General features: G+C 53.9%; 99 protein-coding genes, 1 pseudogene and 1 riboswitch (2 of these 101 only partly in view). Of the genes and pseudogenes, 51 read left to right on the top strand and 49 right to left on the bottom strand.

Annotation, left to right across the window (positions count from 1 at the left end):
* The 5 genes from fhuD to hrpB form a co-directional block, all read right to left on the bottom strand.
* On the bottom strand, positions 1–733 hold the 5' portion of the coding sequence (gene fhuD / locus LCD46_04005) for a Fe(3+)-hydroxamate ABC transporter substrate-binding protein FhuD (protein ID UOY71507.1). Its footprint begins 158 nt before the window's first position; only the first 733 of its 891 coding nucleotides appear in the window; its start codon is at positions 731–733; its stop codon lies off the left edge, out of view.
* Entirely contained in the window at positions 733–1,530 is a 798-nt protein-coding gene (fhuC, locus tag LCD46_04000; protein UOY71506.1) for a Fe3+-hydroxamate ABC transporter ATP-binding protein FhuC, read from the bottom strand. The genes fhuD and fhuC overlap by 1 nt, the downstream gene beginning before the upstream one ends.
* 50 nt (positions 1,531–1,580) lie before the next feature.
* Positions 1,581–3,830: a ferrichrome porin FhuA gene (gene fhuA / locus LCD46_03995; protein ID UOY71505.1), complete on the bottom strand. Its 2,250-nt coding sequence runs from the start codon at positions 3,828–3,830 to the stop codon at positions 1,581–1,583.
* A 235-nt stretch (positions 3,831–4,065) separates the two neighbouring features.
* Complete coding sequence (mrcB, locus tag LCD46_03990; protein ID UOY71504.1) at positions 4,066–6,591, bottom strand: bifunctional glycosyl transferase/transpeptidase; 2,526 nt, start codon at positions 6,589–6,591, stop codon at positions 4,066–4,068.
* Positions 6,592–6,670: 79 nt separating this feature from the next.
* Positions 6,671–9,100: an ATP-dependent helicase HrpB gene (gene hrpB / locus LCD46_03985; GenBank protein UOY71503.1), complete on the bottom strand. Its 2,430-nt coding sequence runs from the start codon at positions 9,098–9,100 to the stop codon at positions 6,671–6,673.
* Between the two features lie 73 nt (positions 9,101–9,173).
* Here hrpB and thpR point away from each other — a divergent pair, with 73 nt between their 5' ends.
* The 12 genes from thpR (at position 9,174) to LCD46_03925 (ending at position 18,583) form a co-directional block, all read left to right on the top strand.
* Complete coding sequence (gene thpR / locus LCD46_03980) at positions 9,174–9,719, top strand: RNA 2',3'-cyclic phosphodiesterase (GenBank protein UOY71502.1); 546 nt, start codon at positions 9,174–9,176, stop codon at positions 9,717–9,719.
* A complete protein-coding gene (gene sfsA / locus LCD46_03975) occupies positions 9,719–10,423 on the top strand; it encodes a DNA/RNA nuclease SfsA (protein UOY71501.1) in 705 nt (234 codons plus the stop codon). The genes thpR and sfsA overlap by 1 nt, the downstream gene beginning before the upstream one ends.
* Before the next feature lie 176 nt (positions 10,424–10,599).
* Positions 10,600–11,055, top strand: coding sequence for an RNA polymerase-binding protein DksA (gene dksA / locus LCD46_03970; protein ID UOY71500.1), 456 nt, complete (start codon positions 10,600–10,602; stop codon positions 11,053–11,055).
* 59 nt (positions 11,056–11,114) lie between these two features.
* Positions 11,115–12,005, top strand: a complete 891-nt coding sequence (gene gluQRS, locus LCD46_03965; protein UOY71499.1) for a tRNA glutamyl-Q(34) synthetase GluQRS — start codon at positions 11,115–11,117, stop codon at positions 12,003–12,005.
* Between the two features lie 42 nt (positions 12,006–12,047).
* Positions 12,048–13,445, top strand: coding sequence for a polynucleotide adenylyltransferase PcnB (gene pcnB, locus LCD46_03960; protein ID UOY72890.1), 1,398 nt, complete (start codon positions 12,048–12,050; stop codon positions 13,443–13,445).
* Positions 13,442–13,921, top strand: a complete 480-nt coding sequence (gene folK, locus LCD46_03955) for a 2-amino-4-hydroxy-6-hydroxymethyldihydropteridine diphosphokinase (protein ID UOY71498.1) — start codon at positions 13,442–13,444, stop codon at positions 13,919–13,921. Before pcnB ends, folK begins: the two co-directional genes overlap by 4 nt.
* 122 nt (positions 13,922–14,043) lie before the next feature.
* On the top strand, positions 14,044–14,835 hold the full coding sequence (panB, locus tag LCD46_03950) for a 3-methyl-2-oxobutanoate hydroxymethyltransferase (protein ID UOY71497.1): 792 nt from the start codon (positions 14,044–14,046) through the stop codon (positions 14,833–14,835).
* An 11-nt stretch (positions 14,836–14,846) separates the two neighbouring features.
* The gene (gene panC / locus LCD46_03945) at positions 14,847–15,698 is read left to right on the top strand and encodes a pantoate--beta-alanine ligase (protein ID UOY71496.1); all 852 of its coding nucleotides are present in this window, start codon (positions 14,847–14,849) and stop codon (positions 15,696–15,698) included.
* A gap of 33 nt (positions 15,699–15,731) precedes the next feature.
* The gene (gene panD / locus LCD46_03940) at positions 15,732–16,112 is read left to right on the top strand and encodes an aspartate 1-decarboxylase (protein ID UOY71495.1); all 381 of its coding nucleotides are present in this window, start codon (positions 15,732–15,734) and stop codon (positions 16,110–16,112) included.
* Between the two features lie 289 nt (positions 16,113–16,401).
* Entirely contained in the window at positions 16,402–16,992 is a 591-nt protein-coding gene (locus tag LCD46_03935) for a fimbrial protein (GenBank protein UOY71494.1), read from the top strand.
* Positions 16,993–17,087: 95 nt separating this feature from the next.
* The gene (locus LCD46_03930) at positions 17,088–17,810 is read left to right on the top strand and encodes a fimbrial chaperone (protein ID UOY72889.1); all 723 of its coding nucleotides are present in this window, start codon (positions 17,088–17,090) and stop codon (positions 17,808–17,810) included.
* Positions 17,811–17,872: 62 nt separating this feature from the next.
* Positions 17,873–18,583 (top strand): hypothetical protein, encoded by a 711-nt coding sequence (locus tag LCD46_03925; protein UOY71493.1) that lies wholly within the window; start codon positions 17,873–17,875, stop codon positions 18,581–18,583.
* A 10-nt stretch (positions 18,584–18,593) separates the two neighbouring features.
* On the opposite strand, the gene LCD46_03920 is transcribed toward LCD46_03925, so the two are convergent.
* Positions 18,594–19,291, bottom strand: a protein-coding gene (locus tag LCD46_03920) for an IS1 family transposase (protein ID UOY71492.1) whose coding sequence is annotated in 2 segments (ribosomal slippage) — positions 18,594–19,042 and positions 19,042–19,291 — 699 coding nt in all. Because the reading frame shifts where the segments join, the coding sequence is not laid out codon by codon here.
* A 56-nt stretch (positions 19,292–19,347) separates the two neighbouring features.
* On the opposite strand from LCD46_03920, the pseudogene LCD46_03915 reads away from it, so the two are divergent.
* The 5 genes and pseudogenes from LCD46_03915 to LCD46_03895 all read left to right on the top strand — a co-directional run bounded on the left by LCD46_03915 (position 19,348) and on the right by LCD46_03895 (position 24,210).
* Positions 19,348–21,237, top strand: a pseudogene (locus tag LCD46_03915) (outer membrane usher protein).
* A 27-nt stretch (positions 21,238–21,264) separates the two neighbouring features.
* Positions 21,265–21,846, top strand: coding sequence for a fimbrial protein (locus LCD46_03910; GenBank protein UOY71491.1), 582 nt, complete (start codon positions 21,265–21,267; stop codon positions 21,844–21,846).
* A gap of 25 nt (positions 21,847–21,871) precedes the next feature.
* Positions 21,872–22,423 carry a fimbrial protein gene (locus tag LCD46_03905; GenBank protein ID UOY71490.1) on the top strand — a complete coding sequence of 184 codons (552 nt, stop codon included), beginning with the start codon at positions 21,872–21,874 and terminating at the stop codon, positions 22,421–22,423.
* 28 nt (positions 22,424–22,451) lie between these two features.
* Complete coding sequence (locus LCD46_03900; GenBank protein ID UOY71489.1) at positions 22,452–23,069, top strand: fimbrial protein; 618 nt, start codon at positions 22,452–22,454, stop codon at positions 23,067–23,069.
* A 73-nt stretch (positions 23,070–23,142) separates the two neighbouring features.
* Positions 23,143–24,210: a fimbrial protein gene (locus LCD46_03895; protein UOY71488.1), complete on the top strand. Its 1,068-nt coding sequence runs from the start codon at positions 23,143–23,145 to the stop codon at positions 24,208–24,210.
* On the opposite strand, the gene LCD46_03890 is transcribed toward LCD46_03895, so the two are convergent.
* The 4 genes from LCD46_03890 to LCD46_03875 form a co-directional block, all read right to left on the bottom strand.
* A complete protein-coding gene (locus LCD46_03890) occupies positions 24,211–25,458 on the bottom strand; it encodes a polysaccharide deacetylase family protein (protein ID UOY71487.1) in 1,248 nt (415 codons plus the stop codon). It lies immediately after the preceding gene.
* A gap of 64 nt (positions 25,459–25,522) precedes the next feature.
* Positions 25,523–25,963, bottom strand: coding sequence for a PTS sugar transporter subunit IIA (locus LCD46_03885; GenBank protein ID UOY71486.1), 441 nt, complete (start codon positions 25,961–25,963; stop codon positions 25,523–25,525).
* Between the two features lie 104 nt (positions 25,964–26,067).
* The gene (locus LCD46_03880) at positions 26,068–26,838 is read right to left on the bottom strand and encodes an ABC transporter permease (protein UOY71485.1); all 771 of its coding nucleotides are present in this window, start codon (positions 26,836–26,838) and stop codon (positions 26,068–26,070) included.
* Positions 26,835–27,761, bottom strand: coding sequence for an ABC transporter ATP-binding protein (locus LCD46_03875; protein ID UOY71484.1), 927 nt, complete (start codon positions 27,759–27,761; stop codon positions 26,835–26,837). The genes LCD46_03880 and LCD46_03875 overlap by 4 nt, the downstream gene beginning before the upstream one ends.
* Before the next feature lie 107 nt (positions 27,762–27,868).
* Here LCD46_03875 and can point away from each other — a divergent pair, with 107 nt between their 5' ends.
* The gene (gene can / locus LCD46_03870; GenBank protein UOY71483.1) at positions 27,869–28,531 is read left to right on the top strand and encodes a carbonate dehydratase; all 663 of its coding nucleotides are present in this window, start codon (positions 27,869–27,871) and stop codon (positions 28,529–28,531) included.
* Between the two features lie 61 nt (positions 28,532–28,592).
* Here can and hpt read toward each other — a convergent pair whose 3' ends face one another.
* Positions 28,593–29,129 carry a hypoxanthine phosphoribosyltransferase gene (gene hpt / locus LCD46_03865; protein ID UOY71482.1) on the bottom strand — a complete coding sequence of 179 codons (537 nt, stop codon included), beginning with the start codon at positions 29,127–29,129 and terminating at the stop codon, positions 28,593–28,595.
* A 206-nt stretch (positions 29,130–29,335) separates the two neighbouring features.
* Between hpt and LCD46_03860 the strand changes: the two genes are divergently transcribed.
* Positions 29,336–31,726, top strand: coding sequence for a glucose/quinate/shikimate family membrane-bound PQQ-dependent dehydrogenase (locus tag LCD46_03860; protein ID UOY71481.1), 2,391 nt, complete (start codon positions 29,336–29,338; stop codon positions 31,724–31,726).
* An 84-nt stretch (positions 31,727–31,810) separates the two neighbouring features.
* Here LCD46_03860 and cueO read toward each other — a convergent pair whose 3' ends face one another.
* Positions 31,811–33,379: a multicopper oxidase CueO gene (gene cueO / locus LCD46_03855; protein UOY71480.1), complete on the bottom strand. Its 1,569-nt coding sequence runs from the start codon at positions 33,377–33,379 to the stop codon at positions 31,811–31,813.
* A gap of 145 nt (positions 33,380–33,524) precedes the next feature.
* On the opposite strand from cueO, the gene LCD46_03850 reads away from it, so the two are divergent.
* The 3 genes from LCD46_03850 to speD all read left to right on the top strand — a co-directional run bounded on the left by LCD46_03850 (position 33,525) and on the right by speD (position 35,651).
* On the top strand, positions 33,525–33,872 hold the full coding sequence (locus LCD46_03850) for a YacC family pilotin-like protein (GenBank protein ID UOY72888.1): 348 nt from the start codon (positions 33,525–33,527) through the stop codon (positions 33,870–33,872).
* Between the two features lie 114 nt (positions 33,873–33,986).
* On the top strand, positions 33,987–34,856 hold the full coding sequence (speE, locus tag LCD46_03845) for a polyamine aminopropyltransferase (protein ID UOY71479.1): 870 nt from the start codon (positions 33,987–33,989) through the stop codon (positions 34,854–34,856).
* The gene (gene speD, locus LCD46_03840; protein ID UOY71478.1) at positions 34,857–35,651 is read left to right on the top strand and encodes an adenosylmethionine decarboxylase; all 795 of its coding nucleotides are present in this window, start codon (positions 34,857–34,859) and stop codon (positions 35,649–35,651) included.
* A 31-nt stretch (positions 35,652–35,682) separates the two neighbouring features.
* On the opposite strand, the gene yacL is transcribed toward speD, so the two are convergent.
* Both yacL and acnB read right to left on the bottom strand, forming a co-directional pair.
* Complete coding sequence (yacL, locus tag LCD46_03835; GenBank protein UOY71477.1) at positions 35,683–36,045, bottom strand: protein YacL; 363 nt, start codon at positions 36,043–36,045, stop codon at positions 35,683–35,685.
* A 190-nt stretch (positions 36,046–36,235) separates the two neighbouring features.
* Positions 36,236–38,833, bottom strand: a complete 2,598-nt coding sequence (acnB, locus tag LCD46_03830) for a bifunctional aconitate hydratase 2/2-methylisocitrate dehydratase (GenBank protein UOY71476.1) — start codon at positions 38,831–38,833, stop codon at positions 36,236–36,238.
* 400 nt (positions 38,834–39,233) lie between these two features.
* On the opposite strand from acnB, the gene LCD46_03825 reads away from it, so the two are divergent.
* Together LCD46_03825 and LCD46_03820 are read left to right on the top strand one after the other, a co-directional pair.
* Positions 39,234–40,787: a DUF3300 domain-containing protein gene (locus tag LCD46_03825; GenBank protein ID UOY71475.1), complete on the top strand. Its 1,554-nt coding sequence runs from the start codon at positions 39,234–39,236 to the stop codon at positions 40,785–40,787.
* A gap of 10 nt (positions 40,788–40,797) precedes the next feature.
* The gene (locus LCD46_03820; GenBank protein UOY71474.1) at positions 40,798–41,589 is read left to right on the top strand and encodes a DUF2950 domain-containing protein; all 792 of its coding nucleotides are present in this window, start codon (positions 40,798–40,800) and stop codon (positions 41,587–41,589) included.
* Positions 41,590–41,659: 70 nt separating this feature from the next.
* Here the strand turns inward: LCD46_03820 and traT are convergent, their stop codons facing one another.
* From traT to pdhR, 5 genes are all read right to left on the bottom strand, one after another.
* On the bottom strand, positions 41,660–42,391 hold the full coding sequence (gene traT / locus LCD46_03815) for a complement resistance protein TraT (GenBank protein UOY71473.1): 732 nt from the start codon (positions 42,389–42,391) through the stop codon (positions 41,660–41,662).
* A 195-nt stretch (positions 42,392–42,586) separates the two neighbouring features.
* A complete protein-coding gene (lpdA, locus tag LCD46_03810; protein UOY72887.1) occupies positions 42,587–44,011 on the bottom strand; it encodes a dihydrolipoyl dehydrogenase in 1,425 nt (474 codons plus the stop codon).
* A 175-nt stretch (positions 44,012–44,186) separates the two neighbouring features.
* Positions 44,187–46,082 carry a pyruvate dehydrogenase complex dihydrolipoyllysine-residue acetyltransferase gene (aceF, locus tag LCD46_03805; GenBank protein ID UOY71472.1) on the bottom strand — a complete coding sequence of 632 codons (1,896 nt, stop codon included), beginning with the start codon at positions 46,080–46,082 and terminating at the stop codon, positions 44,187–44,189.
* A 14-nt stretch (positions 46,083–46,096) separates the two neighbouring features.
* The gene (gene aceE / locus LCD46_03800) at positions 46,097–48,760 is read right to left on the bottom strand and encodes a pyruvate dehydrogenase (acetyl-transferring), homodimeric type (protein ID UOY71471.1); all 2,664 of its coding nucleotides are present in this window, start codon (positions 48,758–48,760) and stop codon (positions 46,097–46,099) included.
* A 123-nt stretch (positions 48,761–48,883) separates the two neighbouring features.
* Positions 48,884–49,648, bottom strand: coding sequence for a pyruvate dehydrogenase complex transcriptional repressor PdhR (pdhR, locus tag LCD46_03795; GenBank protein UOY71470.1), 765 nt, complete (start codon positions 49,646–49,648; stop codon positions 48,884–48,886).
* 537 nt (positions 49,649–50,185) lie between these two features.
* Between pdhR and aroP the strand changes: the two genes are divergently transcribed.
* The 3 genes from aroP (at position 50,186) to LCD46_03780 (ending at position 54,082) form a co-directional block, all read left to right on the top strand.
* Positions 50,186–51,556 (top strand): aromatic amino acid transporter AroP, encoded by a 1,371-nt coding sequence (gene aroP, locus LCD46_03790; GenBank protein ID UOY71469.1) that lies wholly within the window; start codon positions 50,186–50,188, stop codon positions 51,554–51,556.
* Between the two features lie 167 nt (positions 51,557–51,723).
* Positions 51,724–53,121, top strand: coding sequence for an MFS transporter (locus LCD46_03785; protein ID UOY71468.1), 1,398 nt, complete (start codon positions 51,724–51,726; stop codon positions 53,119–53,121).
* A 10-nt stretch (positions 53,122–53,131) separates the two neighbouring features.
* Positions 53,132–54,082, top strand: coding sequence for a family 43 glycosylhydrolase (locus LCD46_03780; protein ID UOY71467.1), 951 nt, complete (start codon positions 53,132–53,134; stop codon positions 54,080–54,082).
* Between the two features lie 18 nt (positions 54,083–54,100).
* On the opposite strand, the gene ampE is transcribed toward LCD46_03780, so the two are convergent.
* Positions 54,101–54,955, bottom strand: coding sequence for a beta-lactamase regulator AmpE (ampE, locus tag LCD46_03775; protein UOY71466.1), 855 nt, complete (start codon positions 54,953–54,955; stop codon positions 54,101–54,103).
* A 9-nt stretch (positions 54,956–54,964) separates the two neighbouring features.
* Positions 54,965–55,516 carry a 1,6-anhydro-N-acetylmuramyl-L-alanine amidase AmpD gene (gene ampD / locus LCD46_03770; protein ID UOY71465.1) on the bottom strand — a complete coding sequence of 184 codons (552 nt, stop codon included), beginning with the start codon at positions 55,514–55,516 and terminating at the stop codon, positions 54,965–54,967.
* A gap of 87 nt (positions 55,517–55,603) precedes the next feature.
* On the opposite strand from ampD, the gene nadC reads away from it, so the two are divergent.
* The 4 genes from nadC to hofC all read left to right on the top strand — a co-directional run bounded on the left by nadC (position 55,604) and on the right by hofC (position 59,676).
* Positions 55,604–56,497: a carboxylating nicotinate-nucleotide diphosphorylase gene (nadC, locus tag LCD46_03765; GenBank protein UOY71464.1), complete on the top strand. Its 894-nt coding sequence runs from the start codon at positions 55,604–55,606 to the stop codon at positions 56,495–56,497.
* A 174-nt stretch (positions 56,498–56,671) separates the two neighbouring features.
* Positions 56,672–57,109, top strand: a complete 438-nt coding sequence (gene ppdD / locus LCD46_03760; GenBank protein UOY71463.1) for a prepilin peptidase-dependent pilin — start codon at positions 56,672–56,674, stop codon at positions 57,107–57,109.
* 10 nt (positions 57,110–57,119) lie between these two features.
* Positions 57,120–58,502, top strand: a complete 1,383-nt coding sequence (gene gspE, locus LCD46_03755) for a type II secretion system protein GspE (GenBank protein UOY71462.1) — start codon at positions 57,120–57,122, stop codon at positions 58,500–58,502.
* Entirely contained in the window at positions 58,492–59,676 is a 1,185-nt protein-coding gene (gene hofC, locus LCD46_03750; GenBank protein ID UOY71461.1) for a protein transport protein HofC, read from the top strand. The genes gspE and hofC overlap by 11 nt, the downstream gene beginning before the upstream one ends.
* A gap of 33 nt (positions 59,677–59,709) precedes the next feature.
* Here hofC and LCD46_03745 read toward each other — a convergent pair whose 3' ends face one another.
* Entirely contained in the window at positions 59,710–60,753 is a 1,044-nt protein-coding gene (locus LCD46_03745; protein UOY71460.1) for a GMP reductase, read from the bottom strand.
* Positions 60,754–60,981: 228 nt separating this feature from the next.
* Here LCD46_03745 and coaE point away from each other — a divergent pair, with 228 nt between their 5' ends.
* The 3 genes from coaE to yacG are packed head-to-tail and all read left to right on the top strand — an operon-like array spanning position 60,982 to position 62,549.
* Positions 60,982–61,602 carry a dephospho-CoA kinase gene (gene coaE, locus LCD46_03740; GenBank protein ID UOY71459.1) on the top strand — a complete coding sequence of 207 codons (621 nt, stop codon included), beginning with the start codon at positions 60,982–60,984 and terminating at the stop codon, positions 61,600–61,602.
* Complete coding sequence (gene zapD, locus LCD46_03735; GenBank protein UOY71458.1) at positions 61,602–62,345, top strand: cell division protein ZapD; 744 nt, start codon at positions 61,602–61,604, stop codon at positions 62,343–62,345. Before coaE ends, zapD begins: the two co-directional genes overlap by 1 nt.
* A gap of 9 nt (positions 62,346–62,354) precedes the next feature.
* Positions 62,355–62,549 (top strand): DNA gyrase inhibitor YacG, encoded by a 195-nt coding sequence (gene yacG / locus LCD46_03730; GenBank protein UOY71457.1) that lies wholly within the window; start codon positions 62,355–62,357, stop codon positions 62,547–62,549.
* Positions 62,550–62,583: 34 nt separating this feature from the next.
* Here the strand turns inward: yacG and mutT are convergent, their stop codons facing one another.
* The 23 genes from mutT to leuO all read right to left on the bottom strand — a co-directional run bounded on the left by mutT (position 62,584) and on the right by leuO (position 89,760).
* Positions 62,584–62,976, bottom strand: a complete 393-nt coding sequence (gene mutT, locus LCD46_03725) for an 8-oxo-dGTP diphosphatase MutT (GenBank protein ID UOY71456.1) — start codon at positions 62,974–62,976, stop codon at positions 62,584–62,586.
* 57 nt (positions 62,977–63,033) lie between these two features.
* Positions 63,034–65,739 (bottom strand): preprotein translocase subunit SecA, encoded by a 2,706-nt coding sequence (secA, locus tag LCD46_03720; GenBank protein ID UOY71455.1) that lies wholly within the window; start codon positions 65,737–65,739, stop codon positions 63,034–63,036.
* Between the two features lie 58 nt (positions 65,740–65,797).
* Positions 65,798–66,301 carry a secA translation cis-regulator SecM gene (gene secM / locus LCD46_03715; GenBank protein ID UOY71454.1) on the bottom strand — a complete coding sequence of 168 codons (504 nt, stop codon included), beginning with the start codon at positions 66,299–66,301 and terminating at the stop codon, positions 65,798–65,800.
* Positions 66,302–66,580: 279 nt separating this feature from the next.
* Complete coding sequence (lpxC, locus tag LCD46_03710; GenBank protein ID UOY71453.1) at positions 66,581–67,498, bottom strand: UDP-3-O-acyl-N-acetylglucosamine deacetylase; 918 nt, start codon at positions 67,496–67,498, stop codon at positions 66,581–66,583.
* Between the two features lie 101 nt (positions 67,499–67,599).
* A complete protein-coding gene (gene ftsZ / locus LCD46_03705) occupies positions 67,600–68,751 on the bottom strand; it encodes a cell division protein FtsZ (protein UOY71452.1) in 1,152 nt (383 codons plus the stop codon).
* A gap of 63 nt (positions 68,752–68,814) precedes the next feature.
* Positions 68,815–70,071, bottom strand: a complete 1,257-nt coding sequence (gene ftsA, locus LCD46_03700) for a cell division protein FtsA (GenBank protein UOY71451.1) — start codon at positions 70,069–70,071, stop codon at positions 68,815–68,817.
* Positions 70,068–70,910 (bottom strand): cell division protein FtsQ, encoded by an 843-nt coding sequence (gene ftsQ, locus LCD46_03695; protein ID UOY71450.1) that lies wholly within the window; start codon positions 70,908–70,910, stop codon positions 70,068–70,070. The genes ftsA and ftsQ overlap by 4 nt, the downstream gene beginning before the upstream one ends.
* Position 70,911: 1 nt before the next feature.
* Positions 70,912–71,832, bottom strand: a complete 921-nt coding sequence (locus tag LCD46_03690; protein ID UOY71449.1) for a D-alanine--D-alanine ligase — start codon at positions 71,830–71,832, stop codon at positions 70,912–70,914.
* Positions 71,825–73,300 carry a UDP-N-acetylmuramate--L-alanine ligase gene (gene murC, locus LCD46_03685; GenBank protein ID UOY71448.1) on the bottom strand — a complete coding sequence of 492 codons (1,476 nt, stop codon included), beginning with the start codon at positions 73,298–73,300 and terminating at the stop codon, positions 71,825–71,827. The genes LCD46_03690 and murC overlap by 8 nt, the downstream gene beginning before the upstream one ends.
* 56 nt (positions 73,301–73,356) lie before the next feature.
* Positions 73,357–74,421, bottom strand: a complete 1,065-nt coding sequence (gene murG / locus LCD46_03680; protein ID UOY71447.1) for an undecaprenyldiphospho-muramoylpentapeptide beta-N-acetylglucosaminyltransferase — start codon at positions 74,419–74,421, stop codon at positions 73,357–73,359.
* Positions 74,418–75,662: a cell division protein FtsW gene (gene ftsW / locus LCD46_03675; GenBank protein ID UOY71446.1), complete on the bottom strand. Its 1,245-nt coding sequence runs from the start codon at positions 75,660–75,662 to the stop codon at positions 74,418–74,420. The genes murG and ftsW overlap by 4 nt, the downstream gene beginning before the upstream one ends.
* Positions 75,662–76,978: a UDP-N-acetylmuramoyl-L-alanine--D-glutamate ligase gene (gene murD, locus LCD46_03670; GenBank protein UOY71445.1), complete on the bottom strand. Its 1,317-nt coding sequence runs from the start codon at positions 76,976–76,978 to the stop codon at positions 75,662–75,664. Before murD ends, ftsW begins: the two co-directional genes overlap by 1 nt.
* Positions 76,979–76,980: 2 nt before the next feature.
* Positions 76,981–78,063, bottom strand: a complete 1,083-nt coding sequence (gene mraY / locus LCD46_03665) for a phospho-N-acetylmuramoyl-pentapeptide-transferase (protein UOY71444.1) — start codon at positions 78,061–78,063, stop codon at positions 76,981–76,983.
* On the bottom strand, positions 78,057–79,415 hold the full coding sequence (gene murF / locus LCD46_03660) for a UDP-N-acetylmuramoyl-tripeptide--D-alanyl-D-alanine ligase (protein ID UOY71443.1): 1,359 nt from the start codon (positions 79,413–79,415) through the stop codon (positions 78,057–78,059). The genes mraY and murF overlap by 7 nt, the downstream gene beginning before the upstream one ends.
* Positions 79,412–80,899 carry a UDP-N-acetylmuramoyl-L-alanyl-D-glutamate--2,6-diaminopimelate ligase gene (gene murE, locus LCD46_03655; protein UOY71442.1) on the bottom strand — a complete coding sequence of 496 codons (1,488 nt, stop codon included), beginning with the start codon at positions 80,897–80,899 and terminating at the stop codon, positions 79,412–79,414. Before murE ends, murF begins: the two co-directional genes overlap by 4 nt.
* Positions 80,886–82,652, bottom strand: coding sequence for a peptidoglycan glycosyltransferase FtsI (locus LCD46_03650; protein UOY71441.1), 1,767 nt, complete (start codon positions 82,650–82,652; stop codon positions 80,886–80,888). The genes murE and LCD46_03650 overlap by 14 nt, the downstream gene beginning before the upstream one ends.
* A gap of 15 nt (positions 82,653–82,667) precedes the next feature.
* Positions 82,668–83,033 carry a cell division protein FtsL gene (ftsL, locus tag LCD46_03645; protein UOY71440.1) on the bottom strand — a complete coding sequence of 122 codons (366 nt, stop codon included), beginning with the start codon at positions 83,031–83,033 and terminating at the stop codon, positions 82,668–82,670.
* A complete protein-coding gene (gene rsmH / locus LCD46_03640; protein UOY71439.1) occupies positions 83,030–83,971 on the bottom strand; it encodes a 16S rRNA (cytosine(1402)-N(4))-methyltransferase RsmH in 942 nt (313 codons plus the stop codon). Before rsmH ends, ftsL begins: the two co-directional genes overlap by 4 nt.
* Before the next feature lie 2 nt (positions 83,972–83,973).
* Positions 83,974–84,432, bottom strand: coding sequence for a division/cell wall cluster transcriptional repressor MraZ (gene mraZ / locus LCD46_03635; protein UOY71438.1), 459 nt, complete (start codon positions 84,430–84,432; stop codon positions 83,974–83,976).
* Between the two features lie 599 nt (positions 84,433–85,031).
* Positions 85,032–86,039, bottom strand: coding sequence for a catabolite repressor/activator (gene cra, locus LCD46_03630; GenBank protein UOY71437.1), 1,008 nt, complete (start codon positions 86,037–86,039; stop codon positions 85,032–85,034).
* A gap of 179 nt (positions 86,040–86,218) precedes the next feature.
* Positions 86,219–86,710: an acetolactate synthase small subunit gene (ilvN, locus tag LCD46_03625; protein ID UOY71436.1), complete on the bottom strand. Its 492-nt coding sequence runs from the start codon at positions 86,708–86,710 to the stop codon at positions 86,219–86,221.
* A gap of 1 nt (position 86,711) precedes the next feature.
* A complete protein-coding gene (gene ilvI, locus LCD46_03620; GenBank protein ID UOY71435.1) occupies positions 86,712–88,436 on the bottom strand; it encodes an acetolactate synthase 3 large subunit in 1,725 nt (574 codons plus the stop codon).
* A gap of 379 nt (positions 88,437–88,815) precedes the next feature.
* Positions 88,816–89,760 carry a transcriptional regulator LeuO gene (gene leuO, locus LCD46_03615; GenBank protein ID UOY72886.1) on the bottom strand — a complete coding sequence of 315 codons (945 nt, stop codon included), beginning with the start codon at positions 89,758–89,760 and terminating at the stop codon, positions 88,816–88,818.
* Positions 89,761–90,372: 612 nt separating this feature from the next.
* Here leuO and leuL point away from each other — a divergent pair.
* The 7 genes from leuL (at position 90,373) to LCD46_03580 (ending at position 96,980) form a co-directional block, all read left to right on the top strand.
* On the top strand, positions 90,373–90,459 hold the full coding sequence (leuL, locus tag LCD46_03610; protein UOY72885.1) for a leu operon leader peptide: 87 nt from the start codon (positions 90,373–90,375) through the stop codon (positions 90,457–90,459).
* Between the two features lie 91 nt (positions 90,460–90,550).
* Positions 90,551–92,122, top strand: a complete 1,572-nt coding sequence (gene leuA, locus LCD46_03605; protein ID UOY71434.1) for a 2-isopropylmalate synthase — start codon at positions 90,551–90,553, stop codon at positions 92,120–92,122.
* Positions 92,122–93,213, top strand: a complete 1,092-nt coding sequence (leuB, locus tag LCD46_03600; protein UOY71433.1) for a 3-isopropylmalate dehydrogenase — start codon at positions 92,122–92,124, stop codon at positions 93,211–93,213. The genes leuA and leuB overlap by 1 nt, the downstream gene beginning before the upstream one ends.
* 2 nt (positions 93,214–93,215) lie before the next feature.
* Entirely contained in the window at positions 93,216–94,616 is a 1,401-nt protein-coding gene (gene leuC, locus LCD46_03595) for a 3-isopropylmalate dehydratase large subunit (GenBank protein ID UOY71432.1), read from the top strand.
* Between the two features lie 10 nt (positions 94,617–94,626).
* The gene (gene leuD, locus LCD46_03590; GenBank protein ID UOY71431.1) at positions 94,627–95,232 is read left to right on the top strand and encodes a 3-isopropylmalate dehydratase small subunit; all 606 of its coding nucleotides are present in this window, start codon (positions 94,627–94,629) and stop codon (positions 95,230–95,232) included.
* 164 nt (positions 95,233–95,396) lie between these two features.
* Complete coding sequence (locus tag LCD46_03585; GenBank protein UOY71430.1) at positions 95,397–96,287, top strand: cation diffusion facilitator family transporter; 891 nt, start codon at positions 95,397–95,399, stop codon at positions 96,285–96,287.
* A gap of 111 nt (positions 96,288–96,398) precedes the next feature.
* Positions 96,399–96,980 carry a cytochrome b/b6 domain-containing protein gene (locus LCD46_03580; protein ID UOY71429.1) on the top strand — a complete coding sequence of 194 codons (582 nt, stop codon included), beginning with the start codon at positions 96,399–96,401 and terminating at the stop codon, positions 96,978–96,980.
* 46 nt (positions 96,981–97,026) lie between these two features.
* Here LCD46_03580 and LCD46_03575 read toward each other — a convergent pair whose 3' ends face one another.
* A complete protein-coding gene (locus tag LCD46_03575; protein ID UOY71428.1) occupies positions 97,027–98,205 on the bottom strand; it encodes a sugar efflux transporter in 1,179 nt (392 codons plus the stop codon).
* 120 nt (positions 98,206–98,325) lie between these two features.
* Positions 98,326–98,478 carry a glucose uptake inhibitor SgrT gene (locus LCD46_03570; GenBank protein ID UOY71427.1) on the bottom strand — a complete coding sequence of 51 codons (153 nt, stop codon included), beginning with the start codon at positions 98,476–98,478 and terminating at the stop codon, positions 98,326–98,328.
* A gap of 88 nt (positions 98,479–98,566) precedes the next feature.
* On the opposite strand from LCD46_03570, the gene sgrR reads away from it, so the two are divergent.
* From sgrR to thiQ, 4 genes are all read left to right on the top strand, one after another.
* A complete protein-coding gene (sgrR, locus tag LCD46_03565; GenBank protein ID UOY71426.1) occupies positions 98,567–100,222 on the top strand; it encodes an HTH-type transcriptional regulator SgrR in 1,656 nt (551 codons plus the stop codon).
* A 36-nt stretch (positions 100,223–100,258) separates the two neighbouring features.
* Positions 100,259–100,359, top strand: a riboswitch (TPP riboswitch).
* A gap of 31 nt (positions 100,360–100,390) precedes the next feature.
* Positions 100,391–101,374 carry a thiamine ABC transporter substrate binding subunit gene (gene thiB, locus LCD46_03560; GenBank protein ID UOY71425.1) on the top strand — a complete coding sequence of 328 codons (984 nt, stop codon included), beginning with the start codon at positions 100,391–100,393 and terminating at the stop codon, positions 101,372–101,374.
* On the top strand, positions 101,350–102,960 hold the full coding sequence (gene thiP, locus LCD46_03555) for a thiamine/thiamine pyrophosphate ABC transporter permease ThiP (protein UOY71424.1): 1,611 nt from the start codon (positions 101,350–101,352) through the stop codon (positions 102,958–102,960). The genes thiB and thiP overlap by 25 nt, the downstream gene beginning before the upstream one ends.
* Positions 102,944–103,639, top strand: coding sequence for a thiamine ABC transporter ATP-binding protein ThiQ (thiQ, locus tag LCD46_03550; GenBank protein UOY71423.1), 696 nt, complete (start codon positions 102,944–102,946; stop codon positions 103,637–103,639). Before thiP ends, thiQ begins: the two co-directional genes overlap by 17 nt.
* Here thiQ and LCD46_03545 read toward each other — a convergent pair.
* Together LCD46_03545 and araC are read right to left on the bottom strand one after the other, a co-directional pair.
* Positions 103,636–104,403, bottom strand: coding sequence for a DedA family protein (locus LCD46_03545; GenBank protein ID UOY71422.1), 768 nt, complete (start codon positions 104,401–104,403; stop codon positions 103,636–103,638). The two genes, thiQ and LCD46_03545, sit on opposite strands and share 4 nt — an antisense overlap.
* Before the next feature lie 128 nt (positions 104,404–104,531).
* On the bottom strand, positions 104,532–105,377 hold the full coding sequence (araC, locus tag LCD46_03540) for an arabinose operon transcriptional regulator AraC (GenBank protein ID UOY71421.1): 846 nt from the start codon (positions 105,375–105,377) through the stop codon (positions 104,532–104,534).
* 337 nt (positions 105,378–105,714) lie between these two features.
* On the opposite strand from araC, the gene araB reads away from it, so the two are divergent.
* From araB to rluA, 6 genes are all read left to right on the top strand, one after another.
* On the top strand, positions 105,715–107,424 hold the full coding sequence (gene araB, locus LCD46_03535) for a ribulokinase (GenBank protein UOY71420.1): 1,710 nt from the start codon (positions 105,715–105,717) through the stop codon (positions 107,422–107,424).
* Between the two features lie 10 nt (positions 107,425–107,434).
* Complete coding sequence (araA, locus tag LCD46_03530; GenBank protein UOY71419.1) at positions 107,435–108,937, top strand: L-arabinose isomerase; 1,503 nt, start codon at positions 107,435–107,437, stop codon at positions 108,935–108,937.
* A gap of 52 nt (positions 108,938–108,989) precedes the next feature.
* A complete protein-coding gene (gene araD / locus LCD46_03525; GenBank protein UOY71418.1) occupies positions 108,990–109,685 on the top strand; it encodes an L-ribulose-5-phosphate 4-epimerase in 696 nt (231 codons plus the stop codon).
* Positions 109,686–109,729: 44 nt separating this feature from the next.
* Positions 109,730–112,117 carry a DNA polymerase II gene (polB, locus tag LCD46_03520; GenBank protein ID UOY71417.1) on the top strand — a complete coding sequence of 796 codons (2,388 nt, stop codon included), beginning with the start codon at positions 109,730–109,732 and terminating at the stop codon, positions 112,115–112,117.
* A gap of 127 nt (positions 112,118–112,244) precedes the next feature.
* Entirely contained in the window at positions 112,245–115,151 is a 2,907-nt protein-coding gene (gene rapA / locus LCD46_03515; GenBank protein UOY71416.1) for an RNA polymerase-associated protein RapA, read from the top strand.
* A gap of 12 nt (positions 115,152–115,163) precedes the next feature.
* Positions 115,164–115,343 carry the beginning of a bifunctional tRNA pseudouridine(32) synthase/23S rRNA pseudouridine(746) synthase RluA gene (rluA, locus tag LCD46_03510; protein UOY71415.1) on the top strand. It continues 480 nt past the right edge of the window, so 180 of the gene's 660 nt are visible here — the first part of the coding sequence; the start codon lies at positions 115,164–115,166; its stop codon lies off the right edge, out of view.

The raw sequence follows: 115,343 nt of genomic DNA, 5'->3' as shown, positions 1-115,343 counted from the left end.
CACGTTCGTTGCCGTGGTCGAAACACAGCACGTCGACATCACGAAATGCCGCCAGGCGGTCAATACCTACGGTCGTACTGCCCCAGAAGTTCATCTCACCTTCCCAGGCATTGCGAATACCAACACTGTCGAGCACGTCCTGGAACAGACAGTTTTTGCCAAAGACCAGCATATGGCGGGCATCCAGTAACGTCATCATCAACAGCGGGCGATCGCCCCGATGGGCAAAGCGCGGCTTCAGGGAATCAATCAGGGCGTCGAATTCGTCGAGATGCTTTTTAGCCTCCGCCTCACGGTTGAGGATATGCGCCATCTCGTTAATAGAGTGTTTCGCCATGGTCAACGGTTTTTTACCGTCACTGAAGGAGAAACCTCGACCGGGCGCAATACGCGCCATTGTCTCTTCTGACGGACCGTACCCCGCAGACCAGAACAGGAATGACGGCTTCATCTGAGTGAGCAGTTCAAGGTTTGGCTCAGTACGCAGGCCGACGTCGATCACCGAGTCCGGCAGCTTCGGCTCGTTCACCCAGAGGTTATAGTTGGGAATGTCCGCCACGCCATAAGGCGTGACGCCGAGCGCCATCATCAGCTCGACTGGCAGCCACTCAAGAGCCACGATACGGTGCGGATCGACGGCAGCGGCATGCGCCGTATTCATTTTTAATAACAACGGTGATAGCGCCATTGCCGTCAGCAGGCGACGGCGGCTCATTTGCATTGAATCCAGCATCAGTATACAAAGCTCACCGGTGCTGCCCCGGCCGGGTGAGGCAGAATACCCATTGGAATTCCGTAAATGTGTTCCAGCGTTTCGCTGCGCATCAGTTCGGATGGTGTGCCCTGCGCAATCATTTCCCCGCCACGCAGCGCGACGAGGTAGTCACAATAACGCGCGGCCATGTTGATATCGTGCAGGACCGCAATCACCGTCAACCCACGCTGCTGGCTTAAGCGATGTACCAGCGCCAGAACGTCAACCTGATGGGCAATATCCAGCGCAGAGGTGGGTTCATCCAGCAGCAGGCAACGGCTGTCCTGAGCCACCAGCATCGCAATCCACGCGCGCTGACGTTCGCCCCCGGACAGGCTATCCACCAGACGGTGTGCCAGCGGTTTTAATCCCACCAGCGAAATCGCCTCTTCCACTTTTTCTCTGTCGGCGACACCGAAACGCCCAAGCGCCCCGTGCCACGGATAACGCCCAATCGCTACCAGTTCACGCACCGTCATCCCCTCCGCCTGCGGCAGCTGCTGCGGCAAATACGCGACTTTGCGGGCAAAGGCTTTACTGCTCCAGCTCTCCAGCGGTTGGTCATCAAGCAGAATATCGCCTTCCGAAGGCGGCTGATGGCGGCCCAGCATCTTAAGCAAAGTCGATTTACCGGAACCGTTGTGACCAATCAGGCCAGTGACTTTACCAGCAGGGAATGCCAAAGAGAGCGGATGCAGCAAGGTGCGCCCGGGTACGCGAAAGGAGAGATTGTTGAGCGTAAAAGTGGTGTCGGATTGCGTTTTATTATCCTGCATGTCAGCCAACTTAAATAAAAAGGGCACGGCGAACCGTGCCCAAAGAGAGATTAGAAGCGGAAGGTCGCAGTGGCTACAACCTGACGTTCAGCACCCCAGAAGCAACCGTAGGTGTTGAAGCAGCTGGCAACATATTCACGATCGAACAGGTTGTTCACGTGAAGCGCGACGTTTGAGCCGGCCATCCCTACACGCGCCAGATCGTATCTGACAAGTGCATCAACCACGGTATAGCTGCCCACTTTGAAGGAGTTCGCCGGATCGCCGAAGCTGGAACCGGTATAACGAACGCCAGTACCCAACGTCAGGCCAGACAGCGGGCCATCAAACATGGTGTAATCCCCCCATACGGAGGCCATGTGTTTCGGCACCTGCGCTGGCGTGTTGCCTTTGTAGTTAGTGTCGGTAGTGTACTCGGCATTGGTATAGGTGTAAGAACCGACAACGTTAACGCTCGCAGACAATGCCGCTTTCGCTTCCAGCTCTACGCCACGGGAACGGATCTCACCGCCTTCAACGGAGAAGAATGAGCCCGCTGGATCAGCCATCAGGTTGTTGGTTTTCGTCAGCTGGTATACCGCACCGGTAATCACGATCGGACGATCGTTCGGCACGTATTTCACACCCGCTTCGTATTGCTTCCCTTTAGACGGAGCAAAAATGTTGCCACTCGCACCAGTCTGGGAAGCAGGTTCAAAGGATTCGCTATAGCTGAAGTAAGGCGTTACGCCATTGTCGAACAGATAGTTAACGCCACCGCGCCAGGTGAACTGCGTGTCATCGCGTTTAGCTGTCGTGTTCGTTACGCGGTTATAAGACTCTTGATCGGCCCAGTCATAACGGCCACCAAGGGTTACCAGCACTTTATCCCACTGCGCCTGATCCTGAACGTACAGACCTGTCTGTTTCTGGCGGTTGAGAATTTGATAAGGGCCTGAAGTTGCAGGATCTTTTGAGCCGAAATCAAAATCGCTGTTCACCGGATGGTAGAGATCCAGCAGCGGTACAGAATCGTCATAACCAAACCAGGAGTTGATGTCATTACGCATACGCATAAAGTCAACGCCGGTCAGCAGAATGTGGTCCACCTCACCGGTAGAGAATTTGCTCTGCAGTTGAGTATCAACGGTGAAGTTCTGCAGTTTTTCATGATCGACAACGTATTTACGCGCCAGGTAATGGCCTTTGTCTGCCGGGGCTAACGCTGCACACTGTTTGTTGCCGCTATTCGCAGGATCGGTACAGACGCCATAGCCGTAAACGCTGTTTTGCGAAGTTTTATTCTCGGCAAAACGCAGGTTCTGACGCACGGTAAAGGTATCGTTGAATGCGTGATCGAAGCTATACCCCACCATTTTCTGGTTACGGGAATAGGTGTTGTTCTTCGCGCCTTCGTTGAAGTCAGTCGGCAGACGATCGCCGTTTGGCAGCGGATCAACCGTTCCCTCTTTTGGCAGCCAGCCGTAGTAGCCCGTTTCAGGCTCGTTCTGGAAATAGGAGAGGAACGTGAAGGTGGTTTTATCATCCGGACGCCAGGAGAACGATGGCGCGATAGCATAACGCTGTTCTTCCGCACGCTCCTGCTGGGCATTGTTAGAACGCGCCACGCCGGTTAAACGGTAGGAGTAAACGCCGTCGTCGTCGATCGCATCGCTAAAGTCAAAGCCAGTCTGGAACAGGCTGTCAGTACCCACTTTGAACTGGATCTCTTTCAGCGGCTCAGTGGTTGGGCGCTTACTCACCATATTCAGCAAGCCACCAGGGCTGCTTTTTCCGTACAGAACAGAAACCGGACCACGCATGATTTCAGCGCGTTCCAGCATATAAGGGTCAATCACCGCGTCGTTATAGAAGTTGCCCTGCATCTTCATACCGTCGAGGTAGTTATTCTGGCTCTGACCATCGGCCGCGAAACCGCGAATGAGCAGGTAGTCATAGGTATTGGACGCACCACGCGTGCCGACCGCAACGCCTGGGGTATAACTCAGCGCTTCTTTAACAGAGCGTGGCTGATGCAATGCCATCTCTTCAGCAGTCACGACCGAAATGGACTGTGGGACCTTTTGAATCGGGGTGTCCGTTTTCGTTCCGGTCGCGGATTGCCTTGCAGCGATAGTCGCAGCGGGTCCCCAGGCACTTTCCTGTGCCGCAGGCGCTGCGGTTACCGTAATGTTTTCTTCTTTTTTAGGGGTTTCGGCAGCATGTGCATAAGTCGACATGCCGGCAACCGCTGTGGCGACGACGACCGCGAGTTTACGCAGCGACGTGTTCATTGGCTGAGCAGTATTGGAAAGCGCCATGTTGAATCTCTGATGTGAAAGTGAATGATAACGTAAACGAGAATTATTATTATGTGCGCCAGAATAATATGCGAAACGCTGGTTGCATAGCAAGCAGTAAGCGGCCCTATGAGAATTAAGGGTTTAAGAAATCATCAAGAGAAAACGAAGGGTTAATCAGAGTTAAAGCGAGGGTTAACGAAATGAGGTCTACGGGTAAAAAAAGCCCCCTTCCAGGGAAGAGGGCTTTAAAAGGCTAGTTACCGCCGAACATATCTTTAATCCAGCCGGCGACACCGTCGCTGTCTTTCTTCTCATTCTGCTGCTGCGGCTGTTGCTGCTGCGGCTGCTGTGGCTGAGAAGACGAATCAAACGGATTGCCCGATGGTTGTTCTGGCTGACTTTGCTGACACAGCGCGTCCGGGTTGGTCGTCCAGACCGGCAAGGTACGCATCCCGCCGCCGCAGACAAAGTTACCGGAACCATCCACGCCCATATCAACAATGTCTTCCGGAGCGACCAGATTCAGCGGCACCGGGGACTGATTCGCCAGATAACGCTGGTAAATCGACATTGCCCCGCTTGCGCCGTACAGTTTGGTCGGCTGGTTGTTGTCGCGACCGACCCAGGTGATCACCACTTCACGGCCATCAATACCGGCAAACCAGGTATCGACGTTGTTGTTGGTGGTCCCGGTTTTACCCGCCAGATGCAGACCCGGATACTTCGCTCCCAGTTGACGCCCGGTACCACGCTGCACAACCTGTTGCATCGTCCACAGCGTCATATAGGCGGCCTGAGCGGGCACCGCACGTTCAGCCTGCGGGAAGCTCTGATACAGCACGGAACCATCTTCAGCTATTACTGAACGCAGCGCAGACAGCTGTGCGCGGTTCCCCCCGCTGGCAATGGTCTGGAACGCCTGTGCGACTTCGATTGGCGTCAGGTTAAGCGCACCCAGAATCATCGCCGGTACCGGATTTAGCTGATCTTTCGAAATACCCAGTTTCTGCCAGGTATCAACAATCGCTGGCAGGCCCAGTGACATGCCCAGATTAACCGTTGGTACGTTCATGGAGCGGGTTAACGCATCCACCAGCATCACCTGGCCGCTGAACTGTTTATCATCGTTCTGCGGTGACCATACCTGGCCGTTAGGCTGACGCAGGGAAATTGGCGCATCCGCAATCCAGGTATTCAGGCGGTACTGGTTTGGCTGACTCAGCGCAGTGAGATAGGTTGCTGGTTTTGCCAGAGAGCCGATCGAACGACGCGCCTGCATGGCGCGGTTGTAACCTGCAAACTGTGGCTCAGCCCCGCCCACCATCGCGCGAACTTCACCGGTGTTACGGTCAACCACCACCATCGCGGTTTCAAGATCGGAGAGCTTGCGCTGTTTCTTCAGCGCCGGAATGCCTTCCACCGCCGCTTTTTCCGCGGCATCCTGCGCTACGGAGTCAAAGGTAGTGAAGATCTTCACGCCGGAGAGATCTTTAACCTTATCACCGAGCTTACTTTGCAGCTCCTGACGCACCAGCTGCATAAACGCAGGTTGAGGCGAGATCACGCCACCGCGCGGCTGCACGCCGAGTGGACGAGCGCTCAGCATCTCGTACAACTCCTGATCGATCACCTGCTGTTGCTGCAGCAAACGCAGCACCAGGTTACGACGCTCAAGCGCCAGTTTTGGGTTACGCCACGGGTTATAAATTGACGCCCCTTTCACCATGCCGACCAGCAGCGCCTGCTGGTCAAGGCTCAGCTCTTCAACCGGACGGCCAAAGTAGTACAGACTCGCCAGCGGGAAACCTCGGATTTCGTTATCACCGCTTTGGCCGAGGTACACTTCGTTCATGTACAGCTCAAGGATACGATCCTTGCTGTAACGCGCGTCCATCAGCACGGCCATGTACGCTTCGTTGGCCTTACGCCAGTAAGAGCGTTCGCTGGAGAGGAACAGGTTCTTCACCAGCTGCTGGGTGAGTGTACTCGCCCCCTGCACCGTGCGCCCTGCTGTCAGGTTCGCCAGCACCGCACGCCCTATGGAGTAAAGGCTGATGCCATCGTGCTCGTAGAAGTGACGGTCTTCGGTTGCCAGCAGCGTATCCACCAGCAGATCCGGGAAACCGTTACGGGCCACAAACAGACGCTGTTCACCGTTTGCTGACGAAAGCATGGTGATCAGGCGAGGATCAAGACGGAAGAAACCGAACTGGCGGTTGTTATCCATGTTCTCTATGGTATCCAGACGATCGCCGTCAAAGGTCAGACGCGCCCGCACCTGTCCCTCTTTGCTGTCCGGGAAATCAAACGGACGGCGGATCATCTCGATGCTCTTCGCCTGCACGGTGAATTCACCCGGGCGCGTCATCTTAGACACCTGACGATACTGGGTCGCTTCCAGCAGTTTCACCATCTCGTTCTTACTGATGGACATATCTGGCTCAAGGTTCACCATGCGGCCATAGACTGCCGCAGGCAACTGCCAGACTTTACCGTCGATGCGGCTGCGGATCTTCTGATCCAGATAGACGCCGTAAATCGCCATCAGCACAACAAAAATAATGAACAGCTTCAGCAGCAGCCAGAACCAGCCGCGTTTACCCCGAGGCTTACGCCCTTTGCCTTTCCCTTTACGCGGCATCGGTTCTTCATCCTCATAATCGTCTTCATAGTCATCGTCATAGTCCTCATCTCTGAGGCGACGACGGCTTACCTTTTCTTTCGCCGGACGCGTTGGTTTTCCCTTACGTCCTATTGGCTCGCGGTCATTCCCCGCCATGCTTTTTCTCCGCAACTTTCAGGCGCAAAGGCCCGATTCTCTTTTCTTCCACATCACCGTGAAAGAAGAAATCTCTCAATTAAGAATATTTCTTCGTACGCCGTGTCGGCGCGGTATTCGCCGGATCGTCCGGCCAAACGTGTTTGGGATATCGCCCTTTCATCTCTTTTTGCACTTCCCGGTAGCTTCCCGCCCAGAACGCCCCCAGATCGCGGGTGATCTGTAGAGGACGATGAGCAGGCGACAACAGTTCAAGCACCACCGGCACACGCCCTTCCGCGATAGACGGCGTGGTCGCCTCACCAAACATTTCCTGCATCCGAACCGCCAGCGCTGGCGGATTATCCTCGTGATAACGAATGGCAATTCGGCTTCCGGTCGGCACAGTGTAATGCCCTGGCAGTTCACTATCCAGACGTTGACGTAATGACCAGTCCAGTAAATTCTGTAACGCGACCTTAACATCAAGGGCTTTTAGTGCCCGCAGCGAGTGTACACCGCGCATTTGCGGCAGCAGCCAGCTCTCCAGAGAGGCAAGCAGCGTCTCATCATCCACCGCGGGCCAGGCATATTCTGGCAGCCAGCGCGCGGCACAGTGCAGACGAATACGGTATTGCTCCGCCTCTGGCGTCCAGTTCAGTACGTTCAACCCTTTTTCCCGAATGCCGTTTAGCATCGCCTGATGCATCTCTTCTTCTGACGGCTTCGTCAGTGGCTTCGTGCCGAGGGTCAGTTTGCCAATCTGGCTACGCCGAAACGCTTTCAGGGTGCCCTGGGTGTCATCCCATTCGACAATATCAGATTGCTGAAGCAGTTGCGGACATGCACGCGTCAGGGCCTCAATATCGACAGCTATCGCCAGTAATATCCGCGCATCCGGCGACTGGCTGCCCTGAAGCAGAAGCGGCGCAATCAGCCACTCATGGCGCGTCATAGCATCGTCGCTGTCCAGCATCGCGCCCATGCCATTTGCCAGCTGATATCGACCGTCCAGCCCGCGTCGGCGCGCAATTCGGTCCGGAAATGCTTGTGCCAGCAACTGTGCGATAATATCGCTGTCTGGCAAGCCGCCACGGCTGTTTAGCCGTTTGCTGAGCTGCTGCGCCCGTTGCTGCCAGTTCCCCTGATTACGTGAAAATGCCTGCGCCAGATCGCTGCTGCCACCGCGCGGCGGCTCCTCAAGAATAGCTGCCAGTTTCGCCGCCGTGGCAATTTCATCTTCCCCTTGCGCGGCCACCAGCATTGCGGCCAGACGCGGATCGTTGCCCAGCGCGGCCATTTTTTGACCGCGCGCCGTCAGACGCTCCCCTTCCAGCGCGCCAAGCTGGGCCAGCAGTGTACGCGCTGCGGTGAGGTTTACGACAGGAGGCGGATTAAGCCAGGTCAGTTTTCCCGGATCCGGACAGCCCCATTGCAGCAGATCCATCACCAGACCTGATAAATCACTTTGTAAAATTTCCGGGGGACTTTGTTGTGCCGCGCGTTCAGCCTGCTCTGCGCTGGTCAAATGCAGGCAGATACCCGGCTCAAGACGCCCGGCACGGCCTGCGCGCTGTACCATCGACGCCTGGCTTATACGTTGCGTCAGGAGTTTCGTCAGCCCGGTACGCGGGTCAAAGCTTGCCACTCTCTCCTGCGCGCTATCCACAACCAGGCGAATACCTTCGATGGTCAAACTGGTTTCCGCAATATTGGTTGCCAGTACCACTTTGCGCTGCCCCGCAGGCGCCGGGAGAATCGCTTTACGCTGGTCGGCCAGCGACAGCGCGCCGTAGAGCGGACACAACAGTACATCGCTGCTGACACGGGAGGCCAGGTGCTCCTGCACGCGCTGGATTTCGCCCACGCCGGGTAAAAACAGCAGCAGCGAACCGGGTTCCTGACGCAGCAGTTCTGCGGTTGCGATGGCGACCGCTTCATCAAAACGCTGATGGGCAGGCAGCGGTTGATAACGGCGCTCTACGGGAAACGCTCGCCCTTGCGAGGCTATCACTGGTGCATCAGGCAGCGTCTGCTGCAGCCGTTCGTTATCCAGCGTCGCCGACATGATGAGCAGCCGAAGGTCGTCACGCAGCCCCTGTTGAACATCCAGTAACAGTGCCAGAGCCAGATCCGCCTGCAGGCTGCGTTCGTGGAATTCATCCAGAATCACCAGCCCGACGCCGGTCAGTTCAGGATCGTTTTGCAGCATGCGGGTGAGTATTCCCTCGGTCACCACTTCAAGCCGCGTGGTTGGGCCGATACAGGTTTCAGCGCGCATACGGTAGCCCACCGTCTCGCCCGGTTTTTCGTTAAGCAATTCCGCCAGGCGTTGTGCTACGTTGCGCGCGGCCAGCCTGCGCGGCTCCAGCAGGATAATTTTCCCGCTGATATTCCCGTCTTTCAGGATCTGCAGCGGCAGCCAGGTGGATTTACCGGCCCCTGTCGGGGCATTCAGCAAAACCTGCGGGGCATGTTGTAAGGCAGCGAGAAGCTCGGGAAGGACGACGGCGACCGGCAATGAGGACACTAACAGCTCCAGAGGGTTAACATTAGTCGGCGTACATTGTAGCATCGGCGCATATCATTACCGAGTCCCCCGTATGTCTGAGTCGAAACGGCTGTTTTTTGCCATTGAATTACCCGCCCCGATACAGCGGCAAATCGTTCGCTGGCGCGCTGAGCACTTCCCGCCGGAAGCGGGTCGCCCTGTTGCCGCGGCTAACCTGCACCTGACGCTGGCCTTTTTGGGTGATGTGAGCGCCGATAAGCAGCGAGCCCTGGCATCAATGGCCGGACGGATCTCTCAACCGGGGTTTACGCTACACCTTGATGATGCCGGGCAGTGGTTGCGCTCGCGGGTGGTCTGGCTGGGTACGCGCCAGCCGCCTCGTGGGATATTACAGCTTGCAAATATGCTGCGCGCCCAGGCGGCACGCAGCGGCTGTTACCAGAGCCCGCAGCCGTTTCATCCGCATATCACGTTGCTGCGCGATGCAGGTCAGGCCGTTGCCATCCCACCACCAGGTTTTCACTGGGCCTTTCCGGTTAATGAATTCGCACTTTATGAATCCGTCTTTGCACAAGGACGCACCCGCTACACGCCGCTACAGCGCTGGACGCTGGGCAACACCGTTAAGGACGCCTGATGAAGTTTAGCCCTCCCCTGCAGCACGCCACGCTGATTCAACGCTACAAACGCTTCCTCGCAGACGTAGTCACGCCTGAAGGAACACAGCTCACCCTGCACTGCCCCAATACCGGTGCTATGACGGGGTGTGCGACACCGGGTGACCGGGTCTGGTATTCCACATCAGAGAATATGAAACGCAAATATGCCCATACCTGGGAAATGACCGAAACACAAAGCGGGGCATTTATTTGTGTTAACACCCTGCGTGCCAATCAGCTGGTTAAAGAAGCGCTAATGAATAATGCCCTTCCCGAACTGGTGGGTTATGACACGCATAAAAGCGAAGTGAAATATGGCGATGAAGGCAGCAGAATCGACTTCATGTTACAGGCGCAAGACAGGCCTGAGTGCTATATTGAAGTAAAATCAGTGACGTTAGCGGAACAGGAAAATGGCTACTTCCCGGATGCGGTAACGCTACGCGGGCAGAAGCATCTGCGAGAGCTAATGAGTGTTGCGGCGGCGGGCAAACGCGCCGTGTTGCTGTTTGCGGTTTTGCATTCAGCCATTGAACGATTCTCTCCTGCCCGCCATATTGATCCTAAATACGCGCAATTGTTGAATGAGGCACAAAAGCAGGGGGTAGAGGTTTTGGCTTATAAAGCGGAACTTTCTGCCGATAATATGACTCTGAGATCCTCTCTTCCCATTGTCTTATAAGGGATTAGACGATTGATGATTAAGTGTTCTGGCCGCGTGCGCAAATACGCTTTTCCTCACAGGCTTGTCAAGTGTTACGTTTAGATAATTGCCATCCGGAAAAGCATCTGCTATTTATAGCGACCTGATTTTTCCCCCGACACGGGGATCGATAGTGCGTGTTAAGGAGAAGCAACATGCAAGAAGGGCAAAACCGTAAAACATCGTCCCTGAGTATTCTCGCCATCGCTGGGGTGGAGCCGTATCAAGAGAAACCGGGCGAAGAGTATATGAACGAAGCCCAGCTGTCGCACTTCAAGCGTATTCTTGAAGCATGGCGTAATCAACTCAGGGATGAAGTCGATCGCACCGTTACTCATATGCAGGATGAAGCTGCTAACTTCCCGGATCCGGTCGACCGCGCCGCTCAGGAAGAAGAGTTCAGCCTCGAACTGCGTAACCGTGACCGCGAACGCAAACTGATCAAAAAGATCGAGAAAACGCTGAAAAAAGTCGAAGACGAAGATTTTGGCTACTGCGAATCCTGTGGTGTTGAAATCGGTATTCGTCGCCTGGAAGCGCGTCCAACCGCCGACCTGTGCATCGACTGTAAAACACTGGCTGAAATCCGCGAAAAACAGATGGCCGGTTAATACCAGCGCTGTTTACACACTCCAAAGGCGGGAGTCACTCCCGCCTTGTTACTGTTGATATGTCTGAATCACACTATATTGGGCGCTTCGCGCCATCTCCTTCCGGTGAATTACACTTCGGCTCATTAATTGCCGCGCTCGGCAGCTACCTGCAGGCTCGTGCCAGCCAGGGTAAATGGCTTGTTCGCATTGAAGATATTGACCCTCCGCGTGAAGTTCCCGGTGCAGCAGACACCATTCTGCGTCAGCTGGAACATTACGGTCTTCACTGGGATGACGACGTTCTCTGGCAATCAAAACGTCACGATGCGTATCGGGAACGGCTGGCCTGGCTTCGCGCTCAGGGGCTTTCCTATAACTGCACCTGTACCCGCGCACGCATCCAGAGCGTGGGAGGGGTTTATGACGGTCATTGTCGTACGCTTAATCTTCCCCCGGAAAATGCCGCCGTGCGCATCAAGCAGCGCTCCCCGGTGACGCACTTTAACGATTTACTCTCCGGCAAGATCCACGCCGATGAACGTCTGGCATGTGAAGATTTTATTATCCACCGCCGTGACGGTCTGTTCGCCTACAACCTGGCCGTTGTCGTGGATGACCATTTCCAGGGCGTCACGGAAATCGTTCGTGGCGCAGATCTTGTTGAACCTACCGTGCGGCAAATATCGCTCTATCACCAGTTTGGCTGGAAAGCGCCGGATTACATTCATCTGCCGCTGGCAGTCAATGAACATGGCTGTAAGCTGTCGAAGCAAAACCATGCGCCAGCCCTGCCACACGGCGATCCACGCCCGGTTTTGATCGACGCGCTGCGATTTCTCAACCAGAATGTAACCAACGAATGGCAGGATCTGCGTATTGACGAACTGCTGAAAATGGCGATCGCCCACTGGACGCTCACGGCGGTGCAAAAAATCCAGCATTCTCAAATGCGTTGCGCTGAGCTATGATTAGCCGCTTTTTTCATAACAAAACACACTACGAGGTGTACCATTTTTACCCGAGTCGCTAATTTTTGCCGTAAAGTGCTAAGCCGCGAAGAGAGCATGGCGAATGATGCTATTGCACAGCCACACATGTCGGTTATTCCGCGTGAGCAGCACAATATTTCCCGCAAAGATATCAGTGAAAATGCCCTCAAGGTGCTCTATCGTCTGAATAAAGCGGGCTACGAGGCCTATCTCGTGGGCGGTGGAGTGCGTGATTTACTGCTGGGCAAAAAGCCAAAAGATTTCGACGTGACGACCAGCGCCACGCCTGAGCAGGTGCGTAAATTATTCCGTAACTGCCGTCTTGTTGGCCGCCGTTTCCGTCTGGCTCACGTGATGTTTGGACCGGAGATCATCGAAGTGGCGACCTTCCGCGGCCACCACGAAGCGGGCGCATCGGATCGCACCACGTCGCAGCGCGGCCAGAACGGTATGCTGCTGCGCGATAATATCTTCGGTTCTATCGAAGAAGATGCCCAGCGTCGTGACTTCACGATCAATAGCCTTTACTACAGCGTGGCGGATTTCACCGTGCGTGATTACGTCGGCGGCATGCAGGATCTGAAAGAAGGCCTGATTCGTCTGATCGGCACGCCGGAAACGCGCTACCGTGAAGATCCCGTGCGTATGCTGCGCGCCGTGCGTTTCGCCGCCAAGCTGAATATGCGCATTAGCCCGGAAACAGCCGAGCCTATTCCCCGTCTGGCGACGCTGATCAACGACGTGCCCCCTGCCCGTCTGTTTGAGGAAGCCCTGAAACTGCTGCAGGCCGGCCACGGCTTTGAAACTTATAATCTGCTGCGCGAATACAACCTGTTCCAGCCGCTGTTCCCGACCATTACCCGCTACTTCACCGAAAGCGGTGACAGCCCGATGGAGCGCATGATTGCGCAGGTGCTGAAAAATACCGATACCCGTATTCGCAACGATATGCGCGTGAATCCGGCGTTTCTGTTTGCGGCGATGTTCTGGTATCCACTGCTGGAAACGGCTCAGCGAATCACTCAGGAGAGCGGTCTCGCCTATTACGATGCCTTCGCACTGGCCGCGAACGACGTGCTGGACGAAGGGTGCCGTACGCTGGCGATCCCGAAACGTATTACCACGCTGGTGCGTGATATCTGGCAGCTTCAGTTGCGTATGTCCCGTCGTCAGGGCAAACGTGCCTGGAAGTTGATGGAGCATCCTAAGTTCCGCGCGGCATTCGATCTGCTGTCACTGCGGGCTGAAATTGAAAGGAATCAGGAGCTGCAGCGTCTGGCGCAATGGTGGGCCGAGTTCCAGGTTTCCGCCCCGCCTGAACAGAAAGATATGCTCACCGGGCTGGATGAAGAGCCGGAACCACGTCGCCGTCATCGTCGTCCGCGCAAACGTGCGCCTCGTCGTGAAGGTGCTTCATGACCCTCGCGTATATCGCCATCGGCAGCAATTTAGCCTCTCCGCTGGAGCAGGTTAACGCTGCCGTACAGGCGCTGGGCGAAATTCCGCAAAGCCGGATCGTGGCCGTCTCTTCGTTTTACCGTACCCCACCGTTGGGCCCGCAGGATCAGCCTGATTATCTCAATGCCGCCGTCGTGCTGGAGACCACTCTGGATGCCGAAACGCTGCTGGATAATACTCAGCGCATCGAACTGCAACAGGGTCGCGTACGCAAAGCCGAACGCTGGGGGCCACGCACTCTCGATCTCGATATTATGTTGTATGGTCATGAGGTCATAAACACCGATCGCCTCACTGTTCCGCACTACGACATGAAAAACCGGGGTTTTATGCTCTGGCCGCTGTTCGAAGTTGCACCCGACCTCACCTTTCCGGATGGTATCTCGCTGAAAGCCATTCTGGACACTCTCAAGGCGGAAAGACCCGCTCGCTGGTAATCCTGCATCTTACCGATTAACCCTGAAATATTTGCCGTTAATCGGTTAGCTAAAATCATTGTTCCCCCGAATGTTACTGTTAAAATGCGCAAAGATTCGCTTTTGGGCTATCAGGAAACAGTATGAAACCAACCACCATCTCCTTACTGCAGAAATGCAAACAGGAAAAAAAACGCTTCGCCACCATCACCGCGTATGACTACAGCTTCGCCAAACTCTTTGCCGAAGAGGGTATCAACGTCATGTTGGTCGGAGATTCGTTAGGGATGACGGTACAAGGACATGATTCCACCCTGCCGGTTACGGTTGAGGATATTGCTTACCATACCCGTGCCGTGCGCCGTGGTGCGCCAGCCTGCCTGCTGCTTTCCGACCTGCCGTTTATGGCATACGCCACGCCAGAGCAAGCCTTTGAAAATGCAGCAGTCGTGATGCGTGCCGGGGCCAACATGGTCAAAATCGAAGGTGGCGCCTGGCTCGTTGATACGGTGAAAATGCTCACCGAGCGCGCCGTGCCGGTGTGCGGTCATTTGGGCCTGACGCCGCAATCCGTGAACATCTTTGGCGGTTATAAAGTGCAGGGCCGTGGCGATGCCGCACAAACGCTGTTCGATGATGCCCTCGCCCTTGAAGCCGCAGGCGCACAACTGCTGGTGCTGGAGTGCGTTCCGGTTGAGCTGGCAAAACGCATCACTGACGCGCTGTCGATTCCGGTGATAGGTATTGGCGCAGGTAACGTGACTGATGGCCAGATCCTGGTGATGCACGACGCTTTTGGCATTACTGGCGGACATATCCCGAAATTTGCCAAAAATTTCCTCACGGAAGCGGGCGACATGCGCGCTGCGGTCAGGCAGTATATTGCCGAGGTTGAGTCCGGCGTTTACCCGGGCGAAGAACACAGTTTCCATTAAGGAGTCTCGTTGTGCTAATCATTGAAACCCTGCCGCTGCTGCGCCAGCACATCCGTCGTGCACGTCAGGAAGGTAAACGCATCGCACTGGTCCCGACCATGGGCAACCTGCATGACGGCCATATGAAGCTGGTCGATGAGGCGAGAGCCCGGGCAGACATCGTGGTGGTCAGTATCTTCGTTAACCCAATGCAGTTTGACCGCGCCGACGACCTGGCACGCTACCCGCGCACCCTGCAGGAAGATTGCGAGAAGATCAAAAAACGCCATGCGGATATTGTTTTCTCCCCAGCTTCCGCCGATGTCTACCCTCAGGGTACCGATGAGGCGACCTACGTTGACGTTCCGGGCATTTCCACCATGCTGGAAGGCGCGAGCCGTCCGGGTCATTTCCGCGGTGTGTCCACCATCGTCAGCAAACTGTTCAATCTGGTGCAGCCAGACGTTGCCTGCTTCGGCGAGAAAGATTTCCAGCAGCTGGCATTGATCCGCAAGATGGTTGCCGATATGGGTTACGATATCGAGATCGTCGGCGTGCCGATTGTGCGTGCCAAAGACGGTCTGGCGCTCAGCTCCCGTAACGGCTATCTGACGGCCGATCAGCGCAAAATCGCGCCGGGCTTAAGCAAGGTCATGAATACCATGGCTGAGCAACTTCTGGCTAAAGAGCTGAGTGCAGAAGAGATTATCGCCCTGGCCGAACAAGCGCTGAACGAAAAAGGTTTCCGCGCTGACGACGTTCAAATTCGCGATGCCGATACGCTGCTGGAGCTTGCAGAGACCAGCAAACGTGCGGTGATCCTGGTGGCGGCATGGCTCGGTCAGGCCCGCCTTATTGACAATAAAGTGGTTGAGCTGGCGTAGTTTTTTCTACCCGGACGATTAAAGGTAAACGTAATGATTCGCAAAATGCTGCAAGGTAAGCTTCACCGTGTGAAAGTCACCCAGGCCGACCTGCACTATGAAGGCTCCTGCGCAATCGACCAGGATTTTCTGGACGCGGCTGGCATCCTTGAAAATGAAGCGATTGATATCTGGAACGTGAACAACGGCAAACGCTTTTCTACCTACGCGATTGCCGCCGAGCGCGGCTCAAAAATTATCTCCGTCAACGGCGCGGCAGCACACTGCGCTGACGTGGGTGACATCGTAATCATCGCCAGCTTCGTCATGATGTCCGACGAAGAAGCGCGCCGCTGGCAGCCGAAAGTGGCCTACTTCGAAGGCGACAACGACATGAAACGCACCGCAAAGGCAATTCCTGTTCAGGTTGCCTGATAAAAAGGCCCGAATTATATCGCCAGATAAATAATTCGGGCCGGCAGATATAATCATCACCAAGAAATATTATTCTTCAAAAAGAAATATTCCGCCAGTCCTTTCCATTTTTTTAAGATTTTATTTAATCTTTTTACAATACCACTATTAACCAACTGGTTTATTTGAAAAAACAGAATAGCTAAAGCCCATTTTAAGTAAATTTAAAATTACTTTTTTTAGTGTGCACTCTATTATCCGTCCGCCAAAAACAATGTTTGGCTTTTTAATCTTTTACATGGATATTGTTATGTCACTGAAAAAAATTAGCATGGCAGCTGCTACCGTAGTTCTGGCACTGGGTTCCTCTTCATCTTTCGCTGCTACCGATCTTGGCCTGATCACATTTGACGGTGCAGTTACCGATACCACCTGTACTATTACCACCAACAATGGTGAAGGTACTAACAACATCACTATCGCATTGCCGGTCGTAAAAAAATCTGATGTTGAAGCCACTACGCTGGACAAAGGTGTTGGTGCGAAAAACTTTGAACTGCTGCTGACAAACTGCCCTGATACTGTGTCTAAAGCTTCCGCAAACTTTATGTCCAAAAACATGGGTTCCGTGGCTAACGGTACCGTGGATCCAGACTCTAACGTTGCAGGTTCAGCAACCAACGTTAGCCTGGCGATGTATAACAACTCCAGCAGCAATACCGATCGTATTATGGTTGGCCAGCCTGCCAATAATACGCAGGTTGCGACTGTCACCAGTGGTTCCGGCAAACTGTATTACCGCGTGGCGTATGTTCCGGGTTCTGCCTGGGTGAAAGACACCAACCCAGTCACTGCGGGTAAAGTCTCTGCTAATGCCTACTTCACTATGAGCTACGAATAATCGTCGATTATTTATTTAATAATGCGCCCGCTTAGCCGTGGGCGCTTGTTTATCTCAATTATCCTGGAGTGGATATGCGACAGCTTAATGCAAAAATGATCAAAGGAATGAAAGCACTCTCTTTTGTGCTGACCAGCATAATGGCATGTCATGCCCACGCTGATATTGTTATCTCCGGAACCCGTATTATTTATCCTGAAAAAGCAAAAGATGTTGTGGTGAATCTGGAAAACAGAGGCTCACACCCTTTACTCGTTCAGTCATGGCTGGATGATGGCCGTGACACGACCGACCCTCAGGAGCTTAAGTTACCGTTCGTCATTACGCCGCCGGTCACTCGCGTAGACGCGCAAAAAGGCCAGTCTATCCGCATTACCTCACTCGGCCAGTCATTACCCAAAGACCGTGAATCACTGTTCTGGTTTAATGTGCTGGAAGTACCACCCAAAGCCAAAAACAATGGCGATCAGAATATGCTGCAACTGGCTTTCCGCACGCGTATCAAACTCTTTTTCCGCCCAACAGGACTCAAAGGTTCACCCGATGAATCTGCAAAGCACCTGATCTGGTCGCAGAAAAAGGTTGCTAACGATGTTGTGCTGGTTGCGAAGAATGATTCTGCATACAACGTATCAATTGCCTCCGCTTCTCTGACCGTTAATGGCAAAAAATATGAAGTGGAGAGTAGTTCTGTGAAACCGTTCTCCAGCGAAACAATGAAAGTGAAAGGGCTGACTGGCATTAGCAACGGCAAAGTTAACTATGCATCCATTAATGACTTTGGTGGCATGCAAGAGCACGAAGCAACACTCAACTAATAATAATCATAGTACATGGCTATGCCGAGCACGTTATCGGCAACTCACGGATCGGGATAATAATGTTTTTTCGACGTTCATTTCTGTGCCTTTCTATTAGTGCGGCAATACCTCTGAATGCCATAGCGGATGATATTCAATCCACTGTCAGTTCTGCAGCGGATGATATCGAGTTTAACGACCAGTTTTTATTTAATACGGGCAATAAAATTGACGTAGGTCGTTTTTCACAAGGCAACCCTATTTTACCAGGGAAATATCAGACAAAAATAACGGTTAATGGTAAAGAAAAAATAACAGCCGAAGTCGAGTTTAAAGATAACGGCACGCCGCGTGCAACGCCGTGCATGACATTAACAATACTGAAGCAGGTCGGTATTAATACTGAATCGCTCGAAAAAAATGATTCGGGTGATGCGGCAGCGTGTATTGATATTGCGAAAGCCTTCCCTGGTGCGACGGCGAATTTTAACACATCAACACAAGAGCTGGATCTGACCGTTCCCCAGCTGTACGTGCTTAAACTTCCTCAGGGTTATGTCGATCCTTCACTCTGGGAAGAAGGTATTCCTGTCGCGATGGCATCTTACGACCTCAACGCCTGGCATAGTGAAGGTACGGGCAGCAACAGTGACAGTGCCTATGCGGGCTTACGTTACGGTGCCAATTTAGGCCCGTGGCGTTTCCGCTCACGCGGGAGTCTGAACTGGAATGAAAAAGACGGCAGTGATTACTCAAACCAGGATATTTATCTGCAGCGAGATATCAGGTAATGACTCCAACTTACTGATAGTGTTTTATGTTCAGATAATGCCCGATGACTTTGTCATGCAGCTCCACCGATTTTGAGAACGACAGTGACTTCCTGCCCAGCCTTGCCAGATGCTGCCTCAGATTCAGGTTATGCCGCTCAATGCGCTGCGTATATCGCTTGCTGATAACGTGCAGTTCTCCCTTCAGGCGTGATTCATACAGCGGCCAGCCATCCGTCATCCATACCACGACCTCAAAGGCCGACAGCAGGCCCAGAAGACGCTCCAGCGTGGCCAACGTGCGTTCACCGAATACGTGCGCCACAACCGTCCTCCGTATCCTGTCATACGCGTAAAACAACCAGCGCTGGCGTGATTTAGCGCCGACGTAACCCCACTGTTCGTCCATTTCCGCGCAAACAATGACGTCACTGCCCGGTTGTATGCGTGAGTTTACCGACTGCGGCCTGAGTTTTTTAAGTGTCGTAAAATCGTGTTGAGGCCAACGCCCATAATGCGTGCACTGGCGCGACATCCGACGCCATTCATGGCCATATCAATGATTTTCTGATGCGTACCGGGTTGAGAAGCGGTGTAAGTGAACTGTAGCTGCCATGTTTTACGGCAGTGAGAGCAGAGATAGCGCTGATGTCCGGCAGTACTTTTACCGTTACGCACCACGCCTTCAGTAGCTGAACAGGAGGGACAGCTGATAGAAACAGAAGCCACTGGAGCACCTCAAAAACACCATCATACACTAAATCAGTAAGTTGGCACCATTACCAGATATCACGCCGCTTAAAGCCCAAATGCTGATTGGCGACTCTTATACTCGCGGTGACGCATTCGACTCGATCGGCCTGCGCGGTTTACGTCTTTATAACGATGATCGCATGCTGCCGAACGGGCTATCTAACTATGCGCCTGTCATCCGTGGTGTAGCAAACAGCAACGCCCGTGTCTCTGTGACGCAAAGCGGGAACAAGATTTATGAAACCACCGTGCCACCGGGTGCATTTGAGATTTCCGATCTCAGCACCACAGGCTACGGCAACGACCTGCTGGTGACTATCGAGGAAGCCGATGGCAGCAAGCGATCTTTCTCGGTCCCGTATTCATCCGTGACTCAAATGTTACGTCCGGGCTTCGCACGTTGGGATGTTGGTGCCGGCGAATTGCATGACGATTCATTGCATGACTCACCAAAAGTGGCTTATGCCACCCTCTATTACGGGCTGAACAATACCTTCACCGGGTATACCGGCCTGCAATATATGGACACCGGTTTTTACGCGGGCCTCGCAGGTCTTGCCATGAACACTGAGATCGGTGCATTTGCACTGGATGTTACCCACTCCAGCGCAGATATCGACGGGCTTCGTACGCTGACAGGCCAGAGTTATCGACTCTCCTTCAGTAAGATGCTCTCGGCAACGGATACGTCATTAAACGTGGCAGCCTACCGCTTCTCCACGGAAGACTACCTCAGCTTGCACGATGCGGCCTCACTGGCCGATCGCGTGAAGTATCGCGATCAGCAACTGAAACCCGGCAGTAATAGCGAGGATGTGTATAGCACCTTCCAGCGTATGAAAAACCAAATTCAGGTCAACATCAGCCAGCCGCTACGCACTGGCAAAGTGGATTATGGTTCGATGTACATCAACGGTAGCTGGCAGGATTACTGGGATGGCAGCCGTTCAAGCTCTAACTATACCGTGGGTTATAGCAACGCCTTTACCTATGGCAGTTACAGCGTCTCCTTGCAGCGTACTTATGATGAATTTGGTGAACAGGAAGACAGCGTTTACCTCAACGTCAGCCTGCCGTTCGATGCGCTGTTTGGTACGGGTAAACGCCCTGCCGGTTTCAACAGCGTTAACGTGGGTCTGAACTCTGATTTCAAAGGCAGTACGAGTCTCAATACCACCGCAAACGGCAATACCGAGGACAACCGCTTCAACTACAGCGTGACGAGCAGCAATAGCCGCACGGATGAGAGTACGCTCAATCAGATCAGCGGCTACGGCAGTTATAACAGCCCTTATGGTCCGCTAAGCCTTTCTGCCTCAGCGAGCGATGACAACCAGCAACAATATTCTGCCAGCTACAGCGGCGGCATGTTGTTGCATTCCGGTGGGATCACTCTGGCGCCAGGCAGTATCAGTGATACCGATTCGCTGGCACTGATTAAAGCCAGTGGCGCAAAAGGAGCACGTCTGAGCAACGGCGACGGTGAGATCGGTAATTCAGGTTACGCCATCATGCCTTATCTTTCCGCCTACCGTGAAAACCGTATCGGTCTCGATACCAGCACCATGAGTGCCGACGTTGAAGTGAAAAATACCAGTACGGTTGCCGTACCGCGTAGCGGTGCCGTGGTGCTGGTGAATTTCGAAACCGACGAAGGTCGTTCGGCAGTACTTGAACTCCAGCGTTCTGATAACGGCTTCATCCCTCTCGGCGCCGACGTGCTGAGCGAGAAAGGAGAGATTGTCGGCAGCGTGGGCCAGGCAGGACAAGCCTATGTTCGCGGTATCGAAGACAAAGGCACGCTCAGGGTTGTCTGGGGAAACGGGCAGCAAAGTGCCTGTAATGTGCATTATCAGATTCAACCCAATGCACAGAAAGCGGGTCTGACCACGCTTTTAACTCATCAACTTTGCCGGATGTAATTCATCTATAACAGGGAGTTTTCACTCATGACGTTCACTTTGAATCATTTCGTTCGCTGCATTTATGCAGCAACGCTCTTGTCTGTTACCTGTGGCTATGCCCAGGCTGCGGATAATCTCGACGTAACCTTCACGGCCAATATCCGGGAAACGACCTGTGATATGGCCATCAGTGGCGGAACCGGTAACGGCAAAAACAACACGATTACGCTCGGAACCAGCGGAAAAACCCGTATTGATACGATTGCGGCAGGTACAGCAACAACTGATTTCAAACTGGTGCTGACGGAGTGTCCATCCAGCCTCACTTCACTGAAAACAACTGTAAGCGGCTCAGTGTCAAATCTAATGAAAACGGCCATTGCCAACGGCATTACCGCGACATCTGGCGGAGCCAGTTATGTTGGGGTATCGATTGCACGCAGTTCGGCACCGACCACGCCTTTTGAGATCAACTCGACAGATGACAGCAAACGTATTGTCTGGACCCCGGGTGAAATCACCGCAAAAGAAGTGCCTTTAACCGCCAAACTGGTAGAAACCCAGGCAGATAGTGCAACGACAGGTCAGTTCAGCGCCGTCGCCACTTTTAACTTCTATTACGAATAACCAGACAGAAAACGGAGAACCTATAATGGAATTTAAACCTACGATCTTTGCCCTCTCTGTTCTGGGATTCGTATCCACAGCCGCGTCTGCAACCATTACCGGGACGAGCAGTGTTTCAGCCACCTTTAACACCACCATTGAAGCGGGAACCTGTAGCGCTCAGGTGCAGGATGCCTCTGGCTCGCCAACATCGCAGATTAGTTTTGGTGACGTCTTCAAATCCGACCTGGCCAATAAAACCCGCGAAGAGGCGTTCAAAATCGCCTTCACCGGTTGTGCAGGTGTGAGAACGGCAGCAATCAGAGCAACCACTGGCGCAGGTGGCAGTTGTTCTTCCGCGTCTAGCCTGAACTTTGGCGCAAATAACAATACGGCATTTGAACTGTGGAATGGGGATTCAGCGACGGGTACCCAGTTGAGCTGTAAATCACCGCAAACCGAAACCGTGACTATTTCGTCTGGCACCGCGACCTATAATTTGAGTTCGCGCATTGTGGTCGCTGACGGTAAGACCGTTGCCGATGTCACTACAGGGTCGGTTACTTCGCCTGTCACGTTTCTGGTCACCTATCAATAAGTCATAAAGAACAGGCGGTAGCTTGACGATGCGAAATACACCGTTATTTATAAAAAAATACAGGCTGCTGCTGGCCGTTATTTCAGGTTTGCTGATCCCTGCCTCATCCCATGCGGATGGGGCATGGATGGACGTTAATATCAGAGCCAATATTGTCGCCAATACCTGCAAAATTAACGTGTCTGACGGCGGCCAGGTTCAGTTGCCGGTGGTTCCCCGCAGCTGGTTTTTCAATACCGATGGCAGTAATAAATACAATGCAACCCAGGATGCGGGTGGAACGCGCTTCACTGTGCAAGTGACAGATTGTGATGATATTGCCAGTGGTGCAGCAAGCAAATTGCATTTCAATTTTTCACCGCAATCAGGTTCTCTGGCTCAGGGGAATAAACAGGTATTTGCTAATGATAAAGAGCAAGAGAGTGATGGCGCGAAAAATGTCGGTATTGTCATCTTTTCAGACGCATTCCATCAGAATGTTTTAAGTCAGGATGGCAGTTCTGATGTCATCTTTGACGTTACCTCAAAGCAAAATAGTTTCGCGTACTTAACCGATTACGCCTTTTATGCTCGTTACCAGAATATTGGTCAGGTGACGTCAGGACGCGTCACCAGCAATGTACTGGTGAGTGTGATTTACGAATAATCCCCGGACCAGCGTTAAACCGCAGAGTTCTGGTATTGCCCATCACAGGAAGAGAATATTCAGGTTTATGACCATGACAGGATGTTTAAATAAAAAATCAATAATCACGATGTCGCTTTTCGGCGTGCTGTTTTCTGCCACCTCAGCCTGGGGAGCGACCGAATGCCGTTTTGGAAATGGCTATGGTGGGACAACAACATTAGTAAATGGCCCTACCAGTGGCCCAGCTCGCGCGGCCCCACGCCCAAGCACGGGAGGGACATTTTTAATGCAATTTACTACAGATATTTCGCCAGGTATCCAGATTGGCTGTAGTTTAGGTAACGACGGCACCAGTGAATGGGGGATGACCGATCCTTCCGTCTATGCTGGTTCTCTGTATCAGGACGGAACGTTTCAAACCAATATCCCGGGCATTGTCTACACGGTGAATATCGAAACAGTGGATGGCATTGGCCACGTTTTTGGCACCAATACAACGGCCTATAAAGAGCTCTATGTGAATAACGTCCCCAGCAACTGGGATGGCAAATGGGTTAATGCCAAAATTCAACTGTGGCAAACATCTGCTTACAACGGCAACCCGAATAAAGTTAGCGTCATCAAACCCGTTGCCGGAACATTAGGGCTAATGGGGCTCGGGGATCCAAACGACTCTAATAACCGCCCATGGTATTTTAAAGTTACCGAAGATACTTTTCAGATCCCGCTCGTTCTGCCAACTTGTGATGTTGTCACCTTGGCAGATGGGGGAAATACCGTAGAACTGGGTGACTATTTTGTTTCCGATATTCAAAAGAACCAGACACGCGATGTCCCGTTTGCCGTGCAGGTCAGTAACTGCACCAGCGTGGCGAAATTCACGACGAAACTGTCGACATCAAAGATCACTGGCGGTGCAAAAAAGCTGCTTGCCAATACATTGTCCAGTAACGCTGCGGCAGGGGCTGGAGTGAAAATTATCGACGCGAATAACCAACAGCTTATTCCTAACGATTCGAATTCAGCTTTTGTACAGACAGACGCTAACTTACCTGCGGTAAGGAATTTTAATTTTATCGCCAGACTAGAAGCAGACGGAAATACCATTAAATCCGGTGCGTTCAGTGCTGTGGGCACGTTCACCCTGACGTACGAATAATCACCCCTGCGGCTGATTACTGATCAGCCGCGACATCGTCTCCAGCGAATCGGTTCTTAAGATGTACAGGCGTTTCAGTAAGAACGGATTATCTCCCGGTTTCACCTTTCCCCTTACCGTCGTCACTGCCAGGTGGAACCCTGCATCGTTCGCCGCTTTTATCGCCTTCTCGTCGTAGCCACCAAACGGATATGAGAGGTAAAGCACGTGCGGGTTAAACTGCGCCAGGTCGCGTCGTGAGCGCTTAAAATCAAACAAAATATTGTGGTAGCTGCGGCTCAGTAAAATGGGCTGATGGTTGACGTCAACGCGGTGCAGAAAATGCGTGTGAGACTGATAGTCGAACACGTCATGCATCTGATCCAGCTCCGACACGCTCATAAACTGCAGGAATTTTGGCGCCCATTTCTGCGGCTGGCGCTTAATGCGTGACGAAATGATAAATGCAGTCGCCTTAAATCCATACTCTTTCAGGATCGGGTAAGCATAGCGGTTCACGGACTTCAGCCCGTCATCGAAGGTGATCACCACGGCCTTTGCGGGTAGGTTCATTTTATTTCGTACGTACCCTTCCAGCTGGTACATGGTCAGGGTGGTGTAGCCCTGGTCGCGAAGCCAGGTCATCTGGTTGTTAAAGGCACGCACGCTGGTGGTTGTGGAGGTATGACGAAAACGGGTGTTCTCTTCATCACGCAAAATATGGTGGTAAGTAATAACCGGAATACCGTTGTCTTCCTGTGCATCCAGGCTGCTGACCCATGCCAGACGGTTGCCGATGCGGATCTGGAACCAGGTCTGGTTCAGACGGTCCTTAAGCTTGTTCAGTATAGGGTAGCGAAGATTGGCGCTTAACGTCCCGAACGGCGCGCTACCACTGGAGGGCGCGTTATAGATCGGCGTGTCTTTCCAGGTAATGAGGTTCTGATTGCTCAGCGGTTTATTCAGATCGCCAAGGCTGTCCTCAACGCGCTGTTTCCCCTGAACCGGCTCAAGGTGCCCCTTGTCGATAAAACCCGTGCCAAAACCGAAGCGAAATTCGTAGTAATCCGCCGCCGCAGGTACGACGGCCAGGATTTGCCCCGCGCGCACATTGCCAACATTAATGACGCTGTTCCCCACCTGCGCCCAGATCGCCGCATCTTCGGTGGTTTGCATATATTGAGCAGGCAGGCTTTGCTGACTGAGTAAACTGGCAGAAGAAATGCCAGACACGAACATCAATAACAGGAAAACAATACGCGTGAACATGAGGGTCTTATTCGAAGCGGAAATACTTATGCCATTGTAGCAAAAGCGACATCAATACCAACGTTTAATTCTTATACAGGTCATGAAGCAGGACGAAAGGAGGATTTTTTTGCTGCTGATGCCACAAGCTGCTGACTTCCGGTGCGCCCTGCACAACAATAGCGTCACGGAATCCGGCACTGGTTAACGTTTCACGCTGCGGATACATCATTTTCAGTAATGGAAGGCTGATGCCCGAGATCACCTCACAGCAATCATGCTTATGGCTCAGCAATGCGGCTGCGCGGTAAGGCGCCGCGCCCGATTTATCGGTCAAAAAAATCACGCCATCACCGGTGTCGGTTTCATGCAGGGCATCGCACATCATGCGGCTGAGCATGTTGGTGCTCAATCCACGCCAGTAATTTACCGCCCGGCATTGCGCCAGCGGGCCAAATTTGGCTTCAAGCTTATCCAGCATGTCCTGCGCCCGTTCATCGTGGCAGGTAATCACCCATCCCAACATAACTCTCTCCTTAGCAGGCAAGTAGTTTAGCGGAGTGAAGGTTCGCTTTGGGTGATAACTGTCAAAGAAAGTGCCCGGCAAACAGAATGTCGCCGGGCAGACGGTTAGCTGCGAAGACCGCGCCCGCGCTGGATCAAATACCAGCACAGCAGATAGAAGAAGAGGATAAACACCACCAGCACCGCCACCGTGGTAAACAGCGGCACATCGGTAATGCCAAGGAAGCCAAAGCGGAAGCCGCTGATCATGTACACAATCGGGTTCAGGTGCGACAGTGCCTGCCAGAACGGAGGCAGCAGCGTGAGGGAGTAGAATACCCCACCCAGATAAGTCAGTGGCGTCAGCACGAACGTCGGGATCAGGCTAATATCGTCAAACGTTTTGGCGAACACGGCGTTCAGCAGACCAGCCAGCGAGAACAGGATCGCCGTCAGGAGCAGCGTCAGCGCGACAAACAGCCACGAGTGGACCTGGAACGGCACAAAGAACAGCGAGATCGCCGTGACCAGAATCCCCACGCAGAGGCCACGCGCCACGCCGCCACCGACATAACCGGCGATAATGACGTGCGTTGGCACAGGCGCGACCAGCAGCTCTTCAATATTACGCTGGAACTTGGCGCTAAAGAATGACGACGCCACGTTGGCATAGGCGTTAGTGATCACCGCCATCATGATCAGACCCGGCACGATAAACTGCATATAGGTAAAACCGTGCATCTCACCAATACGGGAGCCAATCAGGTTGCCGAAGATGATGAAATAGAGCGTCATGGTGATCACCGGCGGCACCAGGGTTTGCACCCAGATGCGCATAAAGCGGTTAATCTCTTTCGCCCAGATACTTTTCAGCGCGACCCAGTAAAGATGCGTCATGCCTTGTCTCCTTGTTTATCCTGCACCAGAGAGACAAACAGCTCTTCCAGTCGGTTCGCTTTGTTACGCATACTTAAGACCTGAACACCCTGTGCGCTTAGCTGAGAGAACACGCTGTTAATCCCCTGCTCACGCAACACTTCCACTTCCAGCGTCGAGGTATCCACCAGACGATACTGATACCCTTCCAGTTTTGGCAGCGGGCTTTTCGCCGCCAGGTCGAGGATAAAGGTTTCTGATTTCAGCTTGGAGAGCAGGTCTTTCATCGAGGTGTTTTCCACCAGCTCGCCATTCTGAATGATACCGATGTTGCGGCAGAGCATTTCGGCTTCTTCGAGGTAATGGGTTGTCAGAATAATGGTGGTGCCTTTGTCGTTAAGATCTTTCAGGAAGCCCCACATGGAACGACGAAGTTCGATGTCCACACCAGCGGTGGGCTCATCGAGGATCAACAGTTTTGGTTCATGCATCAGCGCACGCGCAATCATCAAACGGCGCTTCATCCCACCGGATAACATCCGCGCACGTTCGTTACGCTTTTCCCACAAATCGAGCTGTTTTAGATACTTTTCGCTGCGCTCAAGCGCCTCTTTGCGCTCAACGCCGTAGTAACCTGCCTGGTTCACTACAATCTGTTGTACGGTTTCAAAGGGGTTAAAGTTGAACTCCTGCGGAACCAGCCCCAGTTGGCGCTTGGCGTTCACCACGTCTTTTTGCAGGTCATAACCAAAGACGCTGACCCGACCGGACGTTTTATTAACCAGCGAGCTGATAATACCGATCGTGGTGGATTTCCCCGCGCCGTTCGGTCCCAGAAGCGCGTAAAAATCACCGGCCTCTACTTTTAGATCTATCCCGCGTAGCGCCTGAACGCCACCTGGATAGGTTTTTTTAAGCTGCTCAAGCTCCAGTGCAATAGCCATGAATTTAACTTACCTTCAGTTCTTACACACGTTGTGTGGTTTCATTAAAAGTCGGGTTACCCTATAGTAGCGCAACGCAATAACTCGGTTACAGGTCGCTAACCTCCATGAACAACATAGATACACTCATCAGCAACAATGCACTATGGTCAAAAATGCTGGTGGAGGAAGACCCAGGATTTTTTGGAAAACTGGCGCAAGCCCAGAATCCACGCTTTCTGTGGATTGGGTGTTCCGACAGCCGCGTCCCGGCCGAACGCCTGACCGGCCTCGAGCCCGGCGAACTGTTTGTTCACCGTAATGTCGCCAACCTGGTGATCCATACCGACCTCAACTGTCTTTCTGTGGTTCAGTATGCCGTTGACGTTCTGGAAGTCGAGCACATCATTATTTGCGGCCACTATGGCTGCGGCGGCGTACAGGCGGCGGTCGAGAACCCGGAGCTGGGGCTCATTGATAACTGGCTGCTGCACATCCGCGATATCTGGTTCAAACATAGCTCACTGCTCGGCGAAATGCCGCAGGAGCGTCGCATGGATACCCTTTGCGAACTGAACGTGATGGAGCAGGTCTATAACCTGGGCCACTCAACGATTATGCAATCGGCGTGGAAACGCGGGCAGAAGGTCTCTATCCACGGCTGGGCGTATGGTATCCATGACGGCCTGCTGCGCAATCTGGAAGTGACTGCAACAAACCGCGAAACGCTGGAACAGCGTTACCGTTCGGGAATTGCCAACCTCAAGCTTAAGCATGTGAACCATAAATAAAGCCGGGGATTGTCTCCCTCTCCCCATGGGAGAGGGCCGGGGTGAGGGCATCAGCCCGCAGTTACTCGTCCAGCAATACCACCTTCCCCACATACGGCAGATGACGGTAACGCTGCGCGTAGTCAATGCCGTAACCGACGACGAATTCGTCAGGAATCGAGAAACCCACGAACTCTACCGGCACCTGCACTTCACGGCGGTCAGGTTTATCCAGTAGCGTACAAATCGCCAGAGATTTTGGTTCACGCAGGCTCAGGATCTCGCGCACTTTAGACAGCGTGTTGCCGGAGTCGATGATGTCCTCAACGATCAACACATCTTTGCCACGAATATCTTCATCCAGGTCTTTCAGGATTTTCACATCACGGGTTGTGGACATGCCGCTGCCGTAGCTGGAGGCGGTCATAAAATCGACCTCATGTGGCACATGCACTTCACGGCACAGGTCTGCCATGAACATGAAAGAGCCACGCAACAGACCGACCAGCACCATTTCGCTGCCGCTGTCCTTGTAATGTTCGGTGATTTGACGACCCAGTTCGGCGATACGCGCTTTGATCTCGGCTTCCGGGATCATCACTTCAACAGTATGTTTCATATTACTAACCATATGATTTTAATGAAAATCTCTCAATGCGGATGAATTAATCTCCGGCATCGATACGCAAGCCAGCCATTATATCAGCAAATGGATAACCCTGGCGTATGAGTTGTAAAAAGCAAATATTGTGATTCCGATCACATTTGTTAATGCCTATAATTAATTGCTAGCAAATAATTAACAAAACTGACGAGTACTTTTCTATGGCTGAAACAAAATCTCAACAGCCGCGTCTACTGGTGACATTAACAGCGGCCTTCGCAGCTTTCTGCGCGCTGTATTTGTTAATCGGTGGCGTCTGGCTGGTCGCGCTTGGCGGCTCCTGGTACTACCCAATTGCAGGTTTGGTTATGGTTGGTGTAACCATCCTGCTATTGCGTAGAAAACAATCCGCGCTGTGGCTGTATGCTGCATTACTCCTCGCCACCATGATCTGGGGCGTCTGGGAAGTCGGGTTCGACTTCTGGGCACTGACGCCACGTAGCGACATCCTCGTGTTCTTTGGTATCTGGCTGATCCTGCCCTTCGTGTGGCGTCGCCTGATTGTGCCTTCCAGTGGTGCCGTTGCAGCGCTGGTGGTAGCCCTGTTAATCAGCGGTGGCATCCTGACCTGGGCCGGTTTTAACGACCCGCAGGAGATCAACGGTACGCTAAACGCGGAATCCACGCCTGCTGCGGCTATCTCGCAGGTGGCGGACGGTGACTGGCCTGCGTATGGTCGTAATCAGGAAGGTCAACGCTACTCCCCGCTGAAGCAGATCAACGCGGATAACGTTAAAAACCTGAAAGAAGCCTGGGTATTCCGTACTGGCGATCTGAAGATGCCAAACGATCCGGGCGAACTGACCAACGAAGTGACGCCAATTAAAGTGGGCGATATGCTTTATCTGTGTACGGCGCACCAGCGTCTGTTCGCGCTTGATGCGGCCACGGGTAAAGAGAAATGGCACTTCGACCCACAGCTCAATTCCAACCCGTCGTTCCAGCATGTCACCTGCCGTGGCGTCTCTTACCACGAAGCGCGTGCCGATAATGCCAGCCCGGAAGTCATTGCCGACTGTCCTCGCCGCATTATGCTACCGGTGAACGATGGCCGCCTGTTCGCCATCAACGCCGAAACGGGCAAGCTGTGCGAAACCTTTGCCAACAAAGGTATCCTTAATCTGCAGACCAATATGCCGGATACCACGCCGGGTCTGTATGAGCCAACCTCTCCGCCGATCATCACCGATAAAACCATCGTGATTGCTGGTTCGGTAACGGATAACTTCTCCACGCGTGAAACCTCCGGCGTCATCCGTGGTTTCGACGTGAACACCGGTAAACTGCTGTGGGCCTTCGACCCGGGCGCGAAAGATCCCAATGCGATCCCGTCAGATGAACACACCTTTACCTTTAACTCGCCAAACTCCTGGGCGCCAGCGGCGTATGACGCGAAGCTGGACCTGGTCTACCTGCCAATGGGTGTAACCACACCCGATATCTGGGGTGGTAACCGCACGCCGGAGCAGGAACGCTACGCGAGCGCTATCGTGGCGCTGAATGCGACCACCGGCAAGCTGGCCTGGAGCTACCAGACCGTTCACCACGATCTGTGGGATATGGACATGCCATCCCAGCCGACACTGGCGGACATTACCGTTAACGGCAAAACCGTTCCGGTGATTTACGCTCCGGCGAAAACCGGCAACATCTTCGTACTGGATCGCAGCAACGGTAAACTGGTTGTGCCTGCGCCAGAAAAACCAGTGCCGCAGGGTGCGGCAAAAGGCGATTACGTCAGCAAGACGCAGCCATTCTCTGACCTGAGCTTCCGTCCGAAGAAAGATCTGAGCGGTGCAGACATGTGGGGTGCCACCATGTTTGACCAGCTGGTGTGCCGCGTGATGTTCCACCAGTTGCGCTACGAAGGTATCTTCACCCCACCTTCTGAGCAGGGCACGCTGGTCTTCCCGGGTAACCTGGGAATGTTCGAATGGGGCGGGATCTCCGTTGACCCGAACCGTCAGGTGGCCATTGCCAACCCGATGGCGCTGCCGTTCGTTTCCCGTCTGATCCCACGTGGCCCAGGTAACCCAATGGAGCCACCGAAAGACGCGAAAGGCACAGGAACCGAATCCGGCATTCAGCCGCAGTATGGCGTGCCGTTTGGCGTGACGCTGAACCCGTTCCTGTCTCCGTTTGGTCTGCCGTGTAAACAGCCTGCCTGGGGTTATATCTCCGGTCTGGACCTGAAAACTAACCAGATTGTGTGGAAAAAACGTATTGGTACGCCACAGGACAGCATGCCGTTCCCAATGCCGGTTCCGGTGCCGTTCAATATGGGTATGCCAATGCTGGGTGGCCCAATCTCCACCGCCGGTAACGTGCTGTTCATCGCGGCAACCGCAGATAACTACCTGCGCGCGTACAACATGACCAACGGTGAGAAACTGTGGCAAGGCCGTCTGCCAGCCGGTGGACAGGCAACGCCGATGACCTATGAAGTGAATGGCAAGCAGTACGTTGTCATCTCTGCGGGTGGTCACGGTTCGTTTGGCACGAAGATGGGCGACTATATTGTCGCGTATGCACTGCCTGATGAAAGTAAGTAACTAAAAAGGCCCGGTGGCGCTACGCTTACCGGGCCTACGGTTCGAGATGTAAGCCGGGTAAGGCGACGCCGCCACCCGGCTTTTTTATACCGTGAACCCCAACATCATCCCCGTATCTTCATGCTCCAGCAGATGACAGTGCGCCATATAGGCAAACTCTTTCGGCGCGGCATGGTCAAATTTCACCAGCACCTCGCTGACCCCTCCTTCAACCCTGACGGTATCTTTCCAGCCCGCGCGATGCACATCAGGCGCTTTGCCGTTCTCTGAAAGAATGCGGAACTGGGTACCGTGGATATGGAACGGATGCAGCATCATGTCGCCTTCGCCAGAAATCACCCAACGCTCAAACTGCCCTTTTGTGGCAGCAAACATTGGCGTGTTCATGTCGAACGCCTGGCCGTTGATCATGTTGGCGTTGTGGAAGTCAAAACCATGGTCACCATGATTCATGTTGCCCATGCCGCCCATTTTGCCGTGGTCCATATTCATATGCCCCATCATCTGCCCGTGGTGCATCCCCGCCATCGCCCGATCGCCATATTTCGCCATCAGCGCCTGCATACCCATCATATCGAGCATCGGGTTCATGGAAAGCTGCAGCTTGCGTTGGGTTAAACCTTCAAGGGAAGGTAACGCCGGGAGCGACGTCAGCGTATCCTGCAGCGTGCCCGATGCTGTAACCTGCAGTGGCTGGATCCGCAACACCGGGTGCGGCTTGTCAAAGGGCGCAACCGCCATACCCATCTGACTGACCGGCAACGTGACCAGGTCAAACGCTTTGCCGTCGCTGATATCCACCAGCACCTCAAAGCGCTCACCCATCAGCATAGGAAGTTCATTCAGTTTGACCGGCTCAGGCAGCAGTCCACCGTCGCTTGCCACCACGTAAAGAGGGCGTTTATCGCTGGTGGCGAAATTCAGCGAGCGCGCATTACATCCGTTGAGCAGACGTAACCGCAGCCAGCCTTTTGGCGCGGCGTGCTGGGGGTAGATCGCGCCATTGGTGAGCAGCGTGTCGCCGAACCAACCAACCGCCGCGGTCATCACATCCAACTGATAATCAATCTGCCCGTCAGCAGTGAATTTTTTGTCCTGGACAATCACCGGTACATCGTCGATCCCCCACTGTTTAGGCAGACGCAGCAGGCGGCTTTCGTCATCTTCAATCAGCACCAGGCCCGCCAACCCCATTGCCACCTGATGGCCCGTTTTGCCGTGCTGATGGGGGTGGAACCAGCAGGTCGCGGCGCGCTGGTCAGGCGTAAAGGTAACGCTGCGCGTACCACCCGCTTTAATAATCCCTTGCGGACCGCCGTCGACCTCGCCCGGTACCTCCAGCCCGTGCCAGTGCAGCGTCGTCTCTTCTGCCAGCGTGTTGTGAATATCAACGGTGACGGCTTTCCCTTTACGTAGCTGAAGCGCCGGACCAAGCAGATTGCCGTTATAACCCCACGTTGTAGCGTTGTGTCCACCGAAGGCCGTTTTACCGGACTGAACAACAAGCTGGATACGACTACGGGCGTCAGCAGTCAGTAAGTCCGGGATGGGTAAGGCAGGTCTGTCAGCCGCGAAAACCGTGCGGCTCCACAGTGGTAATGCGCTGGCAACCCCCAGCGCAACGGAATATTTTAAAAAATCACGACGTTGCATGTTCATTTCCTTATTTCCAGCCGGCGATCTTTTGAGCATAAACCCTCCCCTTACCGGAAGGTCAAGTAAAGCGGTAATAATAAAGATCGTCGCACTGGCACCAAGTATGCTAACGTTATTTTTCCGTGAAGAAGTGGTAGAAGCAATGAAGACGTTTTTCAGGACAATTTTGTTCACCAGCCTGATGGCAATGTGTGCGAACAGCTATGCGCTAAGTGAAAATGAAGCGGAAGATATGGCCGATCTGACGGCGGTTTTTGTATTCCTGAAAAATGATTGTGGCTACCAGAATTTACCCAACGGGCAAATTCGCCGCGCGCTGGTCTTTTTTGCTCAGCAGAACCAATGGGACCTCAGCAATTACGACAGCTTCGACATGAAATCTCTTGGTGAAGACAGCTACCGTGACCTGAGCGGTATTGGTATCCCTACTGCCAAAAAATGCAAAGCGCTGGCTCGCGATTCACTCAGCCTGCTCGCCTACGTGAAATAAGCTTCCCGACGCTCCTTGTTGAGCCTGTAGCCGTGCAACCACGGTGAGAGTTAGCTATCATGTTTCGCTCACTTTTGTGAATGTAACGGATGTTAACAAAGGAGGAGTCTGCGTATGGCCGACCACACGTTGTGGCATGAAACACTGCATGACCAGTTTGGTCAGTACTTTGCCGTTGATAACGTGCTCTATCATGAGAAAACCGATCACCAGGATCTGATCATCTTCGAGAATGCCGCCTTTGGCCGCGTCATGGCGCTGGACGGCGTCGTGCAAACGACCGAGCGAGATGAGTTTATCTATCATGAAATGATGACCCACGTCCCGCTGCTGGCGCACGGGCATGCGAAGCATGTCCTGATTATCGGCGGTGGCGACGGGGCTATGCTGCGCGAAGTTTCCCGCCATCGCTCTATTGAAACCATCACCATGGTGGAGATCGATGCGGGCGTGGTCTCTTTCTGCCGTCAGTACCTGCCCAACCACAATGCTGGTAGCTATGACGATCCGCGTTTTAATCTGGTGATTGACGACGGGGTTAACTTCGTTAATCAGACCACGCAGACCTTTGATGTCATTATCTCGGACTGTACCGACCCCATCGGCCCAGGCGCGTCGCTGTTTACTTCCTCCTTCTACGAAGGCTGCAAGCGCTGCCTGAATCCTGGTGGGATCTTTGTCGCGCAAAATGGCGTCTGCTTCCTGCAGCAGGATGAAGCTCTCGATAGCCATCGCAAACTGAGCACCTACTTTGGCGACGTCAGCTTCTACCAGGCCGCCATTCCGACCTACTACGGCGGGATCATGACCTTTGCCTGGGCGACGGATAACGACGTGCTGCGCCATCTCTCCACCGAAATTATCCAGGCCCGTTTCCATCAGGCGGGTCTTCAGTGCCGATACTACAATCCTGCTGTTCATACCGCAGCGTTTGCGCTGCCACAGTATCTTCAGGACGCCTTATCCACTAAGGGGGTGAGCTAATTGAAAAAGCTTAAACTACATGGCTTTAACAACCTGACCAAAAGCCTGAGTTTTTGTATTTACGATATCTGCTATGCCAAAACAGCGGAAGAACGCGATGGTTACATCGCCTATATCGATGAACTCTACAACGCCAACCGTCTGACCGAGATCCTGTCAGAAACCTGCTCGATTATCGGGGCAAACATCCTGAATATCGCCAGACAGGATTATGAACCTCAGGGTGCCAGCGTAACCATTCTGGTGAGCGAAGAACCCGTCGATCCTAAGCTTATCGACAAAACCGAACATCCGGGCCCGCTGCCGGAAGTGGTTGTTGCTCACCTTGATAAAAGCCATATCTGCGTTCATACCTATCCGGAGAGCCATCCGGAAGGTGGGCTGTGTACGTTCCGCGCCGATATAGAAGTGTCGACCTGCGGCGTGATCTCCCCGCTGAACGCGCTGAACTATTTAATCCACCAGTTGGAATCCGACATCGTCACCATTGATTACCGCGTGCGCGGTTTCACCCGTGATATCAACGGCATGAAGCACTTCATTGACCACGAGATCAACTCGATTCAGAACTTTATGTCTGAGGATATGAAGGCGCTGTACGACATGATGGACGTGAACGTATATCAGGAGAACATCTTCCATACCAAGATGTTACTGAAGGAATTCGACCTTAAGCACTACATGTTCCACACGAAGCCAGAAGATCTGAGCGAAGAAGAGCGTAAGGCCATCACTGACCTGCTCTGGAAAGAAATGCGCGAAATCTACTACGGCCGCAATATTCCGGCCGTGTAGGTGTTGCCCGGAGCAAGGATGCTTCGGGAAATTATCTCTGTTTCATAAACTCGCGGTATGCATTCACCACCTTCAGGAAGTCTTCAACGCCGCACAGCGACAGACTCTCTTCATCGTAGTAGCTCATCCCCTCTTCCATCTCGTCACCCGAGAATTCAAGCTGGTTGGCTCGCACCATCACCTCTTCACCGTCCATCCACAGCGTGTATTCGTGTCCGGCACGTTGCCAGGAGCGTTCACTGCCTTTCACCGTATTCGCCGCCTGTTCAACTTCATCAAGAAGTGCGAGATTCTCTTTCACCTCTTCGTTAAACCAGTGTCCAACGGCTTCGTGGCCCATCGACATACGCACTTTCACCACTCCGGTGATGTCGCGCAGAAATTCGTAATCCATAGTGTTTTCCTCTGCAAAGCCATTAGGGTAATTATCGCAGCAGAGAGGCAGAAAAAAAGCGTGGGAGGTGGGAGGAATGAAAATAAAAAGGTGAGAGCGAGGCCTTGTAGCCTGATGCTCTCACCCCGTCCCTCTCCCACGGGAGAGGGTGCAAACACTAAAAACCGTCTCGTGGAGACGGTTTTGCTGTTTATACTGCCGTCTGGAAGATAACGCCGTCAGCTTTCTCAGTGTACTGGGACAACTGATCGAAGTTCAGATAGCGGTAGGTATCCACCGCCGTCTTATCAACCTGAGCGACAAAGGTCTGGTACTCTTCCGGCGTTGGCAGTTTGCCAATCAGCGCCGCAACTGCCGCCAGTTCCGCAGAGGCCAGATAGACGTTCGCACCAGTACCTAAACGGTTAGGGAAGTTACGGGTAGAGGTAGACACTACCGTCGCACCGTCAGCTACGCGCGCCTGGTTACCCATACACAGGGAACAGCCAGGGATTTCAATACGCGCCCCGCTCTTACCAAATACGCTGTAGTAGCCCTCTTCGGTCAGCTGAGCCGCGTCCATACGGGTTGGCGGTGCCACCCACAGACGGGTTGGCAGCTGGCCTTTATGGGTATCCAGCAATTTACCTGCCGCGCGGAAGTGACCGATGTTGGTCATACAAGAACCGATGAACACTTCATCGATCTTCTCGCCCTGAACATCAGAGAGCAGACGCGCATCGTCCGGATCGTTCGGTGCACACAGAATTGGCTCTTTGATATCCGCCAGATCGATGTCGATCACTGCCGCGTAGTCTGCGTCAGCATCAGCTTCCAGCAGCTGCGGATCGGCCAGCCATTTTTCCATGCCCTGGATACGACGCTCCAGCGTACGACGGTCGCCGTAGCCTTCTGCAATCATCCACTTCAGCAGCACGATGTTAGAGTTCAGATACTCAATAATCGGCTCTTTGTTCAGCTTGATGGTACAGCCCGCAGCAGAACGTTCAGCGGAGGCATCGGTCAGTTCGAACGCCTGCTCAACTTTCAGATCTGGCAGACCTTCAATTTCCAGGATACGGCCAGAGAAGATGTTTTTCTTCCCTTTCTTCTCAACGGTCAGCAGGCCCTGTTTAATCGCATACAGCGGGATCGCGTGAACCAGGTCACGCAGGGTGATACCCGGCTGCATTTTGCCTTTGAAGCGCACCAGAACAGATTCCGGCATATCCAGCGGCATAACGCCAGTTGCCGCAGCAAACGCCACCAGACCAGAACCCGCCGGGAAGGAGATACCAATCGGGAAACGGGTATGAGAGTCACCGCCGGTACCCACGGTATCTGGCAGCAGCATACGGTTCAACCAGGAGTGGATAACACCATCACCCGGACGCAGGGAAACCCCGCCACGGTTCATGATGAAGTCAGGCAGCGTGTGGTGCGTCGTCACATCAACCGGCTTCGGATACGCCGCAGTGTGGCAGAAGGACTGCATCACCAGATCGGAAGAGAAGCCCAGGCACGCCAGGTCTTTCAGTTCGTCACGGGTCATTGGGCCAGTGGTATCCTGGGAGCCCACAGAGGTCATCTTCGGCTCGCAGTATGCACCAGGACGGATACCGGCGACGCCGCATGCACGACCAACCATTTTCTGCGCCAGTGAGTAACCGCGATTGCTTTCCGCAACGTCTTTCGCGTGACGGAATACATCGCTGTGTGGCAGACCCAGCGCTTCACGCGCTTTGGTTGTCAGGCCACGGCCAATAATCAGAGGAATACGGCCACCTGCACGCACTTCGTCGATCAGCACGTCGGTTTTCAGCTCGAAGCTTGCCAGCAGTTCGTTGGTTTCGTGGTTACGTACTTCGCCTTTGAACGGATAAACGTCAATCACGTCGCCCATGTTCAGGTTAGAAACATCCACTTCGATCGGCAGTGCGCCCGCATCTTCCATGGTGTTGAAGAAGATTGGAGCAATTTTTCCGCCGAGGCACAGACCGCCACCGCGCTTATTCGGCACGTGTGGAATGTCGTCGCCCATGAACCACAGCACGGAGTTGGTTGCAGACTTACGGGAAGAACCGGTACCCACAACGTCACCCACGTAGGCCAGCGGGAAACCTTTTTTCTGCAGAGCTTCGATCTGTTTGATCGGGCCGACGCTGCCCGGCTGATCCGGCTCAATGCCTTCGCGGGCGTTTTTCAGCATCGCCAGAGCATGCAGAGGAATATCAGGACGAGACCACGCATCCGGCGCCGGAGAGAGGTCATCGGTGTTGGTTTCGCCGGTCACTTTAAAGACGGTAACGGTAATTTTTTCAGCCAGAGCAGGACGGTTCAGGAACCATTCGGCATCAGCCCAGGATTGCATCACCTGCTTCGCATAGACATTGCCCGCTTTCGCTTTTTCTTCCACATCGTAGAAGTTATCGAACATCAGCAGCGTTGAGGAGAGCGCTTTAGCGGCAATCGGTGCCAGCTTGTCGTTATCCAGCGCGTCAATCAGCGGATGAATGTTGTAGCCGCCCTGCATAGTGCCGAGCAGTTCAATGGCTTTTTCAGGAGTAACCAGTGGGGAGGTGGCTTCGCCTTTGGCGATAGCAGCAAGGAATCCGGCTTTTACGTAGGCAGCTTCATCTACGCCAGGCGGTACGCGGTTGATCAGCAGATCTAACAGGAATTCTTCTTCGCCCTTAGGCGGGTTCTTCAGCAGCTCGACGAGCGCGGCCATTTGGGTTGCATCTAAAGGTTTGGGTACAATTCCCTCGGCGGCACGTTCTGCTACGTGCTTACGGTATTCTTCTAGCACGACGGTTCTCCTCGCTCTCATTGTCATATGCGGCGGGCGTTCTCTTCACGCTCCTGTGAGACAGCAGTTTGTAGGGTAAATGCCCGATACCGCGTCGGGCAGCATAGCAGGATTTCTGCACAGTGTTAATCCGTTTACAAAAAAGCAACATTAAAAAATTTGCTGAATCGTTAAGCATGGTGTAGCGAGAATTTAGGGCATCATTTTGCGACATCTTCTGCACCGTGACGCTTCAGTTTTTTCTCCATCAGATATAATTGTGTAATAAATGCTCACACTCTTTATCCGGATACCCCGGATGGTTTCCCAAGAAAAGTCAAAACAGTAAAAGACGGGTGAATAATACTCACGCCAACCGTAACGCCTCACGGCACAGCGCTTGTCTCGTTGGAGTCATTTTATGAAGTTGTCTTTTAAGCCACATCTGCTTGTTCTTCTTTGCAGTACCGGGCTGCTTGCTGCCTCTGGCGTCATGTTCGTCAACAGTCGTGCAACGGAGCCTGCTGCTCCGGCACCGGCCGTACAGCAACCCGTCGCACCGGTAGCCCAACCAGCCCCTGCTCCTGCCGCGGCACCTACGTACTCTGCCGCGCAAATCGATCAGTGGGTTGCCCCTATCGCGCTCTACCCGGATGCATTGCTGTCGCAAATTTTGATGGCATCAACCTACCCGGCCAACGTCATCCAGGCTGCACAGTGGTCGAAAGACAACCCTAAAATGGAAGGTGATGCCGCTATTCAGGCCGTTGCCAGCCAACCCTGGGATCCCAGCGTAAAATCGCTGGTCGCCTTTCCTCAGTTGATGTCACTGATGGGAGAGAACCCACCGTGGGTACAAAATCTGGGCGATGCGTTCCTCGCGCAACCCAAAGATGTGATGGATTCCGTTCAACGCCTGCGCGTGCTGGCTCAGAAGACCGGAGCCTTACAGTCGACACCTCAACAAACGGTCACCACGGTGACAAAAGCGGCGCCGTCTAAAACGAGCACCAGCGAGTCAACCACGACAAACACAACGTCCGCACCGGCTCCAACGGTGATCAAAATTGAATCTGCCGATCCACAAGTCGTGTACGTTCCCACCTACAACCCTAATACGGTTTACGGAACCTGGCCAAACACCGCTTATCCCCCCACCTATCTCCCGCCTTCACCCGGCGAGCAGTTTGGCAACAGCTTCGTTAACGGTTTAGGCTTCAGCCTGGGCGTCGCGACAACCTATGCCATCTTCAGCAGCATCGACTGGGATGATGACGATGACTGGGATCATCACCATGACGACTGGGATAATCACGGCGGCTATAACCGCAACGGTGATAACAACATCAATATCAACGTTGAGAACTTCAATAAAATCAGCGGGCAGCGCCTGACGGATGCCAACCGCACCTGGCAGCACAACCCGGCTTATCGGGAAGGCGTACCCTATCCGACGAGCCAGCTCAACAACCGCTTCCACTCCACCAACGCGGCCGCAGGGTTAAGTTCAACGCAGCAAAAACCGGTTAATCGCGATAGCCAGCGTCAGGCCGCCCTCAGCCAGATGGAGAAATCAACGGGTAAAACCTTCCCTCAAACGGCACGTCCGGGAACCAAAGATGTCCAGCGCAAGGCCTCAAATGAGCAGCTGAAGCAGATTTCCCAGCGCAACAACTACCGTGGCTATGACACCAAACCGCAGACGACAAAGCGGACGACTACACAGCAGCGTGATAATCGTCAGACCACAGCGCAAAGAAATGAAAAACGGGTTTCGCAACCTGCGCAGCAACGCACAACCCAGCAGCGAATCAGTCAACCCCGGGCTAATGCTCTGAGTGGCAACGACAGCCGCTCCGCCAACTGGCAGGCACAGCAGCAGCGAGGGGCGCAAAGCCGACAGATCGCTCGTCAACAACAACCGCACCAGGCAGCTGGCGGACGCGCTGAACGCCGTGAAATTCGACATCGTTAAGGGAGCCGACATGAAAAGTAAACTACTCAGTGGAATGGTGTTGTTCATGCTTTCGGCCTCGGCGATGGCGCAACAATCTTTTAGCACGCCTGACCAGGCGACCGACGCACTGGCAAATGCCATTCGTGATCAGAATGAAAGTGCAATGAATAACCTGCTTGGAGAGAACTGGCGCGATTTCCTGCCCCCTGAAGGGGTTGATCCTGATGCCGTCGATCGCTTCCTGCGCGACTGGAAAGTCCGTCATAACACCGTGGTTGAAGGTAATACGGCGCATCTTGTTGTCGGAGAGACTGACTGGCAGCTCCCTATTCCGGTCATCAAGACCAATTCCGGCTGGCAATTTGATATCAAAGAAGGTGCTGAGGAGATCCTGACCCGCGAAATTGGGCGTAACGAGCTCGCAGCGATTGAAGCATTACATGCTTACGTGGATGCACAGCAGAGCTATTATGCGATGAACCAGAAGTATGCCCAGAAGATCGTCAGCACCACAGGGAAAAAGGACGGTTTGTACTGGCCTGCATCACCCGGTGAAGCGCCCAGCCCGCTCGGTCCGGCATTCAGTCCAAAAGAACCGGGTACTGGGTATCACGGCTATCGCTTCAGAATTTTGCCGGATAACCACGGTTTCGCAATGGTTGCCTGGCCGGTCAGCTACGGCCAGACGGGCGTAATGAGCTTTTTGATAAATCAGGACGACAAGGTGTTTCAGTCGGATCTCGGCAGCGATTCGGAGCATAAGGCGCGGGCGCTGGCCTCATATGCTCCTGATAAAACCTGGCAGCCCGTCGAGCCCTGAATGTGCGGTAGCTCTTCTCCAGCGAGGCCTGTAGGCCGGGTAAGGCGAAGTCGCCGCCCGGCTTTTTAACTTACAGAATATTTGCGACCGATTTTGCCAGTTGCGCTTCCAGAACCGGTTTCGCTTCTTCGAATTTCAGGTTCACTTTATTAGCATTAGACACGACACGTGTCTGATACTTAGCACGATCGCCCTGCTCGGAACTGGTCTGCAGTTTCACGCCCGATGTGCCCTGGCGCAGTGCCGCGATGTTATCGGTGGTGACTTTTGCTTTGCTACGCTCAGAGATCTGCAGGTCGGTCACCATGGTATAGTTCACATCTTCTACCATCGCATCCGCCGCCATACCGATCAGACCTGCCGCCAGACCCACACCCAACGCCGCACCAGAAGAGTTGCTGTTGTAGGCCGTAATACCGGCACCCAGCGCAGCACCAACAGCGGCACCTTCATAGCCGGTTTTCAGATAGCCCTGAGATTCTCGCAGGTCCATTTTGTCTGCTTTCAGAACGTTAGCCTGCACCCAATAGTATGCGCTGTCAGGAGAGCTGGTGACCTTGTATCCCTTGGCACTCAGATCGTTTGCCAGCAGCGTCTGCAGGTTGCTCATGTCTTTATCAGAGGTGTTTTTAACCTGAATGTAGACTGTTTTTTCGTTAGATGGCTCCAGCCAGATGGTTTCGCTCATCTGAGTTTTCACTTCCAGATTACGTTTTTTCACCGCAGTGGTCATAGCACCACACCCGGTCAGCGTCATCGCTGCTGCCACTAAGCCAATCACCGCAACTTTCTTCAAAGACATGTTATTTCCTTTTTTCGTGTAATCAAAAGTCCAGAACCCCTAAACCGTGCGGCCAGTAGCTACACAATGGTGAAAAAGGTATCGGCAGATGAGAGAAATTTTTTAGCGGAAATATCAATAAGATACCTACCATAATGGGTAGGCTTTAGACAAAAAAAACGCCTCCGAAGAGGCGTTTAGCAATCGTGAAGAAACTTATTTCTTCTTCGCTTTCGCGTTTGGCAGGTCGGTGATGCTGCCTTCAAACACTTCTGCCGCCAGGCCCACAGACTCGTGCAGAGTTGGGTGAGCGTGGATAGTCAGCGCGATGTCTTCAGCGTCACAACCCATTTCGATAGCCAGACCGATTTCACCCAGCAGCTCACCGCCGTTGGTACCGACAATCGCACCACCGATAACGCGGTGAGTCTCTTTGTCGAAGATCAGTTTGGTCATACCGTCTGCGCAGTCGGAAGCAATAGCACGGCCAGAAGCAGCCCACGGGAAGGTGGCGGTTTCGTAGCTGATGCCTTTCTCTTTCGCTTCTTTCTCAGTCAGACCAACCCATGCAACTTCTGGCTCGGTGTACGCGATGGATGGGATCACTTTCGGATCGAAGTAGTGTTTCATGCCGGCGATAACTTCAGCGGCAACGTGACCTTCGTGAACACCTTTGTGTGCCAGCATTGGCTGACCGACGATATCGCCGATAGCAAAGATGTGCGGCACGTTGGTACGCAGCTGTTTGTCAACGCGGATGAAGCCACGGTCGTCCACTTCCACGCCAGCTTTGCCCGCGTCGAGGTTTTTACCGTTCGGCACACGGCCGATAGCCACCAGCACCGCGTCGTAACGCTGTGGTTCGGATGGGGCTTTTTTGCCTTCCATGGAAACGTAAATACCGTCTTCTTTCGCTTCAACGGCAGTGACTTTGGTTTCCAGCATCAGGTTGAATTTCTTGCTGATGCGTTTGGTGAAGACTTTAACGATGTCTTTGTCAGCAGCCGGGATAACCTGGTCGAACATTTCAACCACGTCAATATCTGAACCCAGCGCATGGTACACGGTACCCATTTCCAGACCGATGATACCGCCACCCATAACCAGCAGGCGTTTTGGAACGGTTTTCAGTTCCAGCGCATCGGTGGAATCCCAAACACGTGGATCTTCGTGTGGAATGAATGGCAGTTCGATTGGGCGAGAGCCTGCCGCGATGATCGCGTTGTCGAAGTTAATCACGGTTTTACCGTTTTCGCCTTCCACTTCCAGGGTGTTCGCACCGGTGAATTTACCCAGACCGTTTACCACTTTCACTTTACGGCCTTTGGCCATACCTGCCAGACCGCCGGTCAGCTGAGTGATAACTTTCTCTTTCCAGGTACGAATTTTGTCGATATCGGTTTTCGGCTCGCCGAAGACGATACCGTGTTCAGCCAGCGCTTTGGCTTCTTCGATAACTTTGGCTACGTGCAGCAGCGCTTTAGAAGGGATACAGCCGACGTTCAGACAAACACCACCGAGGGTGCTGTAACGTTCTACGATGACGGTTTCCAGACCTAAATCCGCGGCGCGGAATGCTGCGGAGTAACCTGCCGGGCCTGCCCCAAGTACTACGACCTGAGTTTTGATTTCTGTGCTCATCATGACCTCTTAATTTATACCCGTCGTCCACCGGGTCGTTCTATCCGCCCGCAGTTTACAAAATTGTTAACAATTTTGAAACAACAAACGGCTCACGAATTATCGCTTTCGCCAATAACCTCACAAACACCATGAGATTACCAGAAAAAAGCCGGCCGTCAGGCCGGCTTTTCGATTACATCACCAGGCGGCGAATGTCGCTCAGGGTGTTGTTGATGATGGTGATGAAACGCGCACCATCAGCACCGTCGATCACGCGGTGGTCGAAGGACAGAGAGATTGGCATCATCAGACGCGGTACGAACTCTTTGCCATTCCACACCGGCTCCATCGCGGACTTGGACACACCAAGGATCGCAACTTCAGGCGCGTTCACAATCGGTGCGAAGTGGGTTGTACCCAGGCCACCGATGCTGGAGATAGTGAAGCAACCGCCCTGCATTTCGCCAGCAGTCAGCTTACCATCACGCGCTTTTTTGGAGATCACGGTCAGTTCACGGGACAGCTCAGTGATGCTCTTCTTGTTCACGTCTTTGAAGACCGGAACAACCAGACCATTTGGCGTATCAACCGCAACACCGATGTTGATGTATTTCTTCAGCGTCAGCTTCTGGCCATCTTCGGACAGGGAGCTGTTGAAGCGTGGCATCTGCTCAAGAGCAGCGGCAACGGCTTTCATGATGAAGACCACTGGGGTGAATTTCACGTCCAGTTTACGCTTCTCAGCTTCGGCGTTCTGCTGTTTACGGAACGCTTCCAGATCGGTGATATCGGTTTTGTCGAAGTGCGTAACGTGCGGGATCATCACCCAGTTACGGCTCAGGTTAGCACCAGAGATTTTCTGGATACGGCCCAGTTCCACTTCTTCGATTTCGCCGAACTTGCTGAAGTCCACTTTCGGCCATGGCAGCATGCCCGGGATGCCGCCGCCTGCCGCTGCAGCTGGTGCAGCTTCAGCGCGTTTCACCGCGTCTTTCACGTAAGTCTGAACGTCTTCGCGCAGGATACGACCTTTACGGCCAGTCCCTTTCACTTTCGCCAGGTTAACACCGAATTCGCGCGCCAGGCGACGAATCAGCGGAGTCGCGTGGACGTAAGCGTCGTTTTCAGCGAACTCAGATTTGCCTTCCGCTTTTGCAGCAGGGGCAGCAGCTGGTTTAGCAGCCTGAGCCGGTGCAGCAGTTGGTGCTGGAGCAGCCGCGGCCGCCGGAGCAGCAGCAGGCGCAGCGCCTTCTACTTCGAAGACCATGATCAGAGAGCCGGTAGACACTTTGTCGCCAGTGCTGATTTTGATCTCTTTAACGGTACCCGCGAATGGCGCAGGGACTTCCATGGAAGCCTTGTCGCCTTCAACGGTGATCAGTGACTGTTCAGCGGCAACTTTGTCGCCCACTTTAACCATCACTTCGGTCACTTCAACTTCGTCACCGCCGATATCTGGTACATTAACGTCTTTCGCGCCACCAGCAACCGCTGGAGCCGCGGCCGCCGGAGCAGCTGCCTGTGCAGGCGCAGCAGCAGGTGCAGCACCCGCCACTTCGAAGATCATGATCAGAGAGCCAGTAGACACTTTGTCACCGGTGTTGATCTTGATCTCTTTAACGGTACCCGCGAACGGCGCTGGCACTTCCATAGAGGCTTTGTCGCCTTCTACGGTGATCAGTGACTGCTCAGCCGCAACGGTATCGCCCACTTTCACGAGGATTTCAGTGACTTCAACTTCGTCACCGCCGATGTCAGGCACGTTAACTTCTTTCGCGCTCGCGGCAGCTGCTGGAGCAGCGGCGGCCGGAGCGGCTTTCTTCTCTTCCTGCGCAGGTGCAGCAGTTGCTGCACCGTCGGCGGAATCGAAAATCATGATCAGTTTGCCAGTCTCGGTTTTATCGCCAACAGAGACTTTGATCTCTTTAACGATGCCAGCCTGAGGAGACGGGACTTCCATAGAGGCTTTGTCGCCTTCTACGGTGATCAGCGACTGTTCAGCTTCAACTTTGTCGCCTACTTTGACCAGGATCTCGGTGATTTCAACTTCATCAGCCCCGATGTCCGGTACATTGATTTCGATAGCCATTATTCTTTTACCTCTTACGCCAGACGCGGGTTAACTTTTTCTGCATCGATGTTGAATTTGGTAATTGCTTCCGCAACCACTTTCTTATCGATTTCGCCACGTTTAGCCAGTTCGCCCAGTGCTGCTACAACCACGTAAGAAGCATCAACTTCGAAGTGGTGACGCAGGTTTTCGCGGCTGTCAGAACGACCGAAGCCGTCAGTACCCAGTACGCGATAATCATCAGCAGGTACGTAAGTACGAACCTGCTCAGCGAACAGTTTCATATAGTCAGTAGACGCCACCGCTGGTGCATCGTTCATCACCTGAGCGATGTACGGAACGCGTGGGGTTTCCATTGGGTGCAGCATGTTCCAGCGCTCACAATCCTGGCCATCACGCGCCAGTTCAGTGAAGGAGGTCACAGAGTACACATCGGAACCGACACCGTAGTCTTTCGCCAGGATCTGTGCTGCTTCACGTACGTGACGCAGGATAGAACCGGAGCCCAGCAGCTGAACTTTACCTTTGCTACCTTCGAGGGTTTCGAGTTTATAGATACCTTTACGGATACCTTCCTCGGCACCTGCTGGCATTGCCGGCATGTGGTAGTTTTCGTTCAGGGTGGTGATGTAGTAGTAAACGTTCTCTTGTGCTTCACCGTACATGCGCTGCAGACCGTCATGCATGATGACTGCCACTTCGTACGCGTAAGACGGGTCGTAAGAGATACAGTTAGGGATAGTCAGAGACTGAATGTGGCTGTGACCATCTTCGTGCTGCAGACCTTCACCGTTCAGGGTCGTACGACCGGAAGTACCGCCCACCAGGAAGCCGCGAGCCTGTTGGTCGCCAGCCTGCCAGCACAGGTCACCGATACGCTGGAACCCGAACATGGAGTAGTAGATGTAGAACGGGATCATTGGCAGGTTGTTGGTGCTGTAAGAGGTCGCAGCAGCCAGCCAGGATGCGCCAGCACCCAGTTCGTTGATACCTTCCTGCAGGATCTGACCTTTCTCGTCTTCTTTGTAGTATGCAACCTGCTCACGGTCCTGCGGGGTGTACTGCTGGCCGTTCGGGCTGTAGATACCGATCTGACGGAACAGACCTTCCATACCGAAAGTACGCGCTTCGTCGGCGATGATTGGAACCAGACGATCTTTGATCGATTTGTTCTTCAGCATCACGTTCAGGGCACGAACGAAAGCGATGGTGGTAGAGATTTCTTTGTTCTGCTCTTCCAGCAGCTGAGAGAAGTCTTCCAGCGCTGGCAGTTCCAGTTTCTCGGTGAAGTTAGGCTGACGAGCTGGCAGGTAGCCTTTCAGCGCCTGACGACGTTCGTGCAGGTACTTGTGCTCTTCAGAGCCTTCCGGGAAGGTGATGTAAGACAGGTTTTCTACCTGCTCATCAGTCACTGGAACGTTGAAACGGTCGCGGATATAACGCACGCCGTCCATGTTCATTTTCTTAACCTGGTGAGCGATGTTTTTACCTTCTGCGGTATCACCCATGCCGTAACCTTTGATGGTGTGGGCCAGGATTACAGTCGCTTTACCTTTGGTTTCCTGCGCTTTTTTCAGTGCAGCGTAGACTTTCTTCGGATCGTGACCACCACGGTTCAGGGCCCAGATCTGCTCGTCAGTCCAGTCTGCAACCAGGGCTGCGGTTTCAGGATATTTACCGAAGAAGTGCTCACGAACGTAGGCACCGTCTTTGGATTTGAAGGTCTGGTAGTCACCGTCAACGGTTTCGTTCATCAGCTGGATCAGTTTACCGCTGGTGTCTTTACGCAGCAGCTCATCCCAACGACCGCCCCACATGACTTTAATCACGTTCCAGCCAGCACCGGCGAAGATGCCTTCCAGTTCGTTGATGATCTTACCGTTACCGGTGACCGGACCATCCAGACGCTGCAGGTTACAGTTGATGATGAAGCACAGGTTGTCCAGCTTCTCACGGGTCGCGATGGTGATCGCACCTTTAGATTCTGGCTCATCCATTTCACCGTCGCCCAGGAAGGCGTATACGGTCTGCTCAGAGGTGTCTTTCAGACCACGGTGTTCCAGATATTTCAGGAATTTAGCCTGGTAGATCGCACCGATTGGGCCCAGACCCATAGAAACGGTCGGGAACTGCCAGAAGGTTGGCATCAGTTTAGGGTGCGGATAAGAAGACAGACCTTTACCGTGAACTTCCTGACGGAAGTTGTTCATCTGCTCTTCAGTCAGACGACCTTCCAGGAATGCACGTGCATAGATGCCCGGAGAGATGTGGCCCTGGAAGTACACCAGATCGCCGCCGTCTTTCTCGTTCGCTGCACGGAAGAAGTGGTTGAAGCACACTTCGTAAACGGTTGCAGAAGACTGGAAGGACGCCATGTGGCCACCCAGTTCCAGGTCTTTCTTAGATGCGCGCAGAACGGTCATGATGGCGTTCCAGCGGATTGCAGAACGGATACGACGTTCCAGATCCAGATTGCCCGGGTATTCCGGTTCGTCTTCGACGGCAATCGTGTTTACGTAGTTGCTAGCCCCTGCACCTGAAGCAACCTTCACACCGCCTTTGCGGGCTTCAGAAAGCAGCTGATCAATCAGATACTGAGCGCGCTCAACACCTTCTTCACGGATGACCGATTCGATCGCCTGTAGCCAGTCGCGAGTTTCGATCGGATCCACGTCATTTTGGAGACGTTCTGACATGGGGGTATTCCTTATCTATCTAATACGTTGATTTGTCTGGAACCTGTCCCATTGTGCTCTTGGGCAAGAACACAATAAGACAGGTTCTGCGTTTAGTTGCCGCGCTCTAAAAGTACCTGGCGCTTAATCCTTTCGTTGCTGTATGCGGCGTAATGAACGTTCGCGACGCGATTGTTCACGGCTGCGGTCCAGCAAGATTTCCTCAATGAAAGCCAGATGTCGGTGCGACGCTTCGCGCGCCTGCTCCGGTTCCCCGGCCATTATCGCCTCGAATACTCGGGTGCGATGGTTGCTTACCAGTGGGAGCATGTCCCGACGGGCATACAACAATTCAAAATTCTGACGAACGTTCTGGGCCAGCATGGGCTCCATGCAGCGTAGCAGATGGAGGAGCACCACATTGTGGGCCGCTTCGGTGACGGCAATTTGATACTGGACGACGGCGCTGGACTCGGCGTCTAAATCGCCGGACTGCTGTGCCCGTTCAATGGCCTGATGCAGTTCGCGGATACGCACGCGATCTTCATCAGTGCTGCGAAGAGCGGCGTAATAGGCCGCAATACCTTCAAGCGCGTGACGGGTCTCAAGCAGGTCAAACTGGGATTCTGGGTGGTCAGAGAGAAGTTCTACCAGCGGATCGCTGAAGCTCTGCCACAGGCTGTTTTGCACAAAGGTTCCGCCGCCCTGGCGACGAAGCAGCAAGCCCTTTGCTTCGAGACGTTGAATCGCCTCACGCAGAGAGGGACGCGAAACGTCGAACTGTTTTGCCAGCTCGCGTTCTGGCGGAAGTTTCTCACCCGGGCGCAGAGTCCCTTCGAGGATTAAAAACTCCAGCTGCTGCTCAATCACATCAGATAGTTTTGGTTGGCGAATTTTGCTGTAGGCCATATTCCCTGTCTTACGCCTTTTTGCCCGGAGTCAATTGGTCTTACCAATTTCTATTTCGTATCGCTAAAGTAACAAAGTATTCACCTTCTGTCCATATTGGTTTTGATTGAAATCAGTAAACGCTGCACATTTTAACAACCTTACAGAAATAACGTTTCAGAAATGTAACTTTGCACAAATGAGTTGATTACTACTAAAGAGGGCGTTTTAACCATAATGAAACGAGGGTTTTTGCAATCTGAAGCGATTCAACAAAGCAAATAATGAAATTTCGCCCACTTATGGCGCATTTCTATTCTATAGGTTGGGATACGAAGGGTGAGCGGAGCGATTTACAAATGCTTTCTTTTTATTCAACTCGTCATCCGTACGTCATAAAGCAGGTGCATTCGCAGGCACTTACCACTATTCTGGCGATTACGGAAGTCATCTACGATTTTTTCGGTATCATTAACCGTAAAGAAATAAATACAGAAAACGGACATTCATAATTACACACGCCCAGCGTGAACATAACAACCACACACGAGGTTTCAAATGGAAGCTCAACAGCACGGCGATCAGCTAAAGCGCGGCCTGAAAAACCGCCACATTCAGCTCATCGCATTGGGTGGTGCTATCGGTACCGGCCTGTTTCTGGGAAGCGCATCCGTTATCCAGTCTGCCGGCCCTGGCATTATTTTGGGTTACGCTATCGCAGGTTTTATTGCTTTTCTGATCATGCGTCAGTTAGGTGAAATGGTCGTTGAAGAACCCGTTGCCGGTTCTTTCAGTCACTTTGCCTATAAGTACTGGGGGAGCTTCGCGGGCTTCGCCTCTGGCTGGAATTACTGGGTGCTGTACGTACTCGTTGCCATGGCTGAACTTACCGCTGTCGGTAAGTACATTCAGTTCTGGTACCCGGAGATCCCAACCTGGGCCTCTGCTGCGGCCTTCTTCGTCATCATTAACGCCATCAACCTGACCAACGTCAAAGTGTTCGGCGAGATGGAGTTCTGGTTCGCCATCATCAAAGTTATCGCCGTTGTGGCCATGATCATCTTCGGTGGCTGGCTGCTGTTCAGCGGTAACGGTGGCCCGCAGGCGACCGTACGTAACCTGTGGGAACAGGGCGGATTCCTGCCACACGGCATGAGCGGCCTGGTAATGATGATGGCAATCATCATGTTCTCCTTCGGGGGGCTGGAGCTGGTGGGTATTACCGCCGCTGAAGCCGACAACCCGGAGCAGAGCATCCCGAAAGCCACTAACCAGGTTATCTACCGTATTCTGATCTTCTATGTGGGTTCACTGGCCGTACTGCTCTCTCTGCTGCCATGGACGCGCGTGACCGCGGATACCAGCCCGTTTGTGCTGATCTTCCACGAGCTGGGCGATACCTTCGTGGCAAACGCCCTGAACATCGTGGTGCTGACTGCAGCGCTGTCCGTTTACAACAGCTGCGTATACTGCAACAGCCGTATGCTGTTTGGTCTGGCTCAGCAAGGTAACGCCCCGAAAGCCCTGCTCAACGTCGACAAACGTGGTGTGCCGGTAAACACCATTATCGTATCGGCCATTGTGACGGCGCTGTGTGTACTGATTAACTATCTGGCCCCGGAATCCGCCTTCGGACTGCTGATGGCACTGGTGGTTTCGGCTCTGGTTATCAACTGGGCGATGATCAGCCTGGCGCACATCAAGTTCCGCCGCGCCAAACAGCAGCAAGGTGTGACTACGCGTTTCCCGGCTCTGCTTTATCCGCTGGGTAACTGGGTGTGTCTGCTGTTCATGGCCGCAGTGCTGGTCATCATGCTGATCACCCCGGGAATGGCGATTTCCGTGTACCTGATCCCGGTCTGGATAGCGATCCTCGGCGTGGGTTATCTGGTTAAACAGAAAAACGGCAACGCGGTGAAAGCACACTAATCTGCCCTTCCACTCTGCACGCCTTTTCCGGTGTGCAGAGTGTTGTTACCTTCCTCACAAATTCCCGCCAACAGCAATTTTATCCATATCACCGACGCGATACTGCAACGCATAAATTCCTTTGCCAGCAAATAATTCTCTCCATACCGCAATCTGGAGAGCAGTTAATGGATAACAGCAAACTGTCAGTAAAAGAAAAGATCGGCTATGGGATGGGAGACGCGGGATGCAACATCATCTTCGGCGCCATCATGTTGTTTGTTAACTATTTCTATACGGATATTTTTGGTCTGGCACCTGCACTGGTCGGCGTATTGCTGTTGTCTGTTCGTGTCATTGATGCCGTAACAGATCCTATTATGGGTGCTATCGCTGACCGTACCCGCAGTAAATATGGGCGGTTTCGTCCATGGCTGCTGTGGATCGCCGTCCCCTATGCACTGTTCAGTATCCTGATGTTCACCACGCCAGAGTGGAGCTATAACAGCAAAGTTATCTATGCCTTTGCCACCTACTTCCTGCTGTCGCTGACCTACACCGCCATCAACATTCCGTACTGCTCGCTGGGTGGCGTGATTACTAACGACCCTAAAGAGCGCGTCGCCTGTCAGTCTTATCGCTTCGTGATGGTCGGTATTGCGACGCTGCTGCTGTCACTCACCTTGCTGCCGATGGCCGACTGGTTTGGTGGGGATAACAAAGCCAAAGGTTACCAGATGGCGATGACCGTACTGGCGCTGATTGGTACCTGTATGTTCCTGTTCTGCTTCGCCACCGTCCGCGAGCGTGTACGCCCGGCGGTACAGACGCATGACGAATTGAAAAACGACCTGAAAGACGTGTGGAAGAACGATCAATGGGTGCGCATTCTGCTGTTAACCCTGTGCAACGTCTGTCCGGGTTTTATCCGCATGGCGGCGACCATGTATTACGTCACCTGGGTTATGGGCCAGAGCACCCACTTCGCCACCCTGTTTATCAGCCTCGGGGTGGTCGGCATGATGCTCGGCAGTATGCTGGCGAAAGTATTAACTGACCGCTGGTGTAAGCTGAAGGTGTTCTTCTGGACCAACATCGCGCTGGCAATTTTCTCCTGTGCATTCTATTTCTTCGACCCGAAAGCCACCGTCACCATCGTCGTGCTCTACTTCCTGCTGAATATCCTGCATCAAATCCCGTCGCCGCTGCACTGGTCGCTGATGGCTGATGTCGATGACTATGGCGAGTGGAAGACCGGAAAACGCATCACGGGTATCAGTTTCTCCGGCAACATCTTCTTCCTCAAGCTGGGGCTGGCGGTTGCCGGTGCAATGGTGGGCTTCCTGCTCTCCTGGTACGGTTACGATGCCGGTGCGAAAGCGCAGAGCGCGGACGCCATCAACGGTATTGTGCTGCTGTTCACGGTGATTCCGGGCGTTGGATATCTGATTACCGCGGGAGTGGTGCGTCTGCTGAAAGTGGACCGTGAAACCATGAAGCAGATCCAGTCCGATCTGCAAAAGCGTCGTAACAACTATCGCGAGCTGAACGATTATCCGGAACTCAAAGCCGCTGAGACAAAATAAGGAAAGCCTAATGCAAACCTGGCCAAACCCGTTTATTGAGCAACGCGCCGATCCGTACATTTTGTACCACGCGGGGCAATACTATTTTATTGCCTCCGTGCCGCAGTATGACAGGCTGGCGATCCGCCGCGCAGATTCGCTGGAAGGGCTGCGCAGCGCCGACGAAGTGGTGGTGTGGCGTAAACCCGACACCGGCCCTATGAGCGAGTTAATATGGGCGCCGGAGCTGCATCATATTGACGGTAAGTGGTACATCTACTTTGCAGCGGCACACACTCAGGCGCTCGACAGGCTCGGCATGTTCCAGCACCGCATGTTTGTGCTGGAATGTACTGACCGCGATCCGCTCGCGGGCACGTGGGAGGAGAAAGGTCAGGTCATCACGCCATTTGACACCTTTGCGCTGGATGCCACCACTTTTATGCACCAGGGGAAACGCTGGTATCTGTGGGCGCAAAAAGCCCCGGATATCTCCGGTAACTCCAACCTCTATCTGTGTGAAATGGAAAATCCGTGGACGCTAAAAGGCGAGCCGGTGATGCTCAGCAAGCCGGAGTATGACTGGGAGTGCCGTGGATTTTGGGTTAACGAAGGCCCGGCAGTACTGTTTCACGGCGACAAACTCTTCATCAGCTATTCCGCCAGCGCGACCGATGAGAACTACTGCATGGGTCTATTGTGGATCGATATGATCGCCGATCCGCAAAACCCGGCGAACTGGCAGAAATCTCCTCGCCCGGTATTCACCACCAGCGATGAAAATCGCCAGTATGGCCCAGGGCACAACAGCTTTACGCAGACGCCGGATGGGGAAGATGTGCTGGTGTATCACGCACGTAACTACACCGAAATTGAAGGCGATCCGCTTTACGATCCGAACCGTCATACCCGCCTTAAGCTTGTCCGCTGGGAAGAAAACGGGATGCCTGATTTCGGCATCCCGCCCGCGGATACGCTTTAGTCTTTGCGGCGCGCTGGCTTACACCAGCGTGCCGTAAATGGTCAGCAGCGCCACGACCACCACCACCACAAATGACGTTTTCTTCGCCATCGACACTGCAGCTTTTGGCGTTTCAATCTTATCGGTATGCGGCTCGCGCGCCAGAGAGAACTGAGCCAGACGCGTTAACACCTGGTACTGCGACGTATGGCGATCGGCAAGAGAAGCGAACCACGCAGGCAACGCTTTTTCACCGTGACCAATCAACGCATATACCACCCCCACGAACCGCACCGGGAGCCAGTCAAGCACGTGCAGGATGGCATCAATCCCGGACTGCAAGCGTTCATGCGGCGTCAGATAGCGGGCAAGCCAGGTTTGCCACGCCCGAAGAAAAGCATACCCCATCAGCAATACCGGTCCCCACGGGCCCCCCACCACAAACCAGAACAGCGGTGCCAGGTAGTAGCGGAAGTTAATCCACAGCAGTGCGTTTTGCAGCTCACGTAAAAAATCACGTTCATCGCAATCCGGTGGTACCCCATGGATCAGGGTCAGTTCGCTCGCCATCGCACTACGTGCATGGGCATCATCACGAGATGCCGCTTTAAGATAAGCGTGATAATGCAAACGTACCTTCCCCGCACCAATGCACAACACACCCAGCAGGATCCACACAACAAGTAGCGGCACGTTGAAAAAGAGTCCGTGCAGCGAGCGCAGCAGCAGAAACGTAATCACCATCACACCTGCCAGCATCAGCAGCGTGCGCAGCATGGAAAAGTGCTTAATCCGGCGGAAAAGCACCTCCAGCCGGTGATCCAGATGCCAGTGCTCGCCGAGTTTGAACAGGCGTTCGGCGATGATGACCAGCAGCATGGTAAACAACGTCATGTTATCTCCTTATTCTGACGGCGCAGTAAGCATGGCGCGAAACCGGGACCAGTCAAAGGCCGGGCCGGGATCGGTTTTTCTCGCCGGAGCGATATCACTGTGTCCCGTGATATTTTCGGCGATGGCCGGGTAGAGTCCAATAAGCGTTTTGGTTACAGTCACGAGCTGTTGATACTGTGAATCGGTATAAGGCACGGTATCAGTGCCTTCCAGCTCGATTCCTATAGAAAAATCGTTGCATCGTTCGCGCCCCTGGTACATCGACACCCCGGCATGCCAGGCGCGTTTATCAAAGGGAACATACTGAACGACTTCACCATCGCGACGAATCAGACAATGAGCCGACACGCGCAGATGTGCAATCTCAGCAAAGAAAGGATGGGCATCGGGATCTATCGTTCCTGTGAATAATGCATCGATCCACGGACCGCCAAACTCACCCGGCGGGAGACTAATATTATGAACAACCAGCAGTGTGGGCTTTTCATCCTCCGGGCGGCAGTCGTGGTGCGGCGAGGGCACATGCCGCGCATCCACCAGCCATCCGTTTTCTAACAACATGCTGGAACTCCTTATGTATGGTGCTGTTACTCGGTTCAGAGTAGCATGTTTCAATATTATGATTCGTTACCAATTTGGAGTTTTATCATGCCGCCTCGCCGCTACAACCCCGACCACCGACGTGAAGCGCTTCTGGAACGTATTAATATGGATATTCCGGCAAGCGTTGCCCATGCTTTGAAAGAAGATCTGGGCGGTGACATCAATGCCGAAAAGGATATTACTGCCCAATTATTGCCAAAAGAAGCACGTTCGCACGCGGTCATTATCACTCGTGAAGATGGCGTTTTTTGCGGCAAGCGCTGGGTTGAAGAGGTCTTTACCCAACTGGCGGGGGATGATGTGCAGATCACCTGGCATGTTGAAGACGGCGATGCGATTACGGCAAACCAGCCGCTGTTTGAGCTGAATGGTCCTTCACGCGTTTTGCTCACCGGTGAACGAACCGCGCTTAACTTCGTCCAGACCTTATCCGGGGTGGCAAGTGAAGTACGCCGCTACGTTGACCTGCTTGTCGGCACCCGTACGCAGTTACTGGATACCCGCAAAACACTGCCGGGCCTGCGTACGGCGCTGAAATACGCGGTGCTCTGTGGCGGCGGCGCAAACCATCGGCTGGGGTTGTCAGACGCGTTCCTGATTAAAGAGAACCATATTATTGCCTCGGGTTCGGTGCGTCAGGCGGTTGAAAAAGCCTTCTGGCTGCATCCGGATGTCCCTGTCGAAGTGGAAGTGGAAAACCTGGACGAGCTGGAGCAGGCAATTAAGGCCGGGGCCGATATCATCATGCTCGATAACTTCGAAACCGAGCAGATGCGTGAAGCAGTAAAACTGACTAACGGCCAGGCTCAGCTTGAGGTATCCGGCAACGTGACGTTCGATACTATCCGTGAATTCGCCGAGACCGGTGTTGATTACATCTCCGTCGGGGCGCTGACCAAACACGTGCGTGCTCTCGACCTCTCGATGCGCTTTAAATAGTGTCTTCTCCCCTCTCCGCCTGGAGAGGGGAATTTCAGCTCCGCTCGCAAATCCGTTGTCCTTCCCTGCAACATCAAATGAATTCTCTGAAGCCCCCTCCCCGTTCCCTTTTTTGTGCCTCGTACCTGCCCTTTTGCGCTGCCAGAGTAGCGCCATTCAACATAAGGAGCAGACATGGACAGACAACAGGGATTTACACTCATTGAGCTGATGGTGGTCATTGGCATTATTGCCATTCTGAGCGCCATCGGCGTACCCGCATACCAGAATTACCTGCGAAAAGCCGCGCTGACCGATATGCTGCAAACCTTCGTTCCCTACCGCACCGCCATTGAGCTTTGCGCACTGGATCATGGTGGGTTGGAACGTTGTGACGCGGGCAGTAACGGTATCCCTTCCCCTACCACAACGCGTTACGTCTCAGGAATGAGCGTGGCGAAAGGGATTGTGATCTTAACGGGACAAGAGAGTCTCAACGGGCTGGAGGTGGTCATGACGCCACAGTGGAACGACGGCAACGGCATGACGGGCTGGATGCGTGACTGCAACATCAGTGCTGACAGTACGCTTAAACAAGCTTGTGAAGATGTTTTCCGCTTCGACACTAACTGAGGAGCAGAGAATGAATACGGATCAACTCGTGGCACTCTGTCTGCGCCATCACGCTCTGCTGCTAACCAGTGATAGTGACATGATTAGCATCGCCGTCGTGGGAAACCCTGGCAGTGAGTTAATGGAAGCCCTGCGTTTCGCGACCCAAAAACGGATTGATATCGAATGCTGGAGCACTGAGCGTATGGAAAAACACCGGCAGTTAACGTCACAATCACATCTGCCTGTCGTTTCTCCTTCACATTCAGCAGTAGATATCCTCAACCACACGCTGCAACAGGCGATAAACCAACGCGCATCAGACATTCATATTGAACCGATGGAGCACGCATGTCAGATCCGCTTACGTATTGACGGCGTACTGTGCCCGCAACCTCCGCTTTCTGCAGCACTGGCAACCCAGTTCAGCGCGCGTTTAAAAGTGTTAAGTAACCTGGATATTGCCGAGCGCCGTTTACCGCAGGACGGTCAGTTTACGATTGAGCTGGCAAATGAGCCGATCTCATTTCGAATCGCCACGCTTCCCTGCAGCGGTGGCGAGAAAATTGTGCTGCGCCTGTTGCATCAGGTTCAGCAGGCTCTTGAGCCGAAAGCACTTGGTATGAGTACTGAACAACTGACCTGCTTTAACGACGCTCTTCATCAGCCACAGGGGCTGATTCTGGTCACGGGTCCCACAGGCAGCGGCAAAACGGTGACGCTTTACAGTGCGTTGCAAGCGCGCAACACGCCGGATGTTAACATCTGTAGCGTGGAGGATCCCATTGAGATCCCCCTTGCGGGATTAAACCAGACGCAGATTAATCCCCGCGCGGGCTTAACATTTCAGAGCGTGCTGAGAGCGCTGCTACGTCAGGATCCTGACATCATTATGGTCGGCGAAATTCGTGATGGTGAAACGGCTGAGATTGCCATTAATGCCGCCCAGACCGGGCATCTGGTGTTATCGACGCTGCACACTAACTCAACAACAGAAGCCCTGACTCGCCTGGAGCAGATGGGCGTGGCGCGCTGGATGATATCTTCCGCACTCTCGATGGTGATAGCTCAACGCCTGGTTCGTCGTCTGTGCCCACATTGTCGCCGGGAAGCCAGCGAAAACGCTGAATTACCTCGCTCAGTCTGGTGCAGACCGCTTCCACGCTGGCAACCCACAGGTTGCGATCGTTGCTATCACGGTTTCTATGGCCGCGTGGCCATTTTTGAAGTTCTTGCGATCGATAGTTTCCTGCGGCAGGCCATTGCCAGCGGCGCAGGAACCGAAGTGATAGAAGCAAGTGCCCGACAGGCAGGAATGCTTTCCCTGTTCGAACACGGCTGTATCGCGGTTGAACAGGGGCTGACCACGCTCGAAGAGTTGCTGCGCGTTCTGGGAATGCCCGATGGTTGCTAATCAACTCTGGCGCTGGCGAGCGCTTTCCATTGAAGGAGAGCCCCGGAGTGGAACACTCTGGGCGACAGACCGTAATGCGGCTTTCACCAGACTGATGCGTAACGAGTTGCATCCGCTGTCAGTGACCCGATGCTCACAGAAATACCGCTGGCGGCCACATCACTGCTACGAGATGTTTCGCCAGCTCGCGACTCTTATGCAGGCTGGGCTGACATTGTCCCATAGTCTGCAAATGCTGGCGGACCAGCATCCATTAAAGCCCTGGCAGGCACTCCTGCAAAGCATTGCCGATGAACTTGGTGAAGGATGCCCTTTTTCTGAGGCACTAAAGCGATGGCCTGCGGTCTTTAGCCCATTGCATGTCTCGATGGTGAAAACCGGTGAACTAACAGGAAAACTGGAGGAGTGCTGCCGCCGGCTAGCACAGCAACAAAAGTCTCAGCAGCAGCTCAGTGCAAAAGTGAAAAAGGCACTGCGCTATCCGGTGATAATCCTGATGCTGGCTGTAATCGTCGTGCTGGCGATGGTCACTCTGGTCTTACCTGAATTTGCCGCTATCTACAGGACGTTTAATACCCCGCTTCCGAAACTGACACAGATTGTCATGGGGATGGCCGCCTTTATGCAGTCATATTTCCTCGCACTGTTCTCGGGACTGCTTGTACCTGTGGCTGCCGCCTGGATTCTGCGAAATGACCCTCGCTGGCAATGCATCTTGCTGCATACTCCCGTCATGGGCGCACTGGCAAAAGGCCAAAAACTGGGACAGATCTTTACCGTGCTGTCGCTTACACAACAGGCGGGTATTCCCTTTTTACAGGGGCTGGAGAGCGCGGAGGAAACCGTTGAAAGTTGTTACTGGCGGGGGATACTCCGCTGCGTTCGGGAGGACATTGAAAAAGGTCTCCCCATATGGTCATCCTTCCAGAAGACGGCAATCTTTACCCCGCTGTGTATTCAGCTTTTACGAACCGGTGAAATGTCAGGTGCGTTGGACGTCATGCTGAAGAACCTTGCCCACCATCACACGGAGCAAACCTTCCAGCAGGCAGATAACCTGGCGGCACTTCTGGAGCCTTTGCTTCTGATTGTGACGGGAGTCATCATCGGTACACTGGTGGTGGCAATGTACCTGCCTATTTTCCATCTGGGGGATGCGATGAGTGCAGGATAATGCTGGCGCACGGGCATGCGCCAGCTGAAGCTATTACAGACTGTTGAACACGCGGTTTTCCTGCTCCTGAACGCGGATAAACGTAGTACGTTTCGTCAGCTCTTTCAGACGGGATGCCCCAACATAGGTGCAGGCTGAGCGTAAGCCGCCAAGGATATCGCGCGCAGTGTTTTCGACCGGGCCACGCAGTGGCAGCTTCACGGTTTTGCCTTCAGCCGCGCGGTATTTTGCTACGCCACCGACGTGACGGGTCATCGCAGATTCAGAGCTCATCCCGTAGAACAGCATAAATTTCTCGCCATTCTCTTCAACCACTGTGCCACCACTCTCTTCGTGGCCTGCCAGCATACCGCCGAGCATCACGAAGTCTGCGCCGCCGCCAAAGGCCTTCGCAACATCACCCGGCATGGTGCAACCGCCGTCGCTGATGATTTGGCCGCCCAGACCATGCGCAGCATCAGCGCACTCAATCACGGCGGAAAGCTGCGGATAACCGACACCGGTTTTAACGCGCGTGGTGCATACGGAACCCGGGCCAATGCCTACTTTCACAATGTCGGCACCGGAAAGGATCAGCTCTTCACACATTTCGCCGGTCACCACGTTACCCGCGATGATGGTTTTGGTCGGCCAGGCTTCGCGAGCCTTGCTGACAAACTGCACGAAGTGCTCGGAATAGCCGTTCGCCACATCAATACAGACGAAGTTTAGTGCTGGATTCGCATTCAGGATCTGTTTGGTCTTCTCAAAATCCGCATCGGATGTACCGGTAGAAACCATGACATGCTTAACCACATCGTCTGAAGCTGACGCAACAAATGCATTCCACTCTTCAGGAGAGTAGTGCTTATGCACAGCGGTGAGGACATCAAATTTTGCCAGCGCCGTTGCCATTTCAAATGTGCCCACAGTGTCCATGTTGGCAGCAATGATTGGCACACCAGACCAGGTCTGACCGGAATGTTTAAAGGTGAATTGACGTTCAAGTTCAACGTCTGAGCGACTTTTCAGTGTAGAGCGTTTAGGGCGGATAAGAACGTCTTTGAAACCTAACTTCAGATCTTCTTCAATACGCATGTGCGGATTCCTGGGGTTAGAGGCAAATATGTTAAAAGCACAACTCCAGTGACGTTATCATACGCACTAATACCTGCTCCGCAAGACTGCGAAATTCTCTTTTTTTACGCTACAATCCTATAAATTTACCTGGTAAAAAGCCGGTAAACGGGGCTAAACAGTTGCTGGGGCACCTAAGAGTTTTAATCAACTGATTTTAATAATGAATAATTCCCAGGATTTGATTTAATGGGGTATATCGTTGCATTAACCGGCGGCATCGGTAGTGGCAAAAGTACCGTTGCGGACGCTTTCTCTCGTCTGGGTATCACGATTATTGATGCCGATATCATTGCCCGCCAGGTGGTAGAGCCTAATACACCCGCGCTAAAGGCCATCGCAGAACATTTTGGTCAGGCAATCATCAATGCCGATGGCACTCTGAATCGCCGTCAGCTTCGCGAATGCATTTTTTCTGATTCTGCGGAAAAAGTCTGGCTTAATGCCTTGCTCCACCCCATTATCCACCAGGAAACCCAGCGTCAGATTGCCGCAGCCAGCTCACCCTATGTATTGTGGGTAGTTCCGTTACTGGTGGAAAATCAGTTGCAGAAAAAAGCCGACCGGGTGCTGGTGATTGATGTCTCTCCCGAAACGCAAATCCAGCGCACCATGATGCGCGACCGCGTCTCGCGTGAACATGCTGAACAAATTCTTGCCGCTCAGGCCACGCGCGATCAGCGCCTTGCCGTGGCGGATGATGTTATTGATAATAACGGCGCACCAGATGCCATTGCATCGGATGTTGCCCGTCTGCACGCGCAGTATCTGACGTTTGCCGCGCAGACCGTTGCACAGGAAAAACCATAATGTCGACTCACATCCTTTTTGAGCATCCGCTCAACGAAAAAATGCGTACCTGGTTACGTATCGAATTTCTCATTCAACAGCTTTCACAGCATCTCCCTGTCAACGATCATGCCACGGCGTTACACTTCTTCCGTAACGTGGGCGATCTACTGGATGTGATTGAACGCGGAGATGTCCGCACAGAATTGCTCAAAGAGCTGGAGCGCCAGCAACGTAAATTGCAGGCCTGGACTGAGGTCCCCGGTGTCGACCAAAGCCGTATCGACGATCTCCGCCAGCAGTTGAAAGCCAGCAGCACCCTTCTGATGGCCGCGCCACGCGTTGGACAATTTTTGCGTGAAGACCGCCTGATTGGCCTGGTCCGCCAGCGTCTGAGTATCCCTGGCGGTTGCTGTAGTTTCGATCTCCCGACGCTTCATATGTGGCTGCATATGCCGCAAGCTCAACGTGATGCACAGGTGAATAGCTGGCTGGCGAGTCTGGAGCCGATGCACCAGACGCTGTCGCTTATCCTCGATCTGATCCGTAACTCAGCCCCATTCCGTAAGCAAACCAGCCTGAACGGTTTCTACCAGGATAACGGTGATGATGCCGATCTTCTACGCCTGAACTTATCGCTTGGCGAACAGCTTTACCCACAAATTTCCGGACATAAAAGTCGTTTCGCCATTCGCTTTATGCCGCTGGACAGTGAAAATGGCACCGTGCCAGAACGTCTCGATTTTGAACTGGCCTGTTGTTGAGGAGTACCGATGTCTGACGTAACCACCGTAAACTGCCCGACCTGTGGCAAAACCGTTGTCTGGGGCGAAATGAGCCCATTCCGCCCATTCTGCTGTAAACGCTGTCAGTTGATTGATCTGGGAGAATGGGCAGCGGAGGAGAAACGCATTCCGAGTGAAGGCGATCTCACGGATAGCGATGACTGGAGCGAGAACCAGCAGTAACGTATAAAGCCTGCTGGCGCTTCGCTTAGCAGGCCTACCTGTTTGCCACTAATCGGCGAATCACAGGCTCATTAGCCGGTGGGAATTTTTCGGCATCACTTACCTGAAGTTCAACCCAATTACCCGGTTGTCCCTCTTTCCCCCAGGGTTCACCTTCCCAGCTTTCTACCAGCCAGAACCATAGCGTGATGTGCCTGTCCGGAAACTGGTATTCGAGCTTATCAAACAGCGTTGCGCCAAGTGGAGTAATCCCCACCTCTTCCTGCAGTTCGCGAACCAGCGCCTCTTCCGGCGTTTCACCTGATTCGATTTTCCCCCCCGGAAACTCCCATTTGTTCGCCATATGGGCGTCAGCCGCGCGCTGGGTAATGAAGATTTGGTTTTGCGGGTTGCGAATAATCCCGACGGCAATTTGCAGTATTTTCATAGTGTCACTTCCATAAAAAAGGCGCAGATGTCTGCGCCTTTTTGCTTTTTCATGAACTTAGTTCAGACGGCCGTGGCACGCCTTGTATTTTTTACCGGAACCACATGGGCACGGATCGTTACGGCCCACTTTACGATCGCCCGTCTGCGCTGCGATCGCCGCTGCGGCTTCACTGTCATCAGTCTGGTGGCTCAGCTGTTGCATCTGCGCCAGACGCTCAGCTTCTTCGCGACGCTGCTGCTCCATCGCTTCCACTTCTTCCGGCATACGCACCTGAACCTTGCTCAGGGTGCTGATCACTTCATATTTCAGCGACTCCAGCATCGACGCAAACATCGAGAAGGATTCACGCTTATATTCCTGCTTCGGATCTTTCTGTGCATAGCCACGCAGGTGGATACCCTGACGCAGGTAGTCCATCGCCGCCAGGTGCTCTTTCCACAGTGAGTCCAGGGTCTGCAGCATTACACCTTTTTCGAAGTGACGCATCATCTCGGCGCCAACAACCTCTTCCTTACGCTTGTAGACATCCAGCGCAGTTTCGTAAATACGTTCGCGCAGCGTCTCTTCATGCAGCTCAGGCTCTTTGTCCAGCCACTCTTTGATTGGCAGATCGAGGTCAAAGTCGTTTTTCAGACGTTCCTGGAGACCTTCGATATCCCACATCTCTTCCAGAGACTGCGGTGGAATATGCGCGTCGATAGTCGCTTTGAATACGTCTTCGCGAATGCTGTTAATGGTTTCGCTCACGTCAGACACGTCCAGCAGTTCGTTACGCTGGGTGTAGATCGCACGACGCTGATCGTTAGCCACATCATCATATTCCAGCAGCTGCTTACGAATATCAAAGTTGCGGCTTTCCACTTTACGCTGCGCGTTTGCAATCGCTTTAGTGACCCACGGGTGCTCGATGGCTTCGCCTGGTTTCATGCCCAGCTTACGCATCATGCCGGATACACGGTCAGAGGCGAAAATACGCATCAGCGCATCTTCCATAGACAGGTAGAAGCGGGAAGAACCGGCATCACCCTGACGACCCGCACGACCACGCAGCTGGTTATCAATACGACGAGATTCGTGACGCTCGGTACCGATAATGTGCAAACCACCGGATGCCAGAACCGCGTCATGACGAACCTGCCAGTCGGCTTTGATCTGCGCAATCTGTTCTGGCGTTGGGTTTTCCAGTTCAGCCACTTCAGCCTGCCAGCTACCGCCAAGCATAATATCGGTACCACGGCCCGCCATGTTGGTGGCAATGGTCACCGCAGCCGGATAACCCGCCTGCGCAACGATATCTGCTTCTTTAGCGTGGAATTTAGCGTTCAGAACGTTGTGTTTGATACCCGCTTTAGTCAGCTCGTGAGAAACCACTTCGGATTTCTCGATGGAGATGGTCCCTACCAGAACCGGCTGACCATTCGCAGTACGATCGCGAATATCTTCGATGATCGCCTGAATTTTTTCCGCTTCGGTCATGTACACCAGGTCCGGCATATCCTTACGGATCATTGGACGGTTGGTTGGCACCACCACGGTATCCAGCTTATAGATGGAGCTGAATTCAAACGCTTCGGTATCGGCAGTACCGGTCATGCCCGCCAGCTTCTCGTACAGACGGAAGTAGTTCTGGAAGGTGATAGACGCCAGCGTCTGGTTTTCATTCTGAATATCCACACCTTCTTTGGCTTCCACAGCCTGGTGCAGGCCATCAGACCAGCGACGCCCCTGCATGGTACGGCCGGTGTGTTCATCGACGATGATCACTTCGCCGTCTTTTACGATGTAGTCGACGTCGCGGGTAAACAGGGCATGGGCACGCAGGGCTGCGGTCACGTGGTGCATCAGCATGATGTTGCTCGGAGAGTACAGAGACTCTCCCTCTTCCATGATGCCTTCAGCGACCAGCAGTTCTTCAATTTTCACCAGACCACGCTCGGTCAGGTTCACCTGGCGCGCTTTTTCATCAACGGAGAAGTGGCCTTCACCCTGGAAGGTATCGGAGTCTTCTTTCTCCTGACGCAGCAGGTGTGGAATGATTTTGTCGACTTTACGGTACATCTCAGAGCTGTCTTCAGCCGGGCCGGAGATAATCAGCGGAGTACGCGCTTCATCGATCAGGATGGAGTCCACCTCATCCACCAGCGCATAGTGCAGCTTACGCTGTACGCGCTCTTCCGGGCTGAACGCCATGTTGTCACGCAGGTAGTCGAAACCGTATTCGTTGTTCGTACCGTAGGTAATATCCGCGTTATACGCGTCACGCTTGGCTGGCGCAGGCAGACCAGACATGTTGATGCCGACAGTCATACCGAGGAATTCGAACAGTGGACGGTTGTTTTCGGCGTCACGCTGTGCCAGATAGTCGTTGACGGTGACGACGTGAACGCCTTTACCGGTCAGCGCGTTCAGGTATGCCGGCAGCGTTGCGGTCAGGGTTTTACCTTCACCGGTACGCATTTCCGCGATGCAGCGTTCGTTGAGCACCATACCCCCCAGCAGCTGAACATCGAAGTGGCGCATGCCGAACACACGCTTGCTCGCTTCACGGACCACGGCAAAAGCTTCCGGGATCAGGCTTTCTAAGGTTTCACCTTTTTCCAGACGCGCACGGAATTCTGCCGTTTTGGCTTTCAGCTCGTCATCAGAGAGCTTCTCCATCGCCGGTTCCATACCGTTGATGACTGCGACGGCTTTGCGCATACGGCGCAGGGTACGATCGTTACGACTACCGAAAACTTTGGTTAATAATTTGATTAGCATAATAAATTCTCAAACGCCCCATCGTGGGCAGATAAATTAAGGTATTGAAAAAGTTAATTTAGCTGAGGCGTTGCGGCCCGGCGCGAATACCGTGAACCTGGCTAATCCATGTTGAAACGGAGAATGAGGCAGGAGAAACGAACGCGAATCGCGCCGTCTGACGCACCATGACCGGTGGCTGGCTATCCTGAGTGAGCAGCGCATTGAGCGTATCGAGCAGGGCAAGATGCTGAGCCTGCTCCGGCCGCGCCGTTTCAGCAACAGGCATTGCCTGCGGTGCCATCGCAAATGACAAATGGCGGATAACCGTGCGAATGGCGTGCTGGTGCCAGTAATCTACTGAGAAATTCGGGCGGCGACTGGCTTCAAGCCACGCGAGGTTCGTAAAGTTAACCCGCGTATTGAGATCGTGTTTGGTTGTGGAGGTTTTCGGCGGTGTCGCTGCTTCAGCACTGTTACTGAGCGCAGGCAAGCCGAGACTCGCCGCGACCATCCCTAATAAGAGATGCGGCCAGAAGTAACGTCTGCCAAATTGTCGCCAGCGCGTCAGTATTCCGCTCACTTGCTCCACCACATAAGTCAGCCTTTACAAGCTGAAGTCAGTTATTCTTTTAAGCGCCCAGATATTACCACTAAAGCCAATACACAGCAGCAGGAATGACATGCTACTGCGGGGAAAAACGGTCAAGAATGCAGCTAACGCACAGATTTTCAACGTATGGCAACGGATTGAGGGACTGAGGGCAAAAATGAAGATAGGTATAAATAAAAATGACTGGTTCCCCTGGTCGGAGAGAGTACCAGGTTAACCAGTCGATTTTTTACGAAACGGCTTGTACCGTTACGCCAGAACCGTGCTTGGTGCTTTGAACGCCAGAGGCAGCTCTGCTTCGTCTTCGAAGGTCACATATTCCCAGGCTTCCTGTTTTGCCAGGACGGCCTGCAACAGTTTGTTGTTCAGCGCATGACCGGATTTGAACGCGGTAAATGCACCAATGATGTTGTGACCACACATGAACAGGTCGCCAATAGCGTCCAGCATTTTGTGACGAACGAATTCATCTTCGAAACGCAGGCCGTCTTCGTTCAGTACGCGATAATCGTCAACAACGATGGCACAATCGAAGCTGCCGCCCAGGCACAGGCCGCGGGACTGCAGATATTCGATATCACGCATGAAGCCAAATGTACGGGCACGGCTGATCTGGCGCATGAATGCATCAGCAGAGAAGTTCATCGCATAGCGTTGGGTGCTGGAATCAATCGCCGGATGGTTAAAGTCGATGGTAAAGTCCAACGAGAAACCATTGTACGGTTTGAATTCAGCCCACTTGTCGCCATCTTCGACACGAACGGTCTCTTTGATGCGAACAAATTTCTTCGCGCAGTTCAGTTCTTCGATGCCGGCATCCAGCAACAGATAAACGAACGGAGCAGCACTGCCATCCATAATCGGGATTTCTGGCGCATCAACTTCAACAATAATGTTGTCGATACCCAGACCCGCCAGGGCGGCGTTCAGGTGCTCTACGGTAGAAATCCGCACGTCATGCTCGTTCACCAGACAAGTACAGAGCATAGTATCACGCACAGATTTGGCATCGGCCGGAAAATCTACCGGTGGATTCAAGTCGGTGCGACGATAGATGACCCCGGTATTGGCCGGCGCAGGGCGTAACGTCAGTGTGACTTTTTTGCCGGTATGTAAACCGACGCCAGTCGCCTGAACGATACGTTTAAGTGTCCTTTGTTTGATCATCGTATAATCTCGCCAAATTAACTATCCGACCGAGAGTGTATATCACTAACGGTGGGCCAGTTTAGCACAAAGAGCGCAAATCCCCAAATTCCAGCCAATTCTTAGTCAGCTTGCTTACGCAGGAACGCCGGGATATCCAGATAATCTGGCTCTTTCGCGGTTTGCGGTGTTGGGTCATTAACCACTTTCGCGGCCGGTTTCTGCTCCTGAGTCAAAGGAGACATACCGTGCTGCTGGTAACGGTCCATTACCGGTTGCTGAGTCTGTTTGTTAGTCACCAGCGTGATTTCAGGACGCTTGTCCATACCGATACCGGTGGCAACCACAGTCACGCGGAGTTCGTCGTTCATTTCCGGATCAAGGGAAGTACCGATTACCACAGTCGCATTGTCAGAGGCGAACGCACGAATGGTGTTACCCACGGTTTCGAACTCATCCAGACGCAGGTCAAAGCCAGCGGTAATGTTGACCAGCACGCCGCGCGCACCAGACAAGTCGATATCTTCCAGCAGTGGAGAAGAGATAGCCATTTCAGCCGCTTCTTCTGCACGGTCTTCACCGCTCGCCACGCCAGAGCCCATCATCGCGTAGCCCATTTCGGACATCACGGTGCGAACGTCTGCAAAGTCAACGTTCATCAGGCCAGGACGGGTGATCAGTTCGGCGATACCCTGAACCGCGCCTTTCAGCACGTCGTTTGCTGCGCCAAAGGCGTCCAGCAGGGAGATACCGCGGCCCAGAACTTTCAACAGCTTGTCGTTCGGGATGGTGATCAGAGAGTCCACATGTTTGGACAGCTCGGTGATACCCTGCTCCGCAAAGGCCATGCGCTTCTTGCCTTCAAAGTTGAAAGGCTTGGTCACAACAGCAACGGTCAGGATACCTAAATCTTTCGCAACTTCAGCCACAACAGGTGCAGCACCAGTACCGGTACCGCCGCCCATGCCTGCTGCGATGAAGACCATGTCCGCACCTTCCAGTGCAGCACGCAGGGCTTCACGATCTTCTTCAGCCGCATTGCGACCGACTTCCGGGTTAGCCCCAGCGCCCAGCCCTTTGGTGATACCACCGCCGATCTGGATAGTCTGGCCAACAGCCGTTTTACGCAGTGCCTGCGCATCGGTGTTAACCGCAAAGAATTCAACGCCTTCAATGCGCTCGCGCACCATATGCTCTACGGCGTTACCGCCGCCGCCACCGACGCCGATGACTTTAATCACCGCGTCGTTGGTCAGTTCCATAGGTTCAAACATAATTTCTCTCTCCGTTGTGCCTGTCGCCCGAGACCGCTAATTCTCTCCGGTCTCTTAAAAAAATTAAAACTCTTTTCGCAACCAGTTGTTCAGTCGTTTGACCCACGACCCCACTGAGACGCGTTTTTCCACTTCTGCTTCGCCACTGAGATGAGATTCTTTCCCATAGTGAAGCAGGCCCACAGCCGTTGAATAATAAGGCTCCTGAGCATAATCCGTTAAACCGGTGATATTCAGTGGCGCACCAATACGCACCTGCGTATGGAACACGCGCTGAGCACAGGCTGCAAGACCTTCAATTTGCGCTGCACCGCCGGTTAATACAATCCCCGCCGCGAGATGATGCTTAACACCCTGCTGACGAAGCTGTTCCTGTAACTGTAAAATCTCTTCGTTGACGAGATTGAGCAGCTCGGTATAGCGCGGCTCGATCACCTCTGCCAGCGTCTGGCGTTGCAGACTGCGCGGTGGACGACCACCTACGCTTGGCACTTCAACGCTCTCATCTTTCCCAACGATAGACCCCAGCGCACAACCATGGCGCACTTTAATCGCTTCTGCATCGCTCGGTGGCGTACCAAAAGCGTAAGCAATATCGCTGGTCACAACATTCCCTGCGTAAGGGATCACTTTGGTGTGGCGCAGAGCACCGCCGGTATATACGGCCATGTCCATTGTACCACCACCAATATCGACCACACAGACGCCCAGTTCACGTTCATCTTCGGTCAGCACGGAATAACTTGCCGCCAGACCGGCGAAAATAAGTTGGTCAACTTTCAGGCCACAACGTTCAACAGCTTTTACAATGTTCTTCGCCATATCGTTGTGACATGTGATCAGGTGCACTTTTGCCTGCATACGCACGCCAGAAAGACCTACCGGGTTCTTGATACCCTCCTGGTAGTCGATGGCATATTCCTGCGGGATCACATGCAGTACGCGATGCTCATCGCGGACACGCACGGATTTCGCCGTATGCACAACGTTTTCAACGTCTTCCTGTGTTACTTCTTCTTCAGAAATCGGCACCATACCGATTTCGTTCTGGCAGCTAATATGCTTACCAGAAAGGGCCAGATAGACAGAAGAAATCTGGCAATCTGCCATCAATTCAGCCTGATCGATAGCGCGCTGTACGCATTTCACCACCGATTCAAGATCGTTTACCCCACCTTTATCCATACCACGGGACGGGCAACTGCCCACGCCAATGATATTGACCATACCGTCGGGCAGAACTTCCCCTACTAAAGCGGCAACCTTCGCGGTGCCAATCTCCAGTCCAACTACCAGTTTTCTGTCCGTCGCCTTGATCATTGTTGTTCTGCCTGTACCTGTGCCTGATTCTGTTGCTGATTAGGTTCCTCGACCGGAGCCGGTACCCAACCGACTGCTGCGCCTGAGTCATAGCGCAAATCAACGTAGCTTATCCGTTTGCCGTCAGTCTGTGCCTGCTGCTGTAAAACCGGGTAAAGTTCTACAAAACGCGCCAGACGCTTCATTGTGTCGCCGCGCCCCAGGTTAAGCTTTATGCCGTTCGTTAACGTCAACTGCCAGGAGCGGCGTGCCGTCATGGCAGCATCTTTTAACGTGAACCTGTCTTTTGCCAGCACCTGTCCCATTTCGCGAAAACCCTGTAACACTTCATTTTCGCTACCTTCAGGGCCATACAACATCGGTAGATTTTGCTTGTTGACACGATCGGTCGGGACGCTGAAGGAATTTCCGTCTACGTCAACCATGTGCTGATCATTCCAACGCGCAATGGGCACATATTCAACCAGATGAATCTTCAATTCATCAGGCCATTGCTTTCTTACACTCGCCTGTTTTATCCACGGCAGACGTTCAATCTGGCTCTGGATAATATTGACGTCCTGAGTCATAAAGGTGCCAGGCGATCCCAGCGCCAGAATTGACTGGCGAATATCATCGTTTCGCGTGTAGTGACGTTCACCGGTGACCACCAGCTTAGAAAGCGGTAACCGTTGTGCGTCTTCCATCCAGCCCAGGACCATCCAGCCGCTGATAAACACGGTGCACAGCACCCCGAGCAGGAAAATAATCCCTGCAAGACGCGTTCCATTACTCCGGCGTGAAGAAGTGTATTCTTCTTCGTCATCGCGGTTGCGTGTGTTCAATGCAGCCTGAGACATATCAGCCCGCCTGGTCCAGAATACGTACGACTAACTGCGAGAAACTCATTCCCGCCTGACGCGCAGCCATAGGCACAAGGCTGTGGCTGGTCATGCCTGGCGAAGTATTGGCTTCCAGCAGATAAAATTGGCCATCACTGTCGAGCATGACATCAATGCGTCCCCAGCCGCGGCATCCTAGAACATTCCAGGCTTTAAGCACCAGGGACTGTAAATCTGCTTCACGTTCTGCTTCAAGACCACTTGGGCAGAAATATTGCGTCTCATCAGAGAGATACTTCGCCTCATAATCATAGAAGACTCCAGCGGGTTGGATACGAATTGACGGTAAAATTTCTTCGCCAAGCATCGCAACGGTAAATTCCGGTCCGCTGAGCCATTTCTCAATCAGAACTTCTTCATCATGTTGAAATGCCAGTTCTAAAGCGGCTGATAAATCTTCAGCTTTATCAACTTTGGACATCCCAACACTTGAACCTTCCCGACTCGGCTTAACAATAACCGGTAAGCCCAGTTCAGCAATGCGTGTATTAACGCTATCCGACAGGCCCAATTCAAATTCGCGACGAGTCAGTGCAACCCATGGCGCGACAGGCAAGCCTGCCCCCTGCCACAGCAATTTGCTGCGCAGTTTATCCATAGAGATCGCGGAAGCCATCACGCCGCTGCCGGTGTACGGCATGCCGATTAAATCCAGCAACCCTTGCAGGGTACCGTCTTCGCCACCACGACCGTGCAGCGCGATAAAGACCTTATCGAAACCCATCGCTTTCAGTTGCGTCACATCCGTCTCTTTCGGATCGACCGGATGGGCATTGACGCCACCTTCACGCAGACCCGCCAGCACCGCCGCACCGGAATTCAGGGAAACCTCGCGCTCTGCGGAGGTACCACCAGACAGGACAGCAATCTTATCAGCCATGATGCTCATCCTCCTGGGTTTGCGGCTTCAGTTTGATTTCGGCTAAGGTACGGGCGATTTTGCCGATATTTCCGGCACCCTGAATCAGAATTAAATCGTTACCTGTCAGTACTGGTGCCAGAATTTCTGCCACCTGCGCCGGGTCAGAAACCAGAATAGGGTCAACTTTCCCGCGGCCACGAATGGTACGACATAATGAACGGCTGTCTGCACCTGGAATCGCGGTTTCGCCTGCAGAATAAACATCCAGCATTAACAGGGTATCGACCTGTGAAAGCACGCTGGCGAAGTCGTCATACAGATCGCGGGTACGCGTGAAGCGGTGCGGCTGGAAGATCATGACCAGATTCTTGTCAGGCCAGCCAGCGCGCGCGGCTTTGATGGTCGCGTCCACTTCGGTCGGATGGTGGCCGTAGTCGTCCACCAGCATCGCGGTACCGGCTTTACCATTCACGGCGTCCAGCGGGAATTCACCGAGGAAGTCGAAACGACGGCCAGTCCCCTGGAAGCTCTCCAGCGCCCTCAGAATCGCCTCATCATCAATACCTTCTTCCGTTGCAACAGCAACGGCCGCTGCCGCATTCAGGGCGTTATGACGGCCTGGAGCATTCAGCGTCACGTGCAGCAGTTCTTTGTCCTGACGCGCGAGGGTGAAATGCCCCTGCGCACCAATCTGTTTGTAATCTTCCACACGGACATCAGCATCTTCGCTGAAACCATAAGTGGTGATTTGACGCCCGACACGCGGCAGCAGCTCGCGGATCACGGGATCGTCCACGCACATCACCGCGCGTCCATAGAACGGCAGGTTATGCAGGAAGTTGATGAAAGTCTGTTTTAAGTTCTCGAAGTCACCCTGGTAGGTATCCATATGGTCAGCTTCGATGTTAGTGACAATCGCCACCATCGGCTGCAGGTGCAGGAACGACGCGTCGCTCTCATCTGCTTCCGCAATCAAATAACGACTGTGTCCCAGACGCGCATGTACGCCTGCGGCTTTGACCAGACCACCATTGACGAACGTCGGGTCGAGACCCGCTTCCGCATAAATACTGGAGACCATCGCCGTGGTCGTGGTTTTACCGTGGGTACCGGCAATGGCGATACCGTGGCGGAAACGCATCAGTTCCGCCAGCATTTCTGCACGGCGGATCACCGGAATTCGCGCTTCATGGGCGGCAACAATTTCCGGGTTGTCAGAGGAGATGGCGCTCGATACCACCACCACGCTCGCATCGCGCACGTTTTCCGGGCGATGGTTGAAATATATAGTCGCCCCAAGCGACGCCAGTTGCTGCGTAACAGGGTTTGGCGCGAGGTCAGACCCGCTGATCTGATAACCTTCGTTAGCTAACACTTCGGCAATACCGCCCATGCCAGCACCACCGATGCCAACAAAGTGAATGTGCCGGACGCGACGCATCTCGGGCACGATTGAACGCAGTTTTGCCAGTTGTTGTGTATTCATTCTCTAAACGCCATCGACTACTTAAAATTCGTGCAGCGCAACACGCGCTGCGAGGGTTAAGCCTGGGCAGCCAGGCTCACTTCTTTTGCCACCCGTTCCGTCGCATCAGGAATAGCGGTCGCGCGCGCGCGTTCTGCCATCTCCAGTAATACGTCTCTGTTCCAGCCCGCCAGGGTGGTGGCGACCGCATCGGCGGTAAATTGTGGCTGCTCAAATATTTTTGCGGCACCCGCTTTCTCAAGCGGCAGCGCATTCCAGTACTGCTGTCTGTCTTTGTGCTGGAACGGCACAAACAGCGCGGGTAAACCGGCGGCGGCGATCTCGCTCACCGTCAGCGCGCCTGAGCGACAAACGACGACATCGGCCCAGGCGTATGCTGCTGCCATGTCATCAATAAACTCCGTAACGTTATGCTGCGACTGCCCCGCTTCGGCGTAAGCCTGCTCAACGGTCTGCTGAGCACCTTTTCCGCTCTGGTGCCAGATGGTAACGGCATCCCCCAGCTTTGCAGCAACCTGCGGCATCGTCTGGTTTAAGATGCGCGCGCCCTGAGAACCGCCGACGACCAGCACACGAACCGGCCCTTCACGGCCCGTCAGGCGAGCATCCGGCAGCGGCAGTGCCAGCACATCCACACGAACCGGGTTACCCACGACGTCCGCTTTCGGGAACGCGCCGGGAAACGCCTGCATGACTTTGGTGGCAATTTTCGCCAGCCATTTGTTAGTCAGGCCGGCAATTCCGTTCTGCTCATGCAATACGACAGGGATACCTAACGACCATGCAGCCAGCCCGCCAGGACCAGACACATAACCGCCCATGCCCAGTACCACATCCGGCTTAAAGCGCTTCATGATGGTACGCGCCTGACGCCAGGCGTTAAAAATCCGCACCGGCGCCAGGAGTAGCGCCTTTATACCTTTGCCACGCAGGCCAGAAATACGAATAAAGTCGATCTCGATCCCGTGCTTCGGCACCAGATCGGCTTCCATGCGGTCTGCGGTTCCAAGCCAGCGAACCTGCCAGCCCTGATCCATTAAATGGTGCGCAACCGCCAGCCCCGGGAACACATGCCCCCCGGTACCGCCTGCCATCACCATTAACCGCTTCGGTTGATTCATCGTGAACCTCGTGTAAACGCCTGGGCTTTCTCCAGACGCGTCTCATAATCTATGCGTAACAAAAACATGATGGCTGTCGACATGATCAACAGACTCGAACCACCATAACTGATCAACGGCAACGTCAGGCCTTTGGTCGGCAGCATACCTGCTGCGGCCCCGACGTTAACCAATGCCTGGAAACTAAACCAGATACCAATTGAGCAGGCTAAGAAACCTGAGAAACGGTGATCGATTTCCAGCGCTTTTCGGCCAATAGACATGGCGCGGAAAGCGACGAAGAATACCATTAATAGCGCTAATACCACACCGATATAACCCAGTTCTTCCGCAATAATGGAGAAGATGAAGTCAGTATGCGCTTCCGGTAAATACTCCAGCTTTTGAACGGAATTGCCCAGGCCTTGCCCCCAGACCTCACCACGTCCAAAGGCCATCAACGACTGAGTCAGCTGATAACCGCTGCCGAACGGGTCTTCCCACGGGTTCCAGAAGGATGTCACACGGCGGATACGATAAGGCTCGGCGAGGATCAGCAGCACGACCGCCGAAATACCCATGCCGATGATGGCGATGAACTGCCACAGCTTTGCGCCCGCCAGGAACAGCATGGCGAGGGTGGTAACAAACAGTACAACAACGGTACCCAGGTCAGGCTGCGCCAGCAGTAATACCGCCAGCACCAGAATCACGCCCATCGGTTTTAAGAAGCCGCGCAGATTGTTACGCACTTCATCCACTTTACGCACCAGGTAGTTAGCCAGGTAGCAGAACAGGGAGAGCTTGGTAAATTCCGCAGGCTGAATACGCAGCGGGCCAAAGGCAATCCAGCGCGATGCCCCGTTTACGGAGCTCCCCACCACCAGAACGATCAGCAGCATGATGATCGAAGCAATCAGCATTGCCGTACTGTGCCGCTGCCAGAACTCCATCGGCAGACGTAAAGTCACCAACGCCAGGCAGAATGCCAGGATGATGTACAGACCATCACGCTTGGCAAACAGGAAAGGATCGTTCGCCAGACGCTGTCCAACAGGCATTGAGGCCGATGTCACCATAATAAAACCGACAGCTGCCAGCCCCAGCGTGAGCCAGAACAGCGTGCGATCGTACATGATCAGGCTGTCGTTATCTTTTTGACGAGAGCCCATCACCCAGCCTTTCAGTGCCGCAAACAACCACACCAGGATCCCAAATCCTGGCAGGCGCGGCATTCTCAGGCGAGGGAGAGATAAACGCATCAGCCTAACTCCTTCGCCAGGCGGGTAAAGACATCACCACGCTGTTCGAAATTCTTGAATTGGTCGAGACTGGCGCACGCCGGAGAGAGCAGTACCATATCGCCAGGCTTCACACGTGGGGCAATAAGATGCATAGCCTGTTCCATGGTTTCGGTTTGCTCGGCTACCTCAGGGCGCAGTTCAGCCAGTTCACTGCCGTCACGACCAAAGCAGTAGAGACGAATGTTATCGCCAGTAACATACTGCTTCAGGGAGGAGAAATCGGCTGACTTACCGTCGCCGCCCAACAGCAGATGCAGCGTGCCGTCAACGTGCAGGCCGTTCAGCGCAGCCTCAGTGCTGCCCACATTGGTAGCTTTGGAGTCGTTAATCCAGCGAACGCCGTTATGCTCCAGCGCCAGCTGGAAACGATGCGCCAGACCGGAAAACGTGGTCAACGCTTTCAGGCTGGAAGAGCGCGGTAAACCTACCGCATCCGCCAGCGCCAGTGCTGCCAGGGCATTGGTATAGTTATGCTGACCGGAGAGTTTCATCTCTTTGACGTTCAGCACTTTCTCACCTTTTACCCGCAGCCAGGTTTCCCCTTGCTGACGGTTCAGGTGGTAATCACCCATGGTAATACCGAAGCTAATGCAGCGTTCATCCGCCCCACGCACTGGCATGGTCAGCGCGTCATCCGCATTGACCACACAAACTTTGGCATTTTCATACACGCGCAGCTTGGCGGCACGGTACTGCTGCAGACCAAATGGATATCTGTCCATATGATCTTCGGTCACGTTAAGGATCGTCGCAGCGGCAGCGTGCAGGCTGGAGGTCGTTTCCAGCTGGAAGCTGGAAAGCTCGAGGACATATAGTTCACAGCCTTTGTCCAGCAGCATCAGCGCTGGCAGGCCGATATTACCGCCTACCCCTACGTTCATGCCTGCAGCTTTCGCCATCTCACCCACCAGCGTGGTTACGGTGCTTTTGCCGTTAGAACCGGTAATGGCAATAACCGGTGCCTGTGCTTCGCGGCAGAACAGTTCGATATCGCCGACAATCTCAACGCCCGCATCAGCAGCAGCGCTCAGTGACGGATGCGCCAGGGCCATACCCGGGCTGGCGACAATAAGATCGGCTGCCAGCAACCAGTCATCATTCAGACCACCAAGGTGGCGTTCAACCTGTTCCGGCAGCTTGTCCAGACCCGGCGGGGAGACACGCGTATCCATCACCCGTGGCGTCACGCCGCGTGCGAGGAAAAAGTCCACGCAGGAAAGGCCGGTAAGGCCCAACCCGATGATAACGACTTTTTTGCCCTGGTAATCTGCCATGATTAACGTACCTTCAGCGTTGCCAGGCCAATCAGCACCAGCATCAGCGAAATAATCCAGAAGCGCACAATGACGCGCGGTTCCGGCCAGCCTTTCAGTTCATAGTGGTGGTGGATCGGTGCCATACGGAAGATGCGCTGACCACGCAGCTTGAAGGAACCGACCTGCAAAATCACCGACAGGGTTTCAACCACAAACACCCCCCCCATGATCACCAGCAGGAACTCCTGACGCAGCAGAACGGCAATGATGCCGAGCGCACCGCCCAAAGCCAGGGAACCAACATCACCCATAAAGACCTGCGCCGGGTAGGTGTTGAACCACAGGAAGCCCAGTCCCGCACCGACGATCGCCGTACAGACGATCACCAGCTCACCCGCGTGTCGCAGATAAGGAATGTGCAAATAGTTGGCAAAGTTCATGTTACCGGTCGCCCACGCTACCAGCGCAAAACCCGCGGCCACGAAGACGGTTGGCATAATCGCCAGACCATCCAGTCCATCGGTCAGGTTGACGGCGTTACCGGTGCCAACAATGACGAAATACGCCAGCAGGATGTAGAACAACCCAAGTTGCGGCATCACGTCTTTAAAGAACGGTACCACCAGCTCGGTGGCCGGTGTGTCTTTTCCAGCCAGGTACAGCGCAAAGGCTACGCCCAGCGCAATCACCGACATCCAGAAGTACTTCCAGCGGGCGATCAGGCCCTTGGTGTCTTTACGCACCACTTTGCGGTAGTCATCGACAAAGCCAATAATGCCGTAGCCAATCAGGACGGTCAGCACACACCAGACGTACGGGTTTGACGGGTACGCCCACAGCAATACTGATACCACGATGGCAGTCAGGATCATGATCCCACCCATGGTAGGGGTACCACGTTTGCTGAAGTGCGACTCCGGACCATCGTTACGCACAACCTGGCCAAAAGAGAGTTTTTGCAGACGGGCAATCATGCGCGGACCCATCCACAACGAGATGAACAGCGCAGTCAGCAGGCTGACAATGGCGCGAAACGTCAGATAGGAAAAGACGTTAAAGCCTGAGTAATATTTGACCAAATGCTCGGCCAGCCAAACTAACATGTCCCGTTCTCCTGTAATGCGTGCACAACCTCTTCCATGGCGGCACTACGTGAACCTTTCACAAGTACTGTCACAATTTGTTTTTCTGCAATCAACGCGTTGAGGCGTTTAATCAACGCAGCTTTATCGGCAAAATGCTCACCAACGCCGCTGGCCTGGCTAATCGCCTGGCTCAGTTTTCCTGCGCTCAATACGCAGTCCAGTCCCGCCGCTTTCGCCGCTTCACCGACCTGGGTGTGGCAGGCTTCGCTTTCGTCGCCCAGCTCAGCCATATCACCCACTACCATGATGCGGTAGCCCGGCATCTCAGACAGCACCTGCACCGCAGCCGTCATCGAACCGACGTTCGCGTTGTAGGAGTCATCCAGCAGCAGTTTGTTGTCAGCAAGCTGGATAGGGAACAAGCGTCCCGGTACGGCTTTTAAATTTGCCAGCCCGGTTTTAATCGCCTCATGCGAGGCACCTACCGCCGTCGACAACGCCGCCGCCGCAAGTGCATTGGCGATATTATGGCGACCCGGCAGTGGCAGCAGCACATCGACGCCCCCGGTTGGGGTAGTGAGCGTGAATTCCGTGCCATGCGACGCCACATGAATATTGGTTGCGGTAAAATCACTGTTGGCCGCATTCGGCGAAAAGCGCCAGGTTTTACGCGAGCCAATAATGCTCTGCCAGTTCAGCCAGTCATTGTTGTCGGCATTCATAATGGCAATGCCGTCAACAGGCAGGCCGGTATAGATCTCACCTTTCGCTTTCGCCACACCTTCCAGCGAGCCAAAGCCTTCCAGATGCGCAGCCGCCAGGTTATTCACCAGCGCCGCTTCCGGGCGAGTCAAACTCACGGTCCAGGCAATTTCACCCTGGTGGTTTGCCCCCAGCTCGATAACAGCAAATTCGTGCTCTTTGGTCAGGCGAAGTAATGTCATCGGCACGCCGACGTCATTATTGAGGTTGCCTGCGGTATAAAGCGTATTTCCGCACTGACTTAGAATGGCTGCGGTCATTTCTTTCACGGACGTTTTGCCAGAGGACCCGGTCAGGGCCACGACACGAGTAGGGACTTGCTGTCGCACCCATGCCGCCAGCTCGCCAAAAGCGAGACGCGTATCCTTCACCACAATCTGCGGCAGATCGACAGCCAGTTTACGGCTAACCAGCAGCGCACCAGCGCCATTTTCTTTGGCCTGCTGTGCAAAATCATGCGCGTCAAAACGCTCACCTTTTAGCGCCACAAACAGACAACCTGCAGTGACTTTGCGGGTGTCGGTCGTCACGGCGTCAATGGTCAGATCCTGACCCAGCAATTCGCCGTGCAGTACCGTAGCAGCCTGACTTAACGTGATGCTAATCATGCCACCACTCCCAGCAGACGTGCTGCCGTTACGCGGTCCGAGTAGTCCAGACGACGATTGCCAACAATCTGATAATCTTCATGGCCTTTACCGGCCAGCAGCACCACGTCATTTTCCTGCGCCTGCATGATGGTGTTCGTTACCGCTTCGGCACGACCTTCAACAACACGCGCACGACCTGCGTCCAGCATACCAGCCAGAATATCGTTGATAATGGCGCGCGGCTCTTCGGTACGCGGGTTGTCATCGGTTACGACAGGAATATCCGCGAATTGCTCAGCAATGGCACCCATCAACGGACGTTTGCCTTTGTCGCGATCGCCGCCGCAGCCAAACACGCACCAGAGTTTACCGGCACAGTGCAGGCGCGCCGCTTCCAGCGCTTTTTCCAGCGCATCCGGCGTGTGGGCATAATCAACGACCACGGTCGGTTTACCTGGCGCGCTAAACACTTCCATGCGGCCACAAACCGGCTGCAGACGTTCGGCAGTTTTCAGCAGTTCAGCCATCGGATAGCCCAGCGCCAGTAATGTTGCCAGGGCCAGCAGCAGGTTGCTGACGTTAAACGCCCCCATCAGACGGCTTTCAATTTCCCCTTCCCCCCAGGAAGAGGTAAAGAGGATGGTGGCACCGCTATCGTGGTAGTTCACCTTAACGGCCTTCAACCAGCGACCATGGCAGTTAGGGTTAATATGATCTTCCATTGACACCGCAACCGCGTCTGGCAGCTTAGCCAGCCAGCGACGCCCCACTTCGTCATCGGCGTTGATGATGGCCTGTCCGCAGTGGTGCGTGGAGTAGAGCAGCCATTTTGCGGCTTCGTAATGCTCCATATCACCATGATAATCGAGGTGATCGCGGCTCAGGTTAGTGAACACAGAGGCTGCAAATTTCAACGCCGCCACACGGTGCTGTACCAGTCCATGCGAAGAAACTTCCATTGCAGCAAAGGTTGCCCCCTGCTCTGCCAGACCAGCAAGGACATGCTGTACATCAACCGCTGATCCGGTGGTATTTTCCGTCGGGCTCACTTTACCCAGCAGGCCGTTACCTACGGTACCCATCACCGCACCGGTTTCACCCAGCAGTTGCGCCCATTGCGCCATGAGTTGTGTGGTGGTGGTTTTTCCGTTTGTTCCCGTCACGCCAACCAGACGTAATTGGTCGGAAGGTTCGTGGTAGAAACGCCCCGCCAGCGCGGAAAGACGCTCATTTAACTGGCTGAGATAGATAACCGGCACCCCGTGCATCTCACGGATCTCACCGTCGGTTGCCTCATCTTTGGCCTCAGCAATAATGGCAGCAACACCTTGCGCAATCGCCTGCGGGATATAACGACGCCCGTCCGCCTGATGACCGACCACCGCCACAAAAAGATCGCCAGATGCAGCCACGCGGCTGTCCAGTACCATTTCTCGCAGTGCTCGCTCCGGTGCATTTGGCACCCACGGAGCGAGAAGGTCGCGCAAATTACGATCTGCCACCTGTACCCTCGCCTTGATTAATTACAAATTCACTTTTTTCGCCCGTCGCCAGCGCATCCGGTTCAATATTCATGGTGCGCAATACGCCGCCCATGATGGCCCCGAACACAGGCGCGGAGACGGCGCCGCCGTAGTATTTACCCGCCTGTGGATCGTTAATGACGACCACCAGCGCAAAACGCGGATTGCTTGCAGGCGCAACGCCTGCGGTGTAGGCAATGTATTTGTTGATATAGCGGCCGTCTGGCCCCACTTTTTTCGCCGTACCGGTTTTTATGGCGATACGATAGCCTTTGATCGCCGCTTTTACGCCACCGCCACCAGGCAGTGCCACGCTTTCCATCATATGCACAACGGTACGAACGATAGATTCCGGGAAGATTCTCTCTCCAGGAACCGGTGGATCAACTTTGGTAATCGACAGCGGACGATAAACGCCGTAGCTGCCAATCGTTGCGTAGACTCGCGCTAACTGTAACGGGGTTACCATTAGCCCGTAGCCGAAAGAGAAGGTGGCCCTCTCTATGTCAGACCACCGTTGTTTTTGAGGATATAAGCCACTGCGTTCTCCGACCAACCCCAAATTGGTCGCCTTTCCCAGTCCAAAACGTGAGTAAGTCTCTACTAACGCTGAGGACGGCATCGCTAACGCCAGTTTTGAAACACCGACGTTACTCGACTTCTGTAACACCCCGGTCAGGGTTAATTCGCTGTAGCGTGCCACGTCTTTAATCTCGTGGCCGTTAATACGGTAAGGGATCGTGTTCAGAACCGTGTTTTCATTGACGATGCCTCGCTGCAGCGCCGTCATCACCACCATCGGTTTCACCGTCGAGCCCGGCTCGAACACGTCGGTGATCGCCCGGTTACGCATCGCGTCTTTTGCGGTGCCGGTAAAGTTGTTCGGGTTGTAGGATGGACTGTTGGCCATCGCCAGCACTTCGCCCGTGCTGACATCCACCAGCACGGCGCTACCTGACTCCGCTTTGTTGAAAGCCACAGCATTGTTCAGCTCGCGGTAGACCAGCGCCTGCAAGCGCTCATCAATACTCAGCGCCAGGTTGTGTGCCGCCTGGCTGTCCGTGGACGAGATATCTTCGATCACGCGACCATAGCGGTCTTTACGCACGATTCGCTCGCCCGGCTGGCCGGTGAGCCACTTATCGAAACTTTTTTCAACGCCCTCAATCCCCTGGCTATCGACGTTAGTGAAGCCAATGAGGTGAGCAGTTACTTCGCCGGAAGGGTAATAACGGCGGGATTCCTCACGAAGATGAATGCCCGGCAGCTTCAGTTTGCGAATGTAGTCAGCCATGTCAGGGTTCACCTGACGCGCCAGATAGATAAAACGCCCTTTCGGGTTAGCGTTGACGCGGGAGGCAAGCTGGTCCAGCGGCATTTTCAGAGCATCGGAGAGCGCTTTCCAGCGGTTATCGAGGGTGATCCCCCCAGCATCGTGCAGCTCTTTCGGGTCAGCCCAGATCGCTTTGACCGGCACACTCACCGCCAACGGACGGCCTGAGCGGTCAGTGATCATCCCGCGGGAAGTCGAGACCTCCTGGACACGCAGAGAGCGCATATCGCCCTGACGTACCAGCATGTCAGGCGCGACGATTTGTAACCATGCCACGCGTCCCAGCAGAAAACCCAGTGCCAGTAAAATGCAGCCGCAAAGCAACGCAAAACGCCAACTGACAAAGTTGGCCTGTTCTTCCTGACGTTTTGGTTTTAGCGTTTTTGCCGCTGCTTTCATGCGTCGCGTTTTCCCTTATTTTTGTACTACGATATTTTCCTGGGAAGGATCAACATGCTGCAGTTGCAGCTTTTCCGTTGCGATCCGTTCAACCCGGCTGTGATCGCCGAGCGCGTTTTCTTCAAGGATCAGATTTCGCCATTCAATATCCAGCGCATCGCGTTCCAGTACCATCTGCTCGCGCTGCGCAGTTAATAAACGAGTGTGGTGGGCTGTGGTGACCACCGTTACTGCCGTCACAATGATGCAAATGAACAAGCAGAGTGGCAGCTTCCCAAACCGCAAAAGATCGTCGCCGATCACGCCAGGCAAGGCATGGCGCTCGTTGCTTCCTAACGAATCCTTAACTTTGCTTAGGGTCTCTGTCACTCTGCTGATCATGCGTTCGTCCTCTCTGCAACACGCAGCACTGAACTACGGGCACGTGGATTCTCTGCCACCTCTTCTTCGCCCGGCATCAACTTGCCTAATGCTCGCAACTGACGGCCACCCAGCTTCCTGAGTTGTTCTTCCGTCATCGGCAGCCCCGCTGGGACTTGTGGACCGCGGCTTTGTTCACGCATAAAGCGTTTCACAATACGGTCTTCCAGCGAATGGAAGCTGATGATGGATAACCGCCCACCCGGGGCCAGCACGTCGAGCGAGCTTTTTAGCGCCAGCTCTATTTCCTCCAGTTCACTGTTTACCCAGATGCGAACCGCCTGGAAGGTACGGGTCGCGGGATGTTTGTGTTTATCCTTCACCGGTGTCGCCGCCGCGATCACCTCGGCCAGCTCTTTAGTGCGGGTCATTGGCTCAATGCGGTTACGCTCAACAATGGCGCGCGCAATACGTTTGCCAAAGCGCTCCTCGCCGAAGGTTTTGATTACCCATGCAATATCGGCTTCGTCAGCAGTCTGTAACCACTCAGCAGCAGATTGGCCACGAGTCGGGTCCATACGCATGTCCAGCGGACCATCACGCATAAAGGAAAAGCCACGTTCAGCGTCATCAAGCTGTGGTGAAGAGACGCCAAGATCGAGAAGAATCCCGTCGATCTTGCCCGTCAGGCCGCGCTCAGCAACATATTCCGCGAGCGCAGAGAAAGGTCCATGCACGATGGAAAAGCGTGGGTCATCGATGGTTTGCGCCACAGCAATCGCCTGCGGATCGCGATCGATTGCCAGCAGACGTCCTTCCGCTCCAAGTTGGGAGAGGATCAAACGCGAATGGCCACCGCGACCAAAAGTGCCATCAATGTAGATGCCATCCGGACGAATATTCAGGCCGTTAACGGCCTCGTCCAGTAACACCGTTGTATGTTTATAATTTTCCATCATATTTATAGAGACAAGTCCTGCAGCCGTTCCGATAATGTTGCAGAATCAGACTGCTCAGCGTCGATATCTTCCTTGACCTGTTGATACCAGGTCGTTTCGTCCCACAGTTCAAACTTGTTGAACTGCCCGACCAGCATCACTTCTTTGGTCAGACCGGCATGTTGCCGCAACACAGGTGCAATCAGTAATCGCCCTGCGTTATCCATCTGACACTCACTCGCATGTCCCAATAACAACCGCTGCACGCGGCGTTCCTGCGGGTTCATGCTCGACAGTCGCGACAGCTTTTGCTCAATAATTTCCCATTCAGGCAAGGGGTAAAGCAGCAGGCAGGGGGAGTTAATGTCAATGGTGCAAACCATTTGACCCGCAGCGTTCTCAATCAGCTGGTCGCGGTATCGGGTTGGTACCGATAAACGCCCTTTGCTGTCGAGATTGACTAACGTAGCTCCACGGAACATGCCAGTCTCACCCCTCCTCACCACTTTAACCCACAAATTCCCACCTAAAGGAGTTTACGGAGCGAGGGAAAAGCTTGTCAAGCCAGGACTCTCCCTGTAAGGACTCAAATGCCCTCTATTTACAGAGTTAAACAGTCCTGGTTAATAACTGCACAACTGGCGAGGCAAAATTAACGTTATGAATATTTGTAAGAAAAAAACCGAATATGCACACGAGCGTTAAGACTCACTCAATATCATCGCAGATAAATATAAAGTGTCAGTTTGCGACGCGGGCAGCATTTTATGACAGATTCTCAGGGGATAACAGCGCCAGATTCATCACCGCGCTCAATAAGCACGGCGGCTGGCATGCAAGCGGACACAGGAGAAGGAAAAACGTCTGAATATTCATCGACCGAATAGGCTTTGTAACAAAACAATACAAAAATAGGTGCTTAAACCCGCTTAAAAGTTCTTTGACGCTCATTTTAAAAGTCAAAATGAATTAAGAGAAATAGCCGATTATGATTCCTAAGGAATTATCCTAATTTCTGTCAGGGAATTATCTATGCGAATTATTACAACAAAATGGGGCAGATTTCGCCGCCCCAGTCATTTCATTTGTTGCGGCTTAAAATTCCGCGATGGTAGAGATTACGTTTGATACGAGTCAGGCCCGGCTTCGGTTTCCGCGGCTCATCCAGGCTCGCCAGCACAATCTCCAGTACACGTTCAGCCACATCACGATGACGTTGCGCCACCGCCAGCACCGGGCACTGGAGGAAATCGAGCAGTTCGTTATCACCGAAAGTGGCAATGGCCAGGTCTGATGGCAGCTTACCTTCCCGACGTAAGGTCACATCCATTACACCTTGCAGAAGAGCAAACGAGGTGGTGAACAATGCCTGAGGCATCGGGTGCGTCTCCAGCCATTTCTCGAACAGCTGCGCGGCTGCTTCACGTTCATAGCTGTTAGCATAGAGATAGTGAACCTCACGCGGATCGTCTTTCCAGGCGGTCCTGAATCCCTGTTCACGGAGGAAGCTCACAGACAGCTCCGGCAGCGCGCCAAGATAAAGCACGGTTTCAGCCGGAAAGGTTCTTAGCTCTGCAGCCAGCATTTCCGCATCATCCTGATCGGCTCCCACAACACTGGTGAAGTGTTCGCGATCCAGGGCGCGATCCAGCGCAACAATCGGGAACGAATCGTTAGCCCAGCGCTGATAAAACGGATGCTCTGGCGGCAAAGAGGTCGAAACGATGATGGCATCCACCTGACGCTGGAGCAGGTGCTCAATGCAGCGCATCTCGTTGTCGGGCTGGTCTTCCGAGCAGGCAATCAGCAATTGATAGCCACGCTGGCGAGCCTGACGTTCAAGATAGTTAGCGATACGGGTGTAGCTGGTGTTTTCCAGATCCGGGATCACCAGACCAATAGAGCGGGTGCGCCCGGCACGCAAACCGGCTGCGACAGCATTCGGATGGTAGTTATGTTCACGAACCACCGCCATAACTTTTTCAACGGTCTTATCGCTGACACGGTACTGCTTTGCTTTACCGTTAATCACATAGCTGGCCGTTGTTCGTGACACGCCGGCTAGCCGGGCGATTTCATCCAGTTTCACAATTGCCCCTTAAAAAAAGAAAAGAGTCCATGGCCCTGTCAAGGTTATGGTTAAATCTTTTAACATCTAAACGCAGAAAAGCCTTCGCGGCAACCGCTTTTATCTGCGTTGTCGGCTGATTACGCAAAAAAAAGCCCGGCTTTGGTGACCGGGCTGAAAGAGGCGAACCTTTTTGACAACTAACGCATGATTTTCTCGCCGCGTGACAGGCCAACCACGCCCGATCTCGCGACCTCAACAATTTTTGCTACATCCCGCACGGACGCCAGGAAAGCATCCAGCTTGTCACTTGTACCGACCAGTTGAACCGTATAGAGGGAAGGCGTGACGTCGATAATCTGCCCACGGAAGATATCCGCACTGCGTTTGACCTCCTCACGTCCGTAGCCGGTGGCCTGGATTTTCACCAGCATGACCTCACGCTCAACATAGGCCCCCTGCCCCAGCTCGCTCACGCGCAGTACATCAACCAGCTTATGCAGTTGCTTCTCAATTTGCTCAAGCACTTTGGCATCGCCGACGGTTTGAATGGTCATCCGCGACAGCGTCGGATCGTCCGTCGGTGCAACGGTCAGGCTTTCAATGTTATAGCCGCGCTGCGCAAATAGCCCAATGACGCGCGACAGTGCGCCAGACTCGTTTTCCAGTAACACAGATAATATCCGGCGCATATCAGGTTCTCTCCGTTTTGCTTAACCACATTTCATCCATACCACCACCGCGAATATGCATCGGATAAACGTGCTCGGTCCCATCAACAATCACATCCATAAAGACGAGGCGGTTGTTTTTAACGTGTTCAAGCGCTTCAGCGAGCTTCGTTTCCAGCTCAGCTGGATCTGTCACCCGCATGCCAACGTGACCGTAAGCTTCAGCAAGACGAACAAAATCCGGCAGCGATTTCATATATGACTGTGAATGGCGGCCTGAATAGATCATATCCTGCCACTGTTTGACCATACCCAGGTAGCCGTTATTCAGGTTCAGCACGAGAACCGGCAGTTCATACTGCAGCGCGGTAGACAACTCCTGAATGTTCATCTGGATACTGCCGTCCCCGGTTACGCAGACGACGGTTTCATTCGGCAGTGCCAGCTTCACGCCCAGCGCCGCAGGTAGACCAAAGCCCATCGTTCCTAAGCCGCCCGAGTTGATCCAGTGTCGCGGTTTATCAAACGGGTAATACAGGGCGGCAAACATCTGGTGCTGCCCCACGTCTGAGGTCACGTAAGCCTCACCTTTCGTCAGTCGCCACACCGCTTCGATAACCGCCTGCGGCTTAATGTTTTCGCTTTGCGTGTCATATTTCAGACACTGGCGCGCACGCCACCGATCAATCTGCTGCCACCAGTCACGGATCTCATCCAGCGGCTGGGTAGCGTTCTCCTGGGCCAGCAGATCCAGCATTTGCTCCAGAACCTGACGAGCATCACCGACGATCGGCACATCCGCCGACACCGTTTTTGAAATTGACGTCGGATCGATATCAATATGCAGCACGGTGGCGTTCGGACAATACTTCGCCAGATTGTTGGTAGTACGATCGTCAAAGCGCACCCCGACCGCAAAGATCACGTCAGAATGATGCATAGTCATGTTGGCTTCATAGGTACCGTGCATACCCAGCATTCCCAGCGCCTGAGGGTGGGTGGCCGGGAATGCCCCAAGCCCCATCAACGATGACGCTACAGGAAGGTTAAGCTTCTCAATCAGTTCACGAAGCTGTACTTCGCAGGCAGAATTGATCGCCCCGCCGCCGACATAAACCACCGGTTTTTTGGCCGCCAGAAGCGTTTGCAACGCTCGCTTGATCTGACCTTTATGCCCCTGCGTTGTTGGGTTATAAGAGCGCATGCTGACCGATTCTGGCCAGACATAAGGCAGTTTGTTTGCCGGGTTCAGGATATCTTTAGGCAGATCGACCACCACCGGTCCCGGACGCCCGCTTGCCGCCAGCCAGAAGGCCTTTTTCAGGATGCCAGGAATGTCTTCGGTTTGCTTTACCAGGAAGCTGTGCTTCACAACGGGACGCGAAATCCCCACCATGTCGCACTCCTGAAACGCATCGTAGCCGATCAGTGAGGTCGCCACCTGCCCTGAGAGGATCACCAGCGGGATAGAGTCCATATACGCCGTTGCAATACCGGTGATGGCGTTAGTTGCACCAGGACCTGACGTGACCAAGACCACGCCCACTTCACCCGTTGCACGTGCCAGGCCGTCAGCCATATGAACTGCCGCCTGCTCGTGGCGTACCAGAACATGGTCAATGCCACCTACCGTATGCAGCGCATCATAGATATCAAGGACTGCGCCGCCAGGGTAGCCGAACACTTGCTTCACGCCCTGATCGATAAGCGATCGCACGACCATTTCCGCGCCAGACAACATCTCCATGCTTTGCCTCCAGGCATTTTGTTATAGACGGACTGCCGAATTCATTTCCGCACCGTCTTACGATTGGGATAAACCAATCTTATATTTTGCAGAGTGATCCTTACCTTAACCGCTCGTTATGAGGCAGGCAATTAGCAAACCGGCAGAGAGAAGAGGTACTTAAAGCAGAAAAAACAGACATTGGGAGGCGATGTGGTCAATTCATCTGGCATTAGAGGATGCGATGATAAATCATCGCTAAAAAGCGCGATGATTCAGTAATTCATCTATTTTTGCGAGCCTGATAGCAGCCAAAAAAAATCACAACAGAATAAAATATCAATAATCAAAATGAAGTCAGGATAAATCACATATATCGATGCAATTTACCCTGATGCGTTTACCGGCGGCAAATGCTAATAAGCAACTCTTCCATCCACTGATGTCCTTTGTCACGCCCCGCAGCTTCATGCCAGGAAAGATAACAGGTACGGCTATTCAGCTTGAGCGGCAGTGGCAATATTTGCAGATTTAACGGGTCGGAAAACTCTTCTGCCAGCCAACGCGGCGCAATAGCGACCAGCTGAGTCTGTGAGACAACGTTTAATACGCTAACCATTGCCATCCCCTGATAAGCCACGCTGGCCTGTTTATCCACGGAGTCATACCACGGCAGGCTAAAGGAAGCATATCTGTCGAGTGCTACAACGGCGTGCTGTTCACTATAAACATCACTTTCTCGTAGTGGAGAATTCAGCCGTGGGTGTTTTTTACTGGCAACTAAAACCATTTCATCCTTAAACAGCGGCACGCAGGAGAATTCAGGTCGACGGAATTCTTCATATCCCAGAACAAACTCCGTCTCCTGATAGCGTAACTGATGTTCTGTGTTTTGATTTAAGGATGACTTAAAAACAAGGTTGATATTCGGCGCAATTTCTTCAACCTTATTATAAATAATCGAGGTTAAATAATTATCTAATGGGCTACAGACACAAAGATGGAATACTCGCTCACTGCTTAAGGGTTCAAAGCCGGACCCCGGCAACTCATTTTGAACCAGCTGTAATGCCTGCCGGATAGAACCGAATAACTGGAATGCGCGCGCCGTGGGTTGGATCCCGCGCCCATAACGAACAAATAATTCGTCGTTAAACATGACCTTAAGTCTGGCAACGGCATTACTCACGGCAGGTTGTGACATCCCCAGCGCTTGTGCCGCGCGGGTAATATTCTGTTCCTGCATGACAGCATCAAACACCGTCAGAAGATTAAGATCCACCGTGCGTAATTGCGGTTTAATCCCATCAGAAGTTTGAGGTTGTTTAATATTATTTTCTGGCACTTCAGACTCCACTGTCACGCTACACTCCCTTTGCCAAGGTACGATAATAATCCCGGAAAATATGATTTATCATGCAAATACGATTAGCAAAAGAGAATTATTTAAAATTCGGAATATATAAAGATGATGCAAAGACTAAAAAAACAAAAGATCGCAAAAATGATACACTTAACTTTATGCCAGGAATGAAACCATAAACCAAACCAATATACAATCACCATAAAGTTAATGATGACTTAAGTATTATTAAACTGTTAACGCCATTCATCTACAGTTGGTTAACAACCTGTTATCTCCATTGGCATTTAAACGACATCAAAAACATTCACCAAACCCATAACTTAATGATATTAAAATAATTTAAGCATAATGCATTCACTGCGACGTGTTTTACTCAATTTATACCAATTATATTTATTTGTTTCAGCAATCTGTTTTTCAAGTCCAAAATTAGACAATTAGTCGGGTCATGAAAGTAAAATCCAGCACAATTAGCTAATGCAGGCATCTTGCCTGTTACGCCCTTCAGGTCCGTTTTTATCGTCAGGGGTTGACATGAAAGGCCGTATCCAGTACCACTAAAAGCATATTGAATTTAACGGAGCACGATTCATGATTCGCACCATTCGTTTCACCGGTCTACTACTACTAAACGCATCCACTGTGCGCGGTAGACTGGCGGGCGAAATTCAGCGTTGAATCGTCACCAGTAAGACTAAAAACCCGCGCCACTGCGCGGGTTTTTTTATGCTCGTAGCAAGGCGCCCTAAGACTGACAAGGACCTAACCCATGAGCCAGCAAGTCATTATTTTCGATACCACATTACGTGACGGTGAACAGGCGTTGCAGGCAAGCCTGAGTGTAAAAGAGAAACTGCAGATCGCGTTGGCTCTCGAACGTATGGGCGTCGACGTGATGGAGGTAGGTTTCCCTGTCTCGTCTCCGGGTGATTTCGAATCCGTCCAGACCATTGCGCGTACCATTAAAAACAGCCGCGTATGTGGTCTGGCGCGCTGCGTAGAGAAAGATATCGACGTCGCGGCTGAGTCACTGAAAGTTGCCGAAGCCTTCCGCATTCATACCTTTATTGCTACTTCACCGATGCATATCGCAACCAAATTGCGCAGCACCCTGGATGAAGTGATTGAACGCGCGGTGTACATGGTGAAGCGCGCACGCAACTACACCGATGACGTTGAATTCTCCTGTGAGGATGCAGGCCGTACGCCGATTGAAGACCTGGCGCGTGTGGTTGAAGCCGCAATCAACGCCGGTGCCAAAACCATCAACATCCCGGACACCGTCGGTTACACCATGCCTTTTGAGTTCTCCAACATCATCACTGGCCTGTATGAGCGCGTACCGAATATTGATAAAGCTATTATCTCTGTTCATACCCATGATGATTTGGGTCTGGCCGTTGGCAATGCTATAGCCGCGGTACACGCCGGCGCGCGTCAGGTTGAAGGCGCGATGAACGGTATCGGTGAACGTGCCGGTAACTGCTCGCTGGAAGAAGTGATCATGGCGATTAAAGTGCGCAAAGACATTATGGACGTGCACACCCGCATCAATCACAACGAAATCTGGCGCACCAGCCAGACCGTCAGCCAGATTTGCAACATGCCTATTCCGGCCAACAAAGCGATCGTCGGCACTGGCGCCTTCGCGCACTCCTCCGGTATACACCAGGATGGCGTGCTGAAGAACCGTGAAAACTACGAAATCATGACTCCGGAATCGATCGGTCTGAACCAGGTGCAGTTGAACCTGACTTCGCGTTCCGGTCGTGCCGCAGTAAAACACCGTATGGAAGAGATGGGTTATCAGGACAGCGATTACAACATGGATCAGTTGTACGACGCGTTCCTGAAACTGGCCGACAAAAAAGGTCAGGTGTTCGACTATGACCTGGAAGCGCTGGCCTTTATTAACAAGCAGCAGGAAGAACCAGAGCACTTCCGTCTGGATTACTTCAACGTGCAGTCAGGCTCCAGCGATATCGCAACCGCCTCAGTCAAACTGGCCTGTGGTGATGAAATTAAAGCGGAAGCCGCGAACGGCAATGGTCCTGTCGATGCCATCTATCAGGCGATTAACCGTGTTACTGAATACGATGTTGAGCTGGTGAAATATGACCTGACGGCAAAAGGTCATGGCAAAGATGCGCTGGGCCAGGTCGACATTGTTGTCACTCACAATGGCCGCCGTTTCCATGGTGTAGGTCTGGCAACCGATATTGTTGAATCCTCCGCGAAAGCGATGGTGCATGTTCTGAACAACATCTGGCGCGCCGCTGAAGTCGAAAAAGAGTTGCAACGCAAGGCTCAGAATAAAGAGAACAAAAAGGAAACCGTGTAATGTCGAAGAATTACCATATTGCTGTGTTGCCGGGTGACGGTATTGGCCCGGAAGTGATGGCACAGGCGCTGAAAGTACTGGAAGCCGTTCGTTCGCGTTTTGCGATGAAAATCACCACCAGCCACTACGATGTAGGCGGCATTGCGATTGATAATCACGGGACGCCGTTGCCAAAAGCGACCGTCGAAGGCTGCGAAAATGCCGATGCCGTGCTGTTTGGTTCAGTCGGTGGTCCAAAATGGGAACACCTGCCACCGGCAGAGCAACCAGAGCGTGGCGCACTGCTGCCGCTGCGTAAGCATTTCAAGCTGTTCAGCAACCTGCGTCCGGCGAAGCTGTATCAGGGCCTGGAAGAGTTCTGCCCGCTTCGTGCCGATATCGCAGCTAACGGTTTCGACATTCTGTGCGTGCGTGAGCTGACCGGCGGCATCTATTTTGGTCAGCCAAAAGGCCGCGAAGGCAGCGGCCAGCATGAAAAAGCGTTTGATACCGAGGTGTATCACCGTTTTGAAATCGAACGTATCGCCCACATTGCTTTTGAGTCTGCGCGCAAACGCCGCCATAAAGTGACCTCCATTGATAAAGCGAACGTGCTGCAGTCATCCATTCTGTGGCGTGAGATCGTCGGCGAAGTCGCTAAGCAGTACCCGGACGTCGCGCTGTCGCATATGTACATCGACAACGCGACCATGCAGCTGATTAAAGATCCGTCCCAGTTTGACGTGCTGCTGTGCTCCAACCTGTTCGGCGACATTCTTTCTGACGAGTGCGCGATGATCACCGGCTCCATGGGCATGCTGCCATCCGCAAGCCTGAATGAAGAAGGTTTTGGTCTGTACGAACCGGCGGGCGGTTCCGCACCGGATATTGCAGGCAAAAACATTGCTAACCCGATTGCGCAGATCCTCTCCCTGGCCCTGCTGCTGCGCTACAGCCTGGATGCAGGCGATGCAGCAACCGCAATTGAAAACGCCATTAACCGGGCGTTAGAAGAAGGCGTCCGTACCGGTGATTTAGCACGCGGCACGGCGGCAGTCAGTACCGATGAAATGGGCGACATCATTGCCCGCTATGTCGCTGAAGGGGTGTAATCATGGCGAAGACCTTATATGAAAAGTTGTTTGATGCGCACGTTGTTTACGAAGCACCAAACGAAACCCCGCTGCTGTACATCGACCGTCATCTGGTGCACGAAGTGACCTCTCCTCAGGCATTCGACGGGCTGCGCGCGCACAAGCGTCCAGTGCGTCAGCCGGGTAAGACCTTCGCGACCATGGATCACAACGTCTCCACGCAGACCAAAGACATCAACGCGTCAGGTGAGATGGCGCGTATCCAGATGCAGGAATTGATTAAGAACTGCAACGAGTTTGGCGTTGAGCTGTACGACCTGAACCATCCGTATCAGGGCATCGTCCACGTAATGGGGCCTGAGCAAGGGATTACCCTGCCGGGGATGACCATCGTCTGCGGTGACTCCCATACCGCGACCCACGGCGCGTTCGGCGCACTGGCCTTCGGTATCGGTACCTCTGAAGTTGAACACGTACTGGCCACGCAGACCCTGAAACAGGGTCGTGCCAAAACCATGAAGATTGAAGTGAAGGGTAAAGCCGCTCCGGGTATCACGGCAAAAGACATCGTGCTGGCGATTATTGGCAAAACCGGCAGTGCAGGCGGCACCGGTCATGTAGTGGAATTCTGCGGCGAGGCCATCCAGGCGCTGAGCATGGAAGGCCGTATGACCCTGTGCAATATGGCCATTGAGATGGGTGCCAAAGCCGGTCTGGTTGCGCCAGACGAAACCACCTTCAACTATGTCAAAGGTCGTCTGCATGCCCCGAAAGGAGATGATTTTGACGAAGCCGTCGCGTACTGGAAAACCCTGAAAACTGACGACGGGGCAACCTTTGATACGGTTGTCACGCTGCAGGCAGAGGAGATTGCCCCTCAGGTGACCTGGGGAACCAACCCGGGCCAGGTGATTTCTGTCAACGACAACATTCCCGATCCGGCCTCTTTCGCTGACCCGGTCGAGCGCGCCAGTGCGGAAAAAGCGCTGGCTTACATGGGGCTGAAACCTGGCGTTCCGTTGACCGACGTAACCATTGATAAAGTATTTATTGGCTCCTGCACCAACTCCCGTATCGAAGACTTGCGCGCTGCCGCAGAGATTGCCAAAGGTCGTAAAGTGGCACCAGGCGTACAGGCACTGGTGGTTCCGGGTTCCGGCCCGGTAAAAGCCCAGGCCGAAGCCGAAGGTCTGGATAAGATCTTTATCGAAGCAGGTTTCGAGTGGCGCCTGCCGGGTTGCTCCATGTGTCTGGCCATGAACAATGACCGCCTGAATCCAGGCGAGCGCTGTGCCTCCACCAGCAACCGTAACTTTGAAGGCCGTCAGGGCCGCGGTGGGCGTACCCATCTGGTCAGCCCGGCAATGGCCGCCGCTGCGGCAGTCACCGGCCATTTCGCCGACATTCGCAGCCTGAAATAAGGAGACAATCATGGCAGAGAAATTTACCCAACATACGGGCCTGGTTGTCCCTCTGGACGCCGCTAACGTCGATACCGACGCGATCATTCCTAAGCAGTTTTTGCAGAAGGTCACCCGCACTGGATTTGGCGCCCATCTGTTTAACGACTGGCGTTTCCTGGATGACAAAGGCGAAGTCCCTAACCCGGAATTCGTTCTGAACTTCCCGGAATATAAAGGCGCATCGATCCTGCTGGCGCGGGAAAACTTTGGCTGCGGATCATCACGTGAGCACGCTCCGTGGGCCCTGACCGACTACGGGTTTAAAGTGGTTATCGCCCCAAGTTTCGCGGATATCTTTTACGGCAACAGTTTCAACAACCAGCTTTTGCCGGTCACACTGAAGGACGAGCAGGTCGACGAGTTATTCGCTCTGGTTCAGGCAAATCCAGGTATTTCGTTTGAGGTGGATCTGGAAGCAGAAGTCGTGAAAGCCGGGGATAAGACCTACAGCTTCAGCATTGATGCGTTCCGTCGTCACTGCATGCTGAACGGTCTCGACAGCATTGGTTTAACACTCCAGCACGAAGCAGCAATTGCAACTTACGAACACAAACAGCCTGCGTTTATGAAGTAAACCTCCGGCCTGCAGTTTATTCTGCAGGCCTCGCTTTATTCCCTTACCCACCACTCCTGACACGCCGTTTTCGAAAAAATATCCGCTAATGACATTATATTTAATGTCAATTTAATAATGCCTGCGCAAGATAATCTAAAAGTTGGCTTACAGCGGAAATCTAAATGGAAAAGCAAAATAGCAATGATTCTCACCTCCGTTCTCAAGAAATACATAAATGCACATTGGTTAGCGTGGTAATAAATATATTACTCACTGGTTTTCAAATCGTTGCAGGACTATTTTCCGGCTCGCAAGGGTTAATTGCTGATGGGATTCATTCTCTTTCCGATTTATCTTCTGATTTTGTCGTTCTGATTGCGAACAAGAAAAGCCAGAAAGCCTCAGATATCGATCATCATTACGGTCACCTTCGCTTCGAAAACGGAGCAAAGCTCATTATTGGTGCTATTTTGCTGCTTGTGGGCATTGGAATGCTCTGGTCGGCGGGCAATAAACTGCTCCACCCTGAGACGCATCAGACAGTGAAAGGAGCCGCGCTATGGGTAGCGATACTGGCTTTAGTGATTAAGGAAAGTCTGTTCAGATACATGCTTGCAACGGGAAAACGCATCCAGTCCTCACTACTGATAGCTAATGCCTGGCATGCCCGTTCTGACGCGGCTTCATCCGTGGTTGTCGCCATTGGTATAGCCGGGAATTTAATGGGCTTTCACTCTATGGACCTGGTTGCAGCCCTGATTGTCGGGATGTTCATCGCTCATATGGGATACAAATTCTCTGCTGACGCGCTGCACGACCTGATGGATCGTTCGCTTGAACCTGACCTTGAGCGCGACATCAAAACGTGTTTGCTCGAAACCGAAGGTGTCGCCGGGATCCATGACTTAAAAACCCGCAAGATGGGCGACTTAGCCCTTGTCGATGTTCATCTTGAAGTCGACGGAGAATTAAGCGTAAAAGAAGGACATGAAATTGCCGTGAAGGCCAGAAACAACGTGATGCAAAAATTTAATGTGCTTAATGTTATGACGCATATTGATCCGGCACACTAAAATAGTGTAGATGGTTACGGTGTGATGCATTTTATTTATCGTTAAGGTTTCGTTAATTAATCTGCGTCACACTCCATCGCATCAGCTCTCTCATCATTGAGGTAAAAAGCGATGAATCCAACAATACGCGATACGCTTCCCCATAAAGAAACCCCTTTTCTTCGCATACTGCACATTCTTGTTGCAGTACTGGTGCTGGCCCAGATTATTAATTCCAACTTTACTGAAAGCGAAGCACTTGGTGAATCGGGTCTGAACGCGATTGTCACCTGGGTTCATGTTATTTCAGGCTTTGGTTTAATTTTTTGCGGTATTGCCATGATGGCATGGATGTTAACCCAGCGCGGATTTAAGTATTACTTCGCGTGGCTGGCACTGGACTTCAGCGGAATCGTTGATGATATTCGCACTCTCTTGCAACGTCAGCTTCCTGATGCTCACGCTGGCGGTATGGCGGCAACGGTGCAAGGCTTAGGTGTACTGGCTCTGCTCGGCGTTGCACTCTGCGGAGCGGTATGGTTCGTGCTGAACGCCACGCTCGGACCGGTTTCATCCGTCACGGAATCCGTATTAGATTTGCATAAATTCCTGACGGTCTTTATTGAGACCTACTTCTGGGCACACGGATTTATGGGTCTCGTGCATATGTACCTGACTTTACGCGCACAGCGTAAATATCAGTATTCGGAATAGAAAGGTTTGCGGAGCCCGGAGACCCGGGCTCCGCTCATTCATCCGATCACACGTCTTTTACGCGGCAGGTCAGCCCAAGCGTAACCAACGAAATCGCCGCAATCATCCAGTAGACCGACGCATGTCCATAGCTTTGCGACAGCGCCCCCTGAATCACCCCCGCCAGAATCACCCCGGTGGAAATACTGTTGGTAAAAAGCGTGGTCGCCGAGCCCGCACGGCCAGGCATTAAATCCTGGAACCAGAGCATGCCTATTCCGGCAACAATCCCAATAAACACAGCGTTAAATAGCTGTAGCGCCAGCAGCGCTTCCCGCGAGTGGAAGAAGATCAGCCCCACGTAGAACATCACCCCGGCAGCCACCGCAATGACCATCATCCTGCGTTTACCAAAACGCTTCACGTAATACCCGGCCAGAATCATCGCCGGAATTTCCAGCCCGGCCGCGGTTCCCATTAAGATCCCCGCGAGCTTATCCGGCAGCCCCAGGGAGCTGCTGATCCACAGCGGCATGTCGATGATATACATCGTGTTGCAGGTCCACATCAGCGTGGAGGCGATAAATAGCATGCGGACATTTTTGTCCTGCCAGCCGCTCACCTGAGTAATGGGTTTGTCCGTTGTCTGCTCGACGCGCGCCACAGACGGCAGCGCGAAAGCAATCAACACCAGGCTTATCGCAAAAATGCCTGCCGCAATGGAGAACATGGCGGTAAAGCCGTAATTCAATGCCAGCATGAAGGCCAGAGGCGGGCCAATAACCCATGCCAGGGAAAGCTGAGCACGCATCACCGAACTGAACATCACCACTTCCCGCGCGGAATTGTCAGCATACTCACGCGCCAGTGCGAACAGCTGCGGCATGGCGGTATTGGCCAGTGACGCCAGCAGCACGCCGCAGGTGATGAGCGTCAGATAATGACGATTAAAGGCAAAGAGTAACGCATTGCCAACGGCCATCGCACAGCAAAAGAGGATCAGTTTACGGCGATCGCCCTGGCTATCCGATCGTTTCGCCAGCCCCAGGCTGACCAGAATCCCGGCAATGGCGTTGACGGTATAAAACAGGCCAACCCAGAACGGCTGCGCCCCTACCTCCCGGCTGAGAAACAGACTCAGCGTCGGCGCCTGTAGCGCCCCCGCAACGCCCATCATAAAGGACACCAGCATAAAAGCGGCGTAGACGCCATTCAGGCGTCGCCCCATTGTCATCAACCAGAGCATGCGCAAATCCTTGTGAAAGCGAATCGAAATCGGGTGAAAGAATAAACGAAAAAAGCCAGCAAAAACATTTTGCTGGCGGGTGATAAGCACCAATACTCAGTCACACATGATCGAGGCGAGTTAGCGGGAAGAGGTCGGTGTTGTAACGTCCCACTGCATCAATTCTTCTAACGTTTTCAGCCGTTGCTCTGCACACCGGCGGGCCAGCCAGGACGTTCCTTTTGTCGCTGAAAAATAGTGCTGATAAAACTGACGTGCGGTAGACCTCTTCATAATTTACCTCCTCACTTCATCGGGAACTATTATTGGCTTAATATAGGGATTAATAAATTGCTGATTATTTGTCAGGAGTTCCTCTTTTATGCCTTCCGGTCGACTGCAACAACAATTTATCCGCCTCTGGCAGTGCTGTGAGGGGCAATCGAAGGAGACCACGCTGAACGAGCTGGCTGACCTGCTCAGCTGTTCTCGCCGTCATATGCGTACCCTGCTTAACACCATGCAACAGCAAGGCTGGTTGAGCTGGGAAGCAGAGGCGGGTCGCGGCAAACGCTCGCGTCTTACCTTTCTCTATACCGGGTTAGCGCTACAGCAGCAGCGTGCAGAAGATTTGCTGGAGCAGGATCGCATCGATCAGCTGGTGCAACTGGTCGGCGACAAAGCGGCCGTACGCCAGATGCTGGTTTCACATCTCGGGCGCAGTTTTCGTCAGGGCCGACACATCCTGCGGGTGCTCTACTATCGGCCAATGAAAAATCTGTTACCCGGCACGGCGTTGCGTCGCTCTGAAACCCATATGGCCCGACAAATCTTCAGCGGCCTGACGCGCATAAATGAGGAAAATGGGGAACTGGAAGCAGATATTGCGCACCACTGGCAGCAACTTTCCCCGCTTCACTGGCGCTTTTTTTTACGCCCTGGCATCCACTTTCACCACGGCCGCGAGCTGGAGATGAGCGACGTCATTGACTCTCTTCAGCGCGCGCGCGCACTTCCTCTGTATGCCCATGTCTCGCGGATCCACTCCCCGACAGCATGGACCGTTGACATCGAACTGTCCGAGCCAGACCAGTGGTTGCCGTGGCTAATGGGCTATGTTCCGTCGATGATCCTGCCGCGCGAATGGGCATCTCTGCCTCATTTTGCCAGCCAGCCCGTAGGGACAGGCCCTTACGCAGTGACGCGCAATACCAGCAACCAGCTTAAAATTCGCGCCTTTGACGACTACTTTGGCTATCGCGCGCTGATCGATGAAGTCAACGTCTGGGTTCTGCCTGACATCAGCGAAGAGCTGAGCTGCGGCTTAACGCTGGAAGGGCCAACCGAGGGGGAAAAAGCGGTTGAAAGCCGTCTTGAAGAAGGCTGCTATTACCTGCTGTTTGACGCTCGCAGCCATCGTGGCGCCAGTCGCGAGGTGCGCAGGTGGGTTAGCCACATTCTCTCTCCGGCTAACCTTATCTATCAGGCGGAAGAGCAATACCAGACATACTGGTTCCCGGCCTACGGCCTGCTCCCACGCTGGCACCACGCCCGACCGGTTCACGGTGAAAAGCCTGCCGGGCTGGAGTCGATCACGTTGACCTATTACCGTGACCATGTGGAGCACCGCTTTATCGCCCGGATCATGAGCAAACTGCTGGCTGCTGAAGGCGTTCATCTCGACATTCAGGAGGTCGATTATGATGAATGGCACCGCGGAGATATCGTCAGTGATATCTGGCTGAACAGCGCCAACTTCACCCTACCGCTCGATTTCTCGCTGTTCTCTCACCTGTATGAAGTGCCGCTGATCCAGCACTGCATCGAACGCGACTGGCAGCAGGATGCCGCCCGGTGGCGAGCAGGTGAGATGAACCTGGCCTCGTGGTGTCAGCAACTGCTCGCGCAGCAGGCGATTGTGCCGCTGATCCATCACTGGCTGATGATTCAGGGTCAGCGCAGTATGCGCGGCCTGCGGATGAACACCTTAGGCTGGTTTGATTTTAAATCCGCCTGGTTTGCCCCGCCGGAGCCATAACGCTTTCGCAATATTCACCAAATCATTACAATAGCGCCGTTCTCAACGGGGTGCTGCATCACTGATGTGCGCTGAGATAATACCCGTCGAACCTGATCCGGATAACGCCGGCGAAGGGATTTGAGGCTGTTGCTCAAAATCCTTTGCCACTCAACCCTGAGGTGCAAAGTGTTAAAAAAAGTTCTCCCCCTGCTGGCGCTGTTCGCGCTGCCTGCTATTGCGAAGCCCGTTCTGACGGTCTACACCTACGACTCCTTCTCTGCTGACTGGGGCCCAGGCCCGGTGGTGAAAAAAGCCTTTGAAGCGGACTGTAACTGTGAATTGAAATTCGTGGCGCTGGAAGATGGCGTCTCACTGCTCAACCGCCTGCGTATGGAAGGGAAAAACAGTAAAGCCGATGTGGTGCTCGGGCTGGATAACAACCTGCTGGAGGCCGCCTCGCAGACCAAACTGTTTGCCAAAAGTGGCGTAGCTGCAGATGCCGTCAACGTTCCGGGCGGCTGGAAAAATGACACTTTCGTTCCGTTCGACTACGGCTACTTTGCCTTTGTTTACGACAAAAACAAGCTGAAAAACCCGCCGAAAAGCCTGAAAGAGCTGGTGGAAGGCGATCAGAAATGGCGCGTCATTTATGAAGACCCTCGCACCAGCACTCCGGGTCTGGGTCTGCTGCTGTGGATGCAGAAAGTCTATGGGGATAAAGCGCCGGAAGCATGGCAGAAACTGGCCGCCAAAACCGTCACTGTCACTAAAGGCTGGAGTGAAGCCTACGGTCTGTTCCTGAAAGGGGAAAGCGACCTGGTACTGAGTTATACCACCTCCCCGGCCTACCACATCATCGCTGAGAAAAAAGACAACTATGCCGCGGCCAATTTCGCTGAAGGTCATTACCTGCAGGTGGAAGTGGCTGCGCGTACCGCGGCCAGCAAACAGCCAGAACTTGCCGAGAAGTTCCTGAAATTTATGGTTTCACCGGCATTCCAGAATGCCATTCCGGCGGGTAACTGGATGTATCCTGTGACCAACGTAGCATTGCCAGCAGGTTTCGAGCAGCTGACCAAACCGCAAACGTCTCTGGAGTTTACGCCGCAACAGGTCGCTTCACAGCGTGCAGCATGGGTAAGTGAATGGCAACGCGCCGTCAGCCGCTAATTCCCGGCTGGTTAATTCCTGGGCTGCTCGCCGCCATGCTGATGGTGGCGGTCAGCCTGGGCGCTTTTCTTGCATTGTGGTTGAACGCGCCAGAGAGTGACCTGCTCTCCCTCTGGCACGACAGCTATCTCTGGCACGTTATCCGCTTTTCTTTCTGGCAGGCGTTTCTCTCTGCCCTGCTGTCGGTGACCCCCGCCATTTTCCTTGCTCGTGCGCTTTATCGCAGGCGTTTCCCCGGCAGGCAGGCGCTGCTGCGCCTGTGCGCCATGACGCTGATCCTGCCCGTGCTGGTAGCCGTGTTTGGCATCCTGAGCGTTTATGGTCGTCAGGGCTGGCTGTCTTCACTGTTCGGCCTGCTCGGTCTGGAGTGGCATTTCTCGCCATACGGGCTTCAGGGCATCCTGCTGGCGCACGTCTTTTTCAATATGCCGATGGCGACACGGCTCTTTTTACAGGCGCTGGAAAATATCCCCGGCGAGCAGCGCCAGCTTGCGGCACAGCTGGGCATGCGCGGCTGGTCTTTCTTCCGCTTTGTTGAATGGCCGTGGCTGTGCCGCCAAATCCCGCCAGTTGCCGCGCTGATCTTCATGCTCTGCTTTGCCAGCTTTGCTACCGTGCTTTCACTGGGTGGTGGACCGCAGGCAACAACCATTGAGCTGGCAATCTATCAGGCGCTGAGTTACGACTACGATCCTGGTCGGGCTGCGCTGCTGGCGATAGTTCAGATGGTGTGCTGTCTTGTACTGGTGCTGCTGAGCCAGCGTCTGAGTAAAGCCATTTCGCCGGGCAGTAACCAGATAACAGGCTGGCGCGATCCCCAGGATAGCCTGCGTAGCCGTATCACCGATATTTCGCTTATTACGCTGGCGCTGCTGCTGATGCTGCCGCCGCTGATGGCCGTTATCATCGATGGCCTGAACCTCAATCTCCTGTCCGTGTTGCAGCAGTCTGTGCTCTGGCAAACGACCTGGACTTCACTGCGCATTGCGCTGGCCGCCGGGTTGCTGTGCGTCATACTGACCATGATGCTGCTGTGGAGCAGTCGCGAGCTTTATGCCTGCCATGCCCGTAAAGCCGGACAGGCGCTGGAGCTAACGGGTATGCTGATCCTGGCCATGCCAGGCATTGTACTGGCGACGGGATTCTTTTTACTTTTCAACAGTACCGTGGGTCTGCCGGAAAGTGCCGACGGCATTGTGATATTTACCAATGCCCTGATGGCGATCCCTTATGCTCTGAAGGTACTGGAAAACCCGATGCGCGACGTTAATAGCCGCTACGCACTGCTGTGTCAGTCACTTGGCATTCAGGGCTGGCAACGGCTGAGAGTCGTCGAACTGCGGGCACTAAAACGCCCTCTGGCACAGGCGCTGGCTTTCGCCTGCGTGCTCTCAATCGGTGATTTTGGCGTGGTCGCGCTCTTCGGCAATGAAGATTTCCGCACGCTGCCATACTGGCTGTACCAGCAGATCGGCTCTTACCGTAGCCAGGATGGCGCCGTCACGGCACTCTTGCTGCTGTTACTCTGCTTTGCCTTATTTACCGTTATCGAAAAACTTCCGGGGCGTGATGTTAAAACTGATTGATGTAACCTGGCTCTACCAGCACCTGCCAATGCGCTTCACGCTTTCTGCCCGCCAGGGAGAGATGATTGCGGTTCTGGGCCCAAGTGGAGCAGGAAAAAGCACGTTGCTCAATCTGATAGCCGGGTTTCTGCAACCGGCAAGCGGGTCAATAATGATTGAAAACCACGATCATACCCGCACGCCACCCGCCCGGCGTCCGGTGTCGATGCTGTTTCAGGAAAATAATCTTTTCACCCATCTTACCGTACGGCAGAACATCGCCCTGGGGATGGATCCGGGGTTAAAACTGAACGATACCCAGCGCCAGAAGCTGGAGATTATTGCCGGGCAGATGGGGATCACCGGGTTTATCGACCGTCTGCCAGGGGAGCTTTCCGGCGGTCAACGCCAGCGTGTCGCGCTGGCGCGTTGTCTGGTACGCGAGCAGCCTGTTCTGTTGCTGGACGAGCCCTTCTCTGCACTCGACCCGGCGCTGCGCCAGGAAATGCTGGCTCTGGTACAGGAGGTCTGCCAGCGTCAGAAGCTCACCATGTTGATGGTATCGCACAGCATTGAGGATGCCGCGAGGATTGCTCCGCGATCGGTGGTGATCGCGGAGGGTCGCATTCTATGGGATGGCGAAACGGAAGCACTGGTAAGTGGGAAAGCGAGCGCATCACAGCTTCTGGGTATTGGTTAACGGCTGACGACCTTCAATAAAATCTCGCCATACACCGGCATCAGCGGGTGGCGGATCAACGCCACCAGCGCCACTACGGCTATGCCGAGCGTCAACGGCGCAAGCCACAAAAGGCGCGAGCGAGGCAGGTAGCGCGTCAGACGATCAATATTCGCTTTCGCGCTGCGCCACAGCCGCCAGCACAGCCATGCGGCGATCCACAGCAGCAGAGCGGTCGCCAGCAATAGCCACTTAAACTCACCGCTTTGCATACCATCAGGAATATCAATAGCCGCCCCCGCGAGGATCCCCGGCAGGAAGTAAAACGGCGGCCAGAAGACACAGCCGATAATATTCGGCACAACAAATTTTGTGACTGGCAGATCCAGCATCCCGGCGACCATGGGCACCAGCGGACGCGTCGGCCCGACAAAGCGGCCGACCAGGATGGTGAACATGCTGTGCTGGTGCAGCGCATGTTCGGTTTTATCCAGCAGGGCTTTGTTCTTTTTCATGAACGACCAGCGGTGCAGCGGCTTCTTAAAGCGCCAGCCCAGCCAGAAGGAGATCCAGTCGCCCAGCAGGCAGCCGATAATCCCGGCCAGCCACGCCTGCCAGAAGTTGACCTCGCCGCTGCCAATCAGCGCGCCAAGCCCGGCCATCATCACGGTGCCGGGCAGAATTAACCCGACCAGCGCCAGCGATTCCAGAAACGCCACCAGCGCAACGGCGATGAGCGAGTACATAACGGACTGGGTAATAAAGTGTTCCAGCAAAGCCTGCATAACTATTCCGGTCAGAAAACGAATCAGCGATTCTGCTTAGCGCCCCGCACCGCGTCAAGGCATCAATTGTCTGAATAGTTTACAGGTTGCTTCCACAGTTCACCTGTTTGTTTATCTTTTTTTACCGTTTATTCACAACCCGCGCGGAATTCACTGGGGCTGGCACCCGTGCATTTTTTGAAAACACGAGAGAAATAAAGTTGATCCTCAAAGCCCACGTTACGCCCCACGGTGGCAATCGGCATCCGGGTGGTGCTGAGTAACAGCTTCGCCTGACTGATACGCTGGTCCTCACGCCAGCTTAGCACGCTGACGCCAAGCTGCTGGCGAAAGAGATGCGACAGCCGCGACGGAGACAGACAGACGTGCTGAGCGACGCTGGCGATATCAAACTGACTATCTGCCAGATGGTCACTGATGTACTGGCAGGCGTCGCGCACGCGGTTATCCAGTGGAGGATTAAGCGATTCGTTAATGGCCTCCATACGCCGCAGCAGCAGTTGTTCAAGCAGGTTAATCGCCAGCAGTTCGGCATAACGTCCTCCCGCCTGCCCCGCCTCAATGATCTGCGCAAAAAGCTCGCGAAACTGAGCAAGATGGAGATCATCCGGTCGATAAAAACCGGTATGCGCAAAAATCGCCGGCCACGAAAGCCACTCCTGCCAGTAGGCGCGCGGACGGAAGTAGACCCACTGGTGATACCACTCTTTTGCATCCGGGTGACGCCCGTAGTGGTGGATCTCCCCCGGCGGGAACAACAGGATATCGCCGGGGCGGCAGACAAACTGCTGGTCACCGTTCTTGATGATCCCCTCCCCGCGCACGGTCAGGTTGAGGATATACCCTTTCATCCCGAGTGGGCGGTCAATGTAAAAGTCGAGGTATCCCTCAGCCTCGATAGGGGTCAGTCCCGCCACAAGGTGCGCGTTAAACGAGTATCCCGGCAGCAAAGGATCGTTTTGCGTTTCGGCCATAGATTCAGTTCTCCCAAGGGTCCTGAAGGAAACCAATTGTCCATATCGTAAAAAGCAGGTTAAAAATGGCCCGCGAAAAGATCCAAAAAGCATCACGCCTCTTTTACGTCCGCCATGTTTCAGCCTTTCCCCCTGATTTATCCGCCAGGTCAGGCAAATAAGCAGTAACAAAAGTGTCTATAAGTGCGGCAGAAATGTCCACATTGAATATTTGCACGGCGTCACACTTTCCATCGCAACAGCAATTTAGTCCATAAGATTAGCGAATCCTGCCTGACGATTTTCGCCCCCAGTCTCTAATGTTCTTCCATACCTGTTTTTTTGATGGAGCAACACCATGGCAATTGCGATTGGCCTCGATTTTGGCAGCGACTCGGTTCGCGCGCTGGCAGTGGACTGTACGTCCGGCCAGGAGATAGCAACCAGCGTTGAGTGGTACCCGCGCTGGCAAGAGGGGCGCTACTGCGATGCGCCAAATAACCAGTTCCGTCACCACCCGCGTGACTACATCGAGTCAATGGAAGCGGCAATCAAAACCGTTCTCGCTGAACTGACTGACGCTCAGCGGGCAGAGATTGTCGGGATTGGCGTCGACAGTACCGGTTCTACACCAGCCCCTGTGGATGCGGAAGGCCGCGTGCTGGCGCTGCGCCCTGAGTTTGCCGACAACCCGAACGCCATGTTCGTGCTGTGGAAAGACCATACCGCCGTGGAAGAGGCCGAAGCCATCACCCGCCTGTGCCATCAAACGGGTAAAACAGACTACTCGCGCTACATCGGCGGCATTTACTCCAGCGAATGGTTCTGGGCCAAGATCCTGCACGTTACCCGTGCAGACGCATCGGTTGCCCAGGCGGCCGTCTCCTGGATTGAACTGTGCGACTGGGTTCCCGCTCTGCTCTCCGGCACCACCCGCCCGCAGGATATCCGTCGTGGTCGCTGCAGCGCCGGGCATAAATCCCTGTGGCACGAAAGCTGGGGCGGCCTGCCTCCGGCTGCGTTCTTCGATGAACTCGACCCGATCATCAACAAGAGCCTGACATATCCGCTGTTTACCGACACCTTCACCGCTGATATCCCTGCCGGCACGCTCTGCGAAGAGTGGGCGAAGCGTCTTGGGCTTCCGCAGAATGTGGCCATCTCCGGCGGCGCGTTTGACTGCCATATGGGCGCAGTCGGAGCAGGTGCACAACCCAATACGCTGGTGAAAGTGATCGGCACCTCGACCTGCGACATTCTGACGGCAGATAAATCCACCGTTGGCAACCGCGCGGTAAAAGGTATCTGCGGCCAGGTTGACGGTAGCGTGGTGCCGGACTTTATCGGCCTTGAAGCCGGTCAGTCTGCGTTTGGTGATATCTACGCCTGGTTTGGCCGCGTGCTCGGCTGGCCGCTGGACCAGCTGGCGGCGGCGCATCCTGAACTGAAAACCCAGATCGCCGAGAGCAAAAAGCAGCTCCTGCCACAGCTCACTGACGCCTGGGCAAAAAATCCGTCTCTCGATCATCTCCCGGTGGTGCTGGACTGGTTCAACGGCCGCCGTACGCCGTTTGCTAACCAGCGCCTGAAAGGGGTGATTACCGATCTCAACCTGGCAACCGACGCACCTGCGCTGTTTGGCGGTTTGATTGCCGCCACCGCGTTTGGCGCACGCGCCATTATGGAGTGCTTCACCGAACAGGGCATCGACGTGAACAACGTGATGGCGCTGGGCGGTATCGCCCGTAAAAACCCGGTGATCATGCAGGCCTGCTGCGACGTGCTGAACCGTCCGCTGCAGATTGTGGCCTCCGATCAGTGCTGCGCGCTGGGCGCGGCAATTTTCGCCGCCGTCGCCGCAGGTGTTCACGCGGATATCCCGACGGCTCAGCAGCATATGGCGAGCGCCGTCGAAAACACCCTGCAGCCGCGCGCCTCGCAGGCGCAGCGCTTTGAACAGCTTTATCAGCGCTACCAGCAATGGGCAAAAAGCGCCGAACTCCACTATCTCCCTGTCGCCGCCCCGGCCAAAAGCACCGCGGACACTACGGCAACCCTGACCCATTAAGGACACGACGATGACCATTTTTAATAATTATGAAGTGTGGTTTGTGATTGGCAGCCAGCATCTGTACGGGCCGGAAGCACTGAAACAGGTGACGAAACACGCGGAGCATGTCGTTAACGCGCTGAATGCAGAAGCTAAACTGCCGTGCAAACTGGTGCTGAAACCGCTGGGCACCACGCCGGACGAAATCACTCACATTTGCCGGGACGCCAACTACGACGATAAATGCGCCGGGATGGTGGTGTGGCTGCATACCTTCTCGCCCGCCAAAATGTGGATCAATGGCCTGTCCATCCTCAATAAACCTTTACTTCAGTTCCATACCCAGTTCAACGCCTCCCTGCCGTGGGACAGCATCGACATGGACTTTATGAACCTGAACCAGACCGCGCACGGCGGCCGTGAGTTTGGCTTCATCGGCGCGCGTATGCGTCAGCAGCACGCCGTCGTGACTGGCCACTGGCAGGATCAGCACGCGCAAAAACGTATCGGCTCCTGGATGCGTCAGGCGGTCTCTAAGCAGGACACCCGCCACCTGAAAGTGGTGCGTTTTGGTGACAACATGCGTGAAGTTGCGGTCACCGACGGCGATAAAGTCGCCGCGCAGATCAAGTTCGGTTTCTCCGTGAATACCTGGGCCGTGGGCGACCTGGTTCAGGTGGTGAATGAAATCAGCGATGGCGACGTGAGCGCGCTGGTGGATGAGTACGAAAGCAGCTATCGCCTGACGCCAGCGGCACAGATCAACGGCGACAAGCGCCAGAACGTGCTGGACGCGGCGCGCATTGAGCTGGGCATGAAGCGTTTCCTGGAACAGGGCGGCTTCCACGCTTTCACCACCACGTTTGAAGATCTCCACGGTCTGAAACAACTGCCAGGCCTGGCAGTACAACGTCTGATGCAGCAGGGCTACGGCTTTGCGGGCGAAGGCGACTGGAAAACTGCCGCTCTGCTTCGCATCATGAAAGTGATGTCAACCGGTCTGCAGGGCGGCACCTCCTTTATGGAGGATTACACCTACCACTTCGAGAACGGCAACGACCTGGTGCTCGGCTCTCACATGCTGGAAGTGTGCCCTTCTATCGCCGTCGAAGAGAAACCGATCCTCGACGTGCAATACCTTGGTATCGGCGGCAAAGCCGATCCGGCGCGTCTGATCTTCAACACGCGTACTGGCCCGGCTATCAACGCCAGCCTGATCGATCTGGGCGATCGTTTCCGCCTGCTGGTCAACTGCGTCGACGCGGTTGAAACGCCGCACTCCCTGCCTAAACTGCCGGTCGCCAACGCCCTGTGGAAAGCACAGCCTGATCTGCCAACCGCGTCAGAGGCCTGGATCCTGGCCGGTGGAGCGCACCACACGGTCTTCAGCCACGCACTGGATCTCAATGACATGCGTCAGTTTGCCGAACTGCACGATATCGAGCTGACCGTGATTGATAACGATACCCGCCTGCCAGCCTTCAAAGACGCGCTGCGCTGGAACGAAGTCTATTACGGTTCAAAACGTTAACAGGGGAATCTTTGGCCTGCCGCAGGGCGGGCCTCTTTTCCTGGAGGATTGCATGCTAGAAGAACTCAAACGTCAGGTACTCGAAGCCAACCTGGCGCTGCCGAAACACAATCTCGTCACCCTGACCTGGGGTAACGTTAGCGCCGTTGATCGGGAAAAAGGCGTGTTTGTGATCAAGCCTTCCGGCGTCGATTACAGCGTAATGACGGCGGAAGATATGGTCGTGGTCAGTATCGCCACGGGCGAAGTAGTGGAAGGAACGAAAAAGCCCTCCTCTGATACGCCAACTCACCGTCTGCTGTACCAGTCATTCCCGACGGTCGGCGGCATTGTCCACACCCATTCACGCCATGCGACCATCTGGGCGCAGGCTGGCCAGTCCATCCCGGCCACTGGCACCACGCACGCGGACTACTTTTACGGCACCATTCCCTGTACCCGTTTAATGACCGATGCAGAGATCAACGGTGAATATGAGTGGGAAACCGGCAACGTGATTGTCGAAACCTTTGAAAAGCAGGGAATCGACGCGGCTCAGATGCCGGGGGTTCTGGTGCACTCCCACGGCCCGTTTGCCTGGGGGAAAAACGCGGAAGATGCAGTGCATAACGCGATAGTGCTCGAAGAAATTGCCTATATGGGGATCTTCTGTCGCCAGCTGGCGCCGCAGCTACCGGATATGCAGCAAACCCTGCTGGATAAACATTATCTGCGCAAGCACGGTGCGAAAGCCTATTACGGGCAATAAACTGTATATATACCCAGCATAAACTATTCAACCAGGCTATAATCATGCCTGGTTTTGTTTTATGGGATAACGGCGTGGCGCAGGCGCAAGAAGGCTTTTTACTGACCCGACACTGGCGGGATACCCCTCAAGGTACTGAGGTTGCATTCTGGCTGGCAACGGACAACGGCCCGCTGAATGTTACGCTGCCGCCACAGGAATCCGTGGCCTTTATTCCTGAGGCACACGTCGAAAAAGCGAAGCAGTTGCTGCGCGGCGAAAATAACTGGCGCATCACGCCGCTTGAACTGAAGGATTTTCACCGTCAGCCGGTTTACGGACTTTACTGTCGCGCCCACCGGCAATTAATGCGCTATGAAAAACTGCTGCGTGAAGCGGGTGTCACGCTTTATGAAGCGGATATCCGTCCACCGGAGCGTTTTCTGATGGAGCGGTTTATTACCGCACCGGTTTGGGTCGATGGCACCGAGCAAAACGGCCGAATTGTCGATGCACGCCTGAAGCCCAACCCGCACTATCGCCCGCCGCTGAAATGGGTGTCGCTGGATATCGAAACCACCCGCCACGGGGAACTGTACTGCATTGGTCTGGAAGGCTGCGGCGATCGGGTTGTCTATATGCTCGGACCGCCGAATGGCGATGCCTCCGCGCTGGATTTCCGGCTGGAGTATGTCAACAGCCGTCCTCATCTGCTGGAAAAACTGAATCAGTGGTTTGCCGAGTACGACCCCGATGTGCTGATTGGCTGGAACGTGGTGCAGTTTGACCTGCGGGTGTTGCAAAAACACGCCGAGCGGTACCGAATTCCGCTGATGCTGGGACGTGGCAATACGGAAATAGAATGGCGCGAACATGGTTTTAAAAACGGCGTATTCTTCGCCCAGGCTAACGGCCGCCTGATTATCGACGGCATTGAGGCACTGAAATCCGCCTTCTGGAACTTCTCTTCGTTCTCTCTGGAAGCCGTCGCGCAGGAGCTGCTTGGCGAAGGCAAATCTATCGACAACCCCTGGGACAGAATGGATGAAATAGACCGCCGCTTTAACGAAGATAAACCGGCGCTTGCCACCTATAACCTGAAAGACTGCGAGCTGGTCACGCAGATTTTCCACAAAACCGAGATTATGCCGTTCCTGCTGGAGCGTGCGACGGTAAACGGTCTCGCAGCCGATCGACACGGCGGCTCCGTGGCGGCCTTTAGTCATCTCTACTTCCCCCGTATGCACCGTGCGGGGTATGTCGCCCCGAATCTCGGAGAGGTACCACCGCAGGCCAGCCCCGGCGGTTATGTCATGGATTCCCGGCCAGGGTTGTATGACTCCGTGCTGGTGCTGGACTACAAAAGCCTCTACCCGTCGATAATCCGCACCTTCCTGATCGATCCCGTCGGGCTGGTTGAGGGCATGGCCCAACCGGATGATGAGCACAGCACCGAAGGCTTTCTCGGGGCTCGCTTCTCACGCGAAAAACACTGTCTGCCGGAGATCGTCGGAAGCATCTGGCACGGTCGCGACGAAGCCAAGCGCCACGGCAATAAGCCGCTCTCGCAGGCGCTAAAAATCATCATGAATGCCTTTTATGGCGTGCTGGGTACCAGCGCCTGCCGTTTCTTCGACCCACGGCTGGCCTCCTCGATCACCATGCGCGGTCACGAGATCATGCGACAGACCAAAGCGCTGATTGAATCCAGGGGCTATGACGTCATCTACGGCGACACGGACTCCACCTTTGTGTGGCTTAAGGGTGGACATTCGGAAGACGATGCCGCGCAAATCGGCAAAGCACTGGTTGCCTACGTAAACGACTGGTGGCGGGTGCATTTGCAAAAAGAGCGGTTAAACAGCGCGTTAGAACTGGAATATGAAACCCATTTTGCCCGCTTTTTAATGCCCACCATTCGCGGTACCGATCAGGGTAGCAAGAAGCGCTACGCCGGGCTGATTCAGGAAGGCGACGCGCAGAGGATGGTCTTTAAAGGGCTGGAGACGGTACGCACCGACTGGACTCCTCTGGCGCAACAGTTCCAGCAAACGCTCTATCTGCGAGTCTTTCGCAATGAGCCTTATCAGGATTACGTGCGCGAAACCATTGCCAGCCTGATGGCCGGTGAGCTGGACGATCAACTGGTATATCGCAAACGCCTGCGCCGCCCGCTGGCTGAATACCAGCGCAACGTACCGCCACACGTGCGCGCCGCCCGTCTGGCGGATGAAGAGAATGTGCGACGGGGTCGCTCGCCGCAGTATCAAAACCGGGGGACAATCAAATATGTCTGGACCACCAGCGGCCCGGAACCTGTTGATTATCAACAGTCGCCACTCGATTACGATCACTACCTGACGCGCCAGCTCCAGCCCGTTGCAGAGGGAATTTTACCCTTCATCGACGATGATTTTGCTACACTAGTGACAGGGCAACTTGGCCTATTTTGACACGTGACGAAATGGCTGCCATCCAGTACCATAGCGCCCTTTCCATTCCCGGACCCATTTTTCGATGACCGTCTTTTTTGACGGGGTCGAACTATTGCCTGCAATTAAAGATTAGAGCCGAACAACTATGCCTTTTACACTTGGTCAACGCTGGATCAGCGATACAGAAAGCGAACTCGGATTAGGAACTGTCGTTGCCGTCGATGCGCGCATGGTTACCCTCCTCTTCCCTGCCACTGGTGAAAACCGCCTGTACGCTCGCAATGACTCCCCTGTGACCCGCGTGATGTTTAATCCGGGTGACACCGTGACCAGCCATGACGGCTGGCAGCTCAAGGTTGAAGACGTAAAAGAAGAGAATGGACTGCTCGCCTACATTGGCACTCGCCTGGACACTGACGAGACCAATGTCATCCTGCGTGAAGTGCTGCTCGACAGCAAACTGGTTTTCAGTAAGCCGCAGGACCGCCTGTTTGCCGGGCAAATCGACCGCATGGATCGTTTCTCTCTGCGCTATCGCGCCCGTAAGTTCCAGAGTGAACAGTACCGTATGCCGTGGAGCGGCCTGCGTGGTCAACGCACCAGCCTGATCCCTCACCAGTTGAATATCGCCCATGACGTCGGCCGTCGTCATGCACCTCGCGTACTGCTGGCAGACGAAGTGGGTCTGGGTAAGACTATTGAAGCCGGTATGATCCTGCATCAACAGCTGCTTTCTGGCGCAGCCGAGCGCGTGCTGATTGTGGTTCCTGAAACCCTGCAGCATCAGTGGCTGGTCGAAATGCTGCGCCGCTTTAACCTGCGCTTCTCGCTGTTTGACGACGAACGCTACGCAGAAGCCCAGCACGATGCGGACAACCCGTTTGAAACTGAACAGCTGGTAATTTGCTCGCTGGACTTCGTGCGCCGCAGCAAGCAGCGTCTTGAACACCTGTGCGATGCCGAATGGGATCTGATGGTCGTCGATGAAGCGCATCATCTGGTCTGGAGCGAAGATGCGCCGAGCCGCGAATATATGGCGATCGAACAGCTTGCCGAACGTGTACCTGGCGTCCTGCTGCTGACCGCAACGCCGGAACAGCTGGGGCTGCAAAGCCACTTTGCACGTCTTCGCCTGCTCGACCCAAACCGTTTTCATGATTTTGAGCAGTTTGTTGAAGAGCAGAAAAACTACCGCCCGGTTGCCGACGCTGTCGCCCTTTTACTGGCGGGCAAGCGTCTGTCCAATGACGAACTCAATACCCTGAGCGATCTGATTGGCGAGCAGGATATTGAACCGCTGCTGCAGGCAGCCAACAGCGAAGGTGACAACGCGGAATCAGCACGTAAAGAACTGATCGATATGCTGATGGACCGCCACGGCACCAGCCGTGTTCTGTTCCGTAACACCCGTAACGGCGTGAAAGGTTTCCCGAAACGCGAACTGCACACCATCAAACTGCCACTGCCAACGCAGTACCAGACGGCGATTAAAGTGTCCGGCATCATGGGGGCGCGTAAAACCGCCGAAGAACGTGCGCGTGACATGCTCTATCCGGAACAAATTTACCAGGAATTCGAAGGTGATACCGGCACCTGGTGGAACTTTGACCCACGCGTAGAGTGGCTGATGGGCTACCTGACCGCACACCGTTCTCAGAAAGTGCTGGTGATCTGCGCCAAAGCCGCCACTGCACTGCAGCTGGAGCAGGTTCTGCGTGAGCGTGAAGGTATTCGTGCAGCCGTGTTCCACGAAGGCATGTCTATTGTTGAACGTGACCGTGCGGCAGCCTGGTTTGGTGAAGAAGACAGCGGCGCACAAGTTCTGCTGTGTTCTGAGATCGGCTCTGAAGGTCGTAACTTCCAGTTCGCCAGCAATCTCGTGATGTTCGATCTGCCGTTTAATCCGGATCTGCTGGAGCAGCGTATCGGTCGTCTGGATCGTATCGGTCAGGCGCACGATATTCAGATCCACGTTCCGTATCTGGAAAAAACCGCTCAGTCCGTTCTGGTGCGCTGGTTCCATGAAGGTCTGGATGCATTCGAGCATACCTGCCCAACAGGCCGTACCATTTACGATCAGGTTCATAGCGACCTGATCGGTTACCTGGCAGCGCCAGAAACAACCGACGGTTTTGATGAGCTGATCAAATCTTGCCGCGAGAAGCACGACGCGCTGAAAACTCAGCTGGAGCAGGGACGTGACCGTCTGCTGGAGATCCACTCCAACGGTGGCGAAAAGGCACAAGCGCTGGCTGAAAGCATTGAAGAGCAGGATGACGACACCAGCCTGATCAGCTTCTCCATGAACCTGTTCGACATCGTCGGGATCAACCAGGACGATCGCGGTGAGAATATGATCGTTCTGACCCCGTCCGATCACATGCTGGTCCCTGATTTCCCGGGCCTGCCGGAAGATGGCTGCACCATCACCTTCGAGCGCGATCTGGCCCTCTCTCGCGAAGATGCCCAGTTCATTACCTGGGAGCACCCGCTGATCCGCAACGGTCTGGATCTGATCCTCTCTGGTGATACAGGCAGCAGCACCATCTCCCTGTTGAAAAACAAGGCGCTGCCGGTCGGTACCCTGTTGGTCGAGCTGATCTACGTTGTGGAAGCCCAGGCGCCGAAACAGCTGCAGCTCACCCGCTTCCTGCCGCCGACGCCAGTGCGTCTGCTGCTGGACAAAAACGGCACCAACCTGGCCGCACAGGTCGAGTTCGAGAACTTCAACCGTCAGCTAAGCGCGGTAAACCGTCATACGGGCAGCAAGCTGGTCAACGCAGTTCAGCAGGACGTGCATGCCATTCTGCAACTGGGTGAAACCCAGGTTGAAAAAGCGGCCAGGGCGCTGATTGATGCCGCGCGCAGTGAAGCGGACGAGAAGTTATCTGCTGAACTTTCCCGTCTGGAAGCGCTGAAAGCGGTGAACCCGAACATCCGTGACGACGAGCTGGCGGCGATTGAAAGCAACCGCCAGCAGGTGCTGGAAAGCCTGGACCAGGCGAGCTGGCGTCTGGATGCCCTGCGTCTCATCGTTGTGACGCATCAGTAAACGGAGCGCGAAATGGTAATGGAGCCCTACAATCCACCGACGGATCCCTGGCTGGTCATTCTGTATCAGGATGAGCACATTATGGTCGTCAACAAGCCAAGCGGCTTGTTGTCCGTGCCGGGACGTCTGGATGAACACAAAGACAGCGTGATGACGCGTATTCAGCGTGATTATCCGCAGGCTGAGTCCGTC

The sequence above is a fragment of the Enterobacter ludwigii genome (assembly GCA_023023105.1).
GTDB lineage: Bacteria > Pseudomonadota > Gammaproteobacteria > Enterobacterales > Enterobacteriaceae > Enterobacter > Enterobacter adelaidei.
Note: the sequence above shows the minus strand (reverse complement) of the source record. Positions and strands in the feature narration are given on the sequence as shown.

What these genes read in the sequence shown, in the direction of transcription:
- fhuC (UOY71506.1), bottom strand. Translation starts at nt 1,530, where the DNA reads ATGCAGGATAATAAAACGCAATCCGACACCACTTTTACGCTCAACAAT.
- fhuA (UOY71505.1), bottom strand. Translation starts at nt 3,830, where the DNA reads ATGGCGCTTTCCAATACTGCTCAGCCAATGAACACGTCGCTGCGTAAA.
- mrcB (UOY71504.1), bottom strand. Translation starts at nt 6,591, where the DNA reads ATGGCGGGGAATGACCGCGAGCCAATAGGACGTAAGGGAAAACCAACG.
- thpR (UOY71502.1), top strand. Translation starts at nt 9,174, where the DNA reads ATGTCTGAGTCGAAACGGCTGTTTTTTGCCATTGAATTACCCGCCCCG.
- sfsA (UOY71501.1), top strand. Translation starts at nt 9,719, where the DNA reads ATGAAGTTTAGCCCTCCCCTGCAGCACGCCACGCTGATTCAACGCTAC.
- dksA (UOY71500.1), top strand. Translation starts at nt 10,600, where the DNA reads ATGCAAGAAGGGCAAAACCGTAAAACATCGTCCCTGAGTATTCTCGCC.
- gluQRS (UOY71499.1), top strand. Translation starts at nt 11,115, where the DNA reads ATGTCTGAATCACACTATATTGGGCGCTTCGCGCCATCTCCTTCCGGT.
- folK (UOY71498.1), top strand. Translation starts at nt 13,442, where the DNA reads ATGACCCTCGCGTATATCGCCATCGGCAGCAATTTAGCCTCTCCGCTG.
- panB (UOY71497.1), top strand. Translation starts at nt 14,044, where the DNA reads ATGAAACCAACCACCATCTCCTTACTGCAGAAATGCAAACAGGAAAAA.
- panD (UOY71495.1), top strand. Translation starts at nt 15,732, where the DNA reads ATGATTCGCAAAATGCTGCAAGGTAAGCTTCACCGTGTGAAAGTCACC.
- LCD46_03935 (UOY71494.1), top strand. Translation starts at nt 16,402, where the DNA reads ATGTCACTGAAAAAAATTAGCATGGCAGCTGCTACCGTAGTTCTGGCA.
- LCD46_03930 (UOY72889.1), top strand. Translation starts at nt 17,088, where the DNA reads ATGATCAAAGGAATGAAAGCACTCTCTTTTGTGCTGACCAGCATAATG.
- LCD46_03925 (UOY71493.1), top strand. Translation starts at nt 17,873, where the DNA reads ATGTTTTTTCGACGTTCATTTCTGTGCCTTTCTATTAGTGCGGCAATA.
- LCD46_03910 (UOY71491.1), top strand. Translation starts at nt 21,265, where the DNA reads ATGACGTTCACTTTGAATCATTTCGTTCGCTGCATTTATGCAGCAACG.
- LCD46_03905 (UOY71490.1), top strand. Translation starts at nt 21,872, where the DNA reads ATGGAATTTAAACCTACGATCTTTGCCCTCTCTGTTCTGGGATTCGTA.
- LCD46_03900 (UOY71489.1), top strand. Translation starts at nt 22,452, where the DNA reads ATGCGAAATACACCGTTATTTATAAAAAAATACAGGCTGCTGCTGGCC.
- LCD46_03895 (UOY71488.1), top strand. Translation starts at nt 23,143, where the DNA reads ATGACAGGATGTTTAAATAAAAAATCAATAATCACGATGTCGCTTTTC.
- LCD46_03890 (UOY71487.1), bottom strand. Translation starts at nt 25,458, where the DNA reads ATGTTCACGCGTATTGTTTTCCTGTTATTGATGTTCGTGTCTGGCATT.
- LCD46_03885 (UOY71486.1), bottom strand. Translation starts at nt 25,963, where the DNA reads ATGTTGGGATGGGTGATTACCTGCCACGATGAACGGGCGCAGGACATG.
- LCD46_03880 (UOY71485.1), bottom strand. Translation starts at nt 26,838, where the DNA reads ATGACGCATCTTTACTGGGTCGCGCTGAAAAGTATCTGGGCGAAAGAG.
- LCD46_03875 (UOY71484.1), bottom strand. Translation starts at nt 27,761, where the DNA reads ATGGCTATTGCACTGGAGCTTGAGCAGCTTAAAAAAACCTATCCAGGT.
- can (UOY71483.1), top strand. Translation starts at nt 27,869, where the DNA reads ATGAACAACATAGATACACTCATCAGCAACAATGCACTATGGTCAAAA.
- hpt (UOY71482.1), bottom strand. Translation starts at nt 29,129, where the DNA reads ATGAAACATACTGTTGAAGTGATGATCCCGGAAGCCGAGATCAAAGCG.
- LCD46_03860 (UOY71481.1), top strand. Translation starts at nt 29,336, where the DNA reads ATGGCTGAAACAAAATCTCAACAGCCGCGTCTACTGGTGACATTAACA.
- cueO (UOY71480.1), bottom strand. Translation starts at nt 33,379, where the DNA reads ATGCAACGTCGTGATTTTTTAAAATATTCCGTTGCGCTGGGGGTTGCC.
- LCD46_03850 (UOY72888.1), top strand. Translation starts at nt 33,525, where the DNA reads ATGAAGACGTTTTTCAGGACAATTTTGTTCACCAGCCTGATGGCAATG.
- speE (UOY71479.1), top strand. Translation starts at nt 33,987, where the DNA reads ATGGCCGACCACACGTTGTGGCATGAAACACTGCATGACCAGTTTGGT.
- yacL (UOY71477.1), bottom strand. Translation starts at nt 36,045, where the DNA reads ATGGATTACGAATTTCTGCGCGACATCACCGGAGTGGTGAAAGTGCGT.
- LCD46_03825 (UOY71475.1), top strand. Translation starts at nt 39,234, where the DNA reads ATGAAGTTGTCTTTTAAGCCACATCTGCTTGTTCTTCTTTGCAGTACC.
- LCD46_03820 (UOY71474.1), top strand. Translation starts at nt 40,798, where the DNA reads ATGAAAAGTAAACTACTCAGTGGAATGGTGTTGTTCATGCTTTCGGCC.
- traT (UOY71473.1), bottom strand. Translation starts at nt 42,391, where the DNA reads ATGTCTTTGAAGAAAGTTGCGGTGATTGGCTTAGTGGCAGCAGCGATG.
- lpdA (UOY72887.1), bottom strand. Translation starts at nt 44,011, where the DNA reads ATGAGCACAGAAATCAAAACTCAGGTCGTAGTACTTGGGGCAGGCCCG.
- aceF (UOY71472.1), bottom strand. Translation starts at nt 46,082, where the DNA reads ATGGCTATCGAAATCAATGTACCGGACATCGGGGCTGATGAAGTTGAA.
- aceE (UOY71471.1), bottom strand. Translation starts at nt 48,760, where the DNA reads ATGTCAGAACGTCTCCAAAATGACGTGGATCCGATCGAAACTCGCGAC.
- pdhR (UOY71470.1), bottom strand. Translation starts at nt 49,648, where the DNA reads ATGGCCTACAGCAAAATTCGCCAACCAAAACTATCTGATGTGATTGAG.
- aroP (UOY71469.1), top strand. Translation starts at nt 50,186, where the DNA reads ATGGAAGCTCAACAGCACGGCGATCAGCTAAAGCGCGGCCTGAAAAAC.
- LCD46_03785 (UOY71468.1), top strand. Translation starts at nt 51,724, where the DNA reads ATGGATAACAGCAAACTGTCAGTAAAAGAAAAGATCGGCTATGGGATG.
- LCD46_03780 (UOY71467.1), top strand. Translation starts at nt 53,132, where the DNA reads ATGCAAACCTGGCCAAACCCGTTTATTGAGCAACGCGCCGATCCGTAC.
- ampE (UOY71466.1), bottom strand. Translation starts at nt 54,955, where the DNA reads ATGACGTTGTTTACCATGCTGCTGGTCATCATCGCCGAACGCCTGTTC.
- ampD (UOY71465.1), bottom strand. Translation starts at nt 55,516, where the DNA reads ATGTTGTTAGAAAACGGATGGCTGGTGGATGCGCGGCATGTGCCCTCG.
- nadC (UOY71464.1), top strand. Translation starts at nt 55,604, where the DNA reads ATGCCGCCTCGCCGCTACAACCCCGACCACCGACGTGAAGCGCTTCTG.
- ppdD (UOY71463.1), top strand. Translation starts at nt 56,672, where the DNA reads ATGGACAGACAACAGGGATTTACACTCATTGAGCTGATGGTGGTCATT.
- gspE (UOY71462.1), top strand. Translation starts at nt 57,120, where the DNA reads ATGAATACGGATCAACTCGTGGCACTCTGTCTGCGCCATCACGCTCTG.
- hofC (UOY71461.1), top strand. Translation starts at nt 58,492, where the DNA reads ATGGTTGCTAATCAACTCTGGCGCTGGCGAGCGCTTTCCATTGAAGGA.
- LCD46_03745 (UOY71460.1), bottom strand. Translation starts at nt 60,753, where the DNA reads ATGCGTATTGAAGAAGATCTGAAGTTAGGTTTCAAAGACGTTCTTATC.
- coaE (UOY71459.1), top strand. Translation starts at nt 60,982, where the DNA reads ATGGGGTATATCGTTGCATTAACCGGCGGCATCGGTAGTGGCAAAAGT.
- zapD (UOY71458.1), top strand. Translation starts at nt 61,602, where the DNA reads ATGTCGACTCACATCCTTTTTGAGCATCCGCTCAACGAAAAAATGCGT.
- yacG (UOY71457.1), top strand. Translation starts at nt 62,355, where the DNA reads ATGTCTGACGTAACCACCGTAAACTGCCCGACCTGTGGCAAAACCGTT.
- mutT (UOY71456.1), bottom strand. Translation starts at nt 62,976, where the DNA reads ATGAAAATACTGCAAATTGCCGTCGGGATTATTCGCAACCCGCAAAAC.
- secA (UOY71455.1), bottom strand. Translation starts at nt 65,739, where the DNA reads ATGCTAATCAAATTATTAACCAAAGTTTTCGGTAGTCGTAACGATCGT.
- lpxC (UOY71453.1), bottom strand. Translation starts at nt 67,498, where the DNA reads ATGATCAAACAAAGGACACTTAAACGTATCGTTCAGGCGACTGGCGTC.
- ftsZ (UOY71452.1), bottom strand. Translation starts at nt 68,751, where the DNA reads ATGTTTGAACCTATGGAACTGACCAACGACGCGGTGATTAAAGTCATC.
- ftsA (UOY71451.1), bottom strand. Translation starts at nt 70,071, where the DNA reads ATGATCAAGGCGACGGACAGAAAACTGGTAGTTGGACTGGAGATTGGC.
- ftsQ (UOY71450.1), bottom strand. Translation starts at nt 70,910, where the DNA reads ATGTCTCAGGCTGCATTGAACACACGCAACCGCGATGACGAAGAAGAA.
- LCD46_03690 (UOY71449.1), bottom strand. Translation starts at nt 71,832, where the DNA reads ATGGCTGATAAGATTGCTGTCCTGTCTGGTGGTACCTCCGCAGAGCGC.
- murC (UOY71448.1), bottom strand. Translation starts at nt 73,300, where the DNA reads ATGAATACACAACAACTGGCAAAACTGCGTTCAATCGTGCCCGAGATG.
- murG (UOY71447.1), bottom strand. Translation starts at nt 74,421, where the DNA reads ATGAATCAACCGAAGCGGTTAATGGTGATGGCAGGCGGTACCGGGGGG.
- ftsW (UOY71446.1), bottom strand. Translation starts at nt 75,662, where the DNA reads ATGCGTTTATCTCTCCCTCGCCTGAGAATGCCGCGCCTGCCAGGATTT.
- murD (UOY71445.1), bottom strand. Translation starts at nt 76,978, where the DNA reads ATGGCAGATTACCAGGGCAAAAAAGTCGTTATCATCGGGTTGGGCCTT.
- mraY (UOY71444.1), bottom strand. Translation starts at nt 78,063, where the DNA reads ATGTTAGTTTGGCTGGCCGAGCATTTGGTCAAATATTACTCAGGCTTT.
- murF (UOY71443.1), bottom strand. Translation starts at nt 79,415, where the DNA reads ATGATTAGCATCACGTTAAGTCAGGCTGCTACGGTACTGCACGGCGAA.
- LCD46_03650 (UOY71441.1), bottom strand. Translation starts at nt 82,652, where the DNA reads ATGAAAGCAGCGGCAAAAACGCTAAAACCAAAACGTCAGGAAGAACAG.
- ftsL (UOY71440.1), bottom strand. Translation starts at nt 83,033, where the DNA reads ATGATCAGCAGAGTGACAGAGACCCTAAGCAAAGTTAAGGATTCGTTA.
- rsmH (UOY71439.1), bottom strand. Translation starts at nt 83,971, where the DNA reads ATGATGGAAAATTATAAACATACAACGGTGTTACTGGACGAGGCCGTT.
- mraZ (UOY71438.1), bottom strand. Translation starts at nt 84,432, where the DNA reads ATGTTCCGTGGAGCTACGTTAGTCAATCTCGACAGCAAAGGGCGTTTA.
- ilvN (UOY71436.1), bottom strand. Translation starts at nt 86,710, where the DNA reads ATGCGCCGGATATTATCTGTGTTACTGGAAAACGAGTCTGGCGCACTG.
- ilvI (UOY71435.1), bottom strand. Translation starts at nt 88,436, where the DNA reads ATGGAGATGTTGTCTGGCGCGGAAATGGTCGTGCGATCGCTTATCGAT.
- leuL (UOY72885.1), top strand. Translation starts at nt 90,373, where the DNA reads ATGATTCGCACCATTCGTTTCACCGGTCTACTACTACTAAACGCATCC.
- leuA (UOY71434.1), top strand. Translation starts at nt 90,551, where the DNA reads ATGAGCCAGCAAGTCATTATTTTCGATACCACATTACGTGACGGTGAA.
- leuB (UOY71433.1), top strand. Translation starts at nt 92,122, where the DNA reads ATGTCGAAGAATTACCATATTGCTGTGTTGCCGGGTGACGGTATTGGC.
- leuC (UOY71432.1), top strand. Translation starts at nt 93,216, where the DNA reads ATGGCGAAGACCTTATATGAAAAGTTGTTTGATGCGCACGTTGTTTAC.
- leuD (UOY71431.1), top strand. Translation starts at nt 94,627, where the DNA reads ATGGCAGAGAAATTTACCCAACATACGGGCCTGGTTGTCCCTCTGGAC.
- LCD46_03585 (UOY71430.1), top strand. Translation starts at nt 95,397, where the DNA reads ATGGAAAAGCAAAATAGCAATGATTCTCACCTCCGTTCTCAAGAAATA.
- LCD46_03580 (UOY71429.1), top strand. Translation starts at nt 96,399, where the DNA reads ATGAATCCAACAATACGCGATACGCTTCCCCATAAAGAAACCCCTTTT.
- LCD46_03575 (UOY71428.1), bottom strand. Translation starts at nt 98,205, where the DNA reads ATGCTCTGGTTGATGACAATGGGGCGACGCCTGAATGGCGTCTACGCC.
- LCD46_03570 (UOY71427.1), bottom strand. Translation starts at nt 98,478, where the DNA reads ATGAAGAGGTCTACCGCACGTCAGTTTTATCAGCACTATTTTTCAGCG.
- sgrR (UOY71426.1), top strand. Translation starts at nt 98,567, where the DNA reads ATGCCTTCCGGTCGACTGCAACAACAATTTATCCGCCTCTGGCAGTGC.
- thiP (UOY71424.1), top strand. Translation starts at nt 101,350, where the DNA reads ATGGCAACGCGCCGTCAGCCGCTAATTCCCGGCTGGTTAATTCCTGGG.
- thiQ (UOY71423.1), top strand. Translation starts at nt 102,944, where the DNA reads ATGTTAAAACTGATTGATGTAACCTGGCTCTACCAGCACCTGCCAATG.
- LCD46_03545 (UOY71422.1), bottom strand. Translation starts at nt 104,403, where the DNA reads ATGCAGGCTTTGCTGGAACACTTTATTACCCAGTCCGTTATGTACTCG.
- araC (UOY71421.1), bottom strand. Translation starts at nt 105,377, where the DNA reads ATGGCCGAAACGCAAAACGATCCTTTGCTGCCGGGATACTCGTTTAAC.
- araB (UOY71420.1), top strand. Translation starts at nt 105,715, where the DNA reads ATGGCAATTGCGATTGGCCTCGATTTTGGCAGCGACTCGGTTCGCGCG.
- araA (UOY71419.1), top strand. Translation starts at nt 107,435, where the DNA reads ATGACCATTTTTAATAATTATGAAGTGTGGTTTGTGATTGGCAGCCAG.
- araD (UOY71418.1), top strand. Translation starts at nt 108,990, where the DNA reads ATGCTAGAAGAACTCAAACGTCAGGTACTCGAAGCCAACCTGGCGCTG.
- polB (UOY71417.1), top strand. Translation starts at nt 109,730, where the DNA reads ATGCCTGGTTTTGTTTTATGGGATAACGGCGTGGCGCAGGCGCAAGAA.
- rapA (UOY71416.1), top strand. Translation starts at nt 112,245, where the DNA reads ATGCCTTTTACACTTGGTCAACGCTGGATCAGCGATACAGAAAGCGAA.